The sequence below is a fragment of the Sphingomonas sp. NFX23 genome, assembly GCF_049887795.1.
GTDB lineage: Bacteria > Pseudomonadota > Alphaproteobacteria > Sphingomonadales > Sphingomonadaceae > Sphingomonas.
Map to the genome: position 1 here is coordinate 393,836 of NZ_JAGEKH010000002.1, position 113,587 is coordinate 507,422.

107 protein-coding genes and 2 tRNA genes (2 of these 109 cut by a window edge) are annotated in these 113,587 nt (G+C 65.8%); 61 read left to right on the forward strand and 48 right to left on the reverse strand.

Annotated features, from left to right (window positions below; all coding sequences use genetic code 11):
- Positions 1-80: the 5' portion of a hypothetical protein gene (locus J4O76_RS05790; RefSeq protein ID WP_258191373.1), read on the reverse strand. It extends 55 nt beyond the left edge of the window; only the first 80 of its 135 coding nucleotides appear in the window; its start codon is at positions 78-80; the stop codon falls past the left edge of the window.
- Positions 81-183: 103 nt separating this feature from the next.
- On the opposite strand from J4O76_RS05790, the gene J4O76_RS05795 reads away from it, so the two are divergent.
- From J4O76_RS05795 to J4O76_RS05805, 3 genes are read left to right on the forward strand one after another with little or no spacing between them, the layout of a single operon-like run.
- Positions 184-747: a shikimate kinase gene (locus J4O76_RS05795; RefSeq protein ID WP_426280788.1), complete on the forward strand. Its 564-nt coding sequence runs from the start codon at positions 184-186 to the stop codon at positions 745-747.
- Positions 744-1,844, forward strand: a complete 1,101-nt coding sequence (gene aroB / locus J4O76_RS05800) for a 3-dehydroquinate synthase (protein WP_426280789.1) — start codon at positions 744-746, stop codon at positions 1,842-1,844. The genes J4O76_RS05795 and aroB overlap by 4 nt, the downstream gene beginning before the upstream one ends.
- Positions 1,844-1,984 (forward strand): DUF2256 domain-containing protein, encoded by a 141-nt coding sequence (locus tag J4O76_RS05805; protein ID WP_121904050.1) that lies wholly within the window; start codon positions 1,844-1,846, stop codon positions 1,982-1,984. Before aroB ends, J4O76_RS05805 begins: the two co-directional genes overlap by 1 nt.
- Before the next feature lie 89 nt (positions 1,985-2,073).
- Here the strand turns inward: J4O76_RS05805 and J4O76_RS05810 are convergent, their stop codons facing one another.
- The 7 genes from J4O76_RS05810 to radA form a co-directional block, all read right to left on the reverse strand.
- Positions 2,074-2,400, reverse strand: coding sequence for a DUF423 domain-containing protein (locus J4O76_RS05810; protein ID WP_426280791.1), 327 nt, complete (start codon positions 2,398-2,400; stop codon positions 2,074-2,076).
- On the reverse strand, positions 2,397-4,160 hold the full coding sequence (locus J4O76_RS05815; protein ID WP_426280792.1) for a cation:proton antiporter: 1,764 nt from the start codon (positions 4,158-4,160) through the stop codon (positions 2,397-2,399). Before J4O76_RS05815 ends, J4O76_RS05810 begins: the two co-directional genes overlap by 4 nt.
- Entirely contained in the window at positions 4,160-4,591 is a 432-nt protein-coding gene (locus J4O76_RS05820; protein WP_426280793.1) for an iron-sulfur cluster assembly scaffold protein, read from the reverse strand. The genes J4O76_RS05815 and J4O76_RS05820 overlap by 1 nt, the downstream gene beginning before the upstream one ends.
- The gene (locus tag J4O76_RS05825; protein WP_426280795.1) at positions 4,588-5,154 is read right to left on the reverse strand and encodes a CvpA family protein; all 567 of its coding nucleotides are present in this window, start codon (positions 5,152-5,154) and stop codon (positions 4,588-4,590) included. Before J4O76_RS05825 ends, J4O76_RS05820 begins: the two co-directional genes overlap by 4 nt.
- Positions 5,155-5,213: 59 nt before the next feature.
- A complete protein-coding gene (locus tag J4O76_RS05830) occupies positions 5,214-5,774 on the reverse strand; it encodes a YkgJ family cysteine cluster protein (protein ID WP_426280796.1) in 561 nt (186 codons plus the stop codon).
- A gap of 48 nt (positions 5,775-5,822) precedes the next feature.
- Positions 5,823-6,155, reverse strand: a complete 333-nt coding sequence (locus tag J4O76_RS05835) for a hypothetical protein (protein WP_426280797.1) — start codon at positions 6,153-6,155, stop codon at positions 5,823-5,825.
- A 360-nt stretch (positions 6,156-6,515) separates the two neighbouring features.
- Positions 6,516-7,886: a DNA repair protein RadA gene (gene radA, locus J4O76_RS05840; protein WP_426280798.1), complete on the reverse strand. Its 1,371-nt coding sequence runs from the start codon at positions 7,884-7,886 to the stop codon at positions 6,516-6,518.
- Positions 7,887-7,989: 103 nt separating this feature from the next.
- Here radA and J4O76_RS05845 point away from each other — a divergent pair, with 103 nt between their 5' ends.
- Positions 7,990-9,141, forward strand: a complete 1,152-nt coding sequence (locus tag J4O76_RS05845; protein ID WP_426280799.1) for a glycosyltransferase family 4 protein — start codon at positions 7,990-7,992, stop codon at positions 9,139-9,141.
- A gap of 136 nt (positions 9,142-9,277) precedes the next feature.
- Here J4O76_RS05845 and J4O76_RS05850 read toward each other — a convergent pair whose 3' ends face one another.
- The 3 genes from J4O76_RS05850 to J4O76_RS05860 are packed head-to-tail and all read right to left on the reverse strand — an operon-like array spanning position 9,278 to position 10,136.
- Positions 9,278-9,571, reverse strand: a complete 294-nt coding sequence (locus tag J4O76_RS05850) for a DUF2218 domain-containing protein (protein WP_426280801.1) — start codon at positions 9,569-9,571, stop codon at positions 9,278-9,280.
- A complete protein-coding gene (locus J4O76_RS05855; protein ID WP_404969304.1) occupies positions 9,568-9,993 on the reverse strand; it encodes a PadR family transcriptional regulator in 426 nt (141 codons plus the stop codon). Before J4O76_RS05855 ends, J4O76_RS05850 begins: the two co-directional genes overlap by 4 nt.
- Positions 9,994-10,001: 8 nt before the next feature.
- Complete coding sequence (locus J4O76_RS05860; RefSeq protein WP_426280802.1) at positions 10,002-10,136, reverse strand: hypothetical protein; 135 nt, start codon at positions 10,134-10,136, stop codon at positions 10,002-10,004.
- A gap of 252 nt (positions 10,137-10,388) precedes the next feature.
- On the opposite strand from J4O76_RS05860, the gene J4O76_RS05865 reads away from it, so the two are divergent.
- From J4O76_RS05865 to J4O76_RS05880, 4 genes are all read left to right on the forward strand, one after another.
- Positions 10,389-11,708, forward strand: a complete 1,320-nt coding sequence (locus J4O76_RS05865) for a replication-associated recombination protein A (RefSeq protein ID WP_426280803.1) — start codon at positions 10,389-10,391, stop codon at positions 11,706-11,708.
- Entirely contained in the window at positions 11,705-12,046 is a 342-nt protein-coding gene (locus J4O76_RS05870) for an MmcQ/YjbR family DNA-binding protein (RefSeq protein WP_426280804.1), read from the forward strand. Before J4O76_RS05865 ends, J4O76_RS05870 begins: the two co-directional genes overlap by 4 nt.
- Complete coding sequence (locus tag J4O76_RS05875; protein ID WP_426280805.1) at positions 12,030-12,905, forward strand: hypothetical protein; 876 nt, start codon at positions 12,030-12,032, stop codon at positions 12,903-12,905. The genes J4O76_RS05870 and J4O76_RS05875 overlap by 17 nt, the downstream gene beginning before the upstream one ends.
- A 31-nt stretch (positions 12,906-12,936) precedes the next feature.
- Positions 12,937-13,012, forward strand: a tRNA-Thr gene (locus tag J4O76_RS05880).
- A gap of 171 nt (positions 13,013-13,183) precedes the next feature.
- On the opposite strand, the gene J4O76_RS05885 is transcribed toward J4O76_RS05880, so the two are convergent.
- Complete coding sequence (locus tag J4O76_RS05885) at positions 13,184-16,204, reverse strand: TonB-dependent receptor domain-containing protein (protein ID WP_426280806.1); 3,021 nt, start codon at positions 16,202-16,204, stop codon at positions 13,184-13,186.
- A gap of 246 nt (positions 16,205-16,450) precedes the next feature.
- Between J4O76_RS05885 and J4O76_RS05890 the strand changes: the two genes are divergently transcribed.
- The 6 genes from J4O76_RS05890 to nagE all read left to right on the forward strand — a co-directional run bounded on the left by J4O76_RS05890 (position 16,451) and on the right by nagE (position 24,837).
- Complete coding sequence (locus J4O76_RS05890; protein WP_426280807.1) at positions 16,451-17,473, forward strand: N(4)-(beta-N-acetylglucosaminyl)-L-asparaginase; 1,023 nt, start codon at positions 16,451-16,453, stop codon at positions 17,471-17,473.
- Positions 17,474-17,475: 2 nt separating this feature from the next.
- Positions 17,476-18,270, forward strand: a complete 795-nt coding sequence (locus J4O76_RS05895; protein ID WP_426280808.1) for a copper homeostasis protein CutC — start codon at positions 17,476-17,478, stop codon at positions 18,268-18,270.
- A gap of 81 nt (positions 18,271-18,351) precedes the next feature.
- Positions 18,352-19,428: an SIS domain-containing protein gene (locus J4O76_RS05900; RefSeq protein ID WP_426280810.1), complete on the forward strand. Its 1,077-nt coding sequence runs from the start codon at positions 18,352-18,354 to the stop codon at positions 19,426-19,428.
- The gene (nagA, locus tag J4O76_RS05905) at positions 19,425-20,567 is read left to right on the forward strand and encodes an N-acetylglucosamine-6-phosphate deacetylase (protein WP_426280811.1); all 1,143 of its coding nucleotides are present in this window, start codon (positions 19,425-19,427) and stop codon (positions 20,565-20,567) included. The genes J4O76_RS05900 and nagA overlap by 4 nt, the downstream gene beginning before the upstream one ends.
- A 74-nt stretch (positions 20,568-20,641) precedes the next feature.
- Positions 20,642-23,137 carry a phosphoenolpyruvate--protein phosphotransferase gene (gene ptsP, locus J4O76_RS05910; RefSeq protein WP_426280812.1) on the forward strand — a complete coding sequence of 832 codons (2,496 nt, stop codon included), beginning with the start codon at positions 20,642-20,644 and terminating at the stop codon, positions 23,135-23,137.
- Entirely contained in the window at positions 23,134-24,837 is a 1,704-nt protein-coding gene (nagE, locus tag J4O76_RS05915) for an N-acetylglucosamine-specific PTS transporter subunit IIBC (protein ID WP_426280813.1), read from the forward strand. The genes ptsP and nagE overlap by 4 nt, the downstream gene beginning before the upstream one ends.
- Before the next feature lie 140 nt (positions 24,838-24,977).
- On the opposite strand, the gene galA is transcribed toward nagE, so the two are convergent.
- Complete coding sequence (galA, locus tag J4O76_RS05920; protein ID WP_426280814.1) at positions 24,978-27,890, reverse strand: beta-galactosidase GalA; 2,913 nt, start codon at positions 27,888-27,890, stop codon at positions 24,978-24,980.
- Positions 27,891-27,909: 19 nt separating this feature from the next.
- Positions 27,910-28,647 carry a GntR family transcriptional regulator gene (locus J4O76_RS05925; protein ID WP_426280815.1) on the reverse strand — a complete coding sequence of 246 codons (738 nt, stop codon included), beginning with the start codon at positions 28,645-28,647 and terminating at the stop codon, positions 27,910-27,912.
- Positions 28,648-28,898: 251 nt separating this feature from the next.
- Here J4O76_RS05925 and J4O76_RS05930 point away from each other — a divergent pair, with 251 nt between their 5' ends.
- The 9 genes from J4O76_RS05930 (at position 28,899) to J4O76_RS05970 (ending at position 43,413) form a co-directional block, all read left to right on the forward strand.
- A complete protein-coding gene (locus J4O76_RS05930; protein WP_426280816.1) occupies positions 28,899-31,220 on the forward strand; it encodes a beta-N-acetylhexosaminidase in 2,322 nt (773 codons plus the stop codon).
- Positions 31,220-33,805, forward strand: a complete 2,586-nt coding sequence (locus tag J4O76_RS05935; protein ID WP_426280817.1) for a beta-mannosidase — start codon at positions 31,220-31,222, stop codon at positions 33,803-33,805. The genes J4O76_RS05930 and J4O76_RS05935 overlap by 1 nt, the downstream gene beginning before the upstream one ends.
- Positions 33,802-36,336: a glycoside hydrolase family 3 C-terminal domain-containing protein gene (locus J4O76_RS05940; protein ID WP_426280818.1), complete on the forward strand. Its 2,535-nt coding sequence runs from the start codon at positions 33,802-33,804 to the stop codon at positions 36,334-36,336. The genes J4O76_RS05935 and J4O76_RS05940 overlap by 4 nt, the downstream gene beginning before the upstream one ends.
- Positions 36,337-36,347: 11 nt before the next feature.
- Positions 36,348-37,778 (forward strand): glycoside hydrolase family 125 protein, encoded by a 1,431-nt coding sequence (locus tag J4O76_RS05945; RefSeq protein ID WP_426281105.1) that lies wholly within the window; start codon positions 36,348-36,350, stop codon positions 37,776-37,778.
- Positions 37,775-40,072 (forward strand): GH92 family glycosyl hydrolase, encoded by a 2,298-nt coding sequence (locus tag J4O76_RS05950; RefSeq protein ID WP_426280819.1) that lies wholly within the window; start codon positions 37,775-37,777, stop codon positions 40,070-40,072. Before J4O76_RS05945 ends, J4O76_RS05950 begins: the two co-directional genes overlap by 4 nt.
- An 18-nt stretch (positions 40,073-40,090) precedes the next feature.
- Entirely contained in the window at positions 40,091-42,013 is a 1,923-nt protein-coding gene (locus tag J4O76_RS05955; protein ID WP_426280820.1) for an alpha-L-fucosidase, read from the forward strand.
- Positions 42,014-42,064: 51 nt separating this feature from the next.
- Complete coding sequence (locus J4O76_RS05960; RefSeq protein WP_426280821.1) at positions 42,065-42,358, forward strand: DUF1330 domain-containing protein; 294 nt, start codon at positions 42,065-42,067, stop codon at positions 42,356-42,358.
- A gap of 129 nt (positions 42,359-42,487) precedes the next feature.
- A complete protein-coding gene (locus tag J4O76_RS05965; protein ID WP_056062329.1) occupies positions 42,488-42,784 on the forward strand; it encodes a hypothetical protein in 297 nt (98 codons plus the stop codon).
- A 77-nt stretch (positions 42,785-42,861) separates the two neighbouring features.
- Positions 42,862-43,413, forward strand: a complete 552-nt coding sequence (locus J4O76_RS05970; RefSeq protein ID WP_426280822.1) for a glycine zipper 2TM domain-containing protein — start codon at positions 42,862-42,864, stop codon at positions 43,411-43,413.
- A 142-nt stretch (positions 43,414-43,555) separates the two neighbouring features.
- Here J4O76_RS05970 and J4O76_RS05975 read toward each other — a convergent pair whose 3' ends face one another.
- Positions 43,556-45,667, reverse strand: a complete 2,112-nt coding sequence (locus J4O76_RS05975; RefSeq protein WP_426280823.1) for a prolyl oligopeptidase family serine peptidase — start codon at positions 45,665-45,667, stop codon at positions 43,556-43,558.
- Positions 45,668-45,816: 149 nt separating this feature from the next.
- Here J4O76_RS05975 and J4O76_RS05980 point away from each other — a divergent pair, with 149 nt between their 5' ends.
- Positions 45,817-47,211 carry an MFS transporter gene (locus tag J4O76_RS05980; protein ID WP_426280824.1) on the forward strand — a complete coding sequence of 465 codons (1,395 nt, stop codon included), beginning with the start codon at positions 45,817-45,819 and terminating at the stop codon, positions 47,209-47,211.
- Between the two features lie 352 nt (positions 47,212-47,563).
- On the opposite strand, the gene J4O76_RS05985 is transcribed toward J4O76_RS05980, so the two are convergent.
- Positions 47,564-49,303 (reverse strand): DUF885 domain-containing protein, encoded by a 1,740-nt coding sequence (locus J4O76_RS05985; RefSeq protein ID WP_426280825.1) that lies wholly within the window; start codon positions 49,301-49,303, stop codon positions 47,564-47,566.
- 125 nt (positions 49,304-49,428) lie between these two features.
- Between J4O76_RS05985 and J4O76_RS05990 the strand changes: the two genes are divergently transcribed.
- Positions 49,429-50,253: an alpha/beta fold hydrolase gene (locus J4O76_RS05990; protein ID WP_426280827.1), complete on the forward strand. Its 825-nt coding sequence runs from the start codon at positions 49,429-49,431 to the stop codon at positions 50,251-50,253.
- 141 nt (positions 50,254-50,394) lie between these two features.
- On the opposite strand, the gene J4O76_RS05995 is transcribed toward J4O76_RS05990, so the two are convergent.
- Together J4O76_RS05995 and eno are read right to left on the reverse strand one after the other, a co-directional pair.
- A complete protein-coding gene (locus tag J4O76_RS05995; protein ID WP_235518634.1) occupies positions 50,395-50,679 on the reverse strand; it encodes an FtsB family cell division protein in 285 nt (94 codons plus the stop codon).
- Positions 50,680-50,745: 66 nt separating this feature from the next.
- Positions 50,746-52,026: a phosphopyruvate hydratase gene (gene eno, locus J4O76_RS06000; RefSeq protein ID WP_426280828.1), complete on the reverse strand. Its 1,281-nt coding sequence runs from the start codon at positions 52,024-52,026 to the stop codon at positions 50,746-50,748.
- 175 nt (positions 52,027-52,201) lie between these two features.
- On the opposite strand from eno, the gene J4O76_RS06005 reads away from it, so the two are divergent.
- The 5 genes from J4O76_RS06005 (at position 52,202) to J4O76_RS06025 (ending at position 54,244) form a co-directional block, all read left to right on the forward strand.
- Positions 52,202-52,690, forward strand: coding sequence for a hypothetical protein (locus J4O76_RS06005; RefSeq protein WP_426280829.1), 489 nt, complete (start codon positions 52,202-52,204; stop codon positions 52,688-52,690).
- Between the two features lie 4 nt (positions 52,691-52,694).
- Positions 52,695-53,048, forward strand: coding sequence for a phage holin family protein (locus J4O76_RS06010; RefSeq protein WP_243649696.1), 354 nt, complete (start codon positions 52,695-52,697; stop codon positions 53,046-53,048).
- A complete protein-coding gene (locus J4O76_RS06015; RefSeq protein ID WP_056062302.1) occupies positions 53,045-53,317 on the forward strand; it encodes a hypothetical protein in 273 nt (90 codons plus the stop codon). Before J4O76_RS06010 ends, J4O76_RS06015 begins: the two co-directional genes overlap by 4 nt.
- 104 nt (positions 53,318-53,421) lie before the next feature.
- Entirely contained in the window at positions 53,422-53,901 is a 480-nt protein-coding gene (locus tag J4O76_RS06020) for a hypothetical protein (protein WP_426280830.1), read from the forward strand.
- Between the two features lie 64 nt (positions 53,902-53,965).
- Entirely contained in the window at positions 53,966-54,244 is a 279-nt protein-coding gene (locus J4O76_RS06025) for a DUF4170 domain-containing protein (protein WP_426280831.1), read from the forward strand.
- A 337-nt stretch (positions 54,245-54,581) separates the two neighbouring features.
- On the opposite strand, the gene J4O76_RS06030 is transcribed toward J4O76_RS06025, so the two are convergent.
- From J4O76_RS06030 to carA, 5 genes are all read right to left on the reverse strand, one after another.
- The gene (locus J4O76_RS06030) at positions 54,582-55,232 is read right to left on the reverse strand and encodes a rhomboid family intramembrane serine protease (RefSeq protein ID WP_426280833.1); all 651 of its coding nucleotides are present in this window, start codon (positions 55,230-55,232) and stop codon (positions 54,582-54,584) included.
- Between the two features lie 5 nt (positions 55,233-55,237).
- Positions 55,238-55,714, reverse strand: coding sequence for a transcription elongation factor GreA (gene greA / locus J4O76_RS06035; protein ID WP_056052861.1), 477 nt, complete (start codon positions 55,712-55,714; stop codon positions 55,238-55,240).
- A 75-nt stretch (positions 55,715-55,789) separates the two neighbouring features.
- Positions 55,790-59,122 carry a carbamoyl-phosphate synthase large subunit gene (carB, locus tag J4O76_RS06040; protein ID WP_426280836.1) on the reverse strand — a complete coding sequence of 1,111 codons (3,333 nt, stop codon included), beginning with the start codon at positions 59,120-59,122 and terminating at the stop codon, positions 55,790-55,792.
- Positions 59,122-59,358 (reverse strand): hypothetical protein, encoded by a 237-nt coding sequence (locus tag J4O76_RS06045; protein ID WP_107961792.1) that lies wholly within the window; start codon positions 59,356-59,358, stop codon positions 59,122-59,124. Before J4O76_RS06045 ends, carB begins: the two co-directional genes overlap by 1 nt.
- Positions 59,359-59,361: 3 nt before the next feature.
- Positions 59,362-60,678 carry a glutamine-hydrolyzing carbamoyl-phosphate synthase small subunit gene (gene carA, locus J4O76_RS06050; RefSeq protein ID WP_426280837.1) on the reverse strand — a complete coding sequence of 439 codons (1,317 nt, stop codon included), beginning with the start codon at positions 60,676-60,678 and terminating at the stop codon, positions 59,362-59,364.
- Between the two features lie 141 nt (positions 60,679-60,819).
- Here carA and J4O76_RS06055 point away from each other — a divergent pair, with 141 nt between their 5' ends.
- From J4O76_RS06055 to J4O76_RS06085, 7 genes are all read left to right on the forward strand, one after another.
- The gene (locus J4O76_RS06055; RefSeq protein ID WP_426280838.1) at positions 60,820-61,287 is read left to right on the forward strand and encodes a GatB/YqeY domain-containing protein; all 468 of its coding nucleotides are present in this window, start codon (positions 60,820-60,822) and stop codon (positions 61,285-61,287) included.
- Positions 61,288-61,349: 62 nt separating this feature from the next.
- Positions 61,350-61,835: an endonuclease domain-containing protein gene (locus J4O76_RS06060; protein WP_426280839.1), complete on the forward strand. Its 486-nt coding sequence runs from the start codon at positions 61,350-61,352 to the stop codon at positions 61,833-61,835.
- Complete coding sequence (gene dnaG / locus J4O76_RS06065) at positions 61,826-63,688, forward strand: DNA primase (protein ID WP_426280840.1); 1,863 nt, start codon at positions 61,826-61,828, stop codon at positions 63,686-63,688. Before J4O76_RS06060 ends, dnaG begins: the two co-directional genes overlap by 10 nt.
- Positions 63,688-65,715 (forward strand): RNA polymerase sigma factor RpoD, encoded by a 2,028-nt coding sequence (rpoD, locus tag J4O76_RS06070; RefSeq protein WP_056062280.1) that lies wholly within the window; start codon positions 63,688-63,690, stop codon positions 65,713-65,715. Before dnaG ends, rpoD begins: the two co-directional genes overlap by 1 nt.
- Positions 65,716-66,099: 384 nt before the next feature.
- A complete protein-coding gene (locus J4O76_RS06075) occupies positions 66,100-66,720 on the forward strand; it encodes a macro domain-containing protein (protein WP_426281106.1) in 621 nt (206 codons plus the stop codon).
- Positions 66,720-67,271, forward strand: coding sequence for a TIR domain-containing protein (locus J4O76_RS06080; RefSeq protein WP_426280842.1), 552 nt, complete (start codon positions 66,720-66,722; stop codon positions 67,269-67,271). The genes J4O76_RS06075 and J4O76_RS06080 overlap by 1 nt, the downstream gene beginning before the upstream one ends.
- A gap of 16 nt (positions 67,272-67,287) precedes the next feature.
- Complete coding sequence (locus J4O76_RS06085; protein WP_426280843.1) at positions 67,288-67,827, forward strand: pseudouridine synthase; 540 nt, start codon at positions 67,288-67,290, stop codon at positions 67,825-67,827.
- 973 nt (positions 67,828-68,800) lie between these two features.
- Here J4O76_RS06085 and rplS read toward each other — a convergent pair.
- Entirely contained in the window at positions 68,801-69,193 is a 393-nt protein-coding gene (gene rplS, locus J4O76_RS06090; RefSeq protein WP_031395442.1) for a 50S ribosomal protein L19, read from the reverse strand.
- The gene (gene trmD, locus J4O76_RS06095; RefSeq protein ID WP_426280847.1) at positions 69,190-69,921 is read right to left on the reverse strand and encodes a tRNA (guanosine(37)-N1)-methyltransferase TrmD; all 732 of its coding nucleotides are present in this window, start codon (positions 69,919-69,921) and stop codon (positions 69,190-69,192) included. The genes rplS and trmD overlap by 4 nt, the downstream gene beginning before the upstream one ends.
- A gap of 108 nt (positions 69,922-70,029) precedes the next feature.
- Between trmD and J4O76_RS06100 the strand changes: the two genes are divergently transcribed.
- A complete protein-coding gene (locus J4O76_RS06100) occupies positions 70,030-70,935 on the forward strand; it encodes an NAD(P)/FAD-dependent oxidoreductase (protein WP_426280848.1) in 906 nt (301 codons plus the stop codon).
- A gap of 27 nt (positions 70,936-70,962) precedes the next feature.
- On the opposite strand, the gene rimM is transcribed toward J4O76_RS06100, so the two are convergent.
- From rimM to ffh, 4 genes are all read right to left on the reverse strand, one after another.
- Positions 70,963-71,466 carry a ribosome maturation factor RimM gene (gene rimM, locus J4O76_RS06105; protein WP_426280849.1) on the reverse strand — a complete coding sequence of 168 codons (504 nt, stop codon included), beginning with the start codon at positions 71,464-71,466 and terminating at the stop codon, positions 70,963-70,965.
- Positions 71,441-71,620, reverse strand: a complete 180-nt coding sequence (locus J4O76_RS06110; RefSeq protein ID WP_426280851.1) for a hypothetical protein — start codon at positions 71,618-71,620, stop codon at positions 71,441-71,443. Before J4O76_RS06110 ends, rimM begins: the two co-directional genes overlap by 26 nt.
- Positions 71,621-71,815: 195 nt before the next feature.
- Positions 71,816-72,244, reverse strand: coding sequence for a 30S ribosomal protein S16 (gene rpsP, locus J4O76_RS06115; protein ID WP_056062272.1), 429 nt, complete (start codon positions 72,242-72,244; stop codon positions 71,816-71,818).
- A gap of 67 nt (positions 72,245-72,311) precedes the next feature.
- Positions 72,312-73,853 carry a signal recognition particle protein gene (gene ffh, locus J4O76_RS06120; protein WP_426280853.1) on the reverse strand — a complete coding sequence of 514 codons (1,542 nt, stop codon included), beginning with the start codon at positions 73,851-73,853 and terminating at the stop codon, positions 72,312-72,314.
- A 323-nt stretch (positions 73,854-74,176) separates the two neighbouring features.
- Here ffh and J4O76_RS06125 point away from each other — a divergent pair, with 323 nt between their 5' ends.
- From J4O76_RS06125 to J4O76_RS06140, 4 genes are all read left to right on the forward strand, one after another.
- Positions 74,177-75,802, forward strand: a complete 1,626-nt coding sequence (locus tag J4O76_RS06125) for a putative bifunctional diguanylate cyclase/phosphodiesterase (RefSeq protein WP_426280854.1) — start codon at positions 74,177-74,179, stop codon at positions 75,800-75,802.
- Between the two features lie 294 nt (positions 75,803-76,096).
- A complete protein-coding gene (gene mtaB, locus J4O76_RS06130) occupies positions 76,097-77,344 on the forward strand; it encodes a tRNA (N(6)-L-threonylcarbamoyladenosine(37)-C(2))-methylthiotransferase MtaB (RefSeq protein ID WP_426280857.1) in 1,248 nt (415 codons plus the stop codon).
- The gene (gene ftsY / locus J4O76_RS06135) at positions 77,341-78,276 is read left to right on the forward strand and encodes a signal recognition particle-docking protein FtsY (RefSeq protein WP_426280859.1); all 936 of its coding nucleotides are present in this window, start codon (positions 77,341-77,343) and stop codon (positions 78,274-78,276) included. Before mtaB ends, ftsY begins: the two co-directional genes overlap by 4 nt.
- A gap of 182 nt (positions 78,277-78,458) precedes the next feature.
- Positions 78,459-79,076 carry a septation protein A gene (locus tag J4O76_RS06140; RefSeq protein WP_426280860.1) on the forward strand — a complete coding sequence of 206 codons (618 nt, stop codon included), beginning with the start codon at positions 78,459-78,461 and terminating at the stop codon, positions 79,074-79,076.
- A gap of 118 nt (positions 79,077-79,194) precedes the next feature.
- Here J4O76_RS06140 and J4O76_RS06145 read toward each other — a convergent pair whose 3' ends face one another.
- The 6 genes from J4O76_RS06145 to J4O76_RS06170 all read right to left on the reverse strand — a co-directional run bounded on the left by J4O76_RS06145 (position 79,195) and on the right by J4O76_RS06170 (position 85,162).
- Positions 79,195-79,809: a superoxide dismutase gene (locus J4O76_RS06145; protein WP_107952266.1), complete on the reverse strand. Its 615-nt coding sequence runs from the start codon at positions 79,807-79,809 to the stop codon at positions 79,195-79,197.
- 101 nt (positions 79,810-79,910) lie between these two features.
- Positions 79,911-80,708, reverse strand: a complete 798-nt coding sequence (locus J4O76_RS06150; protein WP_426280862.1) for an SDR family NAD(P)-dependent oxidoreductase — start codon at positions 80,706-80,708, stop codon at positions 79,911-79,913.
- Positions 80,709-80,721: 13 nt separating this feature from the next.
- A complete protein-coding gene (locus tag J4O76_RS06155) occupies positions 80,722-81,486 on the reverse strand; it encodes an SDR family oxidoreductase (protein WP_426280864.1) in 765 nt (254 codons plus the stop codon).
- Positions 81,487-81,605: 119 nt separating this feature from the next.
- Positions 81,606-82,649 carry a phosphotransferase family protein gene (locus J4O76_RS06160; protein ID WP_426281107.1) on the reverse strand — a complete coding sequence of 348 codons (1,044 nt, stop codon included), beginning with the start codon at positions 82,647-82,649 and terminating at the stop codon, positions 81,606-81,608.
- Positions 82,650-82,666: 17 nt separating this feature from the next.
- Positions 82,667-83,749: a Zn-dependent alcohol dehydrogenase gene (locus J4O76_RS06165; RefSeq protein ID WP_426280865.1), complete on the reverse strand. Its 1,083-nt coding sequence runs from the start codon at positions 83,747-83,749 to the stop codon at positions 82,667-82,669.
- A gap of 129 nt (positions 83,750-83,878) precedes the next feature.
- Complete coding sequence (locus J4O76_RS06170) at positions 83,879-85,162, reverse strand: acyl-CoA dehydrogenase family protein (protein WP_426280867.1); 1,284 nt, start codon at positions 85,160-85,162, stop codon at positions 83,879-83,881.
- A 156-nt stretch (positions 85,163-85,318) separates the two neighbouring features.
- On the opposite strand from J4O76_RS06170, the gene J4O76_RS06175 reads away from it, so the two are divergent.
- Both J4O76_RS06175 and J4O76_RS06180 read left to right on the forward strand, forming a co-directional pair.
- The gene (locus tag J4O76_RS06175) at positions 85,319-86,563 is read left to right on the forward strand and encodes a TetR/AcrR family transcriptional regulator (protein WP_426280869.1); all 1,245 of its coding nucleotides are present in this window, start codon (positions 85,319-85,321) and stop codon (positions 86,561-86,563) included.
- Between the two features lie 212 nt (positions 86,564-86,775).
- Positions 86,776-87,060 carry a hypothetical protein gene (locus J4O76_RS06180; protein WP_426280871.1) on the forward strand — a complete coding sequence of 95 codons (285 nt, stop codon included), beginning with the start codon at positions 86,776-86,778 and terminating at the stop codon, positions 87,058-87,060.
- 84 nt (positions 87,061-87,144) lie between these two features.
- Here the strand turns inward: J4O76_RS06180 and J4O76_RS06185 are convergent, their stop codons facing one another.
- From J4O76_RS06185 to J4O76_RS06200, 4 genes are all read right to left on the reverse strand, one after another.
- Positions 87,145-88,446 carry a spinster family MFS transporter gene (locus tag J4O76_RS06185; RefSeq protein ID WP_426280872.1) on the reverse strand — a complete coding sequence of 434 codons (1,302 nt, stop codon included), beginning with the start codon at positions 88,444-88,446 and terminating at the stop codon, positions 87,145-87,147.
- Positions 88,447-88,909: 463 nt separating this feature from the next.
- A complete protein-coding gene (locus J4O76_RS06190; protein WP_426280873.1) occupies positions 88,910-89,137 on the reverse strand; it encodes a hypothetical protein in 228 nt (75 codons plus the stop codon).
- Positions 89,119-89,850: a hypothetical protein gene (locus J4O76_RS06195; RefSeq protein WP_426280874.1), complete on the reverse strand. Its 732-nt coding sequence runs from the start codon at positions 89,848-89,850 to the stop codon at positions 89,119-89,121. The genes J4O76_RS06190 and J4O76_RS06195 overlap by 19 nt, the downstream gene beginning before the upstream one ends.
- A gap of 93 nt (positions 89,851-89,943) precedes the next feature.
- Positions 89,944-90,558 (reverse strand): glutathione S-transferase family protein, encoded by a 615-nt coding sequence (locus J4O76_RS06200; RefSeq protein WP_426280875.1) that lies wholly within the window; start codon positions 90,556-90,558, stop codon positions 89,944-89,946.
- 74 nt (positions 90,559-90,632) lie between these two features.
- Between J4O76_RS06200 and J4O76_RS06205 the strand changes: the two genes are divergently transcribed.
- The 5 genes from J4O76_RS06205 to J4O76_RS06225 all read left to right on the forward strand — a co-directional run bounded on the left by J4O76_RS06205 (position 90,633) and on the right by J4O76_RS06225 (position 95,798).
- Entirely contained in the window at positions 90,633-92,210 is a 1,578-nt protein-coding gene (locus J4O76_RS06205; protein ID WP_426280876.1) for a class I adenylate-forming enzyme family protein, read from the forward strand.
- A complete protein-coding gene (locus J4O76_RS06210) occupies positions 92,207-92,983 on the forward strand; it encodes a thioesterase family protein (protein WP_426280878.1) in 777 nt (258 codons plus the stop codon). Before J4O76_RS06205 ends, J4O76_RS06210 begins: the two co-directional genes overlap by 4 nt.
- Positions 92,984-93,109: 126 nt before the next feature.
- Positions 93,110-93,622, forward strand: coding sequence for an EF-hand domain-containing protein (locus J4O76_RS06215; RefSeq protein ID WP_426280879.1), 513 nt, complete (start codon positions 93,110-93,112; stop codon positions 93,620-93,622).
- Positions 93,623-93,689: 67 nt separating this feature from the next.
- Positions 93,690-94,409, forward strand: a complete 720-nt coding sequence (locus tag J4O76_RS06220) for a response regulator (RefSeq protein WP_426281108.1) — start codon at positions 93,690-93,692, stop codon at positions 94,407-94,409.
- Positions 94,410-94,433: 24 nt separating this feature from the next.
- Entirely contained in the window at positions 94,434-95,798 is a 1,365-nt protein-coding gene (locus tag J4O76_RS06225; protein ID WP_426280880.1) for a HAMP domain-containing sensor histidine kinase, read from the forward strand.
- A 121-nt stretch (positions 95,799-95,919) separates the two neighbouring features.
- On the opposite strand, the gene J4O76_RS06230 is transcribed toward J4O76_RS06225, so the two are convergent.
- From J4O76_RS06230 to J4O76_RS06245, 4 genes are all read right to left on the reverse strand, one after another.
- Positions 95,920-97,215, reverse strand: a complete 1,296-nt coding sequence (locus J4O76_RS06230; RefSeq protein ID WP_426280882.1) for an MFS transporter — start codon at positions 97,213-97,215, stop codon at positions 95,920-95,922.
- Entirely contained in the window at positions 97,215-99,353 is a 2,139-nt protein-coding gene (locus tag J4O76_RS06235; RefSeq protein WP_426280883.1) for a M3 family metallopeptidase, read from the reverse strand. The genes J4O76_RS06230 and J4O76_RS06235 overlap by 1 nt, the downstream gene beginning before the upstream one ends.
- Positions 99,354-99,456: 103 nt before the next feature.
- A complete protein-coding gene (locus J4O76_RS06240) occupies positions 99,457-99,639 on the reverse strand; it encodes a hypothetical protein (RefSeq protein WP_426280885.1) in 183 nt (60 codons plus the stop codon).
- A 53-nt stretch (positions 99,640-99,692) separates the two neighbouring features.
- A complete protein-coding gene (locus J4O76_RS06245; RefSeq protein ID WP_426280886.1) occupies positions 99,693-100,409 on the reverse strand; it encodes a Crp/Fnr family transcriptional regulator in 717 nt (238 codons plus the stop codon).
- A gap of 131 nt (positions 100,410-100,540) precedes the next feature.
- Here J4O76_RS06245 and gntA point away from each other — a divergent pair, with 131 nt between their 5' ends.
- Together gntA and J4O76_RS06255 are read left to right on the forward strand one after the other, a co-directional pair.
- Positions 100,541-101,227 carry a guanitoxin biosynthesis heme-dependent pre-guanitoxin N-hydroxylase GntA gene (gene gntA, locus J4O76_RS06250; protein ID WP_056051135.1) on the forward strand — a complete coding sequence of 229 codons (687 nt, stop codon included), beginning with the start codon at positions 100,541-100,543 and terminating at the stop codon, positions 101,225-101,227.
- A complete protein-coding gene (locus J4O76_RS06255; protein WP_426280887.1) occupies positions 101,220-101,807 on the forward strand; it encodes a DUF1989 domain-containing protein in 588 nt (195 codons plus the stop codon). Before gntA ends, J4O76_RS06255 begins: the two co-directional genes overlap by 8 nt.
- Before the next feature lie 4 nt (positions 101,808-101,811).
- On the opposite strand, the gene J4O76_RS06260 is transcribed toward J4O76_RS06255, so the two are convergent.
- The 3 genes from J4O76_RS06260 to J4O76_RS06270 all read right to left on the reverse strand — a co-directional run bounded on the left by J4O76_RS06260 (position 101,812) and on the right by J4O76_RS06270 (position 104,230).
- Positions 101,812-102,483: a cell wall hydrolase gene (locus tag J4O76_RS06260; protein ID WP_426280889.1), complete on the reverse strand. Its 672-nt coding sequence runs from the start codon at positions 102,481-102,483 to the stop codon at positions 101,812-101,814.
- An 87-nt stretch (positions 102,484-102,570) separates the two neighbouring features.
- A tRNA-Leu gene (locus J4O76_RS06265) sits at positions 102,571-102,655 on the reverse strand.
- Positions 102,656-102,721: 66 nt separating this feature from the next.
- Positions 102,722-104,230, reverse strand: a complete 1,509-nt coding sequence (locus J4O76_RS06270) for a YifB family Mg chelatase-like AAA ATPase (protein WP_426280891.1) — start codon at positions 104,228-104,230, stop codon at positions 102,722-102,724.
- Between the two features lie 131 nt (positions 104,231-104,361).
- On the opposite strand from J4O76_RS06270, the gene J4O76_RS06275 reads away from it, so the two are divergent.
- The 10 genes from J4O76_RS06275 to dapE all read left to right on the forward strand — a co-directional run bounded on the left by J4O76_RS06275 (position 104,362) and on the right by dapE (position 112,718).
- The gene (locus J4O76_RS06275) at positions 104,362-104,664 is read left to right on the forward strand and encodes a hypothetical protein (protein WP_426280892.1); all 303 of its coding nucleotides are present in this window, start codon (positions 104,362-104,364) and stop codon (positions 104,662-104,664) included.
- Between the two features lie 87 nt (positions 104,665-104,751).
- Positions 104,752-104,886, forward strand: coding sequence for a 50S ribosomal protein L34 (gene rpmH / locus J4O76_RS06280; protein ID WP_031393806.1), 135 nt, complete (start codon positions 104,752-104,754; stop codon positions 104,884-104,886).
- Positions 104,887-104,891: 5 nt separating this feature from the next.
- Positions 104,892-105,299 (forward strand): ribonuclease P protein component, encoded by a 408-nt coding sequence (rnpA, locus tag J4O76_RS06285; RefSeq protein ID WP_426281110.1) that lies wholly within the window; start codon positions 104,892-104,894, stop codon positions 105,297-105,299.
- Positions 105,300-105,503: 204 nt separating this feature from the next.
- On the forward strand, positions 105,504-105,749 hold the full coding sequence (gene yidD / locus J4O76_RS06290; RefSeq protein ID WP_056062193.1) for a membrane protein insertion efficiency factor YidD: 246 nt from the start codon (positions 105,504-105,506) through the stop codon (positions 105,747-105,749).
- On the forward strand, positions 105,746-107,455 hold the full coding sequence (yidC, locus tag J4O76_RS06295) for a membrane protein insertase YidC (RefSeq protein WP_426280893.1): 1,710 nt from the start codon (positions 105,746-105,748) through the stop codon (positions 107,453-107,455). Before yidD ends, yidC begins: the two co-directional genes overlap by 4 nt.
- Positions 107,456-107,514: 59 nt before the next feature.
- The gene (yihA, locus tag J4O76_RS06300) at positions 107,515-108,132 is read left to right on the forward strand and encodes a ribosome biogenesis GTP-binding protein YihA/YsxC (protein ID WP_056052878.1); all 618 of its coding nucleotides are present in this window, start codon (positions 107,515-107,517) and stop codon (positions 108,130-108,132) included.
- Positions 108,133-108,333: 201 nt separating this feature from the next.
- Complete coding sequence (locus J4O76_RS06305) at positions 108,334-109,764, forward strand: S41 family peptidase (RefSeq protein ID WP_426281111.1); 1,431 nt, start codon at positions 108,334-108,336, stop codon at positions 109,762-109,764.
- A gap of 146 nt (positions 109,765-109,910) precedes the next feature.
- The gene (locus J4O76_RS06310) at positions 109,911-110,924 is read left to right on the forward strand and encodes a phosphatase PAP2 family protein (RefSeq protein ID WP_426280894.1); all 1,014 of its coding nucleotides are present in this window, start codon (positions 109,911-109,913) and stop codon (positions 110,922-110,924) included.
- A 10-nt stretch (positions 110,925-110,934) separates the two neighbouring features.
- Positions 110,935-111,606: a glutathione S-transferase gene (locus J4O76_RS06315; RefSeq protein ID WP_426280895.1), complete on the forward strand. Its 672-nt coding sequence runs from the start codon at positions 110,935-110,937 to the stop codon at positions 111,604-111,606.
- On the forward strand, positions 111,603-112,718 hold the full coding sequence (dapE, locus tag J4O76_RS06320; RefSeq protein ID WP_426280897.1) for a succinyl-diaminopimelate desuccinylase: 1,116 nt from the start codon (positions 111,603-111,605) through the stop codon (positions 112,716-112,718). Before J4O76_RS06315 ends, dapE begins: the two co-directional genes overlap by 4 nt.
- A gap of 220 nt (positions 112,719-112,938) precedes the next feature.
- On the opposite strand, the gene J4O76_RS06325 is transcribed toward dapE, so the two are convergent.
- Positions 112,939-113,565, reverse strand: a complete 627-nt coding sequence (locus tag J4O76_RS06325; RefSeq protein WP_426280899.1) for a Smr/MutS family protein — start codon at positions 113,563-113,565, stop codon at positions 112,939-112,941.
- Positions 113,540-113,587, reverse strand: the 3' end of a protein-coding gene (gene mltA, locus J4O76_RS06330) for a murein transglycosylase A (RefSeq protein ID WP_426280900.1). The gene runs 1,314 nt beyond the window's last position; the window shows 48 of its 1,362 coding nt (coding positions 1,315-1,362); the start codon falls outside the window, past its right edge; its stop codon occupies positions 113,540-113,542. The genes J4O76_RS06325 and mltA overlap by 26 nt, the downstream gene beginning before the upstream one ends.

Sequence of the window (113,587 nt, forward strand, 5' to 3'; positions counted from 1 at the left end):
GTCGCGCGGCCTGCCAGCAGGAACAGGCCGCCGACCACGACCACAAGAACGACGACGACCGAGACGATGAAACGGGACATACGACGTAACCTTGTAGTGGACGGGTGTAGTGGACGATCGGCGAAATATCGCGCGCCAAGAGCTTTTGCCCTCGCGCGGTGCCGCTGTATAGCGCGGGCTACGATGTTGCAAAGCCACAACCCTTCCGGCGGACCCTCGGGCGGTCGCCGCCCTGCCCCGATCAATCGCCCGATCGTGCTCGTCGGGCTGATGGGCGTCGGCAAGACCACCGTCGGCCGCCGCCTCGCGCTGCGCATGAACCTGCCGTTCGTCGATGCCGACCACGAGATCGAGGCCGCATCGGGGATGACCGTCGCCGAGATCTTCGCCAAATACGGCGAGGACTATTTCCGCGATGGCGAACGCCGCGTGATCGCGCGGCTGATCGACGGCACGCCCAAGATCATCGCGACCGGCGGCGGCGCGTTCATCAACGACGACACGCGCGCGCTGATCCTGCGCGATGCGGTGTCGGTGTGGCTCAGCGCGCATCCCGACATCCTGGTCGAACGCGTCGGCCGGCGCGACACCCGCCCGCTGCTCCGCAACCGCGATGCGGGGAAAGTGCTCGCCGAACTGGCGCGCGTGCGCAACCCGATCTACGCGCAGGCGCACATCCATATTGTCAGCAACAAGACGCCGCACGAAGCGACCGTCGCCGCAATCCTGAGAGCGCTTGGCCGATGAAGACCGTTACCGTCGAACTGGGTTCGCGAACCTATCCGATCCATATCGAGGCGGGGATTCTCACGCGGGCGGGCGAGTTCCTTGCGCCGCTTGCTAAGGGCCGTCGCGTGGCGATCGTAACCGACGAGAATTTGTCGGTTCACCTCGCGACGTTGCAGACTTCGCTGACTGCGGCGGGGATCGCGTCGGAGGCGATCGTGCTGGCACCAGGTGAGGGCAGCAAGAGCTGGGCGACGCTGGAGATGCTCTGCGACCGGCTGCTCGAACTCGGTGTCGAGCGCGGCGATCACGTCGTTGCGCTGGGCGGCGGCGTGATGGGCGACCTGATCGGGTTCGCCTGCTCGATCCTGAAGCGCGGGTGCAACTTCGTCCAGATCCCGACGAGCCTGCTTGCGCAGGTCGACAGCTCAGTCGGCGGCAAGACCGCGATCAATACGAAGGCCGGCAAGAATTTGATCGGCGCGTTTCACCAGCCGGTGATGGTGCTGATCGATCCGCAGGTGCTCGACACGCTGCCGATCCGGGAACTGCGCGCGGGTTACGCCGAGGTCGTGAAATACGGCCTGATCGACGACTTCGCGTTCTTCGAGTGGTGCGAGGCGAATGGCGCAGCATTGCTAGGCGGCGACATCGGCCTGCGCGAATACGCGATCGCGCACAGCGTTTCTGCCAAGGCGCGGATCGTCTCGGCGGACGAGCATGAGACGAACGGGACGCGCGCCCTCCTCAATCTTGGTCACACGTTCGGGCATGCGCTGGAGGCCGAGACCGGGTTCTCACAGGCGCTGATCCACGGCGAGGGTGTCGCGGCGGGTTGTTCGCTCGCGTTCGGTTTTGCCGCGGCGCAGGGGATCTGTTCGGGTCAGGATGCGGAGCGCGTTGCCGCACACTGGCGCGACGTCGGGCTGCCCGACGGTCTCGCAGCGGCGAAGATCGGCGCGAGCGGTACGCGGCTCGTCGATCACATGCGGCACGACAAGAAGATGGCGGCGGGCACCCTCCCCTTCCTGCTCGCGCGCGGGATCGGCCAGACGTATCTCGACAAGACGGTCGACCTGGCCGACGTCGAGACCTTCCTCGACGCGCAGCCCCGCTGATGCCCAACGGTGTCGCCAAGCAGAACCTACCAACCAAGATGTGTCCGGCATGCGAGCGGCCGTTCACGTGGCGGAAGAAATGGGCGCGCGACTGGGACAGCGTGATCTACTGCTCGGACGCGTGCCGGAAGAAACGGTAGCGTCCGAAGACCAGCAAGAAGTTTGTTCACCCGCGAAGGCGGGTGCCCAAACTGGGTCCCCGCCTTCGCGGGGAAACAAGCTTTGTTTGTTATCCCCGGGCGCTCCAAGCCAGCCACAACCACCCGCCGATCAGCAACGCGCCGCCGATCGGCGTTATCGCGCCGAACCAGCGCGGCGCGCCTAAGGCCATCGCGTACAACGTCAGCGCGAAGATCGCCGCGCCGACCACGAACAGCCACGCCGGTCCCCGCGCCTCCATCCGGATCGCGACCAGCGCCGCGACGACGTGGACCAGCTGATACTGCGCGCCGGTCCGCAACCACTCCGCCGCCGACCCGCTCGCGCCGTGCGCACCGAACGCCCCCGCGGCAACTGCGATCGCGCCCGACAAGGCCGCAAGAATGGCGATAATCATTGCGTATCATTCCCCCAGGGAAAGCGTTTGGCGGTCTCGGCACGTGCCGCGCGCATGTCACCGGAATCGATCTGCAACTGCAACCGCTCCTTGTCGCGCGACCGGTATTGCTCCTCCGCGCGGTCGATATCGGTCGGCGACACGTCCAGCCCACGCAGCGCCAGCCGCGCCATCTTTACCGCGGACTCCATCACTTCGCGTACCACCGCCGTCGCCGACGTGTTCTTGAGCTTCACCAGCGCACGGCGATCGAACGCGCGGACGTAGATAGCGGCGTCCGGGAATGCCTCGTGCACGCCCTCGATCGTGTCGGGGTCGAGCTGGTCGCCATCCATGCAGAAGCAGATGATCTCCGCCTCCGCCGCGCCCGCCTGCCGCAACAGGTCGAGCCGCGTGCCGTCGCCGTAATAGACCTTGGCGCCGAACTCACCGGCGATGTCGATCATTTCGATATCGGTGTCGATCAGCGTCACCGGAATATCCTGCGCGAGCAGTATCTGGCCGACCGTCTGGCCGAACCGCCCATAGCCGACGATGATCGCATTCGCGCCGTCGACCTTGGGGCCGTCGCGCTCCTGCCCTTCGGCAATCGGTTCGGTGCGGAAACGCCGGGTAATCCCCATCAGGAACGGCGTGGTCGCCATCGACAGCGTGATGATCGCGCCGAACAGGCTGGCCGCCTGCGGTTCGATCAGCAGCCCCGCCTGCGCCTGCGCGAACAGCACGAAGCCGAACTCGCCGCCCTGGCTGAGGAGCAGTCCGAGCGCGAACGCCTGCCGCCACGTCATCTTGAACGCCATGCCGATCAGCATGATGACGCTCGTCTTGGTCGCGATCAGCGCGGCAGCCATCGCCATCACGAACACCGGCCGCTCGGCGATCGCGTTGAGGTCGAGCACCATGCCGACCGCGAGGAAGAACAGCCCAAGCAGGATCGAGCGGAACGGCTCGACATCGGCTTCGAGTTCATGCCGATACGGGCTGTCCGCCAGCATCACGCCAGCGATGAATGCGCCGAGCGCGGTCGACAGCCCGAGCCATTCCATGATTGCCGCGCTGGCGATGACGGTGAAGAGGCCGGCGAACACGAACATTTCGCGCTCGCCGAGATTGCCGATCAGCCGGAAAAACGGGCGCAACAGGAAGCGCCCTGCGACGACGAGTCCGACGACCGCGAGCACCGTGTAGATCGCGAGCAGCCAGCCGGGAGGCGCATTCGCGTCGGCCGGATTACGGCTCATCGCCGCGACGATCGTGATCAAGGGCACGATCGAGAGGTCCTGGAACAGCAGGATCGAGAACGCGCGCTCCCCGAACGGGGTCTTCATCCGCCCCGAAGAGCGCAGCATCGGCAGCACCTGCGCGGTCGACGACAGCGCGAGCGGCAGGCCGAGCGCAAGCGCGGCGGGGAGCGAGAACTTCGCCCCGACCCAGACGATCGCGGTGATCGCCAGGCCGCAAATCGCGACCTGGAGAAGGCCTAGACCGAAGATCTCCTCCTTCATCTTCCAAAGGCGTGACGGGTTCAGTTCGAGCCCGACGATGAACAGCAGCAGCGTGATGCCGAGTTCGGCGAACCCGAGCTTCGACTCCGCATCGCCGACCAGACCCAGCACATGCGGCCCGACGACGGCGCCCGCAACGAGATACCCCAGCGTCGCACCGAGCCCGAGCCGGCGGAACAGCAGCACGAACATCAGCCCGAACCCGAGCAATACGACGCCGTCGCGGAGCAGCGACGGTGCCGTGCCCTCCGCCATCAGACCTTCGCCTTTGCAGCGGTATCGGCAGCCTCGGCCGCGGCTTCGAACGCGAGCCGGATCGAAGGGTGGCGCGCGGTGTAGTCGAGTGCGGGGGTGAAAATATCCATCCCCGGCCAATCGGGCGCATCGCCCTCGCGCGCAAGCCACGCCGTCAGCGCGTCGCGCGCGGCGGCGAGTTCGGCGGGGGTGCGGCCGAGGATATTCGACGCAAGCAACGACGACGACGCCTGGCCGAGCGCGCAGGCACGGACCAGCAGGCCGACCTCGCTAACTTTGCCCTCATCGTCGACCGCGACATCGATCGTCACGCGGCTGCCACAGATCGGCGAGCGTTTCTCCGCGGTCGCCATCGGCTCAGTCAGACGTTCGTGATGCGGGATCGTCGCGGCAAGGCGCAGGATCTCGGCGTTGTAGAGGGGCGCGCTCATGATTTCGGCTCGCTTGCGTTATCGGATCGGGAAGGCGGCGTGGTTGCGCCGAAAACGGGTTTGCCGCGGCGGCGGCGGTCGACGAAATCGGCAATTCCCGCGCTCGTCGCGTTGAGCAGCGGATAGGTGCGCGATGTCGTCATCCAGCCGGGCCGGCGCGACGGTCCGCCGCTCATCGTGTCCATGACGAGCGTCGCGAGCAGGAAGACGAGGCTGGCGAGGATAAGCCCTTTCAACGCGCCGAACCCGAAGCCGAGCGCGCGGTCGACCGGCCCGAGGATCGACGTCCGCGTCCGCGCGCCGATCGCGTTCGCGACGAGACGCCCGCCGATATACGTGACGCCGGTGATGATCGCGAACGCGAGCACCGCGGCGCCACCAACGGTCCCGACCATCGGCGACAGCGCGGCGGCAAGCGGGATGTGGAACAGCTTCAACATCGCCACCATCGCCACCCAGGCGAACATCGACAGCACTTCGGTGACGAACCCGCGCACCAGCCCCAGCACCGCGGACCCGGCGACGGCGATCAGGACGACGATGTCTAGGGCGGTGAGGTTCATGGCTTCTGGAATAGGGACGCGCGGCGCGAACCGCTAGTGCGCGCGGCGATCGACGCGCTCTAGTGGTTCAAACCGAACACACCGTAGCGCTCGCGCCACGCGGCGACTTCGTCCTGCAGATGCGCGGGTGCAGCCTCGCCCGATAGGACGAAGCGGGCGACGTCGGTGTCGGGATGCATCAGCATTTTCTTTGACCCGTCGCTGAACCAGACCGGGACCAGCTGGTCGCACACGCTGTCGAGCACCGCGGCCGCCATGCCGTTCGCGATCGCGTCGCTGCCGGCGAGGACGCGGACATTGATCGAGACGCCTTCGAGGCAGTTCTGCGGTTCCTTGACGAAATTGAGCGACACGAGAAGCCCGGACCGGTCGGGCCGTGCCTCGTCGGGCAGGCTCGCGACCCGGCGCCAGGCGCAAAACCAGGTCCGGCAGATGCGCGGGCGGACGGCGTGGATTCCGCACCCCTTATTGGAGAGGTGGATGCACGGCGTTCCCGCGGGTTTGCCGAACTCGGGGGTGTCCACCGTCAATTCGGTGCAGCACGCGGTGCAATCTCCGCACTCTCGATCGGGGAGAATCGGCCCCAGCAGCGCGGTTTCCACGTCGGTATGGGGTTGCATCCGCGTGCGCGCGTCCGTCGGAGGCGGAGTTTCACGCCGATCCACGGTTCAATTCCCTTCGGAATCTACCGTGAAGACCATCGGCTTGCCCCGCGACATCGGCTCCCACCCCGCGGCCAACGCCGCCCGCACGCCGCGCGCGATCGTCGCGTCGTCGATCTGGAGCCGCCCGCGCGGCAATCCCTTCAACAGGCGTTTCGGCGCGGGGAATTCGAGCAGAGCTTCGCGTTTGGCGTCGTCCTGCAACAGCGAGATCGTCATGCCCTTCCAGCCTTCGGCATCCGTGTGTTGCGGTTCGCGCTGGAGGTGCCAATCGTATCGGGTGCCGTCGACCTCGACGGTACCGGTATTGCTTTTCGTGTTCGCCATGCGGGCGGCCATAGCATGGCTGTCGCGAGAGGCCATGCGTTCGGGGTGGCGGATTTGCAGGATGCAGTGCCGTTGCGTGCGGTTTGATTGACCGGTGATCGGAAACACCCCACCGCCCCACCCCGGCGGAGGCCGGGGTCCAATTGGAAAGGTCGAGGTGGCTACGCGCAACGATTGCCAGCAGCGTTTCCCAATTGGACCCCGGCCTCCGCCGGGGAGGTGACTAGCCGGGACGTTAACAACGAACCGAAGCTATCCCCGTCCTGCAGGTACGCCTGGCCCAGTACCCTCACTAACGCTGCCTTGTTCTCCCGCGAAGGCGGGAGCCCAGTCTGGATCCCCGCCTTCGCGGGGAAACAAGGTTTCGGGTGCCTACCCCCGCCCCATCATGTGATCGACGAAAGAGGCTAGCGTCTTGAACCCCGACAGCTTCATCCCGCTCTTCTCCCCCGTCATCGACGCCGGCACCAATGCGCGTTCGAAGCCGAGCTTGCTTGCCTCCTTCAACCGCAGCGGACCATGTGCGACCGGGCGGATCTCCCCCGACAGCGCGACCTCTCCGAACGCCACCGCGTCGACCGGGACCGGACGCTCCGACATCGCCGAGATCAGCGCCGCCGCCACTGCGAGGTCCGCCGCCGGATCCTGAACTCTGTAACCGCCAGCGATGTTCAAATACACTTCCGCGTTGGAGAAGCTCAGCCCACACCGTGCCTCCAGCACCGCCAGGATCATCGCGAGCCGCCCCGAATCCCAGCCGACCACGGCGCGCCTTGGTGTGGCCCCCGACGCTAGCCGCACGGTCAGCGCCTGAATCTCGACCAGCACCGGCCGCGTACCCTCCAGCGCCGGAAACACCGTCGCCCCCGTCATCGCGTCATCACGGTGCGTCAGGAACAGCGACGACGGATTGCCGACCTCCGCCAACCCCTCGGTCTGCATCGAGAACACGCCGATCTCGTCGGTGCCGCCGAAGCGGTTCTTGATCGCGCGGAGGATGCGGTATTGGTGGCTGCGCTCGCCCTCGAACGACAGCACCGTGTCGACCATATGCTCGAGCACGCGGGGGCCGGCGATCGAGCCGTCCTTGGTGACGTGGCCGACCAGAACAACGGCCGTACCGCGCTCCTTGGCAAACCGGATCAGTTCCTGTGCCGAGGCGCGCACCTGGCTGACCGTGCCGGGCGCACCCTCGATCAAGTCGGAGTGCATCGTCTGGATCGAATCGATCACCAGCATCGCGGGCGGCTTGGTCTGCAACGTCGTCAGGATGTCGCGTGTCGAGGTCGCCGCCGCCAACTGAACCGGCGCGTTGCCCAAGCCCAGCCGCCGCGCGCGCAAGCGCACCTGGTCCGCCGCTTCCTCGCCTGAGACATACGCGACCGACTGCCCCGCCAGCGCCATCTTCGCCGCCGCCTGCAACAACAGAGTCGACTTGCCGATACCCGGATCACCGCCGATCAGCGTTGCCGACCCCTCGACGAACCCGCCCCCCAGCGCACGATCGAGTTCAGCGATACCGGTCGCCATCCGGTCCGGCAGCTTGATCTCCGCATCGAGCCCGACAAGCTGGATCGCGCGGCCGCCGGTCTGGAGATTATGCTTGGAATGGAACGGCGTGGCGGCGGTGTTCGCCTCCTCGACCATCGTATTCCACTCGCTGCAGTCGGCGCATTGCCCCGCCCAGCGGTGCGATACCGATCCGCAGGCCTGACATACGTAACGCTTCTGGGGTTTCGCCATACCGCCGATGTACGAGAACGATACGGGAACATCAATGGCTGGCGGCCGGCCTATGTTGCGGATTTAGTGGCGCTTGGCGGCGCACGGCGTTATCCGCGCGACGATGCACGCCACCGACCTGCGCATCGCCCTGTTCAGCGGCAACTATAATTACGTACGCGATGGCGCAAACCAGGCGCTGAATCTGCTCGTCGGCCATCTGCTGTCGAAGGGAGTGACGGTGCGTGTCTATTCGCCGACGAACGCCAGGCCGGCCTTCCCGCCGACCGGCGATCTGGTCGCGGTGCCCTCGCTGCCGCTGCCGGCCGGGCGTGGCGAATACAAGATGGCGCGCGGGCTGCCCGCTGCGATCCGCCGCGACCTCGATGCGTTCGCACCGAACATCGTCCATGTGTCGGCGCCCGATTTCCTGGGGCATCGCGCGATCAGCTATGGCCGCCGCAACGGCATCGCGACGGTCGCCTCGCTGCACACGCGGTTCGAGACGTATTTCCGCTATTACAGGATGGCGTTCTTCGAGCCGATCATGGTGAATATCCTGACACGCTTCTACAACCGGGTCGACGAAGTGCTGGTGCCGGGGCGCGGCATGGCGGAGATCGTCCGCGACTGGGGCGTGACGACGCCGACCGCAATCTGGTCGCGCGGGGTGAACCACGATCGCTTCACGCCGACGCGCCGCGATCTCGAATGGCGGCGCGCGCGCGGAATTGCCGACGGCGAGGTTGCGGTCGGGTTTCTTGGGCGACTGGTGAAGGAAAAGGGGCTCGACGTCTTCGCCGACGTGATCCGCGAGCTGGAGCAGCGCGGCGTGCCCCACAAGGTGCTGGTAATCGGCAAGGGGCCGGCGCGCGAATGGTTTGCGAGCCGGGTGCCGGGTGCTGTGTTCGCAGGGTTCCAGTCGGGCGACGATCTTGGCCGCGCGGTCGCATCGATGGACGTGTTCTTCAATCCGAGCGTGACCGAGACGTTCGGCAACGTGACGCTCGAGGCCATGGCGGCGGGCGTTCCCGTCGTGGCCGCCCGCGCGTCGGGCGCGGTCGGGCTGGTCGATGACGGCGTCACGGGGTTTCTGGTGCCGCCGACGGATATTGCCGGGTACGCGGATGCGATCGGGCGGATCGTATCGGAACCGGGCCTGCGCGAGACCATGGGCTGGGCCGGGCACGACAAGGCCGCCGGGTATCTTTGGGATACGATCAACCAGACGGTGCTGGACACGTATCTCGAGGTGATGGCGCGGCGGGGTAAGTGATGCCCTGACCTGCCCCCTCCTTGGAAGGGAGGGTTGGGGGTGGGTCGGCTTCCGCATGTTCAGGCGTAGATGGCTCGAACCGGCCTACCCACCCCCGGCCCCTCCCTTTCAGGGAGGGGGGCAGGTTGCGCTATGCTCAGGGCGCCGTGACCCAGTCGAACGTCAACGGCGCCTCGCGGAAGGCGAAGCGGTCGAGGTGGCTCGACACAACCTCGCGCATCCGGTCCACGTCCTCCCCCTCCGGCACCGTCAGCGCGACGTCCAGCGTTTCGCTGTCGGCGCGCATCTCCAGAACGGCACCGTTCGGAAACGCGATGCGGCCCTCTTCCTCCGAGAAGGTGACCTCCATCTTGTGGCTCCAGTGTTTGGCGAGCTGCTGGAGATATTTGCTCGCCGAATGCGTCGGCACTCTTGCGACCGAGACGCTCACTTCAAGCGCTCGATCTTCTGCGCGGCTTCGTCGAGCAACGCCGCGACTTCGTGCAGCGTATCCTCGTTGACGTCCTCTCGCATCAACCGGTGCTGGAGCACCTGCCGCAGATTGCCCATCGCACGCCGGATCGGCGCGCCATCGGTCCGCTCGGACTCCGCCCCGACCGCCGCCAGCCGCGCGAACAGCCCGTCCACCACGGCCGCATTCTCGGCCAGATGCGCGCGACCCTCGTCGCTCGCCGCAAAGCGCTTCTTCGCGCCCTCCGACTGTTGCTCCTCGATCAGCCCCATTTCGTCGAGCATGCTGAGCGTCGGGTAGACGACGCCCGGGCTCGGCGCATAGCCACCCCCGGTCAGCCCCTCGATCTCGCGGATCAGGTCGTAGCCGTGGCGCGGTGCGTCCGCGATCAGCTTCAGCATCACAAGCTTCAGCTCGCCGCCATCGAACAGCCGCCGCCGACCACCGGGGCCGCCGCGTCCGTGTCCATGTCGACCATGACCTTCGTGACCCGGCCGACCCCGACCTTCGCCATCAGCCCGCGGGCCACCGGTCCAGGCTCCATATCCCATACCAAAACGCATTTGAGTGTTCTCCGATATATCTTCATTCATGAGGTGCGATATATCGCAGACTGTTTCTGGTTCAAGTGGTGGGTGAGAAAAATTCGTCACCCCGGACCTGTTCCTGGGTCCACTGGTCGGCAAACTCGCCGTCGAGGAGTATGCGGACCGGTGGATGCCGGAACGAGCCCGGCATGACGGAGAGTAAGTGGCAACGGATGGGCAAACCGGCCGCCCGCCCCTATCTTCTCGGAATGGCCGATCTCTTCGCGGGCTTCGAACCCGCCGCCCCCACTGAAACGCATCCCGAAAACGCGCCGCTTGCCGACCGCCTGCGTCCTCGCACGCTGAACGAGGTGGTCGGGCAGGATCACATCACCGGCCCCGAAGGCGCGATCGGGCGAATGGTGTCGGCGGGGCGATTGTCCTCGATCATCCTGTGGGGCCCGCCCGGCACCGGCAAGACCACCATCGCGCGGCTGCTCGCCGACGCGGTCGACCTGCGGTTCGTCGCGATCTCGGCGGTGTTCTCCGGCGTCGCGGATCTCAAGAAGTCGTTCGCCGAAGCACGCGAGCACGCCAAGATCGGCAAGCGGACCTTGCTGTTCGTGGACGAGATCCACCGCTTCAACCGCGCGCAGCAGGACGGTTTCCTTCCCTATGTCGAGGACGGCACGGTGACGCTGGTCGGCGCGACCACCGAGAACCCCTCGTTCGAACTCAACGCCGCCTTGCTCAGCCGCGCGCAGGTGCTGATCCTCGAACGGCTCGGCCGTGGCGCGCTCGAACAATTGCTCGACCGCGCCGAGACGGAGATGGAGCGCCCCCTCCCCCTCACCCCGCCCGCCAAGGATGCGCTGATCGCCAGCGCCGACGGAGACGGCCGCTTCCTGCTCAACCAGGCGGAGACGCTGTTCTCGGTGAACCTTCCCGAACCGCTTGATCCGGCCGGGCTGTCGAACTTCCTGCAACGCCGCGTCGCGGTGTACGACAAGGATCGCGAGGGGCATTACAACCTGATCTCCGCGCTCCACAAATCGATCCGCGGGTCGGACCCGCAGGCCGCGCTCTATTATCTCGCGCGGATGCTGACCGCGGGCGAGGAACCGCTGTTCCTGCTGCGCCGCCTGACCCGCGCCGCGGTCGAGGATATCGGCCTCGCCGACCCGCAGGCGCTGGTCCAGTGCATCGCCGCCAAGGACACCTACGACTTCCTCGGCAGCCCCGAAGGCGAACTCGCGATCGCGCAGGCCTGCGTCTATCTCGCCACCGCGCCCAAATCGAACGCAGTCTACAAGGCGCAGAAGGCAGCCTGGAAATCGGCGCGCGAAACAGGCTCGCTGATGCCCCCCGCGTCGATCCGCAACGCGCCGACCAAGCTCATGCGCGATATCGGCTACGGCAAGGGCTATGCGTACGATCACGACGCGGAGGATGCGTTCTCGGGCTCGGATTACTGGCCTGACGAGATGAGCGCGCAGACCTTCTATACGCCGACCGAACGCGGGTTCGAGAAGCGCCTGTCGGAACGGCTCGCCTATTGGGATGGCCTGCGCGCGGAAAAGAGGTCGTGAAGGATTGGGCTGCGGTCGCACAGTATGCACTGTCGCTGCCCGAGACCCAGGCATCGACCTCGTACGGCCAGCCCGCGATCAAGACTTGCGGCAAGATGTTCGTCAGCGCCGGCCATGTCGATGGCAGCTTCCACGTCCGCAGCCCGCATGACGAGAAGGCCGTCCTGATCGCGACCGATCCCGACAGTTTCTGGCAGACGGCGCATTACGAGACCTGGCCCGGCCTGCTGGTCCGCTACGGAACGCATGATCCCGAGCGCGTTGCCCACGTGATCGCCCGCGCGTGGTGGGATCAGGCATCGGCCAAGCAGCGAAAGGCGTATGGCGATCGCCCCTGACCGCTTCGGCCATTTCGCCGCGATCGACTGGTCGGGCGCGGTCGGTCCCCGGCAATCGGGGATCGCCGTGGCGATCTGCGCGCGCGGGGCCGCTGCACCGACATTGGTCACAGCCGAAGGCGGCTGGTCGCGCACCGCCGCGCTCGATTGGCTGGCGAACGCGATGCCGCCGGATACGCTGGTCGGGCTCGATCTCGGGCCATCGCTTCCGTTCATCGACCAGGACGCGTTCTTTCCCGGCTGGGCAGAGAGTCCGGCAGATGCGCGCACGTTGTGGGCGCTGGTCGAGCGGATTTGCGCGGACGATCCGCATCTGGGGGCCAGCAGCTTCGTCGATCATGACGAGGTTGCGCGGCATCTGCGTCGCCACGGCGGGCGCAAGGGCGAGTTCTTCGAAGGGTCCGGCCGGCTCCGCGTGACCGAGGAAGCACAGCGGCGGCAGGGATTGAGCCCAACCAGCAACCTCAACCTCGTCGGCGCGGCGCAGGTCGGCAAGTCGAGCCTGACCGGGATGCGCGTGCTGCACAGGCTGGCCGGCCACGTGCCGGTCTGGCCGTTCGATCCCGTACCGTCCGAGGGTTCGGTGATCGTCGAGATCTACACCACGATCGCCGCGCGCGCCGCCGGCATTCGCAAGGGGCTCAGCAAGATCCGCGACGCCGCCGCGCTCGACGTGGCACTGGGCGTGATCGGCAGCGCCTCGCACGCACCCCTCGCCCGCTACGACGACCACGCCACCGACGCGATCCTCACCGCCGCTTGGCTCCGCGCCTACGCCGATCGCCCCGAACTCTGGCACCCGGCAGCGATGACATCGCATATCGCGCAAACCGAGGGCTGGACCTTCGGCGTATCTTGAAGCATGGGGCGATTACGCCTGACGCGAACGGGCCGGTTTAGCTCAGTTGGTAGAGCGCCAGTTTTGTAAACTGGATGTCGCGGGTTCGATTCCTGCAACCGGCACCATTTCCGACTTCTGATCAACGATGTGCAGCCACCTGCGTAGCATCGCTCGGTAGCGCTCGAGCTCGAGCTCCAACACCAGCATCCCCAGACAAAAAAAATCCCCCGCGCCCGAAGGCACGGAGGATCTTCGGCGTCCGTGGCTCGCGTCGACCGACACGAGCCAGCGTTGGATCAGAACCGGACGGTCGCACCCACGGCCAGGTTGCGGCCGAGCGAGTCGTAGCGCTGCGGGATCGTGTTCGTGCGCGCGAGGGCGACGTTGTACGAGTCCGGAACGATCGGCGCGCTCTTGTCGAGCAGGTTGTTCGCGATCAGGCGGAGCGAGAACTGCTTGTCGATCGCGAAGTTGAGCGCGAGGTCGAAGTAGCTCTTCGGCGAAACACGGTAGTAGCTGGTCCGTGCGCGCGCGTCCGTGCCGCCGATCGCCTCGTCGCCCGAATTGTCAGCATTGGTCAGCGAGCCGACATAGCGCCAGTTGAACGAGGCGCTGAAGCCGCGGTCGAGCGTGGTGTAGGTCGCGCGCAGGCCGTGCGACCATTTCGGGATCAGCTGGCCACAACCGTTGCCGTAATACCCGGCGCAGTTGCGCTCCGGCTGGACCGGCGAGTCCTGGCCGCCCGCGAACGTCGTCAGCGACCCGTTGAAGTTCCAGTCGATCTTGCCGGCGCTGGCGAGGTCGAGCGTGTACTGCGCCTGGAAGTCGTAACCGCGGGCGATCGACGTGTAATAGTTCGTCGTGCCCTGGCGAATGAAGCCGGTGGTCGGGTTGCTCCCGGCCGTCGAATACAGCGTACCCGTACCCGGATTGCGGACGATACCCTGGCAGAAGAACGCGTCGCCGTTCGAACGCTGGCAGCCATCGGTGTAGTAGCTGTAGTCGTTGTAGCCGAGCGAATCGTTGATCTTGATCTGGTAGCGATCGACCGAGAACACCAAGCCCTTCACGAACCGCGGCTTCACGATCAGGCCGTAGGTCTGCGTGTAGGCGGTCTCCGGATCGGCGGTGTAGCCACCCGAGCGCACGGTGCATGCCGCCGAGCCGTTAGGCGCGGTGCCGTTGCTGCACAGCAGGGTCTGGCTGCCGTAGAGCGCATCGGACAGGCCGGTTGCACGGCACACTTCGCGCGACGCGATCGGCGCGCCGTAGGTCACGCCATTGGCGCCGTTGACGACCGTCGGTGCGCAGAAATCGTTGAACGTGCCAGCGCCGCCCGACGCGAAATCGACGTTGGTCGCCTGGCGGATTTCGGTCACCGTCGGCGCGCGCTGCGCCTTGTTGAACGAGGCGCGGAACGTCAGGTCGCTGACGGGGGCGTAGATGCCCTCGACCTTCCAGGTGTTGAACGTGCTCGGGTTGCTGCTGTACTTCGACACGCGGTAGCCGCCGTTCACCTGCAACAGGTCGGCGAAGCGCTTGTGCTCGACCAGCGGCGCCTGGACCTCGATATTGGCCTCCCAGACGTCCTGCTTCAGGTAGCTGTCGGTGCCGCCCAGGCCTGCGCGATACACGCTGTCGGCGGTCGATTTGAGCGTATCCTTGCGATATTCCGTGCCCAGCGCGATCGCGACGCCCTGCTCGGCGAACGGCGAGGTGATGCCGTATTTGCCGAGGTCGCCGGTGACGTTGGCCTGTACGTCGTACAGCGTACCGGTGGTCGCCGCCGTGCCCTGGTCATACAGATAGTCGATGAGGGCCGGATTGGTATTGCCCGCGCTGAACGCGTCGAAGGGAACGCAGGCAGGATCCGTGGTCGTTGCGCAGGTCGGTGCGGCGCGCGTGCCACCGACGTTGATCGAGTTTCGCAGGTTGGTCGCGTTGACGAAGCTCGGCGTGTAATCCTGGTGGTTGCGGGCATAGACGCCGCCGACGTCATAGGTCCACGCGCTGCCGACCTTGCCGCGGACGCCGCCGGTCAGGCGAACACCGGTGTTCAGATACGCGTCGGGCTGATCGTTGCCCTCACCAAGACGATAGCGAAGATCGATCGGTGCCGTCGCCACCGTGCCAGCCGCAGCACCGCAGATCGCGGTCGCCTGCGCACCCGACAGGAACGGGTTGTTGCAGTTCACCTGGACGGAGCCACCGGCGATCGCCGGATAGTTGTTGTACGACTTGTCGCGGAACCAGATGCCCGACGCATACAGCTCGGCGTCGGGTGCGATGTCGAGGCTGACGAAGCCACCGGCGTTCACGCGCTCGGATGGGCGCTGATACGCATAATTGCTGAAATAGTTCGAGGCGTTGCCGGCACCCGGACCGAACGGCACAAAAGTACGTGTGACGTTCGGGTTGTTGACGAGCTGCGCGTTGGCGTTCGCACCGCTGAGCGGCGTGATGAGGCCGCTTGTCGAGCTGCTCGGCGTGAGGCCGCACGACAGCGGCGCGTTCAGGCTGGTCTGCGTCAGGTAGCAGCCCGAGTTGGACCGAGCCGACAACAGCACCTCGTCGGTGTGCTTGTAGTTGACGAAGCCGTTGATACGCAGCGCGCCGTCGAACAGCTTCTTGCCTGCGGTCAGCGTGACGTCGGCACGACCGCCATCGTTGGTCAGGCCGCGCGGGCTGCTGAAGCCTGACGAACGCGCCAGCGACGACACGACGGTGTCCTTGTTGTTGTGGTTGTAGAAATTATAGTTGCCGTCGAGCTGGATGCCTTCGAAATCCTTTTTCAGGACGAAGTTGACGACGCCCGCGACTGCGTCCGAGCCGTAGACCGACGATGCGCCGCCGGTCAGCACGTCGACCCGCTCGAGCAGCGACGGCGGGATGATACCGACGTCCTGGCCGTTCTGCGTGCCGAGGCGCTTGCCGTCGATCAGGACCAGCGTGCGCTCGAACCCGAGGCTGCGCAGCTTGATGCGCTGGCGACCGTCGGAGTCGTTATAGGTCTGCTGGCTGTCCGGCGCGATCTGCGGCAAGCGGTTCAGCACGTCCTCGACGTTGACCGCCGCCTGTGCGCGGATGTCCTGCGCGGTGACCGAGGTGATCGGGGCGGCCGACGTCATGTTCGGACGCTGGATGCGCGATCCGGTGACGACGATCGTGTCGTCCTTCGTGTCGGGATCGACGGCAGTGGTTGCGGTGGTGGCATCCGCCTCGACCTTGGCTTCGGCGGGCGTGCTCGCGGCAGCCTGGGCGGGCGTCACGGCCTGCGCGGGCACGTCCTGTGCGAATGCCGTGGTAGCGGAAAACACGAGAGATCCGACGAGCGCGATCCGCGAAACAGAATGGCCGAAGTTCATACCTACCCCTAAAAAAGCCCGGTTGCGTGATAGCGCTATACCGGTTGCCCGTACTGGTTTGGTCAAAACACGTCGTCAGTCAATGCCGAAGCAATACCGGTCTAGAACATTTGCGTTGGAATGTTGCAAATCGGCGTCACTACTGGCGGTCGACATCTCGTTGCGATAGCGTGCACACAAGAACGCAAGGGGGATCTGATGGAGAACACGCGACGGTCGTTGCTCGCCGGCTTGGGCGGCCTGGGCATGATACCATTCGTAGCGACTCGGGCCTCTGCCCGATCGGGTGCCGCGACGGACGCTTCGGCGACCGGGGCCATGGTCCTGTCGACCTGGGACTTCGGCGCCGCCGCCAACACGGTGGCCTTCGCGGAACTCGCCAAGGGTGGCTCCCTGATCGACGCGGTCGAGGCCGGCGCGATGGTACCCGAGGCGGACCCTACCAATCATAGCGTCGGCTATTCCGGCTATCCCGATCGCGACGGCCACGTCACGCTGGACGCCGTCATCATGGACGATGTCGGCGGCGTCGGGGCCGTCGCCGCGCTGGAGAACACGGTGCATGCGATTTCCGTCGCGCGCCGCGTCATGGAGCGAACGCCGCATACCTTCCTCGTCGGCGAGGGCGCGACGCGGTTCGCGCGTGACCAGGGATTTCCGCAACAGTCGCTGCTCACCCCGGAATCGGAAAAGGCATGGCGCGACTGGCTGAAGACCGCGAAATACCAACCCGAAGCCAATAGCGAGAACCGCATCACCCGGACGCCCGGCGGCGCGCTCGACCATGACACGATCGGCCTGCTCGCACGGACGGCCGACGGGCGGATGGCGGGCGCCTGCACGACCTCCGGCATGGCGTTCAAGATGCGTGGCCGGGTCGGCGACTCGCCACAAGTCGGGTCGGGACTGTACGTCGAGGCAGGCGTCGGCGGTGCCACCTCGACCGGGCTCGGCGAGGAAGTGACCCGCGTCGCTGGCTCGGCACGCGTCGTCGCGTCGATGCGCGGCGGGTCGACGCCGCAACAGGCATGCGAAGAGGTGGTCCGGCATATCGCCAAGCTGCGCGGCGACGCGATCCGCGGCGTCCAGGTCGGCTTCCTCGCGCTCGACACGAAGGGCAATGTCGGCGCGTTCTGCCTGCTGCCGGGCTTTACCTATGCAGTCACCGACGCGCGCGGCAAGACGACGGTGCTGAAGGCGCGGTCGCTGTTCCAGGCGTGAGCGTGCCGAAAGACATGGTGCGTGGTACCCGAACGATGCTCGAAGTCTGCGTCGAGGATCTGCACGGTATCGACACGGCGATCGCTGGCGGTGCCAATCGCATCGAACTGTGCGCGGCGCTCGGCGTCGGTGGGCTTACACCGCCCGCGTCGCTGATCCGGGCAGCGGCGGCGTCATCGGAGGTCTCCGGCGTACCCGTCCACCTCCTGGCCCGGCCACGCGAAGGCGGCTTCGTCTATACCCCGCGTGAGCAGGCGTTGATCGCGGACGACATTCGCACCGCGGCCGAAGCCGGATTGGCGGGAATCGTCATCGGCGCGCTCGATGCCGACCACCGGCTCAACCTGCCTGCGCTTGCCGCCTGGGTCGCCCACGCCAAGTCGTTGGGAGTAGCCCGCGGACGTCCACTCTCGCTGACGCTGCACCGCGCCTTCGATCTGTGCCGCGACATGCCCGACGCGATCGAGTCCGCCGTCACGCTCGGCTTCGACCGGATCCTGACCTCGGGCGGCGCCCCCAAGGCGATCGACGGCGTCACGATGCTGGCGGCACTGCACCAGCAAGCCGCAGGACGGATCATCGTGCTAGCAGGAAGCGGGGTCTCGCCAGAGACGTTGCCCGCGATCCTCGCGACCGGTGTCCGCGAAGTCCACGCCTCGTGTCGCACGGCCATGACGACCGCCGCCGATCCCGCCGAACTACGCTTCGGCTTCGCCTCGCCGGGGCGCGCAGCGACGAACCGCGACGCGGTAGAGCGACTGGCGAACATGGTGGCTGGACATCCGGCGCTTGAATAATACCAATCCATAACTTACTCAAACCGGTCTGGGTCGGGGGGCCTCTCGCTCCTCGCCGAACGCCAATCGAAGCGAGCCGCCATGCACGACGCCACTCCGCCTCCGCTAACACCCCCGCCGATTGCGGAAACCGCGACGCTGATGTTCCGCGAGGCTGCGGAATCGTCCGAGGCCGTCGCGCGGATGCTCGCGACCAACGCCGCGGCGTTCGCGGCGCTCGGTGCGCGTCTTCGTAGCGCCCCGCCCGCCGTCGTCGTGACCTGCGCGCGCGGCTCGTCGGATCACTCGGCGGTGTACGGCAAGTATCTGATCTGGACGAAGACCGGTATCCCCGTCGCCGCCGCGGCGCCTTCGATCGTGTCGATCTACGACGCACCGCTCGGCGCGCGGAACACGCTGTGCATCGCGGTATCGCAGAGCGGTCGCAGCCCAGACCTGCTCGCCGCAGTCGCCGCGCAGAAGGCGGCCGGCGCGCATGTCGTCGCGTTCGTCAACGACGAGACCTCGCCACTCGCCGAAACCGCCGATACGCTGATCCCGCTGTATGCCGGACCGGAAAAGTCGGTCGCGGCGACCAAGTCCTATATCTGCTCGCTCGCCGCCTTCGCCGCTTTGACCGCGGAATGGGCGGACGACGATGCGTTGCGTAGCGCGGTTGCAGCGCTCCCCGCAGACCTCGCACGCGCCTGGGCGCTCGACTGGTCGGCCGCCGTCGCACCGCTGCGTACGGCGACCAATCTGTTCGTAATCGCCCGCGGCATGGGCTTCGGCATCGCCAACGAGGCGGCGCTGAAGATGAAGGAAACCTGCGCGCTACACGCCGAATCGTTCAGTTCGGCCGAGGTCCGCCACGGCCCGATGCAGCTGGTCGAGGACGGCTTCCCGTTGTTGGCTCTCGCGACCTCCGATGCGGCCGGGGACGGCGTGCGCGATGCGGCGCGCGAGTTCGCCGAGCGTGGCGCAGGCGTGTTGCTCGCCGACGCCGGGCTCGACGGCAGCAGTGACGACGGCGTCCTGCCCGCGCTAAAAGCGCATCCGGCGATCGAGCCGATCCTGATGATCCAGAGCTTTTATCGCATGGTCAACGCCCTCTCGCTTGCTCGCGGGTTCAACCCCGACGCACCGTCGCATCTCAGCAAGGTGACGCGCACGTTATGACGATCTTCCGGTTTTCGAATGGCCATGTGGTCACCCCCGCGGGCGTCCTGAACGACGCGACGATCGTCGTCGAGGACGGGCGGATCGCCCGGATCGACAACGCAACCTCTGACCAGGCCGTGGATCACGCAGTCGATCTCGACGGTGGCTGGCTCATGCCCGGCTTCGTCGATACGCAGGTCAACGGCGGCGGCGGCGTGCTGTTCAACGATACGCCCACGGTCGAGGGCATCGCCGCGATCGGCGCGGCGCATCGGCCGTTCGGCACCACCGCGTTCCTGCCGACGCTGATCAGCGACACGCCCGACGTGATCGCGCTCGCGCTCGACGCGGTCGACGCGGCGATCCTCGCAGGCGTGCCCGGTGTGCTCGGCATCCATATCGAGGGCCCGGTGATCAGCCCGGCACGCAAGGGCATCCACGACCCCACGCGCTTCCAGGACCTCGATGACGCGCTGCTCGCGCTGCTGACTCGCCCCCGTCTCGGCCGGGTCATGGTGACGCTCGCACCCGAGCGCGTAACCGCGGCACAGATCGCGACGCTGACCGCCGCCGGCGTGCTGATCAGCATCGGCCATAGCGATGCGGACCACGCCACCGCGAGTGCCGGGATGGCTGCCGGGATCACCGGCGTGACGCATCTGTTCAACGCGATGTCGCCGCTGGTCCATCGTGCCCCAGGCGTGGTCGGCGCGGTGCTCGACGACCAGGCGGTGTATTGCGGGATCATCGTCGACGGCTTCCATGTCGACGACGCAGTGCTGCGGATCGCGTTGCGCGCACGGCCGCACGACCGGTTCATGCTGGTATCCGACGCGATGCCCTGCGTCGGTGCGGCCGAGAAGTCTTTCGTGCTGCAAGGCCGCGAGATCCATGTCGAGAATGGCCGCTGCGTCGGCGCCGACGGCACGCTGGCAGGCTCCGATCTCGACATGGCGGGCGCGGTCCGCAACACCGTAGACCGCCTAGGCGTCGCACCCGAGGTCGCCGCGGCGATGGCGGCGACCTATCCGGCGGCGTTCCTGCGGCTGTCGCAGGAGCGCGGCACGTTGCAGGTCGGCCGTACCGCCGACTGGGTCGTGCTCACCCGCGACCTCCATCCAGTCGGCACATGGATCGGCGGGGCAAGCGCGGCCTGACCGCTTCTACCCCGCTTTTGCCCCCCTCCCTTTCCGGCATCGAGCCCTCCCCTTCTGGCATCGAGAACGCACCCATGGCCTCCATCCTCCTGACCGCGCCGATGCAGGGCTGGGCAACGCCGATCGACGAAGTCCCCGACGCCGTGTTCTCGGAGCGGATGCTGGGGGACGGCGTCGCGATCGATCCGACCGGCGACTGCCTCTACGCTCCTTGCGCCGGCACCGTGCTGACGCTGCTGCCGAGCGGCCACGCGATCACGCTCGCCACGCCCGAGGGTGCGGAGATCCTGATCCACATCGGGCTCGACACGGTCGCGCTCGGCGGACGCGGGTTCAGCCCGTGCGTCGCGGTCGGCGACACGGTCGAGCGCGGCGCGCCGCTGATTCGCTTCGACCTAGACCTGCTGGTGCGCGAGGCCCGCGCGGTCGTCACGCCGATCGTTGTCGTGAACCCTGACCGGTTCAGCATCGTCCACGCCGTCTCCAGCGAACTGGTCGCGGTCGGCGATCCGCTGATGACGCTCGAACCCAGCGACGCGGTCGCACGTCGCGAAACGAACCGAGACGGCGCGACGCACGAGCGCACGGTCGTCGTGCCCCTCCCCCACGGTATCCACGCTCGCCCCGCCGCCCGCCTAGCGGCCACCGCCAAGCGCTTCGACGCCGACGTGACGCTCGCATCCGGCGACAAGACCGCCAACGTCCGCAGCCCGATAGCCCTGCTCGCCCTGGCAATCCGCCACAACGAGACGATCATCGTGACGGCAGCCGGCGCCGATGCCTCTGCGGCACTCGCTGCCATCTGCGACCTGATCGAGAGCGGCATGGACGAGCCGGCCGAAGCCCCCGTCCGCACGCCCGCCGTCGCCGCCTCGCCATCCCGCCCCGCAGTCGACGGCGCGCTGACCGGCGTCACCGCGGCACCCGGCCTGGCAATCGCCCGCGCCCGCTGGTTCCGTCCCGCCGACATCGTCGTCCCCGAACACGGCGAAGGCATCGCCGTCGAAGAGGCACGCTTCGATGCGGCGGTCACAACGCTATCGACCCGGTTCGCCGAGCGCGCCCGCAGCGCAACCGGTCCCGAACGCGCGATCGTCGAGGCGCATGCGGCCATGCTCGACGATCCCATGCTCCACGAAACGACGCGCAGCGGCATCGCGCGCGGCGAGGGCGCCGGTCATGCCTGGCGTAACGCGATCCGCCCGCAGGCCGACGCGTTGCGCACCAGCACCGACCCGCGGCTCGCCGAGCGCGCCGACGACATGCTCGATCTCGAACGCCAGTTGCTCGCGCTAATCGCCGGCGTCGAGACCATGCCGCTGTCGTTCCCGCCGGACACGATCCTGCTCGCGGACGACCTGCTGCCGTCGCACGTCCTGTCGCTCGACCGCGCGAACATCGTCGGTTTCTGCGTCGAGCGCGGGGGCCCGACCTCGCACGTCGCGATCCTCGCCGCGACGATGGGCCTCCCCGCGCTGGTCGCGATCGGCGCGCAGTTGAACGCCGTCACCGACGATACGCCCGTGATCCTCGACGCCAGCGAAGGCCTGTTGCGGATCGATCCCGACGCCGACACGCTCGTCGCCACGCAGGTGCGGATCGTCCAGGCGCAGGTCCGCCGCACCGAAGCCCTCGCGCGGGCGAGCGAACCCTGCCGCATGGCCGACGGCACCCGGATCGAGGCGTTCGCCAATCTCGGCGCGCTCGGCGATGCGCACCTCGCGGTCGATAACGGCGCGGAAGGTTCGGGCCTGTTGCGCACCGAATTCCTGTTCCTCGAACGCGATGCCGCGCCGACGGTCGCCGAGCAGACCGCCGATTACCAGGCGATCGCCGACGCGCTCGACGGCCGTCCGCTGATCGTCCGACTGCTCGACATCGGTGGCGACAAGCCCGCGCCGTATCTGCCGATGGCGCCGGAAGAGAACCCCGCGCTAGGCCTGCGCGGCATCCGCGTCGGCCTTGCGCACCCGCAGATCCTGGAGGACCAGGTTCGCGCGATCCTGTCGGTAAAGCCCGCCGGGCAATGCCGCATCATGGTGCCGATGATCGCCAGCCTCGACGAACTGCGCGCCGTCCGCGCGGTGGTCGACCGCGTCGCCGCCGAGATCGGCATCGGCGATCGCGTGCCGGTCGGCGTGATGATCGAGACTCCCGCCGCCGCCGTCACCGCCGACCTGATTGCTGCGGAGGCCGATTTCCTGTCGGTCGGCACCAACGACCTCACCCAATACACGCTGGCGATGGACCGCGGCAACGCGGCCGTCGCGAGCGGGATCGACGGGCTGCACCCCGCCGTCCTCCGGCTGATCGCGCAGACCTGCAAGGGCGGCGTGGTACATGGCCGCTGGACTGGGGTATGCGGAGGGCTCGCGTCCGACCCGCTCGCCGTCCCCATCCTGATCGGGCTCGGTGTTACCGAACTCTCGTCCGCACCGGCGCTGGTGCCCGAGATCAAGGCGCTGGTCGCCACGCTGACGATGGAGGCGTGCCGCACGCATGCCGCCGCCGCGCTGCAATGCGGGTCCGCCGCCGACGTCCGCTCGCTCGCCCGGGAGTTCACCGCATGAAATCGATCCTCGAAGCCCTCCAGCCGCTCGGCCGCGCGCTGATGCTGCCGATCGCGGTGCTGCCGATCGCCGGCCTGCTGCTCCGCCTCGGTCAGCCCGACCTGCTCGACATCGCCTTCATCAGCGCGGCGGGCGACGCGATCTTCTCGCACCTCGGCCTATTGTTCGCGATCGGCGTCGCCACCGGGTTCGCGCGCGATGGCAATGGTGCCGCGTGTCTCGCCGGCGTCGTCTGCTTCCTGGTTGCGACCGAAGCGGGCAAAGTCCTGATCACCGTCGCACCCGATGTGTCCGCAGGGCTGACCGGCGTCTCCGCCGACCTCGCGATCGCGGCGTGGAAGGCCAAGGCGATGGCGCGGCTCGACGTGCCGATCGGCATCCTGTCGGGGCTCGCGGGCGGGACGCTCTACAATCGCTATTCGACGATCAAGCTGCCCGAATATCTCGCCTTCTTCGGTGGACGCCGGTTCGTGCCGATCGTCAGCGGCGTGGCCGGCCTCGTGCTCGCGGCGGTATTCGGCTTCGGTTTCTCGCTGCTGAGCCAGGGCGTCGACCAGTTGAGCGTCGCGATCACCGGCAGCGGCGCGATCGGCGTGTTCGTGTTCGGGCTGCTCAACCGCCTGCTGCTCGTCACCGGGCTACACCATTTGCTCAACAACATCGTCTGGTTCGTCGCCGGCGATTATCACGGCACCTCGGGCGATCTGCGCCGCTTCTTCGCAGGCGATCCGTCGGCGGGAATCTTCATGGCCGGCTTCTTCCCGGTGATGATGTTCGGCCTGCCCGCCGCGTGCCTCGCCATGTACCATTCCGCCAAGCCCGAGCGCCGGAAAGCGGTCGGCGGCATGCTGCTCAGCCTCGCGCTCACCTCGGCGCTGACCGGCGTCACCGAGCCGATCGAGTTCAGCTTCATGTTCCTCGCGCCCGTGCTCTACGCGGTGCACGCGGTGCTGACCGGCCTGTCGATGGCGTTGATGGACCTGCTCGGCGTCAAGATGGGCTTCGGCTTCTCGGCGGGGCTGCTCGATTACGTGCTCAACTTCGGCAAGGCGACGCGACCGCTCGTCCTGCTCCCGGTCGGCGCGGTGTATTTCGTGCTGTATTACGGGCTGTTCCGCTTCTTCATCCGCAAGTTCGACCTCGCGACGCCCGGACGTGAAGCCGAAACCGTCGCCGCGGTGGCCCCCCCCACGGCAGGCGGGCGCGGTGCGGCGTTCGCGCAGGCGCTCGGCGGCGGGGCGAACCTGACCACGGTGAGCGCGTGCACGACGCGATTGCGGCTGATCGTCGTGGACCAGTCCGCGGTCGACGATGCCGCGCTGAAGGCACTCGGCGCCCGCGGTATCCTGCGCCCGTCGAACTCCGCACTCCAGGTCGTACTCGGGCCGATCGCCGACGTCGTCTCGATGGAAATTCGCGATGCGCTGGCGCTGGGTGGCGATGTGGCGATCAAGCCTGCCGCGCTCATCGTGTCGGACTCGATCGCCCTCTCATCCGTAACCGAGCGCGCACTCGGTGGGGCAGCAAACGTCTTGGCCACCAGCCGTCACACCGGGCGACTGCGGGTCCAACTGGGCGATCTCGCGCTTGTGGACGATGCGGCACTGGCAAAGCTCGGTATCCGCGCGATCGCCCGCCCCGCGCCAGGCCAACTTCACGTACTCGCGACCGACGCAGTACTGACGACGCTGGCCTGCTAGACCACTGATCCTCCCCCGCCAGGGGGAGGTGGCTGGCACTTGACAGACGGAGGGGGAGGTAAGGGAAACGCCTGTTCCGTGTCCTCCCCCTCCGTCACCTTCGGCGACACCTCCCCCTGGCGGGGGAGGATTTAGCCGCATCAGCGCGCCCGCGGTTCCAGCGACACCGGACCGACGACACCCGAAACGCCATCCGCAGCCGCTTCCACCACCAGCACGATCTGGCGCACGCCGCCGCCCGCCGGCAACGCCGCCTCGAGCGGCCCCGCCTCTGCGCCGGTCTTCGACGCTAGCCGCCGGCCATCGACCCACAGCTCGGCCTTCCCCGCGATCGCGGCGAACCGGATCGTGCCGCCCTCCGCACCGATCCGCCGCCACGGCGTCACGCTCGCACGGTAGAGCCGCCAGCGACCCTCCGCCGCAGCCTGGACCGGCGTGCCGCTACGCACGAACGCCCAGCTATTATTGTCCCCATCGATCGGCGCCAGCGCAGGATCGGGGCGCGCGGCGAACGCCGGCGAGCGACGCCACTCGCGGATAGCCTGCCCACCATAGGTCGCGGCCATTTGTGCGCGCGGTGCGATCGCCGCCCGGTCGATCACCAGCCGCGCCGGCTTCAATCCTGGTGCAGTCGCGGTCATCACGATCCGCCCTCGGCCCGTTCCCGCCTGCACGATGACTTGCGCCAGCCCGTTGAACAACGACCGCGCATTGCCCTTCTCCGGCTCATGGCTGTTCGGATCACCATTACCGACACCGATGATCGCCGCGCCATCGACCGAGAACTGCGTCGGCAGGTTCGCGGTAGGTACGTGGCGCCCGGCGGCATCGACCGCATCGATCGTCACCGGCTGCGTATCCTCGTCGTCGCCCGCCATCACGGTCCGCGCCGGGGTCAAGCGCAGCGCAACCGGCTTGCCGACGGTCTCGTGCGCGGCTGTCGAGACGACCTTGCCGCCGCGCAACGCGATCACCTCGATCCGCCCCGGCGCATAGGGCACGCTGAACTCGTTGCCCATGATCCGGTCGACCGCCTGCTCGCCGAACTTCCGCCCGTTAAGCCGCAACGCGACGCGCTCGGCGTTGCTCATCACCAGCACCACGACCGGCTGCCCCTCGCGTCCCGGCCACGTCCAGTGCGGCGTCAGGCCGACGACCGGCACGTCATCGACCCAGTGCGCGCGGTGGATGTCGAACGCAGTCTTCGGGAACCCGCACAGATCGAGAATGCCGAAGAAACTGGAGATCGTCGGCCATTCGTGCGGCGTCGGTTCGCCGTGATAATCGAACCCGGTCCACACGAACCCGCCCGCGACGAACGGGCGATCGGCGATTTTCTTCCACGTCGCGCGGTGCGTATCGCCCCAGCTCGCCGCCTCGACGTCGTAGGACGACTGGACATGCGCGGCCGGATCGCTCGCGAAGGCGCCGCGCGTTTCATAGGCGCTGGTATCCTCCGAGCTCGTCATCGGCTTGGTCGGGTTGAGCTGGTGGAACCGGTCGTAGTCGCCCTGGTAATAGTTGAAGCCGACCACGTCGAAAATGCTCGACACGTTGATCGGATCGAAGAACGCGCCGTTCATCGCGCCCGTCACCGGTCGGCTGTCGTCGAGCGCATGCGCCGCGTGCGCCATCCGCCGCAGCATCTCGACGCCCGCCTCGGTGCCCTGCATCGGCTCCTCGTTGAACACCGACCACAGGATGACGCTCGGATGGTTGCGATCGCGGCGGACCATCCATTCGAGCTGCGCCATGTAATCGGGCGCGGGATTGAACTGGCGGTTCTCGTCCATCACGACGAAGCCCATCGCGTCGCACAGGTCGAGCAGTTCGGCGGCCGGCGCGTTGTGCGAACAGCGGATCGCGTTGCAGCCCATCGCCTTCAGCCGCTCCAGCCGCCAGCGCAACAGCGCATCGGGGATCGCGGTCCCGACGCCGGCGTGATCCTGGTGCAGGCACACGCCCTTCAATTTCACCGACCGGTCGTTGAGCAGGAAGCCGCGGTCCGCATCGAACCGGATCGTGCGGAAGCCGACCGGGATACGCCGCTCATCGACGATCGCCCCGTCGCGCAGGACGTGCGTCACGACGGTATAGAGCGTCGGCGCCTCGATCGACCAAAGGCGCGGCGCAGCCATGGCCAGCGTCAATGCCGCAGTCGCGCGCTCCAGCGGCAGCACCGTCGCAGCCGCCTGCGCCCCCGCCACGCGCTTGCCCTCGGGATCGAGCAGCGCGACATCCACCGTCACGCCGACCGCCACGCGATCGATGCTGCCGAGCTTCACTTCAACCGGCACGCTCCAGGCGTCACCCGTGCCGCGCCTCGGATCGCAGTGAACGCCGTCGGTCACGATCGCCACTGATGCGCGGCGGATCAGCCACGCATGGCGATAGATCCCCGCGCCTTCGTACCACCAGCCCTCCATCGCCTGCGCATCGACGCGCACCGCGATGACGTTGAGGTCGTCGCCGAACCGCGCGAACGGCGTCAGGTCGATCTCGACGCTGTTATAGGCCGACCAGTTGTGCGCGACGACGCTGCCATTGACCCAGACCGTGGCGTTGGTCGCGATCCCGTCGAACTGCAGCCCGATCGTCTTGCCGCGGTCCGCCGGATCGAGCCGCAGCGTCCGCCGGTACCAGCCGATTCCCCGCGCGCGGAAGCCCTGCGACACGCTTGCGGTCTTCACGAACGGCTGCGCGGAGGCCCAGTCATGCGGCAAGCGGACCGACTGCCAGTCGGAATCGTCATACGCCATCGCCGCAGCACCGAGTGCGTTGCCCGCCTTCACGCTCAGATACGTCGCGTTGTGGCCTTCGGGCGGTGGCGCGATCACATCGCCCTCGTGGAACAGCCACCCGCGCTCGATCAGCGTCCGCGACGGATCCTGCACCAGCGCGGGCGACGGCAAGGTCCGCGTCGGCTGCGGCATGGGCAGCGCGCCGGCACTGCCCTGCGCCTTGACGCTAGCCGCAAACCCGGCCTCGATCGGCCCCACGACCAGAGAGGCACCGGCGCCCGCCGTGCCAACAAGAAGCTCACGTCGGTTCATCGAATGCTCTCGGTAAAGGTCAGATATCGGCGAGTTCGGCGACGAAGTCGTACGCATCGCCGCGGTAATAAGAGCGCGTGAACTCCGCGGCCCGGCCATCGCGCAGGAAGCCCCGTCGCTCGATCAGCAGCCCGGCATGGCCCGCATCGACGCCCAGCATCCGTGCATGCTCGCCCCCGAACGGCACCGCACGCAGGCGTTGCAGCGCGCGCACCGGCCGGCTCCCGGCGTTCTCGAGCGCGGTGTAGAGCGAGTCATCGACCACCTCGACCGACGGCAGGCAATATCCCGCGATCGTCGAGAATTCGAGCGCCATCGCCTCGTCGTCGGCATAGCGTATGCGGTTGAAGCGGAACACTGCCGCCCCCGGCGACAACCCCAACGCCATCGCCTCCTCCGGGTTCACCTGCCCCGCCGAGCGCGAGATCCAGCTGCTGCTCGACGTGCGGCCCCGCGCCGCCATGTCCTCGCTGAACGACGACAGCTTCGAGAAGCTCTTCTCGACGCGCCCGGCGACGAACGTCCCCGCGCCCCGCCTGCGCGTGAGAAGCCCCTCCTCGACCAGTCCGCCGATCGCTTTGCGCACGGTGATCCGCGATACGTCGTACTCGATCGCGAGATCGCGCTCGGCCGGGATCGCATTGCCTTGCACCAACAGCTTCTCGCCGATCGCGTTGCGGATCAGTTCCTGCAACTGGAGGTAGAGCGGCGATGGATTTCCCTTGCGAAAGCGTCCGATGTCATCGGAAAACGCCATGTATTCCCCCTCCGACCGGCAGCTCAAAGCGAGCCTTGCCGCGTCCCTTATGGTAGCGTAGCCAAGGACCGTGTGGTCGGCAACCAGACTAAATCCATGGGCCATATTGGTATGTCCCCCGACCGCCCCACGTCCGATCTCCTGTCAGAGCAGGACAAGCTTGCTGTCAAATGACGGGGTTGTGTCTGGACTTATATTGGTTACATTCCTCGACCAGCGGCCGTTAGGAGCCGATACAGGGAGCAGTCGACATGCGTGCAACCGCGAACCGAAATGCCGGGCGCTGGCTGACGGCGACGGCGCTGCTTCCTGCCGTTCTCTGCGCGATCCCGGCCCAGGCGCAGGACCGCCTGCCACTGGTACCGCAACCTTCCGCAATCACGCGTACCGCCGGCAGCTTCACGATCGCCAACGGTGCGACGATCGCAGCCGATCCTTCCGACACCGGTGCCGCCGCCGCAGCGCGCCTGCTCATCGCGCACGTGAAGACCGAGCGCGGGCTCACTCTCCAGACGTCGCCGAACGGCAATATCCGCTTCGTCCGCGACGCCGCGATCAAGGGCGTCGAAGCGTACCGGCTGATCGTCGACGCTTCGGGCGCGAAGATCACTGCGTCGGGCGACGCTGGCCTCCTCTACGGCGCGATGACGCTGGCCCAGCTCATCAGCCCCGATCGCGCGTTCGGCCAGCCCGTGCGCATCCCGGCGGTGACGATCGACGACGCCCCCCGCTTCGGCTGGCGTGGGCTAATGGTCGACACCGCGCGGCATTTCCAGTCGCTGCCGTCGATCTACGCGATCGTCGACCAGATGGCGTCGGTGAAGCTTAACACGCTCCACCTCCATCTGTCGGACGATCAGGGCTGGCGCTTCGAGGTGAAGGCCTATCCCAAGCTCACCGAGATCGGCAGCATCCGTACCAGCCCCTCGACCGGCGAAGCACCCGGCACGCGCGTCGGCGGTTTCTACACGCAGGACGAACTGCGCAAGCTGGTCGCCTATGCCGCCGAGCGCGGCATCGTGATCGTCCCCGAGATCGACCTGCCCGGCCATGCGCAGGCACTCGTCGCGGCCTATCCCGAGCTCGGCGTGATCGGCGACACGCCTGAGGTCAGCAACGCATGGGGCGTCAACCCTTACCTCTTCAACCCCGGCCCCAAGGGCATCGCCTTCGTCAAGACGGTGCTCGACGAACTCATGGCGGTGTTCCCCGGCACCTATATACATCTCGGCGGCGACGAGGCGGTCAAGGACCAGTGGGAACGCAGCCCCGAAGTGCAGGCGCAGATGGCGAAGCTCGGCATCAAGGACGAGAACGGCCTGCAAAGCTGGATGATCGACCAGTTCGGCACCTATCTGGCCAGCAAGAAGCGCCGCCTGATCGGCTGGGACGAGATCCTCGAGGGCGGCCTGCCCGCGTCGGCTTCGGTGATGTCGTGGCGCGGCGAGAAGGGCGCGGTCGATGCCGCCAACCAGAACCACGACGTCGTGCTGTCGCCCGCACCGACGCTGTATTTCGACAATTTGCAAAGCGACCGGCGCGACGAACCGCCCGGCCGCCTCGCAATCCAGTCGCTCGCAACCGTTTACAATTACGAGCCGATGCCGGCGGGCATCTCGGCGGACAAGGCGCAGCACGTGCTCGGCGCGCAGGCCAATCTGTGGAGCGAGTACATCGTCACCCCGTATCAGATGCAGCACCTGATCTTCCCGCGCGCCGCCGCGCTCGCGGAGATCACCTGGTCGGGCAAGGACAAGCGCGATTTCGCCGGCTTCCTCGACCGGGTCCAGCCGCAGATCCGGCGCTGGCGCAAGTCGGGGCTGGAGGTCGCGGACAGTGCGTTCGCGGTCGGCTACACGCTCGACGGCACGCGCGGCGATGCGCTCCGCACCAACCGCGCGAAAGTCGTGCTCGCCACGCAGGCGCCGTACGGCACGATCCGCTACACGCTCGACGGCAAGGTGCCGACCGCGCGGTCGCCTGCCTACACCGCGCCGCTTTCGATTAAGCCCGGCGTGTCGATCCGCGCCGCCGCCTTCGATGCGAGCGGCCAGTCGGTCGCCGAGCCGCGGCTGTTCGAGACCGGGCGCCAGGCGCTGCTGACGCGCACCGCGTCCGACATGATCGCCTGCCCTGCCGGTTCGCTCATCCTCCGCCTACCGCTGACCTCCGAGGCACAGACCAACGCGCCGGTGTTCAACGCCGACATCTTCGATACCTGCACCGCCTATCCCGCCGCGCCGATGGATGTCGCCAAGAGGTTCACGATCGATATCGCTCGCCTGCCGCGCAACTGGGGCCTCGCGCACGACGTCACCAAGGTCCGCCAGCATTACAACGTGACGCCGCACGGCGAGCTGATGGTGCTGGTCGGCTGCACCGTAAAGGGCGCAAAACCGGTGATCGCCGGCACCTTCCCGCTGCCCGATCCGAAGACCGCGCCGACCCGCTTCAGCGTGAAGGGGACGTTGCCGACGATCACCGGAGACCGCGACATCTGCCTCCAATTCACCGCCCCCACGTCCGACCCGTTCTACGCGGTCGAGCGCATGACCCTGTCGGAGACACGCTGATGCGTCGCTGGTTCGTTCTTCCCCTGATCGCGCTCGCCGCGCCGGCCATCGCCTCGCCCAAGACCGTCGTGCCGCTCGACGGTGCGTGGCAGGTGCGGATCGATCCGACCGACACCGCCGCGACCGCCGCGCACAAGCGCGAGGCCACGTGGCTGCCAGCGGCCGTCCCCGGATCGGTGCAGCAGGACCTGATCGCGGCGCATCGCGTGCCCGATCCGTTCAAGGGCACAAACGAGGCGGCGATCCAGTGGGCCGGGCTGACCAAATGGCAGTTCCGCCGCGTGTTCGACGTCACCCCGGCGATGATGCAGCGCAATCACCTCGACCTTGTATTCGACGGTCTCGACACGTTCGCGACGGTCAGCGTCAACGGCACGGTGCTGCTGACCACCGACAACGCGCACCGGCGCTGGCGCGTGGATGCGCAGCCCGTGCTGAAGGTGGGTCGCAACGAAGTGCTGGTGACGATCGCCTCGCCGATCCGCACGCTCCAGCCGATGGTGCTCGCCGAGAAGAACCCACTGCCGGGCGAATATGACAGTGCGTTCGGCGACGAACCGAAGGGCAAGCAGACCTCGCCCTATATTCGCAAACCCAAATATAATTACGGCTGGGACTGGAGTCCCCGCATCGTCAACACCGGTATCTGGCGGCCGGTGCGACTGGAGATCTGGGACGACGCGCGGATCGACACGCTCCGCGTCGACCAGGAGGCGCTGACGCCGACTGAGGCGCGGCTGTCGGCCAAGCTCGACCTCGCCGTCGAGACGCCCGGTGTCGCGACGATCCGCGCCGCGGTCACCGGGCCGGACGGCAAGACGGTCTCGGTCGACCGGACGGTGACGCTCGTCAAGGGCACCAACGCGGTCTCGATCCCGCTGGCGATCGCCGACCCCAAGCGTTGGCAGCCGGTCGGTTACGGTGCGCAGCCGCTCTACACCGTCACCGCATCGCTGGGCGGCGCGGAGCCGACGCCCGAGGACAGCGTGACCAAGCGGATCGGCCTCCGCACGGTCGAGCTGATCCGCAAGGACGGCAGTTTCGGGTTCAAGGTCAACGGCACGCCGATCTTCGCCAAGGGCGCGAACATCATCCCGTTCGATAGTTTCCCGGCGCGCGTCACGCCCGCCTACATGGAAACGATCCTGAAGGGCGCGCGCGACGCCAACATGAACATGGTCCGCATCTGGGGCGGCGGGACCTATCTGGACGACGCGTTCTACGACATCGCCGACCGCATGGGCCTGATGGTGTGGCAGGACTTCATGTTCGGCGGCAGCGTCACGCCGCCCGACGCCGCCTTCCGCGAGAACGTCCGGATCGAGGCCGAGGAACAGGTCGCGCGGATCGGATCGCATCCCTCCGTCGTGCTGTGGGCCGGTGGCAACGAGGTCCTGTCGGGTTGGGAAAACTGGTCCGACCGGAAAGCGTTCAAGAAGGCGGTCGGCGCCGACGAGCAGGAGCGCATCGGCGCCGGCATGGCCGTGCTGTTCGACCGCGTCCTGCGTGAAGCCGTGACGCGCAACGCCCCCGGCACACCCTATTGGCCCGGCTCGCCCTCGACCAATTACGAGGGTCCCGTGGATACCGACAAGGACGGCGACCGCCATTTCTGGGACGTCTGGTCGGGCTCCAAGCCGGTCGAGAACTATCTCGACAGCTGCCCGCGCTTCATGTCCGAATACGGCTTCCAGGCGATGCCGGACCTGTCGACGATCCGCGAGTTCGCCGGCAAAGGCACGCTCACCGCCGACAGCCCGGTGATGAAGGCGCACCAGAAGTTCCTCGCCGGCGAAGGCAATGAGCGGCTGATGATGTACCTGCGCGATCGGTTGCGCCCCGCGCGCGATTTCGCCGATCTCGTCTACCTTACACAGGTCAACCAAGCCGAGGCGATCCGCATCGCCGCCTCGCACCACCGCGCCTGTCGCCCGGTGACGATGGGCTCGCTCTACTGGCAGCTCAACGACGTCTGGCCTTCGATCAGCTGGGCGAGCATCGATCATGCCGGCCGGTGGAAGCTGCTCAACTACGCCGCCCGGCGGTTCTTCGCGCCGCAAGCGATCGTCGCCGAGCGGAAAGATGGCGCGACGCGCATCTCGCTGATCTCCGACGCGACCACGCTGGTCGACTCACGCTGGCGAGTGCGGACGATGACGATGGACGGCAAGGTGTTGAAGGACACCACCGCCGCACTGATGCTCGAGCCGCTCTCGTCGAGACTGGTCGCAACGCTGTCCGACGACGCGCTGTTCGGGGCTGCGGCCCCCACCGGCAGCTACGCGGTCGCCGATCTGCAGCTCGATAACGGCAGCACGAGCCGGGCGATCATCGAACGCGCCCTGCCCAAGGACATGGCGTACCCCGACCCCGGCCTCAGCGTTCGCTGGACCGGCACCGACGTCAAGATCACCGCCACCAACCTCGCTCGCGCGGTGATGCTCGATTTCGGCGCGGTCGCGGCCCAGCCCTCCGACGACGGCTTCGACCTGTTGCCGGGCGAGAGCATCACCATCCATGTCGTCTCCGACGCCTCCGCCGCAACGTTGCGAAAAGCGCTTACCCTGAGGACCCTCGCCCGATGATCTGGCTCCTGCTCGCCTCCGCCGATCCGGTGGCCACTGCCGTCGCGCAAATGTCGCTCGAACAGAAAGCGGCGCAGTTGCAGAGCACCGTCCCCGCCGATCCGAAGGCCGGCCTGCCCGCGTACGACTGGTTAAACGAGGGTCTCCACGGTCTCGCGCGCAACGGCCACGCGACCGTCTTCCCACAGGCGATCGGCATGGCCGCGACCTGGGACACCGCGCTGGTCGCGAAGATCGGCGACGTCGTCGCGACCGAGGCACGCGCACGCTTCAACGCGCAGGACGTCGGCGCGAACCGCAAGATCTACGAGGGGCTCACGATCTGGTCGCCCAACATCAACATCTTCCGCGATCCACGCTGGGGCCGCGGCCAGGAAACTTACGGCGAGGACCCGTATCTCACCGGTCGCCTCGGCGTCGCGTTCATCGGTGGGTTGCAGGGTCCCGACCCACTCCACCCCAAGGTCATCGCCACCCCCAAGCATTTCGCGGTCCACAGCGGCCCCGAAGCTGGACGCGACAGCTTCGACGTCGATCCCAGCCCCTACGATCTGGAAGCGACCTACTTCCCCGCGTTCCGCCTCGCCGTCACCGAGGGCAAGGCGCAGTCGCTGATGTGCGCGTACAACTCGATCCACGGCGTCCCCGCCTGCGCATCGTCGGCGTTGATGATCGACCGGCTGCGGCGCGACTGGGGGTTCAAGGGCTTCACCGTGTCGGACTGCGACGCGGTGTCGAACATCAGCCTCTACCACCATTACCGCCTCGACGCCGCGGGTGCCGCCGCCGCCGCGATCCGAGGCGGCACCGACCTCAATTGCGGCAGCGCCTACGCCGCCCTCCCCGCCGCGGTGCGCCAGGGTCTCGTCACCGAAGCCGAGGTCGACACCGCGCTGATCCGCTCACTCGAAGCCCGCCGCGCGCTCGGCACCGTATTCGGCGCCGCCAACCCGTGGCGCAGCATCGGCACCGACCAGGTCGACACCCCCGCCCACCGTGCGCTCGCGCTCGACGCGGCGCGCAAATCTATCGTCCTGCTGAAGAACGACGCCAACCGCCTCCCGTTGAAGCCCGGTATCCGGATCGCGGTGATCGGCGCGGACGCCGACGATCTCGGCGTGCTGCAAGGCAATTACCACGGCACCGCGGTCGCCCCCGTCACCCCGCTGGAAGGCATCCGCAAGCAGTTCGGCGCCGCCAACGTCCGCTACGCGCAAGGCTCGTCGCTCGCCGATGGTGCAGCCGTACCCGTCCCCGAAACCGTCTTCGCCCGCGGCCTGAAAACCGAATATTTCGCCGCCCAAGCCGGCGTCGGCGCGCCGACCCTGACGCGCACCGATCGCCACATCGACATCGACCACAACCGCGCGAGCCCCGCGCCCGGCCTCGCCAAGACGTTCGGCGTCCGCTGGACCGGAACCTTCACGCCCCCCGCCGCCGGTACCTATCCGCTGGTCGTCGACGTCCCCGCCTGCTGGAAGGATTGCTCGACACACGACGCGGTCCGGCTCTGGATCGGTGATCGCCAGCTCTCGGCGGGCGAGGTCAAGAAGGGCCGCGTCGAGGTCACGTTGACCAGCGACGGCAAGCCCGTCCCGTTCCGCCTCGAACTCGATCACCGCAGCGACGACGAAGGCGTCCGCCTGCTCTGGAGCCCACCCTCACAGCCATTGCTCGACCAAGCCGTCGCCACCGCTCGTGACGCCGATGTCGTGGTCGCGGTGATGGGCCTGTCGCCCGATCTGGAAGGCGAGGCACTCTCGGTCAGCGTCCCCGGCTTCGTCGGCGGCGACCGCACCGACATCGGCCTGCCTCCAGCGCAGGTCCGCCTGCTCGAAGCGCTGAAGGCGACCGGCAAGCCCATCGTCCTCGTCCTCACCAGCGGCAGCGCGGTCTCGGTCGATCCGGCATCGGCCGACGCGATCCTCGCCGCCTGGTATCCGGGCCAGGCCGGCGGCACCGCGATCGCCGAGACGCTGGCGGGGCTCAACAACCCGTCGGGCCGCCTGCCCGTCACCTTCTACAAGACCACTGGCGACCTGCCCGCGTTCACCGACTACACGATGAAGGAGCGCACCTATCGCTACTTCACCGGCACGCCGCTCTGGGGTTTCGGTCACGGCCTGAGCTACACCAACTTCGCCTACGCCGCGACCAAGCCCGCCCTCAGCGTCGTCGCCGGCCAACCGCTGACCGTCACCGCCAAGCTGTCGAACGCCGGTAGTCGCGCCGGTGAAGAAGTGGTCCAGGCCTATCTCGTAGCACCCGCCGCCAAGGCCGACGGTCCGACCACGCCCGTCCTCCAGCGCCAGCTCGTCGGCTTCGGCCGCGTCGCGCTGAAGCCCGGCCAGTCGCGTACCGTACCGATCACGATCGATCCGCGCTCGATGAGCAGCGTCGCGCGCGACGGCACGCGGACGATCGTCCCCGGCGCCTACCGTCTTTATATCGGTGGCGGCCAGCCCGGCGACGGCGCGGGCCAGTGGAGCGACCTGACGATCACCGGCGCCACGGTGGAGTTGCCCAAGTGACCGCCACGAGCATGGACCGCCGCACCGTGATGGCCGGCGGTGTGGTCGGTGGCCTCGCGCTCGTGGGCACGCCCGCCTTCGCCGCCCGCCCCTCGCTCCCAAGCAAGCGCCCCGCGCTCGCTGACCGCAACTTCACCAGCCGCTCGGTCGAACGCGAGATCGCGCGCGTCTCCGCCCGGATCGGCGACCCGAAGCTCCGCTGGATGTTCGGCAACTGCTATCCGAACACGCTCGACACCACCGTCCGCATGTCGACCATAGGCGGCGCCCCAGACGCGTTCGTCATCACCGGCGACATCCCCTGCCTGTGGCTCCGCGATAGCTCAGCGCAGCTTCGCCCGTACCTTCATCTCGTCCGCGAAGACCCTGCCCTGCGCACGCTCTTCCGCGGGCTCATCGCACGCCAGTCGCGCTCGATCCTGATCGACCCCTACGCCAATGCGTTCATGGAAAGCCCCACCGCGAAGACCGACCTGAGTTGGGCGCTGAAGGACCAGACCGAGATGAAACCCGGCGTCGCGGAGCGCAAATGGGAGATCGACTCGCTCTGCTATCCGATGCGCCTCGCTTACGGCTATTGGCAGGCGACGCGCGACGCGACGCCGTTCGACGCAATTTGGGCCGAGGCCGCCCGCGCGAGCATCCGCACCTACCGCGAGCAACAGCGCAAGGACGATCGCGGCCCCTACAGCTTCCTGCGATCCTCGAACCGCAACACCGAGACGATGGCGCTCGAAGGCTGGGGCAATCCCGCCAAGCCCAACGGCCTGATCCAGTGCGGCTTCCGCCCCTCGGACGATTCCTGCGTCTACCCGTATCTGATCCCGTCCAACCTCTTCGCGGTCGCCACCCTGCGCGAACTCGCGGTCGTCGCGAACGAAGCGCGTCAGGACACCGCGCTCGCCGCCGACGCGACCGCGCTGGCGAACGAAGTCGAGGCGGCCCTCGTCGCGCACGGCCGGATGCGCCTGCGCGACGGCAACGAGGTCTGGGCTTTCGAAGTCGACGGCTTCGGCAACGCGGTCTTCATGGACGACGCCAACGTGCCGTCGCTCTCCGCGCTCGCCTATATGGGCTGCGTCCCCGCCACCGATCCGCTCTGGCGCCGCACGGCCGATGCAGCCTGGAGCGACGCCAACCCCTATTTCTTCAAGGGCACCAAGGCCGAGGGCATCGGCGGACCGCATGTCGGGCTCGGCCAGATCTGGCCGATGTCGCTGATCGTCCGTGCGCTGGCGGGCGCAGACGACTCGACTGTCCGCGCGTGCCTGCGGATGCTGCGCGACACCGACGCCGACACCGGCTTCACCCACGAGGCGTTCGACAAGGACGATCCCGCCAAGTTCACCCGCTCCTGGTTCGCCTGGGCCAACGGGCTGTTCGGCGAACTGATCGTTCAGCTTGCGAACACCCGCCCCGCACTATTGGCGAGCGCCCTATGAAGATCACACGACGCGCCCTGCTCGGCTCCAGCGGTGCGCTGGCGATCACCGGCGCGATCCCCGCCATTGCACGATCTCCAAAAGCAGCGCCCAACCTCTGGATCGGCACCGGCGGCGACGGCCATACCTATCCCGGCGCGACGATGCCGTTCGGAATGGTTCAGGTCAGCCCCGACACCGATACCGAGAAATGGGCCAACTGCTCGGGCTACCATCACGGCGACCCCACCATGATGGGCTTCTCGCACACGCATCTGTCGGGCACCGGCATCGCCGACCTGATGGACGTGCTGGTCGTCCCCAGTCGCGGCGTGGTCAAGCTGCTGCCCGGCGCACCCGACAAGCCCGGCGAAGGCTATCGCCAGACTTACACGCAGGAGATCACGGAGCCCGGCTATTACGCCGTCACGCTCGGCAACGGCGTCCGCTCAGAACTGACCGCCGAGACTCGCGTCGGGTGGCAGCGTCATCACTTCCCCGCCGGCCCCGGCCACCTCCTCGTCGATCTCGGCAACTACCGCGACAGCCGCCCCGGCGAAGGTCCGCTGATCGACGAGAGCCGGATCGAGCTCGACACCGACGGCACGCTCACCGGCAGCCGCCGCACGTTCCGCTGGGCGAAGGGCCGCCGCATCCATTTCGCGATGCACGTGTCGCCAAAGCCCGACCGGATCACGCTCTACGCCGACACGCAGAGCGTCAACGGCGCGATCGTCACCGCCGACCGCGTCCGCGCGGTGCTCCACTACGACAATGCGGGTGCCGCACCGATCGTCGTTCGCACCGCCGTCTCCGCGGTCGACATGGCCGGCGCGCGCACCAACCTCGCCGCATCCTATTTCCGCGAGTTCGACGTCGCGCGACGCCAGGCGATCCGGAACTGGGCGGACACGCTGAAGGTCGTGAAGGTCGAGGGCGGCACCGAGGATGCGCGTGTCATCATGACCACCGCGCTCTACCACGCGATGATCGCGCCGACGCTCTTCTCCGATGTCGACGGCCGCTATGTCGGGCTCGATCGCGAGGTCCACAGCGTCCCCGCCGGCGAGCAGGCGTACAGCACCTATTCGACCTGGGACACGTATCGCACGCTCCACCCGCTGCTGACGCTGGTCGCACCCGATCGCGCGAAGTCGCTGGTCCGCGACCTGATTCGCCAGACGCAGCAAAGCGCGTACGGCCCGCCGTGCTGGCCGCTCCAGGGAGTCGAGACCGGCACGATGATCGGCTGGCACTCGGTCGCGATCATGGCCGAGGCCGCGGCAAAGGGCATCGACGCCGACTATGCCGCCGCATGGCCCGCGATCCGAACCCGCGCGTTCGATCCCGCCGCGCCAGATCTCATCAACAGCCGCGGGCGGGGCACGTATATCGAGCGCGGTTATTTGCCCGCGGACACGGTCGACGAGTCGGTCAGCCGAACGCAGGAATATGCCTATGACGACTGGGCAATGGCGACGCTCGCGCGGAAAGCCGGCGCGAAGGAAGACGCCGATCGCCTGCGCCTCCGCAGCCGCAACTACCGCAACGTGCTCGATCCCACGATCGGCCTCGCGCGGCCCAAGCTCGCCGACGGCAACTGGCTGACGCCCTACGACCCGATCCAGCTCGGCCACACCAAGCGCTATCGCGATTTCACCGAAGCGAATGGCTGGCAGACGACGTTCCTGAACCAGCACGACCTCTACGGCCAGATCGCGCATTTCGGCGGCGACGCGAAGTTCGCCGCCAGGCTCGATGCGCTCTTCGCCGCTCCGTCGACCATGCCCAAAGACGCGCCGCCCGACATCTCCGGGCTGCTCGGCCAATATGCGCACGGCAACGAGCCCGACCAGCACGTGCCCTATCTCTACGCCTATGTCGGGCAGCCGTGGAAGACGCAGGCGCTGGTCCGCAAGCTACTCGACACGATGTACCGCAACGCGCCGGACGGGATCATCGGCAACGACGATTGCGGCCAGATGAGCGCGTGGTTCGTGATGTCCGCGCTCGGCTTCTACCCGGTCGATCCGGTCGCGGCGGTGTACGTGTTCGGCTCGCCGCTGTTCACCCACGCCGAGGTCCGCGTCGGCAAGGGTCGCAAGCTGGTCGTCGACGCCCCCGGCAACCGCGCCGACACGCCCTACGTCGCGGCGGTCCAGTGGAACGGCAAGCCGTGGACCAAGAGCTGGATATCGCATGCCGATCTCGCGGCCGGCGGCACGCTCCGCTTCACCATGTCCGCCACGCCGAACCCTGCATTCGGCGCGAAGCTCGCCGACCGACCGCCCTCGTTCGGCCAGCCCGCTGCCTGATACCTCCCGGAGACGATGATGACCGAAGTTTCTCGCCGCCTGCTGCTCGCCTCGGGTCTAGCCGCCACCGCCACGCCTGCGATCGGTGCCGGTCGTGACACCGCGCCGAAGCCTTGGGGTGCGACGCCCTCGAAGCGCCAACTCGCTTGGCACGCGCGCGAGCAATACGCGTTCGTTCATTTCTCGATCAACACCTTCACCGATCGCGAATGGGGCTATGGCGACGAGGATCCGAAGCTCTTCGACCCGACCGATTTCTCGCCAGACCAGATCGTCGCCGCGGCTAAGGCAGGCGGCATGCGCGGCATCATCCTGACCGCCAAGCATCATGACGGTTTCTGTTTGTGGCCAACGATGCTGACCGAACACTGCATCCGCAACAGCCCCTACAAGGACGGCAAGGGCGACATCGTCGGCGAGATGGAGCGCGCCACGCGCCGTGCCGGGCTCGATTTCGGCCTGTATCTCTCGCCCTGGGATCGCAATCACGCCGAATATGGCCGCCCGGCCTATGTCGAGTATTTCCGCAAGCAGGTCGTCGAGCTCTGCACGCGTTACGGCACGCTGTTCGAATTCTGGTTCGACGGCGCGAACGGCGGCGACGGCTATTACGGCGGCGCGCGCGACACGCGGAAGATCGACGCGCCGAAATACTATAACTGGCCGTCGATCGTCGCGCTGGTTCACGAGCATCAGCCGATGGCCTGCACCTTCGACCCGCTCGGCGCGGACCTGCGCTGGGTCGGGAACGAGGACGGCGTCGCCGGCGATCCGTGCTGGCCGACCATGCCGAACCATCCCTATGTCCAGTCCGAGGGCAATTCGGGCGTGCGCGGTGCGCCCCTTTGGTGGCCCGCCGAGACCGACGTCTCGATCCGGCCCGGCTGGTTCTACCACGCCGACGAGGATTCGAAGGTCAAGACACCCGCGCGCCTGATCAAGCTGCACGACGAATCGGTCGGTCGCGGCACCAACCTCAACCTCAACCTGCCGCCCGACCGCCGCGGTCGCCTCGCCGACATCGACGTCGAGACGCTGAAGTCGTTCGGCAAGGCGCAGGCCGCGACCTTCGCCACCGATCTCGCCAAGACCGCGGTCGCATCGGCCAGCCACGTCCGCGGGAAGACCTATGCGGCCAGCACGGTGCTAGACGGCAACCGCGACACCTATTGGTCGACGCCCGACGCGATCATCACGCCGACACTGACGCTGGACCTCCCGCCGGGCCGATCGTTCGACCTCATCCGCCTCCGCGAGTATCTCCCACTCGGCATTCGCGTCACCCGCTTCGCTATTGATGCGGAGATCAACGGGCGATGGGAAAAACTCGCCGAGCATTCGGGCATCGGCCCGCAACGCATCGTCCGCCTGGACACGCCGATCGCCCCCCGCCGCCTCCGCCTGCGCATCCTCGAAGGCACCGCCTGCCCCGCGATCAGCGAAGTCGCGCTGTTCCGCCAGGTCGCGCCCGCTCCCGTCGCCCCGGTCCGGAACACCAACACCACCACCGTCGTCACCAGTCGCTGGTCGATCGTCACCGCGACCGCGCCGGGTGCCAAGGCGCTGCTCGACGACGACAGCGCGACCGCCTGGACCCTGCCCGCGCCTGCGCCCGGGACGCCCGCTTCGGTCACGATCGACCTCGCCGCGACCGAGACGCTCGCCGGCTTCGTCCTGATCCCGTCGCGCGCGGTGATGGCGAACACCGCCCCGCCCAAGGGCTACAAGGTCGAGGCAAGCACCGACGGCAGGACCTGGCAGGATATCGCCAAGGGCGAGCTCCCCAACATCGCCTACGCGCTCGCCGCCCAGCGTATCGCCTTCGCCCGACCGACCACCGCGCGCTACCTGCGATTCTCGTTCGCCGAGACCGCGATCCCCGCACAACGGCTGGCGATCGCGGGCCTCGGCGCGTTCAGGCCGAAACCAGGCGCATATTGACGGGCATAGGTATATTCGCTGCCACCCTGCCGCCGCAGAAGGAGAATCTAGATGACCGCCTATGTCGTATTCGTGCGCAACGAAGTCACCGATGCCGAAGAGATGAAGCAGTACCAGGCAAAAGCACCGCTGGCCCGCGAAGGCCGCACGCTGAAGCCACTGGCGTTCTACGGTGCCGTCGAGACGCTCGAAGGTCAGGCTGTCGAGGGCGCCGTGATCCTCGAATTCCCGGACATGGCCGAGGCGCACGCCTGGTATGACAGCCCGGCCTATCAGGACGCGTTGCAGCACCGTCTCAAGGGCGCCGACTACCGCGTGTTCGTGATCGAGGGGCTCCCCGGCTAACATAGGGCTAACCGATCCCCGGCTGGCGCGTCCAACCTGTACGCCAGCCAACAACCCCGTTCAGGAACGATGTCTCTCGATAGCCGTATCAACGGCGCATCCCGATTGTCGGGTTCGAGAGGACATCTCATGAAGTTTACGCATCTCATCGCTGCCGGGTTGGCCTTCGCGACACTCGGCCTCGGTGCCGCCGCTCCCGCAGAGGCACAGCGCGGGTACAGCCAGCAGTATCGCGACAACGATCATCGCGGCGACCACCGTGGCGACCGCGGCGACCGCCGCGATTATCGCCACAACGACCATCGCGGCGATCGTCACGACGACCGCCGCTATCGTGGCCGCGATCATGATCGTCGCAACTGGAACAACAACCGCCGCTGCCGCACCGAATGGCGCCACAACCGCCGCGTGCAGATCTGCCGCTGATACGACTTGAAATCGAGGGGGCGGTGGCGCGATGCTGCCGCCCACTCTCGTTGTGACCTTTTAGAAGGATCCGGATCATGAAGCGTTTTCTCGGTACGGCTGCACTGATCGCCGCTACCTGCCTTTCCGTTGCAACGCCGGCGCTAGCGCAATCGCAGGCCGACGATGCGCGCTTTGCCGCCGCCCAGGCACGGCTCGACAGCGAATTGCAGATCTTCCGCACGGAATTCGATCGCTACCAGTCGGTACGCGGCAACCGTGGCGGCTATGCGCCACAGGGTGGCTATCGCACCGCACCGGATCGCAGTGGCGGCTATCAGGAAGCGTATCCGGACGAGCGCGACGAGGGCAATTACGACCCCTCGCGCTATTACCGCGCAGGCCCGAACTACCAGGAGCGCACGCTGGCGACCAACGACCGCGTCTATGCCGGCCAGGACGGCAAATATTACTGCAAGCGCAACGACGGCACGACCGGGCTGATCATCGGCGCGGCGGGCGGCGGCATCCTCGGCAACGTGATCGACGGTGGCCGTTCGCGGATCGTCGGCTCGCTGCTCGGTGCAGCAGCCGGTGGCTTGGCCGGGCGTGCAGTGGAGCAGAGCAACAGCCAGGTCCGCTGCCGCTGATCGACGGTCGATCCTCCCCCGCCAGGGGGAGGTGTCGCCGAAGGTGACGGAGGGGGAGGACACGGAACCGAGGTTTCCCCTTCCTCCCCCTCCGTCAGGCGATGCCTGCCACCTCCCCCTTGGCGGGGGAGGATCACAGGTTTTACTTCGCCACCCCGACCAGCTTCTGCGTAAAATACGTCATCTGCAACGCCTGCAACCGAGCCCCCTGCTCGATATCCGCATCACCCGAATGGCCACCCGCCGTATCCTCATAATACAAATACGGCAGCCCATATTCCTTCAGCCGCGCCGCGAACTTGCGCGCATGCTGCGGCCCGACCCGGTCGTCCTTGGTCGTCGTCCAGATATACGGCTCCGGATACGCCACGCCCTTCTTGATGTTCTGATACGGCGAGATCGTCTCGAGAAACGCCTTCTCCTCTGGCACGCTCACCGAGCCATATTCGTCGACCCACGACGCCCCAGCCGCGATCCCTTCGTACCGGATCATGTCGAGCAACGGCACCTGGATCGTCACAGCCTTCCACAAATCGGGATGCTGGTTGAACTCGACGCCCATCAGCAAACCGCCATTCGACCCGCCATAAATGCCGAGCTTGGCCGGGCTCGTCAGTTTCCGCGCGAACAGGTCCTTCGCCACAGCCGCAAAGTCGTCGTAGATCACCTGCCGCTTGGTCTTCCGCCCGGCATCATGCCACTTGGGCCCGAACTCGCCGCCGCCACGGATGTTGGCGAGCACATACGAACCGCCCCGCTCCAGCCAAAGCTTGCCCGTGCTTCCCGAATAGCTCGGCGTCATCGACACCTGGAAACCGCCATATGCGGTCATGATCGTCGGCGTGGTCCCGTCGAGCGTGATGCCCTTCTTGTGGACCACGAAATACGGCACCTTCGTCCCGTCGGTGGACGTCGCCTCGAACTGCTCGACCACATCGTTCGACGCATCGAACTTCGCCGGCAGAGTCTTGATGGGCTTCGGCGCAGCCCCCGTCGCGGCATCCAGCGAATAGAGCGAGGTCGGCGTCAGGAACCCGGTCGACGTCAGATACGCGTCGTCGCTACGATCCGTCGTGCTCGCGACGTCGATCGAGGCATTGTCCGGCAGCACGATCGGCTTGGCAATCCAGCCATTCGCGCCATGCGTATAGACCGACGCACGACCACGGACGTTGTCCGACACCACCAGCAAAAGCTTCGACTTGGTCAACGCCATCCCGTCGACCGACTGGCGCGGCCCCGGTGCGAACACGATCGTCGGGTTGATCGTCCCCTTCTCCACCTCGGCAAGCGGCGCGGAGGCAACCGCCCCCTCCGGGATCTTGCCCCATGGGTCACTGGTTGAGAAGATCACCTGTCCGTCGATCATCCCCGCCGGAAACGTGCGATCGGGCAGCGCGAGCGGCCGCGTACCCGTCGGCGTCCACACCAGCTTGTCCGCACCGAAGAACGTCTTCCGCCGCTGGATCACCACCAGCCGGTTGCCCCTCTCGTCGGTCAGCACGTCCGCGCCGGTCGGCCCCTGGTCGGTCGCCGCGCCGCGATACACCTCGGTCGCGGCGGTCAGCGGCTGGCCGCGCTTCACCTGCTTCAACACGAACGCATAGCCCGACTGCGTCGTCGTCCCCGCGCCCCAGTCGCGCGCGACCAGCAGCGTATCCTTGTCGACCCAGCTCGCATCCTGCTTCGACTTCGGCAGCATGAAGCCGCCCTCGACGAACGCACCGGTCGACAGGTCGAACTCGCGGTACGTCACCGCATCCTCGCCGCCCTCAGACAGCGCGACCAGGCACAGCCGCTCCTCGGGCTGGAGGCAGGTAGACCCTTTCCAGACCCACTGCTTGCCCTCGGCCTTGCCCAACGCATCGAGGTCGAGCGCGGTGGTCCATTTCGGCGTCGCGCTCGCGTAATCGGCGGCACTCGTCCAGCGCCAAAGCCCATGCGGATGCTCGGCATCGCGCCAGAAATTATAGATCCGCCCGAACATCTGGTTCGGCATCGGAATGCGATCCTTCGCCGACGCGATCGCCAGCGCCTCTGCGTAGAAGGTCTTGTAGCGCGGATCGTTCTGGAGCCGCGGAAGGGTCTTCGCATTCTCGACCTCGACCCAGGCCAGCGGCTTTGCGCCATCCTTGTCCTCGAGCCAGACATACGGATCGGCGGCGGTGTTCGTTGTGGTCATCGGTGCGACTTGGGCAATGGCTGCAGTCCCCGCAAGCAGTGTCGCCGCCGTCGCAAACAAGATACCACGCATATACAACTCCCTACCGTCACCCCGGGCTTGTTCCGGGGTCCACCGATCCGCATAACAAATCCTGTCGATTGTGCGGCACGGTGGTCCCCGGAACAAGGCTCTCCTGAGGAAAGTTGAAGGATCCGGGGTAACGAAGCGAGTTCAAGAAAATGCAGGACGGCCTGCCCAAGCCCCGCCGCTTCGTCGCCATCGCCGCGATCTCGGCGGGCACGGCGCTCACGATCATCGACGGCGGCATCGCCACCGTCGCGCTCCCGACGATCGCGCGCGATCTGAACGTCGGCAGCAGCGCGGTGGTGACCGTAGTCACGGTGTACCAGCTGATCCTCGCGATGGCGCTGCTCCCCTTCTCCGGGCTCGGCGACCGGATCGGCCTGAAGCGGATGTACCAATACGGCCAACTGCTGTTCACGGTCGCGACGTTGCTCTGCTTCTTCGCTAAGAGCCTCCCGTTCCTGCTAGTCGTCCGCGCCGCGCAAGCCTTGGGTGCCGCAGCGGCGCTAAGCGTCTCGTCGGCGCTGATTCGCTCGATCTATCCGACAAAGCAACTCGGACGCGGGCTCGGCATCAACTCGGTCGTCGTCTCGAGTTCGGCAGCACTCGCCCCGACGATCGGCGGTCTAGTCCTCGCCATCGCCCCCTGGCCCTGGGTGTTCGCCAGCGCCGTACCGTTCGCGATCGCGTCGCTCCTACTCGGACGCGCGCTACCCGAACCGCGGAAACACGACGAACCCTTCGACGTGCTCGGCGCAGTAATGTGCGCAGCGATGATCGGGCTCGTCATCGGCGGCGCGGAAAGCGCGGTCCACGGCGACAGCCCGATCGTCTCCGCCGCGATCGTCCTGACCGGCGTGGTGATCGGCTGGTTCTTCGTAAAGCGCGAACAGGGCGAGACCAAGCCGATCCTGCCGATCGACCTGCTCGCGCGACCGGTGCTCGCGCTGTCGGCGATCGGTGCCTACACCGCGTTCATCGCGCAGATGACGCTGCTGCTCTCGACCCCGTTCCGCCTGACGCACGCCTACGGTTTTAGCGCGGCGGAAGTCGGCGCGGCGATCGCACCATGGCCGCTCGCCAACATGTTCGTCGCGCCGCTCTCCGGCTGGTTGTCCGATCGCTACCCGGCCGGACTGCTCGGCGGGATCGGCATGGGGGTGTCGATCTGCGCGCTGCTGCTGATCGCGTACATGCCCGCAGACCCCGGCTATTTCGATATCGCATGGCGGATGGCGTTGTGCGGCTCGGGCTTCGGGATGTTCATGGCGCCGAACGCGCGCCTCATCATCGGCTCCGCCCCCCGCGAACGCGCCGCAGCAGCAGGCGGCCTCGTCTCCACGGTCCGCCTGGTAGGCCAGACCACCGGCGCCACCCTGGTCGCGGCCCTCCTGGCGATGGGCGTAGGCGCCGGCATGACCCCGCCGCTCGTAGCTGCCGGCCTCGCGCTGGTAGCAGGCCTATGCAGCCTAAGCCGCCTCCGCCCCTCGATCCGCAACCCACCGACCGAAGAAACCCAAGACGTCCAACCGGCCTCCCAAGCAAGGTGACCTACTCCCTCTCCCCTCCGGGGAGAGGGTCGGGGTGAGGGGCTGCCCCAAACGCTGCACTGCTTGGCTCCCCCTCACCCCAGCCCTCTCCCCGGAAGGGGGAGAGGGAGCACGAGAAGAAGAAGAATGTTCACCCGCGAAGGCGGGTGCCCAGTCTGGGTCCCCGCCTTCGCGGGGACACATGCTTTTGGGAGGACCCAACAATCTCACCCAAGGGATACCACCCCGGCGGAGGCCGGGGCCCAATTGGAAAGGTCGGCGTAACGGAGGACTGCGCTTCGTTAGCGACGCTCCCCAATTGGGCCCCGGCCTTCGCCGGGGTGGATGGGAGAACGATCGCGATCCTCCCAAATCAAAACGCCGCCGTCGCCTTAGCCTTCCCCATCATCGCCTTCCGAACCAAAGGGATCGGCGGCCCCCCAAAACTCAAGAACTCGTCATGAAACGCCTTCCAAGCCTTCCTGCCACCCCGCGTCGCCGTCCAGTCCGCCCGCAGCTTCCGGATCATCAACTTACCCATCGTATAATTCAGATACGCCGGATCATACGTCCCCCGCGCCGCCTGCTGCTTGGCGTTCCCCTCGTCCTGGTAACACTCGTCGACGAACATCCGGAACGACTGCTCCTGCGTCATCCCCTTCGCATGCATGCGGATCGCCGAAAGATACCGGCAATCGCGCAACAACGCGTTCGAAATTTGCCCGACATGCGTCTCGGGATCGCCGTTGTTGAGCCCCGCTTCCCACATCATCTCCTCCGCATAATGCGCCCACCCCTCGGCAAACGCATACCCCACGAACAATCGCCCGAAGAGCGACGGCGAGCGGTTTGCATGCAGGAACTGGACGAAATGCCCCGGCATCACCTCGTGCACCGACGTGAACAGCAGGTCGTTCCTGCCCGGTACGAACGCGTCCTGCACCGCCTTGGTCCAGCTCGGGTCGGGCGGCGAGATGTAGTAGATCGACGGCACACCCTTATCGAACGGCCCCGGCGGATCGATATACGCCGAGTTCTGCCTGTTATACGGCGGCGACTCCTCGACCAGCGCCTGCTCCGTCCCCGGGATCGTCAGCAGGTCGTGATCCACGACGAATTTCCGCAAAATCGGAATCTGGCGCCGCGCCTCCGCCACCGGCCCGCCGACCGGCTTGTTCGCGTTCATCTTGTCCATGCACGCGAGGATCGTCTGCCCCTTGGCGAACACCCCGCACGCCTGCGCCAGCGCCGCCTGGTTGCGCTTCAGGTCGGCGACACCCGCCGCCTCGAGCTGGTCGAGCGGCGTATCGACGCCCTCGGTCATCGCCACCATCCGCGAAAACTTGTCCGCCCCCAGCGCAAAATCCTGCGTCGCCGTCGCGCGCTGGCCTCCTGTCCACGTTCCCAGATCGCGCATCGCCTTCGACGCCGCCTGCGCCGCATCGGTGAGCTGCTTCTGCGCCGCCGCGTCCTTCACGCCGGCAAACGCCTTCACCGCGTCGCCCGCATAATAGTCGGCAAAGCCGTTGAACGCCGCCGTCCCGTAATTGACGTAGCTCAACGGCATCGGCGTCTTGAGGTTCGCCTTGATGTTCCCCGCCGCCGCCGGGATCTTCTGCAGGAACGCGGTCAGCGCCTTCATCCGCGTCGGCGCATCGGCATAATTGCGCGCGATATACGTGTTCGGATCGAGCCCCGCGCTCACATACCAAGCCGGATTTTGATGCGGCTGGTCGGCATCCTCCAGCCAAAACAGCTTCCCCTTGGCGACCTGCACCAGATAGTCGCGCTCGAACGCCTCGGCGGGCTTCAGATCCTTGAACGCCCCCGCCTTGTCGATCGCGCCATGCAGGAAGTCCGCCTGCCGCTTCAGCCCCGCCGCGCTCCAGTCGCCCAAGCCGCCGTCATATTCGTGCTTGCCCTGATAGACCGCATTGGCCGGATCGATGTTGAACCAGCCGTCGATGAAGCCATCGCGGAACCCCGCCCAGTCGCCCGTCGCAGCGGTGGTCGGCGCGGCAGGAGCCTGCGTGTTCGCGGTCGTCTGCGCGGGGCCGCACGCGCTCAAGGCGAGGACTGCGCCGAGCGCCGTCGTCAAAAGTCCGATCCGCATCCTGTCTCCGATTCCGATTCGTCTGGCGCCATGCTGCCAGTCGAAGTCTTGGTACGCCAGCGTGCGGAACGGCGCGCGCGATGAGCCGTTGAACGTGCATCTGCAAAGACAGACCGGAGACTTGCATGCCCTACGTAAAAACCCGCGACGGTACAGACATTTACGTCAAGGACTGGGGCACGGGTCGCCCGGTGATCCTGACGCACGGCTGGCCGCTCAACGCCGACAGCTGGGACGCGCAGGCGATGGCGCTCGCCAACGCCGGCTTCCGCGCGATCGCGTATGACCGCCGCGGGTTCGGTCGCTCGGGCCAGCCCTGGACCGGCTATAATTACGACACGCTGACCGACGATCTGGCCGACGTGATGGAAGCCACCGGCGCGAACACCGACGCGACGATCGTCGGCTTCTCGATGGGTGGCGGCGAGATCGCGCGCTACATGAGCCGCTACGAGGGCAAGGGCGTGGTCGCCGCCGGGCTGATCTCGTCGGTCGTGCCGTACATGCTCAAGACCGATGACAATCCCGACGGCGTTCCCGAAGAGACGCTCGCCAGCATCGGCGCGGGTATCGAGGACGACCGCCCGGCGTTCTTCAAGACCTTCCTCCAGCAATTCCTCGGCGTCGGGTTCATCACCTCGCCGGTCAGCGACGAGGTCGTCGACTGGGTCTGGAGCCTCGCGATGCAGGCGGGCCTTCACCCGACACTGGAGTGCGCCAAGGCGTTCGGCCACACCGACTTCCGTCAGGATCTGGCGGCTTTCCGCGTACCGACGCTGGTCGTCCACGGGACAAGCGACAAGACCGTGCCGATCGACGCGACCGGCCGCGCCGCCGCCAAGGGCATCGCGGACTCGCAACTGGTCGAATATGACGGCGCCCCGCACGGCCTGACGATCACCGACAGCGATCGCTTCACCAACGACCTGCTGACGTTCCTGGGTCGGTAAACCCTGAAGCCGACCCCACTTCTTGCCCCTCCCTGAAAGGGAGGGGTCGGGGGTGGGTCGGCTTCCGCGTGTTCGATCGGTGGCGGCTCAAGCCAGCCAACCCACCCCCAGCCCCTCCCTTTCAGGGAGGGGAGCAGAAGATCAGTTCCCCAGCGGGACGATAACCTCGTCCGGATGCGCGACGTTCAGTTCCTTACGGACCATCTCGTCGACCATATCCGGGTTCGCATGATCCGGGTTCAGCAACGCCACCCGGTTCTTCAGCACCTCGCGCTTGCGATCGAGCGCGGCATAGTCCTGCTCACGCTTCGCCAACTGGCGCTTATAGTCGCCATACGCGAACATCCCGTTCGGCCCGAGCACGGCATACGCGCCGAAGAACGCCATCAGCGTCAGCCCCAGCGCCGGCCACGCGGCCTTGCGCATCGTCTTCCGCAACTTGCTGGTCTTCGTCGTCACGCGTGCCATGTCGTCCTCCGGTTTCCGAACCTATCAGCCCCCGATCAGGATGTCGCGACCCGCATAGCGCGCCGCGTCGCCCAGCTCTTCCTCGATCCGGATCAGCTGGTTGTACTTCGCCAACCGGTCCGACCGCGCGAGACTGCCCGTCTTGATCTGACCGCAATTGGTAGCGACCGCCAGATCGGCGATCGTCGAGTCCTCGGTCTCGCCCGACCGATGCGACATCACCGCGGTATACTTCGCGCGCTGCGCCATCGACACCGCCTCCAGCGTCTCGGTCAGCGTGCCGATCTGGTTGACCTTCACCAGCAGCGAGTTGGCGATACCCTGGTCGATGCCACGCTTCAGACGCTTCGGGTTGGTCACGAACAGATCGTCGCCGACCAGCTGGACCTTGTCGCCGATCAGGTCGGACAGCGTCTTCCAGCCCTCCCAATCGTCCTCGCCCATGCCGTCCTCGATCGAGAAGATCGGGTAGCGGCGCGTCAAATCCGCGAGATACTCCGCCATCTCCGCGCTCTCGAGGATCCGGCCCTCGCCCGAGATGTCGTACTTGCCGTTCTTGTAGAACTCGGTCGCCGCGCAATCGAGCGCGAGCATCACGTCCTCGCCGGGCTTGTACCCTGCCTTCTCGATGCTCGACATGATGAAGTCGAGCGCCTCGGTGGTGCTGCCGATGTTCGGTGCGAAGCCGCCCTCGTCGCCGACGCTGGTCGACAGGCCCTTCTCGCTCAGGCCCTTCTTCAGCGTGTGGAAGATCTCCGAGCCGCAGCGGACCGCCTCGAGGATGTTCGACGCGCCGACCGGCACGACCATGAATTCCTGGAAGTCGATCGGGTTGTCGGCATGCTCGCCGCCGTTGATGATGTTCATCATCGGCACCGGCAGCAGATGCGCTTGCACGCCACCGACATAGCGGTACAGCGGCAGGCCGCGCGCTTCGGCCGCGGCCTTGGCGACGGCGAGGCTGACGCCGAGGATCGCGTTCGCGCCCAGCCGGCCCTTGTTCTCGGTGCCGTCGAGTTCGATCATCGCGCGATCGAGGTCCGACTGGTCCTCCGCGTCCATGCCGAGCACGGTGTCGGTGATCTCGTCGTTGACCGCATCGACCGCGCCATCGACGCCCTTGCCGCCCCAGCGGGTCTTGTCGCCATCGCGGCGCTCGACCGCCTCGTGCGCGCCGGTCGAGGCGCCCGACGGCACGGCCGCGCGGCCGAAGCTGCCGTCTTCGAGCAGCACGTCGACCTCGACGGTCGGATTGCCGCGGCTGTCGAGGATCTGGCGTGCATGAAGGTCGATGATTGCGGTCACGTAACGATGCTCCTACAAATCCCGGTGCCGGGTCGTTCGCGCCGCCTCTACCGTCTCACGCCATATCGGGCAATCGCGCGGACATCCGAGAATAGTGTCGTGCAATCGCGCGACGGTTCGGGAACCGTGCTCCAACGACGGTGTTGAGGGCGTAACAATTCTGAAAGGGACCGTCATGGCCGACTCCAGCGTAAACGACACCGTCAACGACCTGAAAACGACCGCGAACGAGGTCGGGACCGAGCTCAGCAAGACGATCGAAAACGGCGATGTCTCGGCCAAGGCCGGCGACGCCAAGCAGGCGATCAAGGACGGTGCCAACAAGTATACCGCGCAGGCGACCGACAAGGTCCGCACCTTCGCCGAGGACGGCAAGGCACGTGCAAGCGGCGCCCTGGAGCAGGTCGCCCAGTTGCTGACCGACGCCGCAGGCCAGGTCGATGAGAAGCTCGGTTCGCAATATGGCGGTTATGCCCGCAGCGCGGCCGACAGCGTCTCGGGCTTCGCCGACCAAGTGAAGGCCAAGGACATCGACGAGCTGTTCGACGACGCGCGCGAGCTCGTGCGGAAGTCGCCAGCCATCGCGGTGGGTGCAGCAGCGGCCATCGGCTTCGTCGTCGCGCGACTGGTGCAGTCGGGCGTCGATGCCAATTCGAAGGTCTGACGTCTTGTCCGACCCACTGACGTTCGCGACCGGCGAGGACGAGAGTCTTGCATCCATCGTCGGTCGCCTGGCGACCGAGACGAAGAGTCTCGCGACCGCGGAAGTCGCTGTCTACAAGGCGAAGTTCGGCGAGACGGCGAGCGCGTACAAGTCGGCCGCGATGTTCTTCGCGGTCGCCGGCGTGCTGGCTTTGGCCGCGCTGATCGCACTGCTGGTCGGTGCGATCTTGACGGTGGCGACGCTGGTGGGGCCAGGATGGGCGACCGCCATCGTCGTGGTGGCCGTCCTCGCAGTGGCGGCGATCCTGGCGATGATCGGCAAGTCGAAGCTTCAGACGAAGAGCGAGCCCGTATCATGACATCCGCCAAAGTCGCCGCCGCAGAGATCGAATCGGCCCTCGCCCGCCAGCGCGTCATGATGACGATCGGGCAGTTGCAGGACCGGCTCAATCCGCGAAAGCTCGCGCTGAACGCCAGCCGCGACGTCGCCGATGCCGGCACCGCCGCGCTCAGCGCCAGCGTCGAGACCGTGAAGCGCAATCCGGGACCGACCGCGGGGTTCGCGGCGGTCGCCGGACTGTTCCTCGCGCGCCACCGGATCGTCGGACTGTTCCGCCGCGGGCGGTGACCGCCCCGACCACGGTCACCATATTGAAACCTAGAAGTCCCGGCTCGCGTTGAACCCTCATTGCATTGAACGGCGAGCAGCTTGCCACCAGAAGGACATTTTCCATGACCGACGCAAAGACCACCGCCAACGAAGCCGCCCACGAGACCGAGAGCCGTCTGCGCGAAGGCCTCGACACCGTCCGCGAGACCGCGTCGAAGGTCTATCACGACGCCGGCGACAAGGCCTCCGAGGTCCTCGAAGTCTCGCGCGAGAAGACCAAGCGCGTCGTCAACACCCTCGAATCCAACCCGCTCGGCATCCTCGTCGGCGGTCTGGCTGTTGGCGCGCTCGCCGGCGCGCTGCTCCCGCGTTCTGCACGTGAGAAGGAATTGCTCGCCCCCGTCGGCAAGCGCCTTAGCGAAACGCTCGTCGCAGCGACCGCGGCGGCAAAGGACGCAGGTCGTTCGGAACTCGGCGAACTCGGCCTGACCAAGGACAATGCACGCGACCAGGCCAGGGGCTTGCTCGAGGGTATCGTCAAGGCGGTCACGACGGCCGGTACCGCAGGTGCGAAGGCGGTTTCGCAGAAGCCTGCCGTCTAAGGGTTCAAACCGCGGGTCGAACACGCTAGGGAGGCGGCAACCCCCTCCCTAGGAAAGCAAGCGCATGAGCAAGCTCCACCTCGTATTCGGCGGCCGCGTCAGCGACCCGCGCACCCTGGATTTCAACGATCTGAGCAAGATCGAGTTCGTCGGAGTATTCCCGGATTATGCCAGCGCCGAGAAGGCTTGGCGTGCTGCGGCGCAGCGTACCGTCGACGATGCCGAGATGAAGTTTGTGGTGGTGCACTTGCACCGCATGCTCGAGCCGAACCTCGGCGCGACCGTAGCACAACGGCCGCCAACGACCGTCATTCCCGCGGAGGCGGGAACCCATACTGGCTGACGTAGCGATCTGATCGCAACGACATAGGCTATGGATCCCCGCCTCCGCGGGGATGACGGTTTGGCAATACCTGGCCGACAATCAGTTTCTAGTAAGGCCACGGGCTCCGTCCCTCTCCCGTTCGAAAGAAGGAAAGACGCCAAAGGCGGCGCACTCCTCTCCGTTCGTGCTGAGTAGAGACCGAGTAGGCTCGCAGAGCCGTATCGAGGGCTCGTATCGAAGCACAGGTCCCGAGCGCCAACCTGTCCTTCGATACGCCGCTTCGACAAGCTCAGCAGCTACTCGGGACGAACGGGGTGTGCGTGTATAGAGTGGCGGTAGGTAGGAGCCGGCAGGCTCAAGCAGCCCGGTAATGCCAGAGCAACAAAGGCCGAGCCAGCAGCAGCCCCGCCAAGAACCCACCGATATGCGCGCCAATAGCAATCGGCCCACTAGCCCCAACCGAAGCCCCAAACCCGGCCAGCCCCATCAGCAGCTGGATCCCGATCCACGCCGCAGCCAGCCAAACGACATGCACGACCCCAGCCGGCACCGGCCCGATCGCCTGAGCCCGCCGCTCGCCATACAAAAGCGCATAAGCCCCAACGACCGCCGAGATCGCACCGCTGGCGCCAATCATCGGCGCAGTGGAGTCAGGCCCGAACGCCCAATGCCCCGCCGCGGCGGCATACGCGCCCAGCACGTACAGCACGACCAATCCGACCGTCCCCAGCGCCTTCTCGACGAACTGCCCGCAATACACCAGCATCACGAGGTTCAGCGCGATATGCGCCCACCCACCATGGATCAACGTCGCAGTCAGCGGCGTCGCCCAGGACGGCACGACGAACATATGTTCGCTAGGAATACCGAGATCGGTCATCCGCAACGGGATGAACCCGGCGTTCACCGCCCAGTAGCCAAGCGACCCGCTCAGCACCAAGAATCCCGAGACGATGACCGTCACGATCGTGATGATCGCCGTCGCCCGCGTCTCGAAGAATTGCATAAGGCTCAGATGAACTCGATCTTGGAGACGACGTAGTAACGCTCGCCGGCCGGCACCGTGACCTCGACCTCTTCATCGAGCTTGCGCCCGATCAGCCCGCGACCCAGCGGCGAATTGTACGAGATCCGCCCCGTCTTCGCGTTAGCCTCGGTCTGGCCGACGATCTGATACTTCACCGGCTTGTCGTTCTCGTCGAGCAACGTCACCGTCGCGCCGAACACGACCTTGTCGCCCGACAAATCCTTCGGATCGATGATCTGCGCGCGGCTCAGCTTGTCCTCGATGTCGGAGATCGATGCCTCGACCTGGCCCTGACGCTCCTTCGCGGCATGATATTCCGCGTTCTCGCTCAGGTCACCGTGTGCGCGCGCCTCTTCGATCGCGTCGACGATCGTCGGACGTTCGGCTTTCAGGCGCTTCAGATCCGCGCTCAGCGTCTCATAGCCTTCCTGCAGCATCGGCATCTTTTCGACGGTCGCCATCATCTCGTCCCCAAATCCATTTCCCCGCGCGAGGCCCTGTACCAGCCCCGCCCACACATCATTCTCATGTCGGGATCAGTCGTGCGACTGCGAATAATAGGATTGCAGCGGCCGTACTTCAAGGCTGTGCGTCGAAAGCTTGGCGATCGCCTTCGCCGCTTCGAGCGAAGCCGGCGCGGTCGTGAAGTACGGAATGCGCTGGCCGAGCGCGGAAGCACGAATCGGCTGCGAGTCCTTCAGGCTCTGCCACCCCTCGGTGGTGTTGAAGATCAGCGCGATATCGCCGTCCTTGATCCGGTCGACGATATGCGGCCGACCCTGGGCGACCTTGTTGACCTTTTCGACCGGCAACCCGGCGCGCGCCAGATGATCCGCGGTCCCGCCGGTCGCGACGATCGAGAAGCCGGTGTCGACCAGCGCCTTCACCGCCTCGACGATCATCGCCTTGTCGCCGTCCTTCACGCTGACGAAGACATTGCCCTTGGTCGGCAGGATCGTCCCCGCACCCAACTGCGCCTTGGCGAATGCGATCGTGAAATCGGGATCGATTCCCATGACTTCGCCGGTCGACTTCATTTCCGGTGACAGCACCGGATCGACGCCGGGGAATTTGTTGAAGGGGAACACCGCCTCCTTCACCGCATAATAGTCGATGTGCCGGTCGATCTTCGGCAAGTTGACCAGCTTCTCGCCCGCCATCACGCGTGCGGCGATCTTGGCGATCGGCGCACCGATCGCCTTGGCGACGAACGGCACGGTCCGCGATGCGCGCGGGTTGACCTCGATGAGGTAGACCAGGCCATCCTTCACCGCGAACTGGATGTTCATCAGGCCGACCACCGACAAGGCATGCGCAAGCGCCACCGTCTGCCGCTCGATCTCGGCGATGATCTCCGCCGACAGCGAGTAAGGTGGGATCGAGCAAGCCGAGTCACCCGAATGGACGCCCGCTTCCTCGATATGCTGCAACACGCCCGCAACCACCACGTCGGTGCCATCGCAGATCGCATCGACATCGACCTCGATCGCGTCGCGCAGATACTGGTCGATCAACACCGGCGAGTCGCCCGACACCTGCACCGCGGTCGCGATATAATGCTCGAGCTGCCCGATCGTATCGACGATCTCCATCGCCCGCCCGCCGAGCACGTACGAAGGCCGCATCAGTACCGGATAGCCGATCCGCTCCGCCGCCGCGACCGCCTCGTCCCGGCTCCGCGCGAGGCCATTGGCCGGCTGCAACAGCCCGAGCTTGGTGATCAGCGCCGCGAACCGCTCACGGTCCTCCGCCAGATCGATCGCGTCCGGCGTCGTCCCCAGGATCGGAATGCCCGCCGCTTCAAGCGCCCGCGCAAGGTTCAGCGGCGTCTGCCCGCCGAACTGCACGATCACGCCCACCAAAGTGCCGTTCTGCTGCTCGACATGCAGGATCTCCAGCACGTCCTCGGCGGTCAGCGGTTCGAAATACAGCCTGTCCGACGTGTCGTAGTCGGTCGACACCGTTTCCGGGTTGCAGTTGACCATGATCGTCTCATAGCCCGCATCCGCCAGCGCGAAGCACGCATGGCAGCAGCAATAATCGAACTCGATCCCCTGCCCGATCCGGTTCGGCCCGCCGCCCAGAATCACGATCTTCTTGGCGGAGGTCGGCTCGGACTCGTTCTCGGGCTCGCCGAAGCTCGGCGCCTCGTAGGTCGAATACATATACGGCGTCTTCGCATCGAATTCGGCCGCGCACGTATCGATCCGCTTGAACACCGGCCGCACGCCGAGCTTCAGGCGATGCTGGCGCACCTCCTCCTCGGTCACGCCGCCGGTCATCGCCTTGACGACCTCGTGGATCAGCCCCGAGCCGCGCGCGATCCCGCGGTTCATGCCCCGCAGATTGGCGGATTGCAGCGCCAGCCACGCGAGCCGCTTGTCGCTGAACCCCATGCTCTTCAGACGCCGCATACCGGCCGCGTCGATCGGCAGGCCGTCCTTCATCACCTCGGCCTCGGCCGCGATTATCTCGGCGATCCGCTCCAGGAACCACGGATCATATTTGGCGATCGCATGCACCTCGGCGACCGTGAAGCCCTCGCGCAAAGCCTGCGCCGCGACCAGCAGCCGATCCGGCGTCGCGACGGCCAGCGCCGCCTCGATTTCCGCGCGCGGCGCACCGACCAAATGATCGACCTGGTTGAACCCCGACAAGCCAGTCTCGAGCCCGCGCAACGCCTTCTGCATCGATTCGTGGATGTTGCGACCGATCGCCATCACCTCGCCGACCGACTTCATCGCGGTGCCGAGCGTGTTCGACGCGCCCTTGAACTTCTCGAACGCGAACCGCGGAATCTTCGTCACGACGTAATCGATTGTCGGCTCGAACGCGGCAGGCGTTGCCCCCGTGATGTCGTTCTCGATCTCGTCAAGCGTGTAGCCGACCGCCAGCTTCGCCGCGACCTTCGCGATCGGGAAGCCGGTCGCCTTCGACGCCAGCGCCGACGAGCGCGAAACCCGCGGATTCATCTCGATGACGACCAGCCGGCCGTCCTTCGGATTGACCGCGAACTGGACGTTCGAACCGCCTGTTTCGACACCGATTTCACGCAACACCGCGATCGATGCGTTGCGCATGATCTGGTATTCCTTGTCGGTCAGCGTCAGCGCCGGCGCGACGGTGATCGAGTCGCCGGTGTGGACGCCCATCGGATCGACGTTCTCGATCGAGCAGATGATGATCGCGTTGTCGTTGCGATCGCGCACCACCTCCATCTCGTATTCTTTCCAGCCGAGCAGCGATTCCTCGATCAGCACCTCGGTGGTCGGCGACAGATCGAGCCCGTTGCGGACGATCGCGATGAATTCCTCGCGATTATACGCGATGCCGCCGCCCGAGCCGCCCATCGTGAAGCTCGGCCGGATGATCGACGGAAGCCCCGTCTTCTCAAGGCCTTCCAAGGCTTCTTCGACAGTATGTGCGATCGCCGAGCGCGCGCTTTCCAGCCCGATCCGGTCCATCGCATCGCGGAACTTCAGTCGGTCCTCCGCCATGTCGATCGCATCGGCATCCGCGCCGATCATCGTCACGCCAAACTTCTCGAGCGTACCGTCATGGAAAAGCGCCAGCGCGGTATTCAGCGCGGTCTGCCCGCCCATCGTCGGCAGGATCGCGTCAGGACGCTCCTTCTCGATGATCTTGGCGACGATCGCCGGCGTGATCGGCTCGACATAGGTCGCGTCGGCCAGCTCGGGATCGGTCATGATCGTGGCGGGATTCGAATTGACGAGGACGATACGATAGCCCTCCTCCTTCAACGCCTTGATCGCCTGCGTGCCCGAATAATCGAACTCGCACGCCTGGCCGATGACGATAGGTCCTGCGCCGATGACGAGGATCGAGGAGATGTCGGTGCGTTTTGGCATTACTGTCCTTGCGCGAAATGCGCGGTCCCGAGTTTCATAAGTTGCTCGAAGGCTTCCTTAGAAAGCCTCAAGCTCTGAGATCGCTTTCCGACAAACTTACGATCTTTCGATCCGTAGGTGTCGATCTGAACGAATTTCTCGCCTTCGAAATCTAGCAATATGATGGAGGCATCCACGTCGCCCTGCGGAGAGGAGCGCTCCGGCTCGTAAATTTTAAGCGCGCGGACAGTTGCCATCGGTCAGCTTCCCTCAATTTTCCGCAAAGAGCTCACAAAGCGCTCGAACAGATATAGGCTGTCCTGCGGCCCTGGGCTTGCCTCCGGATGATACTGCACGCTGAACGCGTTCCGGTCGGTCAGTTCCAGCCCCGCATTCGACCCATCGAACAGCGACACATGCGTCTCGCGGACGTTGGCCGGCAGGCTGTCGCGCTCGACCGCGAAGCCGTGGTTCATGCTGGTGATCTCGACCGCGCCGTCGGACAGGCGCTTGACCGGGTGGTTGGCGCCGCGGTGGCCCTGGAACATCTTGGTCGTGGTCGCGCCGACCGCGAGGCCGAGCAGCTGGTGGCCGAGGCAGATGCCGAACAGCGGCTTGCCCGTCTCCAGCAGCTGGCGGATCACCGGCACCGCGTATTCGGCGGTCGCGGCGGGATCGCCGGGACCGTTCGACAGGAAGATGCCGTCGGGGGCGAGCGCCATCACGTCGTCGAAGCTGGCGGTGGCGGAGACGACGGAAACCTTGGCGCCTGCCTCGACGAGGTTGCGGAAGATGTTGCGCTTCGAGCCATAATCGATCGCGACGACGTGCGGGCGCACCTTCTGCTCCCCTTCCGCGGAGCGGGAGGGGTCGGGGGAGGGCATGGCCTCAGGCGGGGTCGGCGCTGATTGGTCAGCCCCTCCCCCGACCCCTCCCGCAAGCGGTAGGGGAGCAGAAGCGCCCTCTCCTGCTGGCGAGCTGTTCCCGTAGCCGAAGCCCAGCTTCCAGACACCGCCGGGAGCATCCTCACCCCAGCCATAATGCATCTCGGTCGAGACGTCTTTGGCGAGGTCCATGCCCTCCAGCCCCGGCCACGCGCGCGCCATCGCCAGCAGCGCCGGCACGTCGAACTCGCCACTAGCCGAATGCGCGATCACGCCATTAGGCGCACCCGCCACCCGGATCCGCCGCGTCAGCGCACGCGTGTCGACCCCCGAAAGGCCGATCCGCGCATGCCGCTTCATCCAGCCATCGAGCCCCTCGACCGCGCGGAAGCTCGACGGCTGCGTCAGGTCCTCGCGGACGATGATGCCGAGCGCATGCGGGTCGTCCGCCTCGACGTCGTCGGGGTTCGCGCCGACATTGCCGATGTGCGGGAAGGTGAAGCAGATCATCTGCCCGGCGAAGGACGGGTCGGTCAGCACCTCCTGATAGCCGGTCATCGCGGTGTGGAAGCACACTTCGCCGACCGCACTGCCCTCTGCGCCGAACCCGCGACCCCAGATCACGTCGCCATTGGCGAGGATCAGGACGCCTGTTGCACCGGCAGGCATGGCTATAGGCTGGGCGTCGGCCATCAGGCTGGGCACTCTCTTTACGTTGACGATGTCGCTAAGTGGTGTCCGCTAAGGCCGGCGTGCCGCAGCGTCAATCTGTTAAACGGGCGGCGGACGCGCTATCCCGCCTGGCTACGCACGAACCACCTGAAAGACCAGTACATGATTCGCGACGACATCAAGGCTGCGCAGCTGACCGCCATGAAGGCCGGCGACAAGCAGAGCCGCAACGCTATCTCGTTGATCCAGGCCGCGATCAAGAACCGCGACATCGAAGCGCGTGCCCCTCAGTCCAAAGACGGCAAGGCCCCCGAGAGCGACGACGCGCTGGTGGTCGAAGTGCTGCAGAAGATGGTCAAGCAGCGCCGCGAGTCGATCGAGATGTTCTCGAAGGGCGGCCGCCAGGAGCTCGCCGATGCGGAAACGGCCGAGGTCGCAGTGATCGAGCGCTTCCTGCCGCAGCAGATGAGCGAGGCGGAAACGACCGCGGCGATCCTGGCGATCAAGGACGAACTCGGCGCGACCGGCATGAAGGACATGGGCCGCGTGATGGCGGAGCTGAAAGCACGCCACGCAAGCGAGCTGGACATGAGTAAGGCAAGCGGCCTCGTAAAGGCGGCGCTGAGCTAACTGCTCCCCTCCCGCTCGCGGGAGGGGTCGGGGGAGGGCAGTGCCCAAAAGGAGACGGAGCATTGGAACAACGCACCCGCATCCGAGACCTCCGCGCTCACCCGACGCGTGCAGAGAGCGCGCTGTGGCAGCACCTCGCCGCTCGCAGGACTTCGGGCGTGAGGTTCAACCGCCAAGTGCCGATCGGCCCGTTCATCTGCGATTTTGTCTCTCGCGGGTCCAAGCTCGTAATCGAGGTCGATGGCGGCCAGCATGACTGGCAATCCGACGAAGATGCGCGGCGAACGCGCTTCATCGAACACCAAGGCTACCGTGTGATCCGGTTCTGGAACAACGACGTGCTGGAGCGGATGGAGGGCGTGGTGGCCGAGATCGGGCGCGTGCTCGCGGAACGCCCCTCCCCTAACCCCTCCCGCAAGCGGAAGGGGGACTCTGTTACGCTCGCCGCAAACGCCGCCCCCCTTCTGCTCCCCTCCCGCCTGCGGGAGGGGTCGGGGGAGGGCTTGGCCGCGCAAACCACCCCCACCAAAGTCACCCCATGGCGCTAACCCCACAATTCCTCGACGAACTCCGTGCCCGCACCTCGCTCTCGGCCCTCGTCGGCAAGACCACCAAACTCACCAAGGCCGGTCGCGAGCACAAGGGCTGCTGCCCGTTCCACAACGAGAAGACCCCCTCCTTCTACGTTAATGACGACAAAGGCTTCTACCACTGCTTCGGCTGCTCGGCGCACGGCGACGCGATCAAGTGGATGACCGACCAGCGCGGCCTCCCCTTCATGGACGCGGTGAAGGAACTCGCGCAGGCCGCCGGGATGGACATGCCCGCGATGGACCGCCAGTCCGCCGCCAAGGCCGAGCGCGCCAAGGGCCTGCACGAGGTCATGTCCGACGCCGCCGACTGGTTCACGGAACAACTCAACGGCCTCCCCGGCACCGAAGCCCGCGCGCTCCTCGACCGCCGTGGCATCAGGCCCGAGACGGCGCGCGCGTTCGGCATGGGGTTCGCCCCCGACAGCCGCGGCAAGCTCAAGGCCGCGCTGAAGGACTATGGCGACCCGATGCTGGTCGAGTCCGGCATGCTCATCTCGGTAGAGGGCAAGGACCCGTACGACCGGTTCCGCGGCCGCCTGATGATCCCGATCCGCGACCCGCGCGGCCGGACGATCGCGTTCGGCGGGCGCGTGCTCGACGGCGGCGAGCCGAAATACCTAAACTCCCCCGACACCCCGCTCTTCGACAAGGGCCGCACGCTCTACAATCTCGACAAGGCCGCCCCCGCCTCGCGCAAGTCCGGCCGCGTGCTCGTGGTCGAGGGCTATATGGACGTCATCGCGCTAGCCCAGGCCGGCTTCGGCGAAGCGGTCGCGCCACTGGGCACCGCGCTCACCGAAGCGCAGCTCGAACGGCTGTGGCGCATGGTCGACGTCCCCCTGCTCTGCTTCGACGGCGACGGCGCCGGCCAGAAGGCGTCGCTCAGGGCCGCACACCGCGCGCTCCCGATGCTAGCCCCCGGCCGCAGCCTAGCCTTCGTCACGCTCCCACAAGGCCAGGACCCCGACGATCTGGTCCGCGCAGGCGGCCCCGCCGCGTTCGAGGCGTTGCTCAAAACCCCCGAACAACTCGTCGACCGGCTCTGGGCCTCCGAAGTCGCCGCCGAGGCGCTCGACACTCCCGAACAGCGCGCCGGCCTCAAGCGCCGCCTCCACGAACTCGCGGAGGGCATCGCCGACCCGTCGGTGAAGCAGCAATACCACGCCGAGTTCAAGAACCGCTTCTACGAGCATTTCAAACCGGTGCGCGCGCCCTTCGTGCCCCGCGGCGAGCGCCCCAAGGGAGGCTGGAAGCCCCCCGCCGCGCCCGTCACCGAAGACGCGAAGGCCTTCCTCGCGACCGGCATCGACCGGGTATTGGCCAAGGCCGTGCTCGCCGGCCTGATCCGCCACCCGGTCGAGATCGCGCGCCACATGGAGGTGCTCGGCTCGCTGCAAATGATCGACGGCGCGCTCGGGCGATTGTTCGAAGCGGTCGTAGATGTTGCACTTGAGGACCAGAAGCTTGATAGCGGGCGCTTGCTCACCATATTGGCGAGGTCCGGTTTCAATTCAGTCGCGAGTGACCTGTTGAGAGCCGATACGATGCCCTATTCGTTCACGCAGACCACGGCCGATCCAGCCCGCGTCCGTGCCGACCTCGACGAGGCGATCGCGATCATGGTCGCCCGCCCTGAGGTAGACGCGGCACTCAAGCAGGCGACCGCGGCGATGCAGACGCACTTCACCGAAGATGCGTTCGAACGACAAGTGGCTATGGTAAGAGAGAAACAGGCGTTGGAAGTCCGACTTGCAAATCTTGTACAGTCGAACGAAGACGCCCGAGCGTTGGGTACCGAGGGCGATTGATGGCTAAGGCGAACATGGCGGAACCCGCCGAGACGAACGAAACCGGCGATGCGCCGCTGATCGACATGAACGATGCGTCGATCAAGAAGGTCATCGCGCGCGCCAAGAAGCGCGGCTACATCACCTATGAGCAGCTCAACGAAGCGCTGCCGCAGGGCGAGATGTCGTCCGACCAGATCGAGGACATCAGCGCCGCGCTGAGCGAGATGGGCATCAACATCGTCGAGAACGACGAAGCCGGCGAGGACGGCGAGACCGAGCCCGCCAAGGACGACGAGGACGAGCCGGAGGCCGCCGACGCGGATGCCGACACAGGCCCCGCGATCGAGAAGAAGAAAGAGACCATCGATCGCACCGACGATCCGGTCCGCATGTACCTGCGCGAGATGGGCGCGGTCGAGCTGCTCAGCCGCGAGGGCGAGATCGCGATCGCCAAGCGGATCGAGGCGGGTCGCGACACGATGATCCTCGGCCTGTGCGAATCGCCGATCACCTTCAACGCGATCATCGACTGGTCGACCGCGCTGAACGAGGGCACGATGCAGCTGCGCGAGATCATGGATCTCGACGCGATGCTGTCGAAGGACCCCGCCCCCGAAGCGATGGCCGAGGACGGCGAAGCCGACGACGGCGAGATCAGCGAGAAGAACGCCGGCCCCTCGTTCAAGGAAGAGGCCGAGCCCGAAGAGCCGTCCGCCGACGAGGACGAGGACGGCGAGCGCCGTGCCCCGCGCGCATCGGACGACGAGGAGGAGGACAACACCCTCAGCCTCGCGCAGATGGAGGAACAGCTCAAGCCGATTGCGCTCGAGCGGTTCGCCAGCATCACCGCACTCTACAAGAAGTTCAGCAAGATCCAGCAGTCGCGCGTCGACGCGATGGGCATCGGCGGCGATTTCTCCGCGGCCGACGAGCGCAAGTACCAGAAGCTGCGCGAGGAACTCACGGCGGAGGTCGAGAGCGTCCAGTTCCACAACGCCAAGATCGAATATCTGGTCGATCAGCTCTATGCCTATAACCGTCGCCTCACCGCGCTGGGCGGCCAGATGCTGCGCCTTGCCGAGCGCCACAAGGTGCCGCGCAAGGACTTCCTCGATCGCTATATCGGTCACGAGATCGACGAGAACTGGCTGGCGACGGTCAACAAGGTCGACAAGAAGTGGACCGCGTTCGTCGCCAACGAGGGCGAGGCGGTCGAGCGCATCCGCGCCGAAATCGCCGACATCACGCAGCAGACCGGCATGGCGCTCACCGAGTTCCGCCGGATCGTCAACATGGTCCAGAAGGGCGAGCGCGAGGCGCGGATCGCCAAGAAGGAGATGGTCGAGGCGAACCTGCGGCTGGTGATCTCGATCGCCAAGAAATACACGAACCGCGGCCTGCAGTTCCTGGATCTCATCCAGGAGGGCAATATCGGCCTGATGAAGGCGGTCGACAAATTCGAGTATCGCCGCGGCTACAAGTTCAGCACCTACGCGACCTGGTGGATCCGCCAGGCGATCACCCGCTCGATCGCGGACCAGGCGCGGACGATCCGTATCCCGGTCCACATGATCGAGACGATCAACAAGCTGGTCCGCACCAGCCGCCAGTTCCTCCACGAGCAGGGCCGCGAGCCGACCCCGGAGGAGATGGCCGAGCGCCTCTCCATGCCGCTCGAGAAGGTGCGCAAGGTGATGAAGATCGCCAAGGAGCCGATCAGCCTCGAGACGCCGATCGGCGACGAGGAAGATTCGCATCTCGGCGACTTCATCGAGGACAAGAACGCGATCATCCCGGTGGATGCCGCGATCCAGGCGAACCTCAAGGAGACGGTCACGCGGGTGCTGGCGTCGCTCACGCCGCGCGAAGAGCGCGTGCTGCGCATGCGTTTCGGCATCGGCATGAACACCGATCACACGCTCGAGGAAGTCGGCCAGCAGTTCTCGGTTACGCGAGAGCGCATCCGCCAGATCGAGGCTAAGGCGCTGCGGAAGCTGAAGCATCCGTCGCGTAGCCGGAAGATGCGGAGCTTCCTCGACCAGTAAGGGTTGGGAATTGCTGATTGGACGAACGGGCCGCGGTGGAAACACTGCGGCCTTTTTTATATCTAGTAATCAGACCGTAGTTGCCTTGCTCCCTCCGAATGAATGCCCTCTAATAATTGTTGCGGGCTGAGCAATTGGGGGCGGTGTGAATAAAATTTACCAGTCGTTTGAGATTGGATTCAGGCGGCGATGGGCGCGCGGTCTTACGGCTGCGCTGAGCGTCCTCGGTACAGTCTGGCTCCTAACGGAGGTAGTCACCAGAGTATCAAAGGATACGAGTACCTGGCTCGACAGTAATGGTGCATTTTATTTAACTATTGCGGCATCGTATCCGTCGCGGGCTTCTTAGTAGCGGTTTATGAGCGCAGAGAAGTCAGTTTTACTATCCCTACCACAGGGACAACCTTAAGCCTTAAATTCGGAAATATATTTGATGAAGCGACAGACTGGATTGTCGCGGTTAATGAATACTTCGATAGCACTCTCGGCGACATCGTAGCATCGACCTCTCTGCACGGGCAGGTAATATCGCGAGTCTACGGCGGGAATGAGCAGAGTTTCCGGGCTGACGTAGACAAAGCGTTAGATGGCTATCAGGGCGTAACAGAGGCTAGAGCCAAAGGGCATCCGATCCGCTATCCACTGGGAACTGTCGCAGTCATCAAGAACGGCCCTCACAAGATTTATCTTATGGCGCTAACTAGGACCGACGCGGTGACGCACCGGGCAAATTCGACTGTACCTATCCTTTGGGATGCCTTAGGCGCCGCTCTTGCTGCGGTTGATCGAGCCGGTAACGGCGCTCCGCTCGCCATGCCCCTGATAGGCAATGGTCGTGCTAGCTTGAATATCGCGCCTCAGCATCTTCTCAGGCTTATCGCATTGAAGATCGTCGATGCATCAAGGTCGCACGATTTGCCACGGAAGATGACAGTCAACCTGTCCGATGATTGCTTTGAACATCTCGATATTGTCGAAATCAAGCGCGGCTGGAGCGTCGTCTAATGGGTTATCGGAACGGAACCTACATCGCCTTCCATGCTGAGGGTAAAGCCGATCCTACCGCTTCGGATATCAAGTACTATCGCATGTTGAAGGCTTGGCATCAGCACGATGATGTCGATTTTAAGTTTGTAAATAGCCATGATAAGGTTGCCGCTGTGCGAGACACAAGTTCTAGCCAAACTATCATGCGAAGCCTGCGTGCTAGGCTCGACAACTCCAAGAACATGGTTCTTATCGTCGGCCGCACCACCAAAAATGATACCGATTTTGTACCATACGAGATACAGTATGCTGCCGATACGTGCGGCATCCCAATCATAGTTGCCTATACCGGGTACGAGACAATTATGAACCCCGATGGTATGCGTTCAACTTGGCCCAAAGCTCTCGCTCTTCGGATTGATGCCGCCACTGTTCGCGCCGTCCATATACCCTTTAAGCGTCGCTTCATTGATACCGCGATCAAGCAATTTACTCTTTCGAGCCCTCCGGGTGACGGGCTAACCTATTATACTCGGCAAGCCCATATTAACATGGGTGCAACAATTTGAGAGCAAACGACATTTTGTGCCCCGGATAATCCTGTTCAACAAACCGTACGACGTCCTCAGCCAGTTCACTGACGTGAACAGTCCGACCCCGCGTGCGACGCTGTCGCAGTTCGTCGATGTGCCGGGCGTCTATCCGGCGGGGCGGCTCGACCGCGATAGCGAAGGGCTGTTGCTGCTGACCGACGACGGCCGCCTCCAGGCGCGGATCGCGGACCCGAAGTTCAAGCTGGCCAAGACCTATCTCGTGCAGGTCGAGGGCGATGCCGGCGAGGACGCGCTCGATCGGTTGCGGAGCGGCGTCCTGCTGAAGGACGGCGCTGCCCGCGCCGACGTCGAGCGGATCGCCGCGCCCGACCTCTGGCCGCGTGTGCCGCCGATCCGGGTCCGCGCGAGCATCCCCGATTGCTGGCTGAAAATCACGATCCGCGAAGGCCGCAACCGCCAAGTCCGCCGCATGACCGCCGCGATAGACCACCCCACGCTGCGGCTGGTCCGGTGGAGCATCGGCGACTGGACCGTGGCGGGTCTGGCGCCCGGCACGTGGCGCGACGTCTGACGGGCGCTTGAGGCGGGCTCACGGGTGCGTGGGGGGCGTACCTGTGGCGCGTACGCCCCACAGGTACGCCCATCAGGCGGGCAGCGTTCATTATTGCGGGCTGAGGGCCTCCTCACCCACGCCGTCATCCTGACGAAAGTCAGGACCCAGGATCACGAACGCCGCGCTACTTGGCTCTGGGTCCTGACTTTCGTCAGGATGACGGGACGGCGTTGGTTACGTCACGCCCGCCCAAGCCTCGTCATTCCCGCGGAGGCGGGAACCCAGACTGGCTGGCCTCGCACCATGATTACTGGCCCCCGAGGATATGGATCCCCGCCTGCGCGGGGATGACGATGCGTTGCGTGACGCGCGGGGTTTGCGTGATGGCGACGAAGGCGATGATGCCGATGGCAGCGCACGACGAAAACTCCCTCCCCTTCAGGGGAGGGTCGGGGTGGGGCATGCCACGCGAGCGCGCTCAATGTGGCAAGGCCTCGTGCGGTCCATACAGAGACCATCCCAATCCGCCAGCAAGACGTGTTTCCCCGCGAAGGCGGGGACCCAGACTGGGCTCCCGCCTTCGCGGGAGAACAAGGAAGCGGGCGCGCAAGAACAAGGAAGCGGCAATAGGCCTGCGAAGGAACGCGCGCGCCTGTCCGACCCGACAACCACCTCCGACGCCCAGGGCGGAGAGATCGCAGACACCACCGCCGTCGCCGCCGCCGGTCGACGTGCTAATCCGCTGTCCTACACGCGCCTCGGAGCGCACCCTCAGCGGATGCCCAACTCCGCCTATCCCGCATGCATCACCTCGGCCCAAAACGCCCCTATCGGCCCCCATATCGGGCCATGTGCAGAACGCTGTGAGACTGTGAACTTCGTGCACTTCCGCACTGCAGCATCCGCGCAAGACACTGATTTTACGCGCACAACGAAAAAGGGCGCGGGGACCATCGCCCCCGCGCCCCTCTTCAACGCAAACAGTCTCCGATTACTCGGCGGCTGCGGTGCCCTTGGCAGGGCGCATGTCGCGACGCTCGGCGATACGCGCTGCCTTGCCGGTGCGGCCACGCAGGTAATACAGCTTGGCGCGACGCACGGCGCCCTTGCGGACGACTTCGATCGAATCGACGTTCGGCGAGTAGAGCGGGAAGACGCGCTCGACGCCCTCGCCGAAGCTCATCTTACGCACGGTGAAGTTCGAGCCCATGCCCTTGTTCGAGCGCGCGATGCACACGCCCTCGTAGTTCTGAATACGCGTGCGCTCGCCTTCGACGACCTTCACGCCGACCTTCAGCGTGTCGCCGGGGCGGAAATCGGGGATCGTCTTGTTGGCCAGGAACTTCGCGATGTTCTCGGCTTCGATCGTCTGCAACAGGTTCATGTCTCGTCCTCGTGTCGCTGCGCGCCAGAGGGCGACTGGACCCGAACGCCCTCATGGCGCTCCCAAAGGTCCGGTCGCCGTGACCGTGTATCGATCTCCGCGCGGCGTTTGCGCCATGCAGCGATCTTCGCATGATCCCCCGATCGCAGCACCTGCGGGATCGCGCGCCCTTCCCATATCTGAGGTCGGGTATAGTGTGGATATTCGAGCAGCCCCGTTTCGAAGCTCTCGTCATCCCCACTAGAAGCCGCGCCCATTACGCCGGGGAGCAGCCGAATGCAAGCATCGAGCAGCACCAGCGCGCCCATCTCGCCCCCCGAAAGGATGTAGTCGCCGATCGAGACCTCCTCGATCTCCCGCGCCTCGAACAGCCGTTCGTCGAACCCCTCGAACCGGCCGCAGAGAATGGTGACGCCGGGGCCTTGCGCGAGTTCGCGAACCCGCTCCTGCGTGAGAGGCTTCCCCCGAGGAGTCATGGCCAGCACCGGCCGCCCATCGGCAACGCTATCGATCGCCGAGGCCACCACGTCGGCCCGGAGCACCATCCCAGCCCCGCCCCCCGCCGGCGTATCGTCCACCGACTTGTGCTTGTCCGTCGCAAAGTCCCGGATCTGCACCGGCGAACAGGACCACCGCCCCTCCCCAAGCGCCCGCCCAGCGAGCGACGTCCCCAGCGGCCCCGGAAACATCTCCGGATACAGCGTCAATATCGTGGCAGCGAAAGTCACAGCGTCCAGTTCTCTATACGTTTGCGCCAGCGTGCGGCGCCGAATGCGCCCAGCACCTATACGGATCGGCGCAGTGGAACAATTACGCTGGCGAAACGCTCGCGGCCAATGGACGATTGCATCATCATCGGCGCCGGCCCGGCGGGCCTGACCGCAGCCATCTATCTTGCGCGGTTCCACCTCTCGATCCGCCTGTTCGATTGCGGCAGCAGCCGCGCCGCGCTCATCCCCTGCACGCACAACCATGCCGGCTATCCCGAAGGCATCCGCGGCACGGACCTGCTCGCGCGGATGCTGGCGCAGGCGGAGAACTACGGCGCCGTGCGCGAGGGCGTGAGAGTCGATGCGATCGAGGTGGACGACGACGGCTTCACCGTACGGCTCGGCGATCGCCGCGCGCGAGCCCGGAGCGTGCTGCTCGCCACCGGGGTCGTGAACAACCGCCCCAACATGCCCGACGCCATCCACGACGAAGCGCTTGAGGCGGGGCTACTGCGCTACTGCCCGATCTGCGACGGCTACGAAGTCACCGACAAGTGCGTCGGCATCATCGGCACCGGCGACCACGGCATGCGCGAGGCGCTATTCCTGCGCGGTTACACAAAGGACGTGACGCTGATCGCGCCCGAGGGCGGCCACGATCTCGATCCGACATGCGAAGCGGCGCTAGACGATGCCGGGGTCGTCCGCGTCGGAGGCCCATGCGGCAACTACGCAATCGAGGCCGACAAGCTCGCACTCGACACAGTCGAGGGACGGTTGTCGTTCGACAGCATCTATCCGGCCCTCGGATCGGTAATCCGTTCGGAACTCGCCGTCGCAGCAGGCGCGCGCGCATCCGAGGACGGGTGCCTGGAAGTCGACTCCCACCAGCGAACCTCAATCCCCGGCCTGTTCGCAGCCGGCGACGTCGTGAAGGGGCTCGACCAGATCAGCCACGCAATGGGGGAAGCCGGCGTCGCCGCGACGACCATCCGCAACATGCTCGCCGAACAGCGACCACTTCGACGGTAATCGCTACTCAACTTGGGAGAACAAGGCTTACTCAGCCGCGAACGAAGCCTCGACAATGAGCCGGTCGGTATCCCATTCAGGAACGGCCTCGGGCCGCATCGGTATCATGAACCGCTTGCCGGGCTTGTCGTCCACCGGAAGGCGTTCGATCTCGATCACGTCGCCCGCACCGAAATTATCGATCGCAACGACCCTTCCTATCGCCTCGCCATCGGTCGAGACGACATCGAGCCCGATCACATCCGTGTGATAATATTCGCCATCTTCCAGCGGCGGCAGCGAAGACCGCGGTACCGTCAGTTCGGTTCCGCGCATCGCCTCGGCGGCGTTCCGATCGGCGACCTCGGCGAAGCGCGCGATCATGCCGTTGTTGCCGTTGCGGGCGGACTTCAGCGACAGCGCGCCGTTGTTGAAGCTCTTATAGCTGCCGAAATTCTCGGCGAAGACCTTCAGCCGCACCTCGCCACCGATGCCGTGCGCACCGATGACGACGGCGAGCGTCACGTCAGCCTTGCGCGGAGCCTTCGTCACGGCCGGGGGTGTCGTCGGAGCCTTCGGCGGGGTCGTCGGCGGAGACGCCTTGGTTGGTGGCATCTTCGATGTCCTCGGGTGCGGGGGCTGTGCGGGGGTCGGTTTCGGGGGCCATCATGCGCTCCTGTTCAGGGTTACCGACTGGAGAACGCATGAAGTCCGGTTCGGGTGCGGTTACGCACGCGTAGATGGAGGGGACACTCAGGCCCCGCTCCCTCACCGTCATCCTGGGCTCGACCCAGGATCCAGAGCAACGGAACGCTTTCGTCCGTGGCTCTGGATCCCAGCTTTCGCTGGGATGACGAGCAAAGAATGGATCGGCCCTATCGGAACCGATCCATCCGCTATCTTACGAAGCGGCTTCTTCGGTCTCGGCAGCGGCAGGAGCCTCTGCCTCGGCAGCAGGTGCTGCCTTCGCAGCTGCCTCAGCCTCGGCAGCTTCAGCCGCCTTGGTCGCACGCTCTTCGGCGCGCTCGGTGGCCTTTTCGCCGGGCTTGCCCTTGTTCGGGTTGTTGCGCGCCGAACGCTCGAGCACGCCAGCCTGGTCGAGGAAGCGCGCGACGCGGTCGGTCGGCTGCGCGCCGACGCTCAGCCAATGCTTCGCGCGATCGGCGTCGAGCTGCACGCGCTGCTCGTTGTCCTTGGCGAGGAGCGGGTTGTAGTTGCCGATCTTCTCGATGAAGCGGCCATCACGGGGCGAACGCGCATCGGCAACGACGATCTTGTAGTAAGGACGCTTCTTGGAGCCACCGCGCGCGAGGCGAATGTTGATTGCCATGATATTTTCCTTCGTTTTCTAATGGATTCTCCGGCGCGAGCCGAAGTGTCGTGGTTGGATAAGGAGGTTATTTCTTCTTCAGAAAATCGTCGAAACCGGCAGGCATCTGCGGCATCTTGGGGCCACCCAGCCCCGGCAGACCACCGCCGCCGCCCGGCAGGCCACCGGCGCCAGCCTTGTTGAGCATGTCGCCCATCTGCGGCCCGCCGATCGCATTGCCGATGCCGCCAAGACCGCCGCCCAGGCCGCCCTTGCCGAGCATCGCCATCATGCCCTTCATGCCGCCCATCTTCTTGATCTTCTTCATGGCGGTCGACATTTCGAGGTGCATCTTGAGCAGCTTGTTGACCTCTTGGACGGTCGTCCCGGAGCCCTTGGCGATGCGGATCTTGCGCTTGGCGTTGATCAGTTCGGGCTTGTTGCGCTCCTTGATCGTCATCGATCCGATCATGGCGTCCATGTGCACCAGCACCTTTTCGCCCCCGACCGACGCGACCGCGCCCTGCGCCTTCTTCATGCCGGGGATCATTCCCGCCAGCGCACCGAGTCCGCCCATCCGCTGCATCTGCGCCAGCTGAGCACGCAGGTCGTTCATGTCGAACTGACCCTTGGCCATCTTCGCGGCCATGCGCTCGGCGTCTTCGGCCTGGATCGACTCCGCGGCGCGTTCGACCAGGCTGACGACATCGCCCATGCCGAGGATGCGACCAGCGACGCGTTCCGGATGGAACGCCTCGAGCGCATCGAGCTTCTCGCCGGTGCCGGCGAACTTGATCGGCTTGCCGGTGACCGCGCGCATCGACAGCGCCGCGCCGCCGCGAGCATCGCCGTCCATACGGGTCAGTACGATACCCGTCAGCGGCACCTGGTCGCTGAAGTTCTGCGCGACGTTGACCGCGTCCTGACCGGTCAGCGAGTCGACGACGAGCAGGATCTCGGCCGGGTTCGCGACGTCGGCGACCGCCTTCATCTCGTCCATCAACGCCTGGTCGACATGCAGTCGACCCGCGGTATCGAGCATCAGGACGTCATAGCCCTGGAGCTTTGCCGCCTGCATCGCGCGACGGGCGATATCGACCGGCTGCTGACCCTGCACGATCGGCAGGGTCGCAACGTCGATCTGCGTGCCGAGCGTCGCCAGCTGCTCCTGCGCGTTCGGGCGATTGACGTCGAGCGACGCCATCAGCACCTTCTTGCGCTCGCGACCGGCCTGGCCGAAATTGGCCTGTCCCGCCGCCAGCCGCTTGGCGATCTTGGCGGTGGTGGTCGTCTTGCCCGAGCCCTGAAGACCGACCATCATGATGACGGCCGGCGGCGTGACGCCTAGTTCGAGCTCGACGGCATCCGAGCCGAGCGTCTCGACCAGCGCATCGCTGACGATCTTGACGACCTGCTGCCCCGGCGTGACCGAGCGCAGGACGTTCTGGCCGATCGCCTTCTCGGTCGCTTTCTCGACGAACTCGCGCGCGACGGGCAGCGCGACGTCGGCTTCGAGCAGCGCGACGCGCACCTCGCGCATCGCCGCGCGCACGTCCGCTTCGGTCAGCGCACCCCGGCCGCGAAGGCGGTCGAAGACGCCGCCAAGTCGATCGCTCAGGCTTTCGAACATCGAAATACTCCCATACACCGTTACCAAACGCAAAAGCGCCGGCGGGCGAAACCTCGCCGGCCAGCGTGCATCCTTGGATGCTCGTCCAATGCGCCCCGTAACGGAACGTGGCTGGTCCACTACTGGAAACCGGGTGGAAGTGCAAGACCGGTGCCGGCTTGCCCTGATTCCTCCTTCACCCCGGACTTGTTCCGGCATGACGAATGCCCGCAGTCAATCGCGCCCGTGGCTCGCCCCGTCCCGCCTATACGGCTTCTTAACATATCCTACACGTGTCGCATGCCACACCGCCACCCAAGCAAGAGACCGAACAGGCCAACCCCATGACCGTAAAGTCGGCGGCGACATTTTCGCTCCGCAACATCAGTCGGGAATTCATGACCGGCGCCGTCACGGGCGCCGCGCTCCTTCTGTTCGTCGGCACCGCCGGCACCGCTGTCGTCAAGGCGCTAGCACATTGGCACGGCAGCGATGCGGTGATCAATCACGGCTTGGTCGCTGCGCTGTTGTTGAATGCGGCGCTGATCCTGTTCGGCTGGTTCCGATACCGGGCCCTATCGGAAGAGCTGAACACCCTGTCCGACGCCGGCCGCCACGCCCACGCGCTGGCGCAGCGCGATCCGCTCACCGGCTTCCTCAATCGCCGCAGCTTGTCTGAAGACGGCGCGGCACTGTTCGCCAGTACCCGCCGCCGCGGCAAGGCTATGGCCATGCTGACGATCGACATCGATCACTTCAAGAGCGTCAACGATCTGCACGGCTATGCGGTAGGCGACCTGTTGCTCGCTCATGTCGCGGAAACGATCGCAGCGATCGCGCCCGGTACCAGCCTGCTCGCTCGGCTGGGCGCAGATGAGTTCGCCTGCGCATTCGTCTTCGACTCCGCGCACGAGAACGTCGCCGACCGGATCGCGGAGCGCATGGTCGCTGGCCTCGCCTTGCCGTTCCGCACCAACGGCGTCGATATCCATACCAGCGTCTCGATCGGCATCGCCCGGTCCGATCGCGACTGCGCGTCGGTCGACGCCTTGCTGCGCAACGCCGACATCGCGCTCCACGCGGCCAAGACTGCCGGGCGCAGTCGCCATGCGTGGTTCGACACCTCGATGGAGCGATCGCTGCAACTCCGTGGCGAGCTCGAAGCAGGTCTCCGCAGCGCGATCCCGGCGCAGGAGGTCGTTCCGTATTTCGAGCAGCAGGTCGACCTGACCACCGGCCTCATCACCGGTTTCGAGGTGCTGGCGCGCTGGGAACATCCGACGCGCGGCATGATCGCGCCCGACGTGTTCATCCCGATCGCAGAGGAAACCGGGCTGATTGGCGACCTGTCGCTATCGATCATGCGCCAGGCGTTTGCCGCCGCGCGGGATTGGGACGCCGGGCTCACCTTGTCGGTCAACGTTTCGCCGCTGCAGTTGCGCGATGCGTGGCTAGCACAGAAGATCATCAAGACGTTGGTCGAGACGGGCTTCCCCGCCAGCCGGCTCGAGATCGAGATCACCGAGAGCGCGCTGTTCGACAACCTGCCACTCGCGCAATCGATCGTCGGCAGCCTGAAAAACCAGGGCATCCGCCTCGCACTCGACGACTTCGGCACCGGCTATTCGAGCTTGGCGCATCTGAGGGCGTTGCCGTTCGACCGGATCAAGATCGACAGAAGTTTCGTCTCGTCGATCCTCGATAATCCGGAGAGCATGGCGATCGTGAACACGATCGTGCGGCTGGGGGACAGTCTCAACCTGCCGACGACCGCGGAAGGGATCGAGGACGCGGCGATCGAGGAGCGGTTGCGCGGCATGGGATGCGCCAAGGGCCAGGGGTATCTGTACGGGCGACCAATGGGTGCGGCGCAGGTCCGGCGCTTGCTGGCGGAGAAACGCTTGCTGGCCCAGCGCCCCGACCGGAGCGTGCCACCGCCGCGCGGCATTGCGCCACGTTTGGCGGGCTAAGGCCCATTCACAAAACACCACCCCGGCGAAGGCCGGGGCCCAGTTGGGAAGGTTGCAGTTACAACGCACCGTCCTTCCCAATGATCGTTTCCCAATTGGGCCCCGGCCTCCGCCGGGGTGGAATAGGTAAATGGTCGCTCCCCGATCTGTTCTCCTGCGAACGCAGGAGCCCAGGACCAAGCAGCGCTCCGTCCGGTACCCTAGGCTCCTGCGTTCGCAGGAGAACACGATGTCGGCCGCCCCCCCACGAGCAAACCGTGGACTTCCCCCCCCGCCCCTCCTAAATCGCGCCGCATGCCATCTGCCCCGCAGCCAGAGGTCATCAGCCTCGGCTGCCGCCTCAACATCGCCGAAAGCGAGACCATCCGCGCGCTCGTCGCGGGGCGGGACATGGTCGTCGTCAACAGCTGCGCCGTCACCAACGCCGCGGTGAAGGCTACGCGCGTCGCGATCCGCCGGGCCAAACGCGATCGGCCGGACGCGCAGATCGTCGTCACCGGCTGCGCTGCTCAGATCGACCCCGCGAGCTTTGCGGCCATGCCCGAAGTGGATCGCGTTATCGGCAATGCAGACAAGCTGACGTATTCAGCTTGGAAGGCTGATGACGCAGTGGTGGTCTCCGACATCATGCAGGTCCGCGAGACCGCACCCCACCTGGCCGCCAGCTTCTCCGCGCACGCCCGCGCCTTCGTCGAGGTCCAGAACGGCTGCGACCACCGCTGCACCTTCTGCGCGATCCCTTTCGGCCGCGGCCCCAGCCGCTCGGTCCCCGCGGGCGCGGTCGTCGACCGGATCGCCGGCCTCGTCGACGCAGGCCACCGCGAGATCGTCCTCACCGGCGTCGACCTCACCAGCTACGGTCCCGACCTCCCGGGCGCGCCCACGCTTGGTCACCTCGTCGAACGCATCCTGCATCACGTGCCCGCGCTCGAACGCCTGCGTCTCTCCTCGCTGGACGGCATCGAGATCGACGACCGCCTCTTCGCGCTGCTGACGACGGAGCAGCGAATAATGCCGCACGTCCACCTGTCATTGCAGGCCGGCGACGACATGATCCTCAAGCGCATGAAGCGCCGCCATTCACGCGCCGAAAGCGTCGCGCTGGTCGATCGCCTCAAAACCGCCCGCCTCGACATCGCGATCGGCGCGGACCTGATCGCCGGCTTCCCGACCGAGGACGCGGCGATGTTCGCCAACACGCGCGCGCTGATCGACGACTGCCACATCGTCCACCCGCACATCTTCCCCTATTCGCCCCGCGCCGGCACCCCCGCCGCGCGGATGCCGCAGATCGAACCCGAAGTCCGCCGCCAGCGCGCCGCCCTCCTGCGCGAGGCCGGCGAAACATCGCGAGCGAACTGGCTGCAAACGCTGGTGGGAACATCGCAGGACCTGCTCGTCGAACGCCCCGGCGACCGCGGCCATATCGGCAATTTCGCAGAAGTCCTGCTGGACGAGCCCGCCATACCCGGCGACATCGTCCGCATCACGATCACCGGCGCCACGTCCGACCGCCTCAGCGCAACACGAGAACCAACATGAGCACCACCCCCACCTGGCACGACAAGCTGATCGGCGGCTTCAAGCGCACCTCCGACCGCCTCGTCGGCAACCTCGCCGGTCTCGGCGGCGCGCGGCTCGACGATTCGACGCTCGACGACATCGAGGAGGCGCTGATCGCCTCCGATCTCGGCCCAGAGACCGCCGGCCGCATCCGTCGCCGCCTGTCCGAAGGCAGCTTCGAGCGCAACATGGAGGAGCTCGGCATCCGCGTGATCGTCGCGGAGGAAGTCGAGAAGGTGCTCGCCACGGTCGCCAAGCCGATCGAGATCGACGCCTTCCCGCGCCCTCAGGTCATTCTCGTCATCGGCGTGAACGGCTCGGGCAAGACCACCACCATCGCAAAGCTCGCGCATTTGTTGATGGAGCAGGATTACGGCGTGATGCTCGCCGCCGGCGACACCTTCCGCGCCGCCGCGATCGGCCAACTTCGCACCTGGGCCGAGCGGGTCGGCGTACCCATCGTGACCGGCCCCGAGGGCGGCGACGCGGCGGGCGTGGTGTGGGACGCAGTCAAGAAGGCGACCGAGACCGGCATCGACGTGCTGATCGTCGACACCGCCGGCCGACTGCAGAACAAGCGTGAGCTAATGGACGAGCTGGCCAAGATCCGCCGCGTGCTCGGGCGGATCAACCCGGAGAGTCCGCACGACATCGTCCTGGTACTCGACGCGACGACCGGCCAGAACGCGCTCCAGCAGATCGAGGTCTTCAAGGAAGTCGCCGGCGTCACTGGCCTCGTGATGACCAAGCTCGACGGTACCGCGCGCGGCGGCGTTCTCGTGGCGGCGGCAGAGAAATACGGCCTGCCGATCCATGCGATCGGGATCGGCGAGGGGATGACCGACCTCCGCCCCTTCGATGCGAACGAGGTGAGCCGGGTCATCGCGGGCGTGGAAAGCGTTCGGAAGTAACACTCGGAACTGTCCTTCGATACGCCATCTCGACAAGATCGACGGCTACTCGGGACGAACGGCATGAGCTGATAAACGCCCTCCCGAACCACTCCGTTCGTGCCGAGTAAGGATCGAGCTTGTCGAGAGCCTGTATCGAGGTACATGCCCGCACGCACCCGCCCCCAGGAAGCGAAAACCCAGTGACCCCAACCAAGCCCCCCCTATCCCCCGGCCTCCGCATGGCGGTCGACTACGGCCCGCTCGCAGTCTTCTTCGCGGTGAACTTCCTCACCCCCGGCCTGCCGATCGTCCGCGTCGTCGCCGCGACCACCGCGTTCATCATCGCCACGATCGCCGCGATGATCGTGTCGAAGGTCAAGACCGGCCACATCTCGCCGATGCTGTGGCTGTCGGGTGCGCTGATCGTCGTGTTCGGCGGGCTGACGATCTATTTCCACGACCAGCGCTTCATCCAGATGAAGCCGACGATCATCTACGCGATGTTCGCGGCGATCCTGACGTTCGGGCTCGTCACCGGGCGCCCGCTGCTCCAGTCGCTGCTCGCCACCGCTTACCCCGGTCTGTCCGCGGATGGCTGGCGCAAGCTGACGCGCAACTGGGCGGTGTTCTTCGTGTTCATGGCGGTGCTGAACGAGGCGGTGTGGCGCAACACGACCTGGGACTTCTGGGTCGGCTTCAAGCTCTGGGGTGCGATCCCGCTGACGTTGCTCTTCGCGTTCGCAAACATTCCGATGCTGCTGAAGCACGGATTGCAAACGGGCGACAAAGCCGTGACCGACCTGCCGCCCGAAGGGTGACCTACTCCCCTCCCGTTCACGGGAGGGGTCGGGGGAGGGCCTGACCAAACGAACCGGACGCCGGTACGTACGTCGCGCCCTCACCTAGCCCCTCCCGCAAGCGGGAGGGGAATTCAGGTCAGCCCGCAACCTTCGCGTAGCGCTCGCCGACGACGTCCCAGTTCACGATGTCCCACCAGGCCTTCAGATAGCCCGGACGATCGTTCTTGTACGTCAGGTAGTACGCGTGCTCCCAAACGTCGTTACCGAGCAACGGCGTGCCGGGTTCCTTGGCGTCGTCCATCAGCGGGTTGTCCTGGTTCGGCGTGCTCGTCACCTTCAGCTTGCCGCTCGCATCCGCGATCAGCCACGCCCAGCCCGAGCCGAACTGCCCCGCACCCTTGGTATTGAACTCTTCCTTCAGCTTGTCGAGGCTGCCGAAGTCGCGATCGATCGCCTCGGCGAGCTTGCCCGACGGTGCTTGGCCGTTCTTGGCCGCCATCGTCTTCCAGAAGAAGTCGTGGTTCCAGAAACCACCGCCATTGTTGCGGACCAGCGGCGGCTGCGACGAGATCATGCCGAGGATGTCCTCGATCGACTTGCCCGCCAGCGCAGAGTCCTTCTCGACGCCTTCGTTCAGCTTCGCGGTGTACGCCGCGTGATGCTTGTCGTGATGAAACTTCATCGTTTCCTGGTCGATCACCGGCTCGAGCGCGTCATAGGCGTATGGCAGCGGTGGGAGTTCGAAAGCCATGGGGGTTCTCCTTTATGGGGTCGGACGCTCAACGCCCGCGGGCTCCAAATGCTCCCCGTGAAGTCGTTACGCAAGCGTACCCGGCGTGTTCCGACGCAGGATCAGGCGGCGGTCCTGCCGTATTCCTGCCGTGTCACCGGGTGGCTCGACGAAAGACCGCCATCGACCGCGATGGCCTGGCCGTTGACGTAACTCGCGTCGTCGGAGGCGAGGAACAGTGCGACCTTGGCGAGCTCCTCGGGCTGCGCGCCACGGTGGAGCGGGTTGAGGCGACCGACGCGGTCCATCTTGTTCGCCTCACGTGCGTAATCGAACACGGGCTTCGTCATGCCGGTTTCGGTCAGGCCGGGGCAGATCGCGTTGACGCGGACGTTCGAGCCGGTGAGTTGTTGCGCGGATACCGCGGCGAGGTTGATGACGCCGGCCTTTGACGCAGAGTATGCGGGCGAGCCGGCGCCGGAGCGGATGCCGGCGACGCTGGCGGTGAGGACGATCGCGCCCTTCCCTCGCTCGGCGATGCGCGGCGCGGCATGCTTGATCGCGAGGAAGGGGCCAATCAGGTTGACGCGCAATACCTCGGTGATCAGCGCGACGTCGGTGTCGAACAGGTTCGCCATGCCGCCCGAGATCCCCGCGTTGGCGAACATCACGTCGAGCCCGCCGAAGCTGTCGCAGGCGAGCGCGATCGTGCGGATCACGTCGTCTTCGAGCCCGGCGTCGATGCGGATCGCCTTGGCTGTACCGCCGGCTTGCGTGATCAGGTGCGCGGTTTCGTCCGCGCCCTCGGTCTTGTCGGCGACGACGACCCTGCCCCCTTCGCTCGCGAACAGGAGCGCGGCGGCCCGGCCGATGCCCGAGCCTGCGCCGGTGACGATGATCGACTTGTTCTCGAAACGCATGCGAGTTTCTCCCTTAGATCGTGACGCCGCCGTCGATGACCATCGTCTGGCCGGTCATGAAATTGCTTGCCGACGACGCCAGGAAGACGACTGCCCCGGCGATCTCCTCGGGTTCGCCGATCCGGCGGAGGGGCACGCTGGTGCTTGCTGCCTCGATCCGCTGCGGGTCTTCCCACAAGGCGCGGGCGAAATCGGTCTTGATCAAGCCCGGCGCGATACAGTTCACGCGGACGTTGGACGGACCGAACTCGACGGCGAGGTTGCGCGCGAGCTGCATGTCGGCGGCCTTACTGATGCAGTAGGCGCCGATCACCGGTGAACCGCGCAGCCCGCCGATCGACGAGATGATGATTATGCTGCCGCTGCGCCGCTCCAGCATCTCGGGCGCGACCATCTGGATCAGCCAGTGGTTGGAAACGATGTTGTTGTCGAGAATCTTGCGGAACTGGTCGTCGGCGATGCCGGCTTGGGGGCCGTAATAGGGGTTCGAGGCGGCGTTGCAGACGAGGATGTCGATCCGGCCGAACTTGGCTCGCGTTTGGTCGACGAGGTGCTGGAGGCCGGCCTTGTCGGAGATGTTGGCGGCGATGGCGATCGCGGTGCCGTCGCCGTATGTGGCGTTGAGTTCTGCCGCGACGGTGTCGCAAGCGTCCTGCTTGCGACTGGAGATCACGATCTTCGCGCCGTGTTCCGCCAGTTCGCGTGCGGACGCCAAGCCGATGCCGCGAGACGATCCCGTGACGATGGCGACCATGCCGGTCAGGTCGAATGGCGACATTGTCTTCTGCTCCCCTTCCGCTTGCGGGAGGGGTCGGGGGAGGGCCCGATCTTTCCGCAACGTTTCATGCCGGGGAAGGTCAGCCCCTCCCCTAACCCCTCCCGCAAGCGGGAGGGGAATCAGGCCCCCGCCCTCACCGCGAACCCCCAGGCAGCATCCGCCAACCCGTGGATCTTCGCGACCGTCTTCTCCGCCTGAGCGCTAGAAGCAGTGCCGTCGATGATGCGCTTCTTGATGCCCTGGACGATGCCGGTCAGCCGGAAGAGGTTGTAGGCGAAATACCAGTTCAGATCAGGCACGCCGTCACGGCCAGTGGCGGCGCAATAGCGGTCTACAACCTGCTCGATCGTCGGAATGCCCGTCTCCGGCCCGGTCATCCCGAGTACGCCCGAGCGCCCCTCGGGTTCGGTCACCCAACTCATCAACAGATACGAGAAGTCCGCCAGCGGGTCGCCGAGCGTCGACAACTCCCAGTCGAGCACCGCGATAACCCTCGGCTCGGACGGCGCGAAGACCATGTTGTCGATGCGGTAGTCGCCGTGGACAATCGAGGTGCGCGTCTGCTCGGGCAGCGTACGCGGCAGCCATTCGATCAGGCGTTCGACCGAGTCCATATGCTCGGTCTCGGCAGCGCGATATTGCTTGGTCCAGCGGCCGACCTGGCGTTCGAAGTAATTGCCGGGCTTGCCGTATTCGCCGAGCCCGGCCGCCGCGTAATCGGTGTTGTGGAGCGCGGCGAGCGTGTCGACCATCGCTTCGTAATGCGCAGTGCGCTCGGGCGGGGTCGCGCCGGGCATCGCGCCGTCCCAGATCGTCCGCCCTTCGACCATCTCCATGACGTAGAAGGCCGAACCGATGACCGCCGCGTCCTCGCAGAGACCATAGGGCCGAGGCACCGGGAAGCCGGTGGGATGGAGACCCGCGATGACGCGGTATTCGCGGTCGACGGCGTGTGCGCTCGGCAGGATCGGGCCGAACGGTTTCCGGCGCAGCACGTAGGCGCGATCCGGCGTGTCGAGGCGGTAGGTCGGGTTCGACTGGCCGCCGGCGAACTTCGCGTAGGTCAGCGGGCCGGCATAGCCGGGCACGTTGGCGGTCATCCATGTGCCGAGCGTGTCGAGGTCGAGACGGTCCTTGTCGCCGACTTCGATCGTGCCGACCATGCTGGTCGATGCATCGCTCACGAGAAGGTGATCACGCTGCGTGTCGTGTCGCCGCGGCGGAGTTCGTCGAACGCGTCGTTGATGCGCTCCAGCGGCATCCGGTCGGCGATGATCGTGTCGAGATCGAGCAAACCGCGCATGTAGAAATCGACCAGCCGCGGGATGTCGACCGGGAAGCGGTTCGAGCCCATGAAGCCGCCCTGCAACCGCTTGCCCGACAGCAGGTCCATCGCCGATAGCCCGACCTTCTCGCCGAGCGGCATCATCCCGAGGATCGTCGCGGTGCCGCCACGACGCAGGACCTTGACTGCGGTCGCCGCCGATTGCGCACGCCCGACCGCCTCGATCGCGTGGTGCACGCCGCCCTTGGTGATCGCGACGACCTCGTCCGCCGCGGTGTCGGACAGCGCATCGATGCTGTGCGTCGCGCCGAGTTTTTCCGCCATCGCGCGCTTCTCGGGGACCGGATCGAGCGCGATGATCTTCCCAGCGCCGGCGATCTTGGCCGCGTTGACCGCCGCGAGGCCGATGCCGCCGCAGCCGACCACGCATACCGTCTCGCCCGGCGTCACGTCGGTGGTATTGAACACCGCCCCTGCCCCGGTGGTAATCGCGCAGCCGAGCAGCGCCGCACGGTCCATCGGCATGTCGCGGTCGATCGCGACGCACGCGTGTTCGTGGACCAGCATCATCTCGGCATAGGCGCTGAGGTTGAGCATCTGCGCGATCGGTCGGTCGCCGAGCATGAGGCGGGGGGCCGCACCCTTGGGACGGCGAACGCTGGCGTCGATACACAGCGACATCCGGCCGGTGACGCAGAATTCGCACTGACCGCAGAAGGCCGAGAGACAGGTCACGACATGGTCGCCGACCTTCACGCCGCGCACTTCGTCGCCGATCGCCTCGACCACACCGCAAGCCTCATGCCCCGGAATCGTCGGCATCGCGTGCGGATAGGCGCCGTCGACAAAATGCAGGTCGGACCGGCACACGCCAACCGCGACCGTGCGGATCAGGACTTCGTGCGCGGTCGGCTTCGAGATGGTTACATCCTCGATGCTGAGCAGGGTGTTGGCTTCGAAAAGGACTGCGGCTTTCATGGGTAGGGCGCTCCGAAACGAGACCGTCATCCTGACGAAAGTCAGGACCCAGAGCCAAGAGCGCTGCCCTTGTGGCTCTGGGTCCTGGGTCGAGCCCAGGATGACGAAGAAAGAAGGACGAACGAGGGTTTACCGGCTCACCCCGACATCCCCACTCGACACGCCGCCCTTGCGGAAGTCGCCGTATTTCCCGAACTCGTTGCGCGCGATCGAGCGATTGTGGACCTCGTCCGGACCGTCCGCGAACCGCAGCGTCCGCATCGCCGCCCAGTCGTGCGCCAACCGGAAATCGCCCGACACCCCGCCGCCGCCATGCGCCTGGATCGCGTCGTCGAGTATCCGCAGCGCCATGTTCGGCGCGGCGACCTTGATCATCGAGATCTCGATCTGCGCGGACTTGTTGCCCGCCTTGTCCATCATGTCCGCCGCCTTGAGGCACAGCAGACGAGTCATCTCGATGTCGATGCGCGCGGTCGCAATGCGCTCTTCCCACACCGAGAAGTCCGCGATCCGCTTGCCGAACGCGACCCGGTCGAGCAGTCGCCGCGCCATCGCCTCGATCGCGGTTTCGGCCACGCCGATGGTGCGCATGCAGTGATGGATACGACCCGGCCCAAGCCGCCCCTGCGCGATCTCGAATCCGCGGCCCTCACCGAGCAGCACGTTCTCGACCGGCACGCGGACGTTCTCGAGCACCACCTCGCCGTGCCCGTGCGGCGCGTGATCATAGCCGTAGACCGACAGCATGCGCTTGATCGTCACGCCGGGCGTATCCATCGGCACGAGGATCTGGCTCTGCTGCTGATGCCGCGAACCCTCGAACGACGTCTTACCCATCACGATCGCGATCTTGCAGCGCGGATCGCCGACGCCGCTCGACCACCATTTGGTGCCGTTGATGACGTAGTGATCGCCGTCGCGCACCATCGACGTCTCGATGTTGGTCGCGTCCGACGACGCCACCGCGGGCTCGGTCATCAGGAACGCCGAGCGGATTTCGCCGCGCATTAGCGGGCCGAGATAGGCCTCCTTCTGGTCGCGCGTGCCATAGCGGTGAAACACCTCCATGTTGCCGGTATCGGGCGCCGAACAGTTGAAGCACTCGCTCGCCCAGCCGATCTTGCCCATCTCTTCCGCACATAACGCATATTCGAGATTGGTGAGCTGCGTGCCTTCGAATTCGAACGAATCGTCGACGTGCCTCTGGCCCGAATGCGGCGGCATGAAGAAATTCCAGAGCCCGGCAGCCTTGGCCTTCTCCTTCATCTCCTCGATCACCGGAATCACCTTCCAGCGCTCGCCTTCATGCGCCTGCTGGTCGTAATCGGCCTGTCGCGGGCGAATATTCTGGTCGATGAAATCCCGGACCCGATCCCGGAAATACGTCTCTCGTTCGCTAAAGCTGAAATCCATGCGGGCTCTCCAATCGTCATCGCTTTGAAGGCGAGGTAGACCATACCGCACATTCGGTAAAGCGTGTGGAGGGGCCTGGAAAGCATGTTTTCAAGTCCGCCCTGAAAGCGCCTAAAAAGCACTGTATCTTCAAATCGAAGCTGTTAGGGTGTTTCGATGAAGGTTCCGGCAGAGGCCAGCGACGAGAGCGAACAGGGGACCAAGCGCTTCCGTGCGAAGCGTGACGCGATCCTCGCCGCGGCGGCAGAAGCGATCAACGAACAGAGTGCCAAGGGCATGACGTTCGCGGACGTCGCGCGGCGCGTCGGGCTCAACACGACGAGCGTTACCTATTATTTCAAGCGCAAGGAAGACCTCGCGGCGGCGGCGTTCGAGAACACGCTCGAATCGCTGATCGCGATGCTCGACGTCGCGGCGGAAGAAGCGACGCCGGAGGAACGCGTTCGGCGCTATCTCGCGCTCAACATGGACCGGCTCGGGCGGATCCAGCGCGGCGAGGAGAAGGCGTTTGCCGTCCTTTCCGATCTGCGCGCAACCGAAGAGCCGATGCGCGGCCGCCTGATGGCGGGCTGGCGCGAAGTGTTCCGTCGCACGCGGCTGTTGTGGGGGCCGACTTCGTCGCGCGCGCAGACCGATCTCAACGGCGCACGCGCGCACGTGCTTCTGGAAAACACGTTCTGGCTGCCGATCTGGCTCACGCGCTACGAGCCCGATCAGTACGGCCGGGTCGAGGAACGGCTGATGGACGTGTTCGCGCACGGCATAGCGGGCAAGAACGCCAAATGGTCCCCTACCCTGCTCGACCTAAGCCATGACGAGGCAGAGCCGGGCCGCGAGGCGTTCCTGCTCGCCGCGACGCGCCTGATCAACGAACTCGGCTATCGCGGTGCGTCGGTGCAGAAGATCGCGTCCGAGCTGAACGTGACCAAGGGCAGTTTCTACCACCATCTCGATGCGAAGGACGATCTCGTCATCGCGTGCTACCGCCGCAGCTTCGACACGATCGCCGATGCGCAGAGCCGCGGCGAGGCGGAGGGCGGCAGCTACTGGCACAAGCTGTCGAGTACCGTCGCGACCTTGCTCGACGTGCAGTTCGCCGAACGCGGGCCGTTGCTGCGCACCACCGCGCTGAGCGGCCTGCCGGTCGGCGTGCGCAACGCGATGGTCGATCGCTCGAACGGCATCGCGCGACGCTATGCCGGCATGATGATGGACGGGATCGGCGAAGGCTCGATTCGCGCGGTCGATGCGCTGATCGCGGCGCAAGCGTTGATGGCGCTACAGAACGCGGCGTTCGACATGCGGAAATGGGCCTCGACGATGCCGCGCGAACGGGCGATCGCGATGTACGCCTCGACGCTGATGTACGGCTTGTTCGACGATCGGATCGCGAAGGCCTAAGCGCGCTCCCCAGATCCGTGCGGGATGCAGCAGGAACGGTTTGATCACGCCGCGTTAACCGCCGACCGTCGATCCTAAGCCTCTACGGAGGCGGCATGCACACCATCACGACCGATCTGGCGACGGGAATCATCAAGGTCGACGCGTGCGGGTTCTGGACGATCGCGCGTGTCGAGGATTTCCTGCGTGACCTGGAGCGCTAGGGACTGCGCATGCTGGCGACGGGCAAGCGCCACATGCTGCTCTGCAATTTCTCCAAGTCCGCGATCCAGCCGCAAGAGGTGATCGCGATGCTGCAACGCGTCGCTGTGTCGATGCGGCTGAAATCGCGCAAGGTGGCGCTGTATACCGACGGCAAGCTCGCGCGGCTGCAGGTCAAGCGGATCGCATCGGTGCGCGACGACATGGCGGTGTTCGACGACCGCGAAACGACGCTGGCGTGGATGTTGGAGCAGGGTCGGTCCACCCGACGCAACCGCCGCCCTCCGTCATCCTGACGGACGTCAGGACCCAGAGTTACAAACGCCGTCCCTTGTGACCCTGGGTCCTGACTTTCGTCAGGATGACGAGGGAAGGGACAGTTACCTCGCAGCGTCCTCGGCACGCTTGAGCAGGACCCCGGCGCGCCAGTAGTGGAACAACGCCCACGGCGTCATCAACACGATGATAATCAGCGCATAACGTAATGAATCCTCTCCGAATCCGGGCTTCAACAGATCACTGAGCCAGCCGACCAACGTCGGCCCGAGCCCCAACCCGACGAGGTTGATCACCAGCAACGTGATCGCCGCCCACATCGCGCGAATCTGCAGCGGCGCGAGATGCTGGATCAGTGCAAAGCTTGGCCCGAGATACGAATTGGCGAAGATCAGCGAGACGAAATAGCTGCCGATCGCGACTACCGGCGCGTCGATCAGGTAGAAGGCGAGCGCGAACGGGAGCGACAAGCCCTTCATCACCAGAACCACCCAGGCCTGGACGTGGAGCCCGTGACGCTTGGCGAGCACGTCCGCGATCTTGCCGCCCGCCAACGCGGAGATTGCCCCGAACAGTGCGCCGGGCAACGCAATGTAGCGCGAAATGTCGAGCATCGAGATGCCGAGAGAGCGCTGAATGTAGCTAGGTCCCCAGCCGGTCAGCGCGTAGCCAATCATCGACGTCAGCGTGACGCCGACCACCAGATGACGCGCCGGGGCACTCGCCCACATCGACGCGAACCCTTGCGCCACGCTCGGCATCGGCATCGCCACCGCGCGCGCCGCATCGGAAAGGCCGCGGCGAGGTTCGACCATGAACAGACGGACGAGAACGGCTAGGACGATCCCCGGCAGTCCGACGGTCATCATCGCGATCCGCCAGCCATAGCTGTGCGCGACGACCCCGCCTATCAGCGTACCGAACCCTGCACCGAGCACCACGCCGAGCGAATACACCGCCATCGCACTCGCGCGCTTCTCGGGCGGGTACAGGTCGGCGATGATCGAATGGCTGGGCGGACTTGACCCCGCCTCGCCGATGCCGACGCCGATCCGGAACAGCATCAGCTGCGTGAAGTTCTGCGCAAGCCCGCACAACGCGGTCATCGCGCTCCAGATCGTGAGGCTGGCGGCAATGATGTTACGGCGGCTGGTCCGATCAGCCAGCCGTGCGACCGGAATGCCCAACGTCGCATAGAAGATCGCGAACACGAGTCCGGACAGCAGCCCGAGCTGCGTATCGGTCAGCAGCAGGTCCGCCTTGATCCGCTCGAGCAGAATCGCGAGGATCTGGCGGTCCATGTAACTGAAGAAATAGGTGAAGGTGAGCAGCGCGAGCGTCAGGCCCCGTCGCTTCATCGCCAATGCGTCGGCGATCTCGGGATGGGACTGATACGCTGCGGCCATCGGCAATACCTCAAAATCTAAACAGGCCTTAGGCTAGGTCAATTGAGGCGTACCAGACAAGCTAAAGCTGCATTCCTGGCCGACCTGCGACGAGCCAACGGCATGTGTATGACGAGCGACATTACCGCTACGAAGCAATGTCTTATGGGTTTGAAGGCGTTACCGGTGTTTCGTGAGAAGGACGGCGGAAGATGCGTCCTCGTTTGGGTCGCTCTTCCGCCTTATCCCCTCTCCAACGTCGTGGCCGGGCTCGTCTCCGCGTCACCAGTGGAGCGGAGCGTCCGGGCAATCTGAATACCGGGTATGCGGCTCCCCTCGCATAGATTCGCGACGTTGCAAAGCGTATTTTCCTTATCGCTCCCGCTAGGAATGGAATCCCTCGTGGCGTCCAGCTTGCCCGCCACCGCCCCTGCCTCGCCACCCACGCAACACGATCGCTGGAGCATTCCGAAGACTGACTTATTTAATCGGCCCCCGCCAAACGCGGCGAGATCCCACTGCTTCTAGAAGAAGCCGGGCCCGACCTCACGATCGCGGCGATTGCGGCGATTGCGGCTCGGCCGGCGGCGATCGCCGCGTACGAGATGGCAAGGCAATCGACGACAGCATCAAGCCCAGCGCCGACGAAGCGAAGAATCCGCTGCTCGGGCAGACGGCGGTGCAGGCCGGACGTTAGTCGCTGATCGTCCATCCCAGCCGCGGATCGCCACCGCGGACGGGTTGGGCGGCAGCCAATTTTTGGGCGAGACTGCCATCGGCTACGTAGGCTGGTGGAATGGCCATCGCGGTCGGTGGACTATAGGCCACGGTCGCGGAGGATGGCGACACTAAGGCCGGGCCTCGGGTAAAGGACATTGCCGGTGGCGTGTACCGGGCCATGCGTATCGCCGGGCGCGCGATACGGGTCGCCTCGCCGGTGAACGCGGTGAACTGGCGCCCTTCCTCGAACACGGCGTTGTGCCCAGTGACGAACGCCCCCGCGACGACGCCGCCGACGATGATGGTGCCGATCGTCTCGCCGGTCCGGCCATCTCCGGCGGCGTGATAGCGACCAACGACGGGCACGCTGCGACCAGCAACTTCGACCGAGCGCAGTTCGATATCGAGCTTGCCGGATTTGCCGAACGCGCCCTTGCCGGTCCTGAAGGTCACCGCACCAACGCCGGGGGCCCCGCGCGGGATCAACACCGCGCCATCGACGATCACGTCCCGCGCAACGGATACCGCGACGGGTTGTCCGACTCGTGCGCGATCCGACGCGATCTCCTCGTCCAGACGCAATACCATCTCGGTATGCGCCGGCACGACGATCGCCGCATCCGTCGGCGCATCCGTCGGCGCATCCTGCGCGGCTATGGCGGTGGGTAGCGTGCACAATGCCGCAAAGACGATCAGCTTGTGCACTCAATTTCTCCCCTGCGGGCACGGCCTGTCCCGCGCCGGAGATAGCAGAGGAAGGACTTCTATCGTGTGAAACGAGTTGGTTAACTGCGCCGGTTACGCTTGGGCACTCGGTCGGGCGGAAGCACGGGCATGCCATGCCCTCAGATGTTCGAGATCGTCGGGTATCGCGATGCCGACGAACTTGGCGAAGTCGATCGTCGTGAGCAGGACGATATCGGCGATCGTGTAGCGCTCGCCATCGAGCCAGTCGCGACCGGCGAGCGCGCGGTCGAACTCCGCCATTGCGGCGAGAACGCGCGGGCGCTGGCTTTCACCGAACTCGGTATATTGCGGCTGGACGATCCGTGCGGTCCAGGGATGCGTATGCAGCCAGACCATCGACAACGGCGTCATCAGCCGCAGTTCGATCCGCCGTGTCCACATGTCGATCTCCGCAATGTTGTGCGCGCCGTGGCCGAACATTGGCGGGTCGGGATGGAGAATCTCGAAGTAGCGACAGATCGCGACGCTCTCGGTCAGCACGCGGCCGTCGTCGAACGTCAGCGCAGGCGTCTGGCCGAGCGGATTGACCGCCAGGAACGGCTCGGCCTTGTGCTCAGCCTTGGGAATCGAGATTTGTGCCATGGGCACGCGGACATGCTTTTCGGCGAGGAAGATGCGGACGCGGCGCGGGTTGGGCGCGGGCAGTGCGCTATCGTAGAACAGCAAGAGCGTCTCCTCGGCATCTGTTTTCGAATATACCGTATGGCATTGCCGGACGCGTTCGCCTAGCGATGCGTCGCATGACGACCGCCGCAGACATGCTCGCCACGGGCTTCGCCACCCTCCCCGATTTGATCCGTGCGCACGCGCTGGAACGGGGAGATCGTGTCGCCGTTTCCGATGCGCAGGGTAGCATCGACTATAGAACGCTCGACGCGATGATGGACCGGATAGCGGCGGCGTTGCAGCGCGACGGGGTTGCGGCGGGTACGGCGGTGGCGATCGTTGCCGCGCCGACGACCGAGTATGCGGCGATATTCCTTGGTGCGGTACGCACGGGGTGCGTCGCGACACCGATCGCGCCGTCCGCTACGCCAGCGGCGATCACGGCGATGATTGCGGATAGTGGCGCGCCGGTCGTCTTCCTCGATGCGGAGAATGCTCGGGCTTTGAACGGGCAACCACTGTCGGCTCACGCTGTCGTGTTCTCCCGCGAAGGCGGGAGCCCAGGCTGGGCTCCCGCCTTCGCGGGAGAACAATCTTTTGATGCGTGGCTCACTCCTCCAGAGACCAAGCCAAACCCCGTCACAATCGCTCCCGAAGACCCGTTCAATATCATCTACTCGTCCGGTACGACCGGCATGCCGAAAGGCATCGTCCAGAGCCACGCCATGCGCTGGGCGCATATCGCGCGCAACACTGCCGCAGGGTTCGACACCGCCGTGACAATGATCGCGACGCCGCTCTATTCGAACACCACGCTGGTGAGCTTCCTGCCGACGCTCGGCTGGGGCGGCACCGTCGTGCTGATGGGGAAGTTCGAGGCGCGCGCGTATCTTGAACTCGCCCAGCGCTACCATGCGACGCATACAATGCTGGTTCCGGTGCAGTATCAGCGGATCATGGCGCTGCCCGACTTCGACGACTTCGACCTGTCGGCATTCCGCTTCAAGACCAGCACCAGCGCGCCCTTCTCGGCAGCACTGAAGGCCGATGTCGTCGCACGCTGGCCGGGGGTGCTCGTCGAATTCTACGGCATGACCGAGGGCGGTGCGAGTTGCGCGCTCAACGCAACCGCCAACCCGACCAAGCTGCACACCGTCGGCCAGCCGATGCCGGGCCACGAGATCCGGCTGATCGACGATGACGGCGTCGAGGTCGCGCCTGGCGAGATGGGCGAAGTCGTCGGTCGCAGCCCGGCGATGATGAACGGCTATCACGGCCGATCGGAGGCGACGCGCGACGCCGAATGGCATGACGCCGACGGCAACCGCTACATTCGCCACGGCGACGTCGGGCGGTTCGACGCGGACGGTTTCCTCACGCTGATGGACCGGAAGAAGGACCTTATCATCTCGGGCGGATTCAATATCTATCCTTCGGATCTGGAGGCGGTGCTCGCCCAGCACCCTGCGGTCGCGGACTGCGCCGTGATCGGCGTGTCATCCGAGGCATGGGGTGAGACGCCGGTAGGCTTCTACGTGCGACGGGATGGCGTAATCGAGGATGCCCCCGCGATCCTCGCTTGGGTGAACGGCCAGCTCGGCAAGACGCAACGCCTGTCCGCGCTCCATGTCGCCGACGAGCTACCTCGCAGCGCGATCGGCAAGGTGCTCAAGCGCGAACTTCGCGACAGGCTGGGAGCGGCCGCCGCATGACCAGTCTGAAACAGGCGATCGACGCACTGGAGCCGATCGAGGGCGGCTGGCGCGGGACGGTGCCCGAGAACTGGTTGCAGGGCCGCACCGCTTATGGGGGCTTCTCCGCCGCACTCGCGCTGCATGCCGCGCAGAAATCGGACGTCGATCTGCCGCCGCTGCGATCCGCGCAGGTATCCTTCATCGGGCCCCTCTCCGGTGACATCGTCATCCGCGCGACCCGGTTGCGGCGCGGGCGCAACGCCGCGTTCGTCCAGGCGGATGTCGAGAGCGAGGCCGGGCTCGGGCTACGCGCCACGTTCGTGTTCATGGGGGCGGTCGCCTCGCGCGTGGATCACCAGACCGGCAGCGCGCCCGACTTCCCGATGCCAGGCCCGGATACGCGGACGTTTCGCGGCACGAGTGCGGTCGCGTTCTCGCGGAACTTCGACCTGCTCGATCGGCGGGATGACGGCGTCGGGCCGGCGGAGTGGCTGCGGTGGGTGCGGCTGGCCGAGCGTGACGGGCTCGATCCGATGGTCGAGCTCGTCGCGGTGGCAGATTGCCTGCCGCCGTCCGCGCTGAAACTGCTCGGTGGCCCTGCCCCGCTCAGTTCGATGACGTGGCTGCTCAATATCCTGGGTCCCCAGCCGGTGACACGCGAGGGCTGGTGGCTGCTCCGCGCGACCACCGATTACGTGCGCGAGGGCAGTTCCAGCCAGCAGATGGCGATCTGGAACGCGGACGGCACGCCGGTCGCCGAACAGATGCAGAACGTCGCGATCTTCGCCTAGTCCGACTAGCACGCGCCTGACATATCTTACGACACATTGGTGAAGGGGCGGCAAAACCCTGCGACAACCGGGGTTTAGAACGACGGTCATTCGATGGGAATTCGTCCCACTCCGCCGGAGACCGACATGCGCAAGACCGTCCTCACCTTGATGCTCGCCGCCAGCGCGATCACGTCCGCCGCCGGCGCGCAAACCGCCCCCGCGACACCGCGCCTACCGATGCGTCAGGATGCGAACCACGACGGCCTCGCCACGCGCGCGGAAGCGATCGCGCAGGCCGACGCCCGCTTCGCACAGATGGATACCGATCATGACGGCCGCGTGACCGGCGGCGAGATGCGCGCCTATCGCGAAGCGCTGCACGACCGGATGGTCGCCAGCGGTCGCGACGTCCCCGTGCCGCCGCCGGGCGGTCGCAAGCATGACGGCATGGGGCGCCGGATGGACCCGAACGGCGACGGCAGCGTGACGCGCGACGAATTCGAGGCGCGCGCGCTCAAGCGGTTCGACCGGATGGACGCCAATCACGACGGCACGATCGACGCGACCGAGCGCGCCAACGCCGCCGAGATGCGCCACGTCGACCGGCGCGAACGCCGCGACGGCGTGACCCCGCCCGCACCTGCACCTGCTCAATAATTGGATGAGGGGAAGCATCGGGCGTCGGTGCTTCCCCTGGACAGCCGCTATGCTAGACACTGCCCCGATGGGGGATATGCCGCACCTGCTGCTCGTCGACGACGAGCGCTCGATCCGCGAGCCGCTGGCCGTGTACCTCACCAAGCAGGGGTTTCGTGTCACGCAGGCGGGCGATGCTGAGGCAGCGCGGACTAGGCTGACGGCGTATGCGATCGATCTCGTCATCCTCGACATCATGATGCCGGGCGAGGACGGGCTGTCGCTGTGCCGCCACATCGCCGCGACCAGCGACGTACCGGTGATCCTGCTGACCGCGCGCGCGGAGGAGACGGACCGGATCGTCGGACTGGAAATGGGCGCGGACGATTACGTCGTGAAGCCGTTTTCGCCGCGCGAACTGGCGACGCGCGTGAAGGTTGTGCTGCGGCGCGCGACCGCGGGCGGATCGCGCCAGCATGCGCCAGAGAGCAGTTCCTACGGGTTCGCCGGCTGGGTCCTGAAATCGGGCGAGCGCGCTCTAATCGATCGCGAGGGCGTCTCGGTGCCGCTGTCGACCGGCGAGTACAACCTGCTGCTCGCACTCGTCACGCGACCGCGCCAGGTGCTGACCCGCGACCAGTTGCTCGACCTGACTCAGGGGCGTGAGGCGGCCGCGTTCGATCGCGCGGTCGACAATCAGGTCAGCCGGTTGCGACGCAAGATCGAGACCGATGCCAAGACGCCCGAGTTAATCAAGACGGTCTGGGGCGGCGGCTATACGCTGGCCGCCGAAGTGACCCGCCTGTGATCGCGCGCCCGTGATCCTACGCTCATGACCCGCCCGTGGCCGCGCAATCTGGCCGGGCAGATGGCGTTGCTGATCGCGCTCGCGCTGTTCGTCGCGCAGGCGATCAACTTCGGTCTGGTCCTGCGCGATCGGATCGAGTTTCGCCTTTCGCAGGCGACCCGCCCGGTCGCGACCCGGATCGCCGATGCGCTCGACCGCGAGGCGCATGGCGGGCGTCCCCTGACCGCGGATCGCGGCCGCGTCCGCCGTCTTCCCGCCGATCCGATCCGACGGATCGGAGACGAGCGCCATCCCGAGGTCGCCGCCGAACTTCGCCGCCAGCTCGCGGATCAGGGCGTGACGGTCGGGCGGATCGATACCGGGCTCCAGCCCTCGACGCTCGACGACGACAGCGACCGCGACAATCGCCGCCGTGCGGGGATCCGCCGCGGCGAGCGCGATGGCGCCACGCTGTTGATCGCGGTCGAACAACCCGGCCGCGGCTGGCTGACGATCACCGCGCCGTGGCCGCAACCCGGCGCGCGTCTGCTGTTCGCGTTGCTGAGCCAGACCGCGATCCTCTACATCATCGTCCTGTTGCCGGTGCTGTGGATCGTCCGCCGACTGTCGCGACCGCTACGCGACCTGCGCGTCGCGGCGGAGCGGTTCCGACCCGGCGAACCCGGCGCGCCGATGCCGGCGGAAGGGCCCGACGACGTCGCCGCACTGATCACCGCGTTCAACGCGCTCAGGCTTCGTGTGACGGGCATGCTCGACGAAAAGGACCGCATGCTCGGCGCGATCGGGCATGATCTGCGCACGCCACTCGCCGCGCTGCGGGTGCGGATCGAGTCTGTCGAGGACGACACCGATCGCGCGAAGATGATCGATACGGTGGCGGAAATGAACCGGACGCTCGACGACATCCTGTCGCTGGCGCGGCTGGGACGGCCGAGCGAACCGCCGACCGATGTCGATCTGGCGGCGCTGGTCGATGCAGTGGTCGAGGATTTTCGCGACATCGGCAGCGAGGTGAGCTTCGTCGAGGCGGACCGCTTGCGGATGCGATTGCGGCCGTCGCTGATGCGCCGCGCGGTGCGCAACCTGATCGAGAATGCGGTGAAGTATGGCGTCTCGGCGGAGGTGCGGGTTGAGGCTGGAGCGCGGTCCGTCGCCATCGTGGTGGCCGATCAAGGCCCGGGCATTCCCGAGGACCGGATGGGCGACGTGTTCGACGCCTTCACGCGGCTTGAGAGCTCGCGCAACCGGGAGACGGGGGGAATCGGGCTGGGGCTGGCGCTGGCCCGCGCGATCGTGCGCGAGGCCGGTGGAGAGATTCGCCTGGTGAACCGCGCCCCGTCAGACCAGGCTGGCGGCGGCCTCGACGCGATCATCGAACTACCACGCTAACTCCTTCTACTCCCTCTCCCCTCCGGGGAGAGGGTCGGGGTGAGGGGCAGCCAAGCAGCGGTGCGCCTAGAGCAGCCCCTCACCCCAGCCCTCTCCCCGCAGGGGAGAGGGGGCAGTAAGTTCAATCCTCGACGATCTGGCTATGCATGCGCGTGTCCTTCATGCGGAGGTACACGATCAGCGAAACGCCGATCATCGCGGTCACGTACCAGTAGAAGCCGCGCTCCATGCCCTCGTTCTTAAGCCACAGCGCGACATACTCGGCGGTGCCGCCGAACATCGTGTTCGCCAGCGCGTACGGCAACGCCACGCCCAGCGCACGGACATGTGCGGGGAAGAGTTCCGCCTTCACCACCGCGTTGATCGCGGTGTAGCCCGTCACGATGAACAGCGAGGCCACGACCAAGCCGAACGCAAGATACGGATTGGTCGCCGTCTCCAGCACGGTGAAGATCGGCACCGTGCACAGCACGCCGGCAATGCCGAAGCCGACCATCAGCGGTTTCCGCCCGATCCGATCCGACAGCGCGCCCGCAGCAGGCTGGAACGCCGCATACAAGGCCAGCGCCGCGGTCATGATCAGCGTCGCGGACTCGCGGCTGAACCCGCTCGTATTGACCAGGAACTTCTGCATGTACGTGGTGTACGCATAGAAGGCGAGCGTGCCGCCGGCGGTGAGCAGCAGCACGGTGAACGCCTCGCGCGGATATTTGCTGAACAGCAGCCAGCCACTCGATTTCGGCGCGCCGTCCGACTTGGCGTTCTGATAGCTCTCGGTCTCGAGCAGCCCGCGACGGATGCGGAACACCACCAGCGCGAGCACACCGCCGATCGCGAACGGAATACGCCAGCCCCACGCGTCGAGCTGCGCCGTGTCGAGCGTCGACTGCAGCAGCAACAACACACCGAGCGCGAGCAACTGCCCCGCGATCAGCGTGACGTACTGGAAGCTGGAAAAGAAGCCGCGCCGCGACTTGCCCGCCATCTCCGACAGATACACCGCGCTTGCGCCATATTCGCCGCCGACGCTGAGCCCCTGCATCAGGCGTGCAAGGATCAGCAACGCCGGCGCGATCCAGCCGATCGTCGCAAATCCGGGCGTGATCGCGATGAGGAACGAGCCTGCGCACATCAGCGTCACCGACAGCGTCAGCCCCGATTTGCGCCCGTGGCGATCGGCGTAGATGCCCATCACCCACGCGCCGATCGGCCGCATCAGGAAGCCGACCGCGAACACCGCGGCGACACTCATCAGCTGCGCGGTCGCATTGCCCTTGGGGAAGAACACCGGTGCAAAATACAGCCCGAATGCCGAATAGACGTACCAGTCGAACCATTCGACGAGGTTACCCGCCGACCCGCCGAGGATCGATTTGAGGCGGTGGTTCTTCTCGGGCGCAATCGTCGTGCTCGCCATCACTGGGTTCCTCCCTTTGCGGGCTGCTGCGTTGCAAAGCCGCGCTTCTTGAGCAGCGCGTTCACGTCGGGATCACGCCCGCGGAACGCGCGATACGCCTCGGCGCGGTCGGTCTCGTTGCCGGTCGACAACAGGATCTTCGCGAACTTGTCCGCAGTCGGCTTGTCCCACGGACTGCCCGCCTCCTCGAATGCCGCGAAGGTGTCGGCGTCCATCGTCTCGGACCAGAGGTAGCTGTAATAGCCTGCCGAATAGCTGTCCGACGCGAACAGATGCTGGAACTGCGGCACGCGGTGACGCATCACCAGCTGCTTCGGCATGCCGATCTCGGCGAGCGTCGCGGCCTCGAACTTGTCGGGGTCGATCACGCCGTCGGGGACGGTGTGGATCTTCATGTCGACGATCGCCGACGACAGATATTCCGCGGTCTTGAAGCCTTCGTTGAACTTGCTCGACTGCTCGATCTTGTCGAGCAACGCCTGCGGCATCGCCGCCTTGGTCTGGTAGTGCCGCGCATATTTGTCGAGCACGTCGCGGGTCAGCAACCAATGCTCGTTCACCTGGCTCGGATATTCGACGAAGTCGCGCGGCGTGCCGGCGAGCCCCGAATAATAGACGTTCTGGAGCATCGCGTGGATCGCGTGGCCGAACTCGTGGAACAGCGTCTGCGCATCGTCGAGGCTGATCAGGATAGGCTCGCCTGGCGCGCCCTTGGCGAAATTGTTGTTGTTCGACGACAGCACAAGCTGCGCCGGGGCGAGGCCCCGCTGCCCACGATACGTGTTCGCCCACGCACCCGAGCGCTTGCCGGTCCGCGCGAAATCGTCGCGGTAGAACAGCCCGACATCCTTGCCGTTCTTGTCGGTCACGCTCCACACGCGCATGTTCGGCTCGAACACGGGAACGGTGCCGGTGATCTCCTTGAAGTTCAGCCCGTACAGCCGGTTGGCGGCGTACAGCGAACCCTGGATGATGTTGCCGAGCTCGAAATACGGCTTCAGCTGCGCCTGATCGAGGTCGTACCGGGCCTTGCGCACCTTCTCCTGGTAGAACCGGTAATCCCACGGCTCGATCGTCAGCGAGGTGCCGGCAACCTTCTGCATGTCCGCGACTTCCTCGGCCACGCGCGCCTTCGCGGCAGGCCAGACGCGCATCATCAGGTACATCGCCGCGGCGGGCGTCTTCGCCATCGTGTCCTGCATCCGCCAGTCGGCATGCGTCTTGAACCCGAGCAGATGCGCGCGGTCGGCGCGGAGTTTCACGATCTGCGCGATCGTCGCGTTCGTGTCGTTTGCATCGCCATTGTCGCCGCGGTTGACGAACGCGCGCCATACCTTCTCGCGCAGCGCGCGGTCGGTGGCGTAGGTCAGCACGGGATCGACCGCCGACCGCGTGTTGACGATCGCAAAGCCCGGCAGCTTCCGCTCCGCAGCGGCGGCCTTGGCGACCGCCTTCACGCTATCGGGCAAGCCGGCGAGCTGTGCTTCATCGCCGACCGCAATGGCGGTGCTCTCGTCGGCGAGCAGTTTCTCGCCGAACGTCGAGAACGCCGTCGCGAGCTGCTGGTTATACTGCGAAAGCTGCGTCTTCTGCGCGTCGGTCAGCTTGGCGCCCTGCCGCACATAGCTGTCGTAGATCCGCGTCACGAGCCGGATCTGCTGTGCATTCAATCCGCTGGAGTTGCGGCCTGCGTAGATTGCCTGGATCCGCGCGAACAGCGGCTTGTCGAACGTGATCGCGTCCGACGCCGCGGAGAATTTGGGCGACCATTCGCGGTCGAGCTTCTGATAGGCCGGGGTGTTCATGTTGCCGGTCATCACGCCGAACAGCGTCATCACCTGACCGTAGCGCTTGCCGGCCAGCTGCATCGGCACGATCGTGTTGGCGAAGGTCGGCTTGGCCGCATTGTCGGCGATCTTGCGATATTCGGCGGTCCGTTCGGCAAGCGTCGTCTCGAACGCCTGCGGGAACAGTTCGGGGCGAACCTTGTCCCACGGCGGCACTCCGCCCAGCGGACCGGTCCAGTCGGCCAGCAAGGGGTTCGCGGCGGGTGTCGTGGACGTCGCACCCGTCTGCGCGACGATCGACGTAGACGCCATCAGCGCAACGGCGCTGGCGGCGAGGTATAGAAACTGCACATGGATCTCCCGGTCAATGTACCGGGTAGCATAGTGATAAAGTTACGTAGCGGAAGGCGTACGCATTGATCAGCGTGTAGCGCAGGTCGCACGGGCCGTAAGATCAGTCGCCGGATCGATCGTCGCGAGGCTGGCTCGCAGCGACTTCCGCGGCCGCAATAAGCCTGCGTCCCGTCTCCGCGGCGGCCTCTGGTGTGAAGGTGATTGCCAAGCCATCGACGCCGTCCAGCGTCACCAGCCCATTCTCGGCGGCGGCGATGCCTGCGAGGGTTTCCGGCGTCATCATGGTCTCACTCCCCCGACCGTTGATCCTGCCAGGGGTCATGCGCCGGGTACCCGTCACTCGCCCCTGGAACCGTAAAGATATTGTGGTTCGAATTCAGCAACGGCTGCAAGTGCTTTACGATCCACGATATTTACCTCGCCTGCCTTGAACGTCAGCAGGTTTTTCTCGCGAAGCGCTCTCAACACGCGGTTTACATGAACGCCGGTCAACCCGGTCGCCTCGGCCAGATCTGGCTGCGTCATAGGCAGTATAAAGCGTCCCTCCTCCGCCATCCCGATCATTTCCAGCCGCGCGTTCAATTCGCAGAACAGATGCGCGATCCGCCCTTCCGCGCCGAGCCGCCCGAGCCGGAAAATCCACTCGCGGTGCATTGCCGCATCGAGCAACGTGCTGAACCACAGTTTCTGCGTCAAATGCGGATAGCGCTCGGTGATGGACTGCAACGTACGATGTTCGAAGCAGGCGATCTTTACGGGCCCGAGCGTCGCGATATCGTGATCGAGCCGCTTCATCGGGAATGCGTGGAGATCGACGAAATCGCCCGGGACGTGCACGGCGACCAACTGACGCTGCCCCTCCCGGTCGTCCATGTAGCGGCACACGAACCCCTCGATCAGCAGCGTGCTCGTCTCGATGAGGTCGCCCGCACGGACGATCTGCTTGCGCCCAGGCACCTGCCGCACGGATTCGATGCCGTCCTCCAGCACCTGCTTTTCTTCGTTGCTCAACTCATGGCGACCACGGCCCATGAGGAATTTTTGCGAGATCATCGACACCCCTTCATCACCCGGCCTCGTACCGCCCTCCGCGATAGAAGAACAGATCGGGATTCGTACTGATCAATATCAAAGGTTATGTCGGACGCGAAACATTGCAGCGGTTCGCGGGTTCCTCCCCGACCATGTACCAGCCAATTTTCCAAAACGATCACCCACTCGCGCGCAAGTTCATCGAGACTGTGCAGGCGCCGCAATTTCCCTGCGTCGGTGCAAAATCGGCGCTCGCCAAGGGGCAGATGGACATTCTCGTCGCCCGCGACGTGCGATCCGCTTGGGATGACATGAGAATTTCTCCGGCGCTTGGCGAGACCGTCCGCAAATACCGCGAGGATCGCGCGATCTTCCGGACGCTTATCATATTGTTCGAAGCGCCTGCTTTGCTGTCGGAGGAGGAATTCGAGGCGCATCTTTGGGCGAGGGCTCAGTCCCTTAGCGACAAGGACGAGTGGCTCGGCTACCGCCCCGATCCGTCGGTGAGCAGCGATCCGGACGATCCGCATTTCTCGCTGAGCTTTGCTGGCGAGGCGTTTTTCGTCGTCGGCTTACATCCCAATGCGAGCCGTCCTGCGCGCAAGTTCGAATCGCCGGCGATGGTGTTCAACCTGCACGACCAGTTCGAGGTGCTGCGCGACCAGCAGCGCTACGACAAGTTGCGCTCGTCGATCCTGGCGCGCGACCTCGAATATGCCGGCTCTATGAACCCGATGCTGGCGCGGCACGGCGAATCGAGTGAAGCACGCCAATATAGCGGGCGCGTCGTCGACGAATCCTGGAAATGCCCTTTCAAGCGAGGCGAAGCCCGTGGCTGACATCAAGACGATCCCGCCGCGTTCGGGAGCCGGGTTCACGCTCGACAAGGGGCAGATGCTCACTGTGATCGATCCCGAGGGCTGCCAGGTATCGGACTTGCTCGCCTACAACCGCGCCGACGTGCGCGAGGCGATTTCGTCGGGGCGCACGCTCGATTATGCGAGCCGGTTGTACCTGACGACCGGCGACCTGCTCTATTCGAACCGCAGCAACGTGATGCTGGAGATCGTCTCGGACGATGTCGGACGGCATGATTTCCTGCTGACGCCGTGTTCGAAGGAGACGTTCTCGATCATCTACGGCGATACCGATCCGCATCGCGGCTGCTTCGGCAACCTTGCTGAGGCGCTCGCGCCTTGGGACATCGAGCCGGACCAGATCCCGGTCGCGTTCAACTGCTTCATGAACGTGCCGATCAATGGCGAGACGGGCACGTTCACGGTCGAACCGCCGCTAAGCAAGGCTGGCGACACGATCGTCTTCCGCGCCGCGATGGACCTCGTGATCGGCATGACCGCGTGTTCGGCGCTGCAATCGAACGGGGGCAGCTTCAAGCCGATCCAGTACCGGATCGGCTGAGCGCTCAGCGGCGCTGGTAGAAGATGTGCGACTCGACGGTCGCCACCTTGACTAGCGAACTGCGCCAGTACGGTACCAGCCAGTCGGTGTGGTAATGCGTCGCGCGGCCGACCGGCGTATAGACGTAGCCGTTCATCGCCCGCCGTGCCGCGTGTCGTGCCTGTTCCCAGCCGTCATGCTCGGGCCGCCGTGTCTGCGAGCCGTCGCAGGTGAAGGAGAACTGGCACCCGGTCTTCCGGTTCGCGCCTTGGTAGACTACCCCGCAGACCGTCTTGGGGAAGCCACGCGCGCCGACCCGGTTGAGCACGACCTGAATGACGGCCCGCTGTCCGTCGCGATCGGTGCCGGCTTCGTAAAGAGCGACGGTAGCTAGGCACTCGGTTGCCTGAAGGCGAGAGGCCGGACCACCGCGGAAGCGGAACGGCTCTGCTCTTTTGCGCTTTTCGACCACAATCGGGACCAGGGCGTTCGATGCTCGTGCCTGAGCCATTGTCAGCCGGGGCTTGCGGTGATCTGTGGTAGTTTCGGTCGGCCAGGGCAGATCGGTCAGCGCCCCGAAGATCGCCGCGAACGCGACCACTGCGCCGAGCAGGAGAAGCCAATGCTCGGACGATGGTCTCAGCCCGGATCGATTGCGCCGCCGCGATGAGACATATTGGGCCGGTCGCTTCGCCATCCCGCGTCCTTACCGGCGAAATTTTCGCAAGGAAACGATCACTGTGCCGCTCGCCCCGAGGGTCGACGCGCGATCGTTGGAAAGAGATGGTGCCCCTGGCCGGAATCGAACCAGCATGCCTTGCGGCAACCGATTTTGAGTCGGTCGCGTCTACCAATTTCGCCACAGGGGCAGCGGCGGGTTGGCTAGACGAAGCTTTCGTTTGCCGCAAGCTGTCTTGATCGGAAAACGTGTCAGTTCAGTTTCTGGGCGGTTGGCGACGATAGCTGAGCGCTTCGGCGATATGGATGCGGCCCACGGTTTCGCTGCCGGCGAGGTCGGCGATGGTGCGGGCGACGCGGAGGATGCGCGTGTAGCCGCGCGCGGTCAGGCGCATCGCTTCGGCGGCCTGGGCGAGGAGCTTGCGACCGGCTTCGTCGGGCGTGGCAACGGAGTCGAGCAATGCGCCATCCGCCTCTGCGTTGGTGCGAACCGGGTGGTCGCGGTAGCGCTCAGTCTGGATTGCACGGGCGACGGCAACGCGTGCGGAAACCTCTGCCGAGCCTTCGGTCGGCGGCGGGAGAATCAGGTCGGCGGCACTGACCGCCTGTACGTCGATGTGAAGGTCGATCCTGTCCAACAGCGGACCCGACACCTTCGCCTGGTAATCCGCGGCGCATTTCGGGGCTCTCGCGCAGGCCAGGCTTGCGTCCCCGAGGTGGCCGCATCGACATGGGTTCATCGCGGCGATCAACTGTACGCGCGCAGGAAAGGTGACATGTGCGTTGGCACGGGCGACGCTTACCGTACCAGTCTCGAGCGGCTGGCGAAGCGAATCGAGCACGGCGCGTTGGAACTCTGGGAGTTCGTCGAGGAAGAGCACGCCGAGATGCGCGAGGCTTACCTCCCCCGGCTTCACCTTCAGCCCGCCCCCGGTGAGTGCAGCCATCGACGCGGAATGGTGTGGCGCTCTGAAGGGTCGCGTGCGGGTCAGGCGCCCCCCTGTCAGCGTACCAGCGACCGACTGGACCATCGACACCTCGAGCGCCTCGGCGGGGTCGAGCGGCGGCAGGATGCCGGGCAGGCACGAAGCCATCAGCGACTTGCCGGAACCCGGCGGGCCTACCATCAGCAAATTATGAGATCCGGCAGCTGCGATCTCCAGCGCGCGCTTGGCGGTTTCCTGCCCCTTCACCTGCCGCAGGTCCGGACCGTGGTCGGCGTGCTCGGCTATGCCGGGCTTGGGTGGGCTGAGCAGGCCGTGGCCCTTGAAGTGATTGAGCAATGACAGCAGGTCGGGTGCGGCGATGACCTCGATCTCGCCTGCCCATGCCGCTTCAGATCCTTGCGCCGCCGGACAGACGAGCCCCTTCCCCACTTCCGATGCATGCAGCGCCGCCAGCAGAACACCCGGCGATGCGGTGATCCGCGCATCGAGGCCAAGCTCGCCGACGATCACATAATCCGCCAGCGCTTCGGCATCGACGACGCCCATCGCCGCCAGCAATGCCAACGCGATCGGTAGATCGAAATGCGATCCTTCTTTCGGCAGATCGGCGGGCGACAGGTTCACCGCGATGCGCTTCGGCGGCAGCGACAGCCCCATCCCGGCGATCGCACCGCGTACGCGTTCGCGGCTTTCACCGACCGCCTTATCCGCCAGCCCAACCACGTTGAACGCAGGAAGTCCCGGAATCAGTTGGGCTTGCACCTCGACCGCGCGCGCTTCCAGCCCAAGATATGCCACCGTCGCTACGATCGCCGCCATGCCCGCTCCCCCCGCGACACGACGTCACGCCTTATTCATACCCGATTTGCCATGTCTGCAAGGATGGACGCCCCGGAATACTCTAGGGTTGCCGTCTTGCGAACCTAATACACCGGACCCACATGCCCTCCGTGAAAGCAGTCCGCTCCCCCATTTTTCGCTTCGGCCAGTTGCTGCTCGGGGTCATCCTGATCCTGGGTGCGCCACTACTCGCGCCGCTGCCGGGGCCTGCGGGGATATTCCTGTTCGCGGGAGGTATGGTTCTCGTCCTGCGCAATTCGCGCTGGGCGCGACTCAAATGGGCGCGGCTGAAACGCCGTTGGCCACGGACAGGGCATTTCGTCGACCGGATGATGCGGCGGCAGAGCGCGATGCGCCGGCACGAGCGGGCCAAGGCTGCCAAAAACACGCCCGTCGCGACGGGTGCGAATTGACTTACCGCCGCCCTTTCCGTAAGCGCCCAGCCATCAAGGCCGTCCCCGTGGCGGCCGTTTTCTATTTGATGACCTAGGGAATGACCAATGAAGCGGACCTTTCAGCCGAGCAACCTGGTACGCGCACGCCGTCACGGCTTCCGCGCACGGATGGCGACGGTCGGCGGCCGGGCAGTGATCCACGCACGCCGCGCACGCGGTCGCAAGAAGCTGTCGGCCTAACCATTCTGGACAAACGCCGCGATTTTCTCGCGGCGAATGCGGGGAAGCGCGCACCGATGCCGGGATTCGTCCTGCTCATGCGCCCCCGCGATGACGGTGACGAGACGATGCGAATCGGCTTCACCGTCACCAAGAAGATCGGCAACGCCGTCGTCCGGAACCGCATGAAACGGCGGTTGCGGGCGTTGGCGCGTGAGCTGCTGGCGGAGCGCGGCGTTGCCGGGGCCGATCATGTGCTGATCGGGCGGAACGGTGGGGTCGAGCGGGATTACGCTTTGTTGCGGACCGAGCTCGGCAAGGCGTTCCGCAAGGTTACGCCTCAATTGCCTGCTACCTCGGTAGCGAACACCACCAGTGCTGCGAACCCCTCCACCCCGGCGAAGGCCGGGGCCCAGGTGGGAACGCGGCCGTGATGCAGGACCGCCCTTCGTTAGCTACGCTCCCCAACTGGGCCCCGGCCTTCGCCGGGGTGGTAGCAAGCGTGGGACAGCGCGGTTGCGAGTTCCAACTTACCGTTATCCCCTGCTCCTTGTTCTCCCGCGTAGGCGGGAGCCCAGACTGGGTCCCCGCCTTCGCGGGGAAACAATCTTGCGGCGTGGGTGAGCGTCAGTTTTGACATGCTAGCACGCCTCCTCATCCTCCTCGCACGCGGCTGGCAACTCGGCCCCTCGCTCGTCCTGCCGTCGAGTTGCCGCTACGATCCTTCGTGTTCCGCCTATGCAATCGAGGCCGTTGGGCGCTATGGCGCGCTCAAGGGGGGCTGGTTGGCGGCGAAGCGTATCGCGCGTTGCCATCCGTGGGGCGGGTACGGCCCCGATCCGGTCCCAGATATCGACAAGAAACTGAAAGACGCCGCCCTGTGAAAGACGACAAGCAGAATTTCGTGCTGTTCGCGGTGATCGCGGCGCTGATCCTGTTCGGATGGCCGCTGATCCAGGGCAAGTTCTTCCCGACCGCGAATCCGCCGGTCACGCGGATCGAGGGCGGCAAGACCAAGGCCGTCGCGAACCCCGCGGCCGATCCCGCCGCGGATGGTGCCGCCGCGATCGGCGATCGCAACGCAGTGATCGCCAGCACCCCGCGAATCCGCGTCGAGACCCCCCGCGTATCGGGTTCGATCAACCTCAAGGGCGCGCGGATCGATGATCTCGTGCTCAAGGGTTATGACGAGACCGTCGCGAAAAATTCGCCGCCGATCCGCCTGCTCTCGCCCGCCGGCGCACCCGACGCGTATTTCGCGAGCTTCGGCTGGCGTGCGCAGGGCCTGACCCCGCCCGCCGCCGACGCCGTCTGGACGCCCTCGGGCGCGACCACGCTCACGCCGACCACGCCGGTCACGCTCGACGCGACCAACGCCACCGGCCAGCGCTTCCGAATCCAGATCGCGGTCGACCAGGATTACATGTTCACGGTCCGCCAGACCGTCCTCAACGCCGGCAACGCGCCCGTCCCCGTCGCCACCTATGGCCTCGTCAACCGTGTCGGCATCTCGAAGGATCCATCGTCGATGACGATCCATGTCGGGCCAATGTCGGTCGACAATGGCGGCGCGCATTACCGTCCGAACTACAAGGACATCGACGAGGCCGCGCAGAAGTTCACGACGACCGGCGGCTGGCTCGGCTTCACCGATAAATACTGGCTGACCGCGATCATCCCCGACCAGGGTCAGGCGTTCGACGGCCAGTTCCGCGCCGGCGCCAACAAGGCGTACCAGGCCGACTACGCGCTCCAGCCCAAGCAGGTCGCACCGGGCCAGTCGATCACGCAGGTCTCGCGCTTCTTCGCTGGCGCGAAGGAAGTCCGCCTGCTCGATCGCTACACCGACCAGGCCGGCGGCGTCGCCAAGCTCGATTATGCGATCGACTGGGGCTGGTTCCGGATCGTCGAGAAGCCGATCTTCTATTATCTCGACTGGCTGTTCCGCATGGTTGGCAACTTCGGCGTCGCGATCATCCTGCTGACCGTGACGATCCGCGGCTTGCTGTTCCCGATCGCCCAGCGCCAGTTCAAGTCGATGGCGGCGATGCGCGCCGTCCAGCCGAAGATGAAGCTGCTGCAGGAGAAGTATAAGGACGACAAGGTCCGTATGCAGCAGGAAGTGATGGCGCTGTACAAGGCGGAGAAGGTCAATCCGCTCGCGGGTTGCGCGCCGACGCTGCTCCAGATCCCGATCATGTATGCGCTGTACAAGGTGCTGATGCTGACGATCGAGATGCGTCACCAGCCGTTCGTCGCGTGGATCAAGGATCTGTCCGCGCCCGATCCGCTGACGCCGCTCAACCTGTTCGGACTGCTGCCGTTCACGCCGCCGCACATGATCGCGATCGGCGTCGTGCCGATCATCCTGGGCATCAGCATGTACTTCCAGTTCAAGCTGAACCCGACGCCGATGGACGACACGCAGAAGCAGGTCTTCAAGCTGTTGCCATGGGTGCTGATGTTCGTGATGGCGCCGTTCGCGGTCGGCCTCCAGGTGTACTGGATCACGTCGAACTGCCTGACCATCATCCAGCAGAAGCTGTTGTATGCCCGCCATCCGGGCCTGAAAGTGCCGGTGACCAAGTGAACGACGTTCCCAACTTAGGTCCCGACCTCGAGCAGACCGACGCGCCGTTCACGCCGGAAATGCTGGAGCATGCGCGAAAGCTTTTCGCGGGGCATGTGGGCTTCCTGAAGTCGGCGCCGACGCTTGAGTTCCTGCCCGACGCGTCGGTGCCGGAAGTGGCGTTCGCCGGTCGCTCGAACGTCGGCAAGTCGTCGCTGTTGAACGCACTCACCGGACGCAACTCGATGGCGCGCACGTCGAACACGCCGGGCCGGACGCAGGAGCTGAACTTCTTCGACGTCGGCGCGCCGCTCGCGTTCCGCCTCGTCGACATGCCCGGCTACGGGTTCGCCAAGGCGCCCAAGGACGTCGTCAAGAAATGGCGCTTCCTGATCAACGACTTCTTGCGCGGGCGTGACGTTCTCAAGCGCGCGCTCGTGCTGATCGACTCGCGCCACGGCATCAAGGACGTCGATCGCGAGATCCTCGAGATGCTCGACAAGGCCGCGGTCAGCTACCGCATGGTCCTGACCAAGGCGGACAAGATCAAGGCGTCCGAGTTGGTCGAGGTCACCGAGCGCACCGCGATCGAGGCGCGCAAGCGTCCGGCTGCACATCCCGACATCCTCGTCACGTCGAGCGAATACGGCATGGGCATTCCCGAGCTCCGCGCGGCGGTGGTCGAAGCGGTTAGCTAGCGGTCTGAGCCTTAACAGGTGCGCCCTTCCTACCCCGTCATCCTGACGATGCCGGGTTAGGCTGAGGGGTATACTGCCATCCGCCCCCTCAAAATTCGCCGATATTGGATCAGACCTCGATTTGCTGCTGGCATCGCCCGACTAATTCCGTAACCTTCGGGAAACGGGGGAGATGACGCGGTGCGGGTACGGTTCGGGACAATGCTGGCGATGGCTGCGATGCTGTCGGGCTGCGGAGGTAGCGACGGCAACACGAACTCGACCGGTGGTGGTGCCGGTGGCGCCATTGGCGTTACGCCGACACCCACGCCGACCGCAACCGCGGGCTGTTCGTTGCGCGAACGCCAGGACTGGGCTTCGGCGCAGCTTCGCGAATGGTATCTGTTCCCCGATACGCTGCCTGCGACCTTGAGCCCTGCGGGGTACACGACGGTCGATAGCTATATCGACGCGCTGACCGCGACCGCGCGAGCGCAGCGCAAGGATCGGTTCTTCACCTACCTGACGTCGATCAAGGAAGAGAACGCCTATTACGCCTCGGGATCGAGTGCTGGTTTCGGCATCCGGTTCGCGCTCGACCAGACCGGCCAGCGCCTGTTCGCAGCCGAGTCGTTCGAAGGCGCGCCCGCTCTTGCCGCCGGGATCGACCGCGGTGCCGAGATCCTCGCGATCGGTACCACATCGAGCAACCTGCGGACCGTCAGCGCCATCATCAGTGCCGAGGGCACTGCCGGGCTGACCACCGCATTCGGTCCCGACACGACCGGTACGGCGCGCGTGTTCCGTGTCTCGGACGCTGCCGGTACGCGGGACGTCACCGTCGCCAAGGCCGACTTCTCGCTGCTGCCGGTCTCGTCGCGGTACGGCGCGAAGATCATCGAGGATAGCGGTCAGCGCGTTGGTTACATCAACTTGCGTACGTTCATCTCCACAGCCGAACCCGCGCTGAAAACAGCGTTCGCGAATTTCCGCGCGCAGGGCGTAACGAAGGTCATCATCGACCTACGCTACAATGGCGGTGGCCTCGTCGCGACGTCGGAGTATCTCGGCGACCTCCTTGGCGGGGGGCGATCAACGTCCGAGGTGTTCGACTATACGACGTTCCGCACGGAGAAAGCCTCGAACAACGAGACGCGCTTCTTCGCACCGCAACCCGAGTCGATCGCGCCGACGCGGATCGCATTCATCGGCAGCGGCGGTACCGCATCGGCGAGCGAACTTTTGATCAATGCGTTCACCCCATATCTTCACGGCAATTCTGCGCTGATCGGAACCAACACCTACGGCAAGCCCGTCGGCCAGATCGCGCTCGACAAGCCCGCATGCGACGATCGCCTCCGCGTGATCGCGTTCGCGACGCAGAACGCCGCGCGCAACGGCAATTACTTCGATGGCCTCGCGTCGACCGTGGAGGCTACCTGTCGCGCGACCGATGATATCGGCTTCCCGCTCGGCGACGCGCGCGAGGCGTCCACGCGTCGCGCGCTCGACTTCCTGGCGGGCCGCACCTGCTCGGCGATCACCAGCGATGTCAGTGCGCAGTCGGCACGAACCACCGCGAGCACCCGTCAGGACCTGCTGATCCCCGCAGCGCCGACCACCGCGCAACGGATGGTCCCCGGTTCGTTCTAGAGCCGTAGGGTGCAAGTCGACGGCGCCTGTAGAGAAGCAGGCGTCGTCCTTGACGGGTCTTCGTTCGATACCGTTCAGCCAAGCGAAAGCTGATCCGGCCGACGGAGGTCGCTTGTTTCCCCGGATGTGATACGCGTTCGCCAACCATGAATGACGTTTCGATTACCGCCCCCCTGCCGCTCACCGATGATTACCGCGGGCCGCTCTCTGCAAACGTCAGGGTGCCCGATTACGGTTGGTGGATCGGCGGCGGGATGATCCTCAGCCTGGCGATGTTGACGGTGATGATGCACGTCGCCGGCCTGTCGATCGATCCGTACGACGCAGACAATATCCCGTTCTACTTTAGCGGAATCGTCCTCCTGGGGCTGCGCTTCGGACTCCGCGACCGACCTTGGCGACATGCACGTGCAGTCGCCGACTGCGCCGAGTATTACGGCGTCTTCACCCTGCTGGCACTGATGGGCGCGGTGGCGAGCTATCCGGTCGCGGCGCTGACACATGGGTTCCACGACGCCGCACTCCAACGGATCGACGCTGTGCTGCATTTCGACTGGCTCGCTTGGTATCGGCTCGTCGCCGCAACACCGATCCTGCAATCGCTTGGCCTTGCCGCGTATCGCAGCATTTACCTGACGCCCACGATCCTGTTCGCGACCTTCGCGTTGACCGGCGACCGGGTGGCGGCGCACCGGTTCCTCGCGACGTTCTGGCTGACCGCGATCGGCACGCTGATCCTCTACGCCTTCATGCCGGCGATAGGTCCATTTTCGTATCTGTGGCATCAACCAATCGCCTATATGCCCGAGAGCGAGCAATGGCAGCATGGGCTGATACCTGCACTACGCGATCACAGCGTGCGGGTGGTCGACCTCGGCCATTTGCGCGGCATCGTTTCGGCACCAAGCTTCCATGCCGCCGCCGCGACGCTCTACATCAATGCGGCGTGGCGCATGCCGCGGCTGCGCTGGCCGGTGCTTGCCCTGAACGCGGCTATGCTGCTGTCGACGCCCGTCGAGGGTACGCACTATTTGATCGACATCCTGCTTGGCACGATCGTCGCGATGGCGGCGATCGCGACACTGCATCACCTCATGCCGCGTAGCACCGCACGTCGAACCAACGCCAATGGCGTTGCCGCGCCCCGCCCGCCCCGCTAGTCCACACCCCATGAAACTGATCATCGGCAACAAGGCCTATTCGTCCTGGTCGCTTCGCGGCTGGCTCGCCTGCAAACAATCCGGGCTACCGTTCGAAGAGGTGGTCGTGCCGATGTACGACTCGGACTGGGAAAAGCGCCGCTCGGGTGACGAGTTCGCGCCGTCGTCGGGCAAGGTGCCGATCCTGTGGGATGGTGATGCGGTGGTGTGGGACAGTCTCGCGATCGTCGACTATCTGGCCGACAAGGTCGGGCGCGAGCGGTTCTGGCCCGAGGACAATGCCGCACGTGCGATGGCGCGGTCGATGGCTGCCGAGATGCATTCGAGCTTTGCCGCGCTGCGTCGCAAGCACAGCATGAACGTGCGCCAGGTGTTTCCGGCAAGCACGCCGGACGACGACGTGCTTCTCGAGTTGCAGCGGGTCATGGAGATCTGGGCACAGGCTCGCGCACGATTCGGTGGCGGCGGCGATTTCCTGTTCGGCCAGTTTGGGGCGGCAGATATAATGTTCGCGCCGCTGGTGACGCGGATCGTCACGTACCAGCTGCCGATAGCGCGGTTTGCGGCGGGGTATATGCAGGCGATGTTCGAGCATCCGTTCATGCAGGACTGGATCGCGGCGGCGCAGGAAGAGGAATGGGTGCTCGAGCAATTCGAGCAGCCGGTGCCCGCGACCGCATGATCGACCCGGTTGCGCTCGCGCAGGCGCTGCTCCGCGCGGATAGCGTCACGCCTGCGCGGGGCGCGGTGTTCGATGTGCTGGAGACGGCGCTACTCCCGCTCGGATTCGCGGTCGATCGGTTCACGGTCGGCGAGGCACCCGACGGCCCGGTCGAGAATCTGCTGGCCGTGCGCGGCGATGGACCGCGGCATCTGGCATTCGCCGGGCATGTCGACGTCGTCCCCCCCGGCAAAGGCTGGACCGGGTCGCCCTGGTCCGGCGAGGTTCGCGACGGGTTGCTCTACGGACGCGGCGCGGTCGACATGAAGGGCGCCGTCGCCGCGTTCGTCGCAGCCGCAAGCCGTAGCGATGCCGGGACGCTGTCACTCATCATCACCGGTGACGAAGAGGGACCTGCAACCTACGGCACCGTCGCGCTGATGGAGCGGATGGCAGCGCGGGCGATCGTGCCCGACCTGTGCCTGGTCGGCGAACCGACCTCGACCGCGCGGCTGGGGGATATGGTGAAGATCGGACGGCGCGGTTCGGTCAACATCTGGATCGACGTGCCGGGGCGGCAGGGGCATGTCGCCTATCCCCATCTGGCCGACAATCCGATCCCGCGGCTGATCGCGATCCTGGCCGAGATCGAAAGCGTGGTGCTCGATAAAGGCACCGACTGGTTCCAGCCGTCGAACATCGAGGTCACCGACATCACCGTCGGCAACCCGGCGCACAACATCATTCCCGCCAAGGCTTCCGCGCGGTTGAGCATCCGGTTCAACGATCGCCACCGCGGGGCGAACTTGATCGAGCATATCCGCGCGATCGCCGAGCGTCATGCACCGGGCGTGGTGGTGACCGGCAAAGTGTCGGGCGAAGCGTTCCTGACCGAGCCGGGTGCCTTCTCGGCGCTGTTGTCGGACGCCATCGTGGGTGCGACTGGGGTCACGCCGGAGCTGTCGACCACCGGGGGCACGTCCGACGCGCGCTTCCTGTCGAAGCTCTGCCCTGTGGTGGAGTTCGGGTTGATCAATGCGACGATGCACAAGGTCGATGAAGCGGTTGCGGTCGAGGATTTGGGTACGCTGACGGACATCTATGCGGACGTGATCAGGCGGGCGGTCGACTAGCGCCCCTCCCTGAAAGGGAGGGGTTGGGGGTGGGTAGGCCCGCTTGAGCCGCACCGTAAGCATTCGCGGACGCCGACCCACCCCCGGCCTCACCCTTCCAGGGAGGGGGGAAGTAGATGTGCTGCGAAGTGCTCAAACTCATTGGCCTTGCGATCAGCCTGCAATTACCGAACTGAGGTAAGGATCGTGAGGCCCGGACCTCGCGAACCCGAACCCAGAGCTAGTCCCGTCCGCGGCGCAAGACGATATACAGCGCGCCCTGCCCGCCGTGTCGCGGATGCGCCCCGCGTACCGCAGCGATCGAGTCCGCGTGGCGCGAGCCGGCCAGCCAGTCGGTGACCGCCGACCGGATGGCGCCTCGCGCATGCGGGCGTTCGCTTTCGGGGCGGGGCGGCTTGCCCGTGACCAGCAGCAACACGCGGTCGCCGCGCGCTATCGCCCGGCCCAAGCCGACGTCGAGCAGTGCATGGGCGGACGCCAGCGTGTGGCCATGCAGGTCGATCGAGCTGTCGGGACTCACCACACCCCGCGTGAGCCTCTTGTCCCAGCCGCCATCGAGCGTGTTGGCCGTGATGGGTTTGGCTACAGGCCGCGCAACCACGGGCTTTGCCCCCGCGCGCGCCGCGTACGGCGTGACCACGGTACGGACGAGCGGCTTTACCCGCCCCATCGGCGCAGGCGGTGCGGGCACGATCTTGCCGTTGGGACCGATGATCGGCTTGGGTGGAGGCGGCAGCGGCGGCGCGCGCTCCGGGATACGCACGGCGACCACACGCATCGGACGCACGCTCGCCATCACGCGCGCCCAGAGCTGCGCCTCATCAGGGTTGAGCGGACGACCCGCCATATCGCGCCCCATTCGCTTGGCC

What these genes read in the sequence shown, in the direction of transcription:
- J4O76_RS05795 (WP_426280788.1), top strand. Translation starts at nt 184, where the DNA reads ATGTTGCAAAGCCACAACCCTTCCGGCGGACCCTCGGGCGGTCGCCGC.
- aroB (WP_426280789.1), top strand. Translation starts at nt 744, where the DNA reads ATGAAGACCGTTACCGTCGAACTGGGTTCGCGAACCTATCCGATCCAT.
- J4O76_RS05805 (WP_121904050.1), top strand. Translation starts at nt 1,844, where the DNA reads ATGCCCAACGGTGTCGCCAAGCAGAACCTACCAACCAAGATGTGTCCG.
- J4O76_RS05810 (WP_426280791.1), bottom strand. Translation starts at nt 2,400, where the DNA reads ATGATTATCGCCATTCTTGCGGCCTTGTCGGGCGCGATCGCAGTTGCC.
- J4O76_RS05815 (WP_426280792.1), bottom strand. Translation starts at nt 4,160, where the DNA reads ATGGCGGAGGGCACGGCACCGTCGCTGCTCCGCGACGGCGTCGTATTG.
- J4O76_RS05820 (WP_426280793.1), bottom strand. Translation starts at nt 4,591, where the DNA reads ATGAGCGCGCCCCTCTACAACGCCGAGATCCTGCGCCTTGCCGCGACG.
- J4O76_RS05825 (WP_426280795.1), bottom strand. Translation starts at nt 5,154, where the DNA reads ATGAACCTCACCGCCCTAGACATCGTCGTCCTGATCGCCGTCGCCGGG.
- J4O76_RS05830 (WP_426280796.1), bottom strand. Translation starts at nt 5,774, where the DNA reads ATGCAACCCCATACCGACGTGGAAACCGCGCTGCTGGGGCCGATTCTC.
- J4O76_RS05835 (WP_426280797.1), bottom strand. Translation starts at nt 6,155, where the DNA reads ATGGCCGCCCGCATGGCGAACACGAAAAGCAATACCGGTACCGTCGAG.
- radA (WP_426280798.1), bottom strand. Translation starts at nt 7,886, where the DNA reads ATGGCGAAACCCCAGAAGCGTTACGTATGTCAGGCCTGCGGATCGGTA.
- J4O76_RS05845 (WP_426280799.1), top strand. Translation starts at nt 7,990, where the DNA reads ATGCACGCCACCGACCTGCGCATCGCCCTGTTCAGCGGCAACTATAAT.
- J4O76_RS05855 (WP_404969304.1), bottom strand. Translation starts at nt 9,993, where the DNA reads ATGCTGAAGCTGATCGCGGACGCACCGCGCCACGGCTACGACCTGATC.
- J4O76_RS05860 (WP_426280802.1), bottom strand. Translation starts at nt 10,136, where the DNA reads ATGGAGCCTGGACCGGTGGCCCGCGGGCTGATGGCGAAGGTCGGGGTC.
- J4O76_RS05865 (WP_426280803.1), top strand. Translation starts at nt 10,389, where the DNA reads ATGGCCGATCTCTTCGCGGGCTTCGAACCCGCCGCCCCCACTGAAACG.
- J4O76_RS05875 (WP_426280805.1), top strand. Translation starts at nt 12,030, where the DNA reads ATGGCGATCGCCCCTGACCGCTTCGGCCATTTCGCCGCGATCGACTGG.
- J4O76_RS05890 (WP_426280807.1), top strand. Translation starts at nt 16,451, where the DNA reads ATGGAGAACACGCGACGGTCGTTGCTCGCCGGCTTGGGCGGCCTGGGC.
- J4O76_RS05900 (WP_426280810.1), top strand. Translation starts at nt 18,352, where the DNA reads ATGCACGACGCCACTCCGCCTCCGCTAACACCCCCGCCGATTGCGGAA.
- nagA (WP_426280811.1), top strand. Translation starts at nt 19,425, where the DNA reads ATGACGATCTTCCGGTTTTCGAATGGCCATGTGGTCACCCCCGCGGGC.
- ptsP (WP_426280812.1), top strand. Translation starts at nt 20,642, where the DNA reads ATGGCCTCCATCCTCCTGACCGCGCCGATGCAGGGCTGGGCAACGCCG.
- nagE (WP_426280813.1), top strand. Translation starts at nt 23,134, where the DNA reads ATGAAATCGATCCTCGAAGCCCTCCAGCCGCTCGGCCGCGCGCTGATG.
- galA (WP_426280814.1), bottom strand. Translation starts at nt 27,890, where the DNA reads ATGAACCGACGTGAGCTTCTTGTTGGCACGGCGGGCGCCGGTGCCTCT.
- J4O76_RS05925 (WP_426280815.1), bottom strand. Translation starts at nt 28,647, where the DNA reads ATGGCGTTTTCCGATGACATCGGACGCTTTCGCAAGGGAAATCCATCG.
- J4O76_RS05930 (WP_426280816.1), top strand. Translation starts at nt 28,899, where the DNA reads ATGCGTGCAACCGCGAACCGAAATGCCGGGCGCTGGCTGACGGCGACG.
- J4O76_RS05935 (WP_426280817.1), top strand. Translation starts at nt 31,220, where the DNA reads ATGCGTCGCTGGTTCGTTCTTCCCCTGATCGCGCTCGCCGCGCCGGCC.
- J4O76_RS05940 (WP_426280818.1), top strand. Translation starts at nt 33,802, where the DNA reads ATGATCTGGCTCCTGCTCGCCTCCGCCGATCCGGTGGCCACTGCCGTC.
- J4O76_RS05945 (WP_426281105.1), top strand. Translation starts at nt 36,348, where the DNA reads ATGGACCGCCGCACCGTGATGGCCGGCGGTGTGGTCGGTGGCCTCGCG.
- J4O76_RS05950 (WP_426280819.1), top strand. Translation starts at nt 37,775, where the DNA reads ATGAAGATCACACGACGCGCCCTGCTCGGCTCCAGCGGTGCGCTGGCG.
- J4O76_RS05955 (WP_426280820.1), top strand. Translation starts at nt 40,091, where the DNA reads ATGACCGAAGTTTCTCGCCGCCTGCTGCTCGCCTCGGGTCTAGCCGCC.
- J4O76_RS05960 (WP_426280821.1), top strand. Translation starts at nt 42,065, where the DNA reads ATGACCGCCTATGTCGTATTCGTGCGCAACGAAGTCACCGATGCCGAA.
- J4O76_RS05965 (WP_056062329.1), top strand. Translation starts at nt 42,488, where the DNA reads ATGAAGTTTACGCATCTCATCGCTGCCGGGTTGGCCTTCGCGACACTC.
- J4O76_RS05970 (WP_426280822.1), top strand. Translation starts at nt 42,862, where the DNA reads ATGAAGCGTTTTCTCGGTACGGCTGCACTGATCGCCGCTACCTGCCTT.
- J4O76_RS05975 (WP_426280823.1), bottom strand. Translation starts at nt 45,667, where the DNA reads ATGCGTGGTATCTTGTTTGCGACGGCGGCGACACTGCTTGCGGGGACT.
- J4O76_RS05980 (WP_426280824.1), top strand. Translation starts at nt 45,817, where the DNA reads ATGCAGGACGGCCTGCCCAAGCCCCGCCGCTTCGTCGCCATCGCCGCG.
- J4O76_RS05985 (WP_426280825.1), bottom strand. Translation starts at nt 49,303, where the DNA reads ATGCGGATCGGACTTTTGACGACGGCGCTCGGCGCAGTCCTCGCCTTG.
- J4O76_RS05990 (WP_426280827.1), top strand. Translation starts at nt 49,429, where the DNA reads ATGCCCTACGTAAAAACCCGCGACGGTACAGACATTTACGTCAAGGAC.
- J4O76_RS05995 (WP_235518634.1), bottom strand. Translation starts at nt 50,679, where the DNA reads ATGCGCAAGGCCGCGTGGCCGGCGCTGGGGCTGACGCTGATGGCGTTC.
- J4O76_RS06005 (WP_426280829.1), top strand. Translation starts at nt 52,202, where the DNA reads ATGGCCGACTCCAGCGTAAACGACACCGTCAACGACCTGAAAACGACC.
- J4O76_RS06015 (WP_056062302.1), top strand. Translation starts at nt 53,045, where the DNA reads ATGACATCCGCCAAAGTCGCCGCCGCAGAGATCGAATCGGCCCTCGCC.
- J4O76_RS06020 (WP_426280830.1), top strand. Translation starts at nt 53,422, where the DNA reads ATGACCGACGCAAAGACCACCGCCAACGAAGCCGCCCACGAGACCGAG.
- J4O76_RS06025 (WP_426280831.1), top strand. Translation starts at nt 53,966, where the DNA reads ATGAGCAAGCTCCACCTCGTATTCGGCGGCCGCGTCAGCGACCCGCGC.
- J4O76_RS06030 (WP_426280833.1), bottom strand. Translation starts at nt 55,232, where the DNA reads ATGCAATTCTTCGAGACGCGGGCGACGGCGATCATCACGATCGTGACG.
- greA (WP_056052861.1), bottom strand. Translation starts at nt 55,714, where the DNA reads ATGGCGACCGTCGAAAAGATGCCGATGCTGCAGGAAGGCTATGAGACG.
- carB (WP_426280836.1), bottom strand. Translation starts at nt 59,122, where the DNA reads ATGCCAAAACGCACCGACATCTCCTCGATCCTCGTCATCGGCGCAGGA.
- J4O76_RS06045 (WP_107961792.1), bottom strand. Translation starts at nt 59,358, where the DNA reads ATGGCAACTGTCCGCGCGCTTAAAATTTACGAGCCGGAGCGCTCCTCT.
- carA (WP_426280837.1), bottom strand. Translation starts at nt 60,678, where the DNA reads ATGGCCGACGCCCAGCCTATAGCCATGCCTGCCGGTGCAACAGGCGTC.
- J4O76_RS06055 (WP_426280838.1), top strand. Translation starts at nt 60,820, where the DNA reads ATGATTCGCGACGACATCAAGGCTGCGCAGCTGACCGCCATGAAGGCC.
- dnaG (WP_426280840.1), top strand. Translation starts at nt 61,826, where the DNA reads ATGGCGCTAACCCCACAATTCCTCGACGAACTCCGTGCCCGCACCTCG.
- rpoD (WP_056062280.1), top strand. Translation starts at nt 63,688, where the DNA reads ATGGCTAAGGCGAACATGGCGGAACCCGCCGAGACGAACGAAACCGGC.
- J4O76_RS06080 (WP_426280842.1), top strand. Translation starts at nt 66,720, where the DNA reads ATGGGTTATCGGAACGGAACCTACATCGCCTTCCATGCTGAGGGTAAA.
- rplS (WP_031395442.1), bottom strand. Translation starts at nt 69,193, where the DNA reads ATGAACCTGTTGCAGACGATCGAAGCCGAGAACATCGCGAAGTTCCTG.
- J4O76_RS06100 (WP_426280848.1), top strand. Translation starts at nt 70,030, where the DNA reads ATGGACGATTGCATCATCATCGGCGCCGGCCCGGCGGGCCTGACCGCA.
- J4O76_RS06110 (WP_426280851.1), bottom strand. Translation starts at nt 71,620, where the DNA reads ATGCGTTCTCCAGTCGGTAACCCTGAACAGGAGCGCATGATGGCCCCC.
- rpsP (WP_056062272.1), bottom strand. Translation starts at nt 72,244, where the DNA reads ATGGCAATCAACATTCGCCTCGCGCGCGGTGGCTCCAAGAAGCGTCCT.
- ffh (WP_426280853.1), bottom strand. Translation starts at nt 73,853, where the DNA reads ATGTTCGAAAGCCTGAGCGATCGACTTGGCGGCGTCTTCGACCGCCTT.
- J4O76_RS06125 (WP_426280854.1), top strand. Translation starts at nt 74,177, where the DNA reads ATGACCGTAAAGTCGGCGGCGACATTTTCGCTCCGCAACATCAGTCGG.
- mtaB (WP_426280857.1), top strand. Translation starts at nt 76,097, where the DNA reads ATGCCATCTGCCCCGCAGCCAGAGGTCATCAGCCTCGGCTGCCGCCTC.
- ftsY (WP_426280859.1), top strand. Translation starts at nt 77,341, where the DNA reads ATGAGCACCACCCCCACCTGGCACGACAAGCTGATCGGCGGCTTCAAG.
- J4O76_RS06145 (WP_107952266.1), bottom strand. Translation starts at nt 79,809, where the DNA reads ATGGCTTTCGAACTCCCACCGCTGCCATACGCCTATGACGCGCTCGAG.
- J4O76_RS06150 (WP_426280862.1), bottom strand. Translation starts at nt 80,708, where the DNA reads ATGCGTTTCGAGAACAAGTCGATCATCGTCACCGGCGCAGGCTCGGGC.
- J4O76_RS06155 (WP_426280864.1), bottom strand. Translation starts at nt 81,486, where the DNA reads ATGTCGCCATTCGACCTGACCGGCATGGTCGCCATCGTCACGGGATCG.
- J4O76_RS06160 (WP_426281107.1), bottom strand. Translation starts at nt 82,649, where the DNA reads ATGGTCGGCACGATCGAAGTCGGCGACAAGGACCGTCTCGACCTCGAC.
- J4O76_RS06165 (WP_426280865.1), bottom strand. Translation starts at nt 83,749, where the DNA reads ATGAAAGCCGCAGTCCTTTTCGAAGCCAACACCCTGCTCAGCATCGAG.
- J4O76_RS06170 (WP_426280867.1), bottom strand. Translation starts at nt 85,162, where the DNA reads ATGGATTTCAGCTTTAGCGAACGAGAGACGTATTTCCGGGATCGGGTC.
- J4O76_RS06175 (WP_426280869.1), top strand. Translation starts at nt 85,319, where the DNA reads ATGAAGGTTCCGGCAGAGGCCAGCGACGAGAGCGAACAGGGGACCAAG.
- J4O76_RS06180 (WP_426280871.1), top strand. Translation starts at nt 86,776, where the DNA reads ATGCTGGCGACGGGCAAGCGCCACATGCTGCTCTGCAATTTCTCCAAG.
- J4O76_RS06185 (WP_426280872.1), bottom strand. Translation starts at nt 88,446, where the DNA reads ATGGCCGCAGCGTATCAGTCCCATCCCGAGATCGCCGACGCATTGGCG.
- J4O76_RS06190 (WP_426280873.1), bottom strand. Translation starts at nt 89,137, where the DNA reads ATGGACGATCAGCGACTAACGTCCGGCCTGCACCGCCGTCTGCCCGAG.
- J4O76_RS06205 (WP_426280876.1), top strand. Translation starts at nt 90,633, where the DNA reads ATGACGACCGCCGCAGACATGCTCGCCACGGGCTTCGCCACCCTCCCC.
- J4O76_RS06210 (WP_426280878.1), top strand. Translation starts at nt 92,207, where the DNA reads ATGACCAGTCTGAAACAGGCGATCGACGCACTGGAGCCGATCGAGGGC.
- J4O76_RS06215 (WP_426280879.1), top strand. Translation starts at nt 93,110, where the DNA reads ATGCGCAAGACCGTCCTCACCTTGATGCTCGCCGCCAGCGCGATCACG.
- J4O76_RS06220 (WP_426281108.1), top strand. Translation starts at nt 93,690, where the DNA reads ATGGGGGATATGCCGCACCTGCTGCTCGTCGACGACGAGCGCTCGATC.
- J4O76_RS06225 (WP_426280880.1), top strand. Translation starts at nt 94,434, where the DNA reads ATGACCCGCCCGTGGCCGCGCAATCTGGCCGGGCAGATGGCGTTGCTG.
- J4O76_RS06230 (WP_426280882.1), bottom strand. Translation starts at nt 97,215, where the DNA reads ATGGCGAGCACGACGATTGCGCCCGAGAAGAACCACCGCCTCAAATCG.
- J4O76_RS06240 (WP_426280885.1), bottom strand. Translation starts at nt 99,639, where the DNA reads ATGATGACGCCGGAAACCCTCGCAGGCATCGCCGCCGCCGAGAATGGG.
- J4O76_RS06245 (WP_426280886.1), bottom strand. Translation starts at nt 100,409, where the DNA reads ATGATCTCGCAAAAATTCCTCATGGGCCGTGGTCGCCATGAGTTGAGC.
- gntA (WP_056051135.1), top strand. Translation starts at nt 100,541, where the DNA reads ATGTACCAGCCAATTTTCCAAAACGATCACCCACTCGCGCGCAAGTTC.
- J4O76_RS06260 (WP_426280889.1), bottom strand. Translation starts at nt 102,483, where the DNA reads ATGGCGAAGCGACCGGCCCAATATGTCTCATCGCGGCGGCGCAATCGA.
- J4O76_RS06270 (WP_426280891.1), bottom strand. Translation starts at nt 104,230, where the DNA reads ATGGCGGCGATCGTAGCGACGGTGGCATATCTTGGGCTGGAAGCGCGC.
- rpmH (WP_031393806.1), top strand. Translation starts at nt 104,752, where the DNA reads ATGAAGCGGACCTTTCAGCCGAGCAACCTGGTACGCGCACGCCGTCAC.
- yidD (WP_056062193.1), top strand. Translation starts at nt 105,504, where the DNA reads ATGCTAGCACGCCTCCTCATCCTCCTCGCACGCGGCTGGCAACTCGGC.
- yihA (WP_056052878.1), top strand. Translation starts at nt 107,515, where the DNA reads ATGCTGGAGCATGCGCGAAAGCTTTTCGCGGGGCATGTGGGCTTCCTG.
- J4O76_RS06305 (WP_426281111.1), top strand. Translation starts at nt 108,334, where the DNA reads ATGCTGGCGATGGCTGCGATGCTGTCGGGCTGCGGAGGTAGCGACGGC.
- J4O76_RS06310 (WP_426280894.1), top strand. Translation starts at nt 109,911, where the DNA reads ATGAATGACGTTTCGATTACCGCCCCCCTGCCGCTCACCGATGATTAC.
- J4O76_RS06315 (WP_426280895.1), top strand. Translation starts at nt 110,935, where the DNA reads ATGAAACTGATCATCGGCAACAAGGCCTATTCGTCCTGGTCGCTTCGC.
- dapE (WP_426280897.1), top strand. Translation starts at nt 111,603, where the DNA reads ATGATCGACCCGGTTGCGCTCGCGCAGGCGCTGCTCCGCGCGGATAGC.
- J4O76_RS06325 (WP_426280899.1), bottom strand. Translation starts at nt 113,565, where the DNA reads ATGGCGGGTCGTCCGCTCAACCCTGATGAGGCGCAGCTCTGGGCGCGC.